The sequence below is a fragment of the Embleya sp. NPDC020630 genome (assembly GCF_044334985.1).
In the GTDB taxonomy this organism is placed as follows: Bacteria; Actinomycetota; Actinomycetes; order Streptomycetales; family Streptomycetaceae; genus Embleya.
Genome location: NZ_JBIRUB010000003.1, coordinates 112,947 through 228,289, shown reverse-complemented (window position 1 = coordinate 228,289; position 115,343 = coordinate 112,947). Strand labels below are relative to the sequence as shown.

Annotated in this window: 100 protein-coding genes, 1 tRNA gene and 1 pseudogene (2 of these 102 cut by a window edge); 84 read left to right on the top strand and 18 right to left on the bottom strand. The window is 70.9% G+C overall.

Annotated elements, in window-relative coordinates:
• Nucleotides 1-919 carry the 3' portion of a DivIVA domain-containing protein gene (locus ACH4XV_RS12485; RefSeq protein WP_078977601.1) on the top strand. The gene continues 371 nt to the left of window position 1, outside the view, so only the last 919 of its 1,290 coding nucleotides appear in the window; its start codon lies off the left edge, out of view; its stop codon occupies nt 917-919.
• A 137-nt stretch (nt 920-1,056) separates the two neighbouring features.
• Here ACH4XV_RS12485 and ileS read toward each other — a convergent pair whose 3' ends face one another.
• Nucleotides 1,057-4,206 (bottom strand): isoleucine--tRNA ligase, encoded by a 3,150-nt coding sequence (ileS, locus tag ACH4XV_RS12480; protein WP_395789009.1) that lies wholly within the window; start codon nt 4,204-4,206, stop codon nt 1,057-1,059.
• A 628-nt stretch (nt 4,207-4,834) separates the two neighbouring features.
• Here ileS and ACH4XV_RS12475 point away from each other — a divergent pair.
• From ACH4XV_RS12475 to ACH4XV_RS12455, 5 genes and pseudogenes are all read left to right on the top strand, one after another.
• Nucleotides 4,835-5,299, top strand: coding sequence for a TraR/DksA family transcriptional regulator (locus ACH4XV_RS12475; protein ID WP_395789007.1), 465 nt, complete (start codon nt 4,835-4,837; stop codon nt 5,297-5,299).
• A gap of 31 nt (nt 5,300-5,330) precedes the next feature.
• A pseudogene (gene lspA / locus ACH4XV_RS12470) lies at nt 5,331-5,948 on the top strand (signal peptidase II); the annotation flags it as partial.
• A gap of 215 nt (nt 5,949-6,163) precedes the next feature.
• On the top strand, nt 6,164-7,108 hold the full coding sequence (locus ACH4XV_RS12465) for an RluA family pseudouridine synthase (RefSeq protein ID WP_380012761.1): 945 nt from the start codon (nt 6,164-6,166) through the stop codon (nt 7,106-7,108).
• An 84-nt stretch (nt 7,109-7,192) separates the two neighbouring features.
• Nucleotides 7,193-8,782 carry a Na+/H+ antiporter gene (locus ACH4XV_RS12460; protein WP_395789005.1) on the top strand — a complete coding sequence of 530 codons (1,590 nt, stop codon included), beginning with the start codon at nt 7,193-7,195 and terminating at the stop codon, nt 8,780-8,782.
• A 788-nt stretch (nt 8,783-9,570) separates the two neighbouring features.
• Entirely contained in the window at nt 9,571-10,170 is a 600-nt protein-coding gene (locus ACH4XV_RS12455) for a dienelactone hydrolase family protein (RefSeq protein WP_126641238.1), read from the top strand.
• On the opposite strand, the gene ACH4XV_RS12450 is transcribed toward ACH4XV_RS12455, so the two are convergent.
• Nucleotides 10,074-11,318, bottom strand: coding sequence for a mechanosensitive ion channel family protein (locus ACH4XV_RS12450; protein ID WP_395789968.1), 1,245 nt, complete (start codon nt 11,316-11,318; stop codon nt 10,074-10,076). The two genes, ACH4XV_RS12455 and ACH4XV_RS12450, sit on opposite strands and share 97 nt — an antisense overlap.
• 161 nt (nt 11,319-11,479) lie before the next feature.
• On the opposite strand from ACH4XV_RS12450, the gene ACH4XV_RS12445 reads away from it, so the two are divergent.
• From ACH4XV_RS12445 to ACH4XV_RS12430, 4 genes are all read left to right on the top strand, one after another.
• Entirely contained in the window at nt 11,480-12,118 is a 639-nt protein-coding gene (locus ACH4XV_RS12445; protein ID WP_395789003.1) for a hypothetical protein, read from the top strand.
• 173 nt (nt 12,119-12,291) lie between these two features.
• Nucleotides 12,292-13,242: an ABC transporter ATP-binding protein gene (locus ACH4XV_RS12440; protein WP_380030777.1), complete on the top strand. Its 951-nt coding sequence runs from the start codon at nt 12,292-12,294 to the stop codon at nt 13,240-13,242.
• A complete protein-coding gene (locus tag ACH4XV_RS12435) occupies nt 13,239-14,060 on the top strand; it encodes an ABC transporter permease (protein ID WP_395789001.1) in 822 nt (273 codons plus the stop codon). Before ACH4XV_RS12440 ends, ACH4XV_RS12435 begins: the two co-directional genes overlap by 4 nt.
• An 80-nt stretch (nt 14,061-14,140) precedes the next feature.
• Nucleotides 14,141-14,851: a hypothetical protein gene (locus ACH4XV_RS12430; protein WP_395788999.1), complete on the top strand. Its 711-nt coding sequence runs from the start codon at nt 14,141-14,143 to the stop codon at nt 14,849-14,851.
• A 72-nt stretch (nt 14,852-14,923) separates the two neighbouring features.
• Here ACH4XV_RS12430 and ybaK read toward each other — a convergent pair whose 3' ends face one another.
• From ybaK to ACH4XV_RS12415, 3 genes are all read right to left on the bottom strand, one after another.
• Nucleotides 14,924-15,421: a Cys-tRNA(Pro) deacylase gene (gene ybaK / locus ACH4XV_RS12425; protein WP_395788997.1), complete on the bottom strand. Its 498-nt coding sequence runs from the start codon at nt 15,419-15,421 to the stop codon at nt 14,924-14,926.
• Between the two features lie 66 nt (nt 15,422-15,487).
• Complete coding sequence (locus tag ACH4XV_RS12420) at nt 15,488-16,174, bottom strand: LON peptidase substrate-binding domain-containing protein (RefSeq protein WP_395788995.1); 687 nt, start codon at nt 16,172-16,174, stop codon at nt 15,488-15,490.
• Between the two features lie 39 nt (nt 16,175-16,213).
• On the bottom strand, nt 16,214-17,704 hold the full coding sequence (locus ACH4XV_RS12415; protein WP_395788993.1) for an oxidoreductase: 1,491 nt from the start codon (nt 17,702-17,704) through the stop codon (nt 16,214-16,216).
• A gap of 108 nt (nt 17,705-17,812) precedes the next feature.
• Here ACH4XV_RS12415 and hisD point away from each other — a divergent pair, with 108 nt between their 5' ends.
• The 12 genes from hisD to ACH4XV_RS12355 all read left to right on the top strand — a co-directional run bounded on the left by hisD (nt 17,813) and on the right by ACH4XV_RS12355 (nt 27,590).
• Nucleotides 17,813-19,168 carry a histidinol dehydrogenase gene (gene hisD, locus ACH4XV_RS12410; RefSeq protein ID WP_395788991.1) on the top strand — a complete coding sequence of 452 codons (1,356 nt, stop codon included), beginning with the start codon at nt 17,813-17,815 and terminating at the stop codon, nt 19,166-19,168.
• Complete coding sequence (locus ACH4XV_RS12405; RefSeq protein WP_395788989.1) at nt 19,165-20,277, top strand: histidinol-phosphate transaminase; 1,113 nt, start codon at nt 19,165-19,167, stop codon at nt 20,275-20,277. Before hisD ends, ACH4XV_RS12405 begins: the two co-directional genes overlap by 4 nt.
• 21 nt (nt 20,278-20,298) lie before the next feature.
• Nucleotides 20,299-20,895, top strand: a complete 597-nt coding sequence (gene hisB, locus ACH4XV_RS12400; protein WP_380012794.1) for an imidazoleglycerol-phosphate dehydratase HisB — start codon at nt 20,299-20,301, stop codon at nt 20,893-20,895.
• Nucleotides 20,892-21,047, top strand: coding sequence for a hypothetical protein (locus tag ACH4XV_RS12395; protein ID WP_380012797.1), 156 nt, complete (start codon nt 20,892-20,894; stop codon nt 21,045-21,047). The genes hisB and ACH4XV_RS12395 overlap by 4 nt, the downstream gene beginning before the upstream one ends.
• A gap of 4 nt (nt 21,048-21,051) precedes the next feature.
• Complete coding sequence (gene hisH, locus ACH4XV_RS12390; RefSeq protein ID WP_395788987.1) at nt 21,052-21,690, top strand: imidazole glycerol phosphate synthase subunit HisH; 639 nt, start codon at nt 21,052-21,054, stop codon at nt 21,688-21,690.
• Nucleotides 21,691-21,799: 109 nt separating this feature from the next.
• Nucleotides 21,800-22,534, top strand: coding sequence for a bifunctional 1-(5-phosphoribosyl)-5-((5-phosphoribosylamino)methylideneamino)imidazole-4-carboxamide isomerase/phosphoribosylanthranilate isomerase PriA (gene priA / locus ACH4XV_RS12385; protein ID WP_395788985.1), 735 nt, complete (start codon nt 21,800-21,802; stop codon nt 22,532-22,534).
• Entirely contained in the window at nt 22,531-22,962 is a 432-nt protein-coding gene (locus ACH4XV_RS12380) for a RidA family protein (protein WP_395788983.1), read from the top strand. The genes priA and ACH4XV_RS12380 overlap by 4 nt, the downstream gene beginning before the upstream one ends.
• Nucleotides 22,959-23,720 carry an imidazole glycerol phosphate synthase subunit HisF gene (gene hisF, locus ACH4XV_RS12375; RefSeq protein ID WP_395788981.1) on the top strand — a complete coding sequence of 254 codons (762 nt, stop codon included), beginning with the start codon at nt 22,959-22,961 and terminating at the stop codon, nt 23,718-23,720. Before ACH4XV_RS12380 ends, hisF begins: the two co-directional genes overlap by 4 nt.
• A gap of 119 nt (nt 23,721-23,839) precedes the next feature.
• Nucleotides 23,840-24,406: a helix-turn-helix domain-containing protein gene (locus ACH4XV_RS12370; RefSeq protein WP_395788979.1), complete on the top strand. Its 567-nt coding sequence runs from the start codon at nt 23,840-23,842 to the stop codon at nt 24,404-24,406.
• 67 nt (nt 24,407-24,473) lie between these two features.
• Nucleotides 24,474-25,712, top strand: coding sequence for an MFS transporter (locus ACH4XV_RS12365; protein ID WP_395788977.1), 1,239 nt, complete (start codon nt 24,474-24,476; stop codon nt 25,710-25,712).
• 106 nt (nt 25,713-25,818) lie between these two features.
• Nucleotides 25,819-26,649 (top strand): septum formation family protein, encoded by an 831-nt coding sequence (locus ACH4XV_RS12360; protein ID WP_395788975.1) that lies wholly within the window; start codon nt 25,819-25,821, stop codon nt 26,647-26,649.
• A 35-nt stretch (nt 26,650-26,684) separates the two neighbouring features.
• Entirely contained in the window at nt 26,685-27,590 is a 906-nt protein-coding gene (locus tag ACH4XV_RS12355) for a septum formation family protein (protein WP_395788973.1), read from the top strand.
• A 152-nt stretch (nt 27,591-27,742) separates the two neighbouring features.
• Here the strand turns inward: ACH4XV_RS12355 and ACH4XV_RS12350 are convergent, their stop codons facing one another.
• Nucleotides 27,743-29,602, bottom strand: coding sequence for an ABC transporter ATP-binding protein (locus tag ACH4XV_RS12350; protein WP_395788971.1), 1,860 nt, complete (start codon nt 29,600-29,602; stop codon nt 27,743-27,745).
• Nucleotides 29,599-31,422 carry an ABC transporter ATP-binding protein gene (locus ACH4XV_RS12345; protein ID WP_395788969.1) on the bottom strand — a complete coding sequence of 608 codons (1,824 nt, stop codon included), beginning with the start codon at nt 31,420-31,422 and terminating at the stop codon, nt 29,599-29,601. The genes ACH4XV_RS12350 and ACH4XV_RS12345 overlap by 4 nt, the downstream gene beginning before the upstream one ends.
• Nucleotides 31,423-31,743: 321 nt before the next feature.
• Here ACH4XV_RS12345 and ACH4XV_RS12340 point away from each other — a divergent pair, with 321 nt between their 5' ends.
• From ACH4XV_RS12340 to pyk, 20 genes are all read left to right on the top strand, one after another.
• The gene (locus ACH4XV_RS12340; RefSeq protein ID WP_395788967.1) at nt 31,744-32,901 is read left to right on the top strand and encodes an alpha/beta hydrolase; all 1,158 of its coding nucleotides are present in this window, start codon (nt 31,744-31,746) and stop codon (nt 32,899-32,901) included.
• A 60-nt stretch (nt 32,902-32,961) separates the two neighbouring features.
• On the top strand, nt 32,962-33,612 hold the full coding sequence (locus ACH4XV_RS12335; RefSeq protein ID WP_395788965.1) for a TIGR03085 family metal-binding protein: 651 nt from the start codon (nt 32,962-32,964) through the stop codon (nt 33,610-33,612).
• 43 nt (nt 33,613-33,655) lie between these two features.
• On the top strand, nt 33,656-34,033 hold the full coding sequence (gene hisI / locus ACH4XV_RS12330; protein ID WP_380011436.1) for a phosphoribosyl-AMP cyclohydrolase: 378 nt from the start codon (nt 33,656-33,658) through the stop codon (nt 34,031-34,033).
• A 103-nt stretch (nt 34,034-34,136) separates the two neighbouring features.
• Nucleotides 34,137-35,690 (top strand): anthranilate synthase component I, encoded by a 1,554-nt coding sequence (locus tag ACH4XV_RS12325; RefSeq protein ID WP_380011433.1) that lies wholly within the window; start codon nt 34,137-34,139, stop codon nt 35,688-35,690.
• Nucleotides 35,691-35,778: 88 nt separating this feature from the next.
• Nucleotides 35,779-36,510 carry a TIGR02234 family membrane protein gene (locus ACH4XV_RS12320; RefSeq protein WP_395788962.1) on the top strand — a complete coding sequence of 244 codons (732 nt, stop codon included), beginning with the start codon at nt 35,779-35,781 and terminating at the stop codon, nt 36,508-36,510.
• Between the two features lie 94 nt (nt 36,511-36,604).
• On the top strand, nt 36,605-36,814 hold the full coding sequence (locus tag ACH4XV_RS12315) for an HGxxPAAW family protein (protein ID WP_078977628.1): 210 nt from the start codon (nt 36,605-36,607) through the stop codon (nt 36,812-36,814).
• A gap of 568 nt (nt 36,815-37,382) precedes the next feature.
• Nucleotides 37,383-37,775, top strand: a complete 393-nt coding sequence (locus ACH4XV_RS12310; RefSeq protein WP_395788960.1) for a CD225/dispanin family protein — start codon at nt 37,383-37,385, stop codon at nt 37,773-37,775.
• 34 nt (nt 37,776-37,809) lie between these two features.
• The gene (locus ACH4XV_RS12305) at nt 37,810-38,235 is read left to right on the top strand and encodes a DUF2752 domain-containing protein (RefSeq protein ID WP_380030778.1); all 426 of its coding nucleotides are present in this window, start codon (nt 37,810-37,812) and stop codon (nt 38,233-38,235) included.
• Between the two features lie 176 nt (nt 38,236-38,411).
• Nucleotides 38,412-39,221, top strand: a complete 810-nt coding sequence (gene trpC / locus ACH4XV_RS12300; RefSeq protein WP_380011426.1) for an indole-3-glycerol phosphate synthase TrpC — start codon at nt 38,412-38,414, stop codon at nt 39,219-39,221.
• A 31-nt stretch (nt 39,222-39,252) separates the two neighbouring features.
• On the top strand, nt 39,253-39,384 hold the full coding sequence (trpM, locus tag ACH4XV_RS12295; RefSeq protein ID WP_380011470.1) for a tryptophan biosynthesis modulator TrpM: 132 nt from the start codon (nt 39,253-39,255) through the stop codon (nt 39,382-39,384).
• 55 nt (nt 39,385-39,439) lie between these two features.
• On the top strand, nt 39,440-40,660 hold the full coding sequence (gene trpB / locus ACH4XV_RS12290) for a tryptophan synthase subunit beta (protein ID WP_395788958.1): 1,221 nt from the start codon (nt 39,440-39,442) through the stop codon (nt 40,658-40,660).
• Nucleotides 40,657-41,472, top strand: coding sequence for a tryptophan synthase subunit alpha (trpA, locus tag ACH4XV_RS12285; RefSeq protein ID WP_395788956.1), 816 nt, complete (start codon nt 40,657-40,659; stop codon nt 41,470-41,472). Before trpB ends, trpA begins: the two co-directional genes overlap by 4 nt.
• Nucleotides 41,473-41,611: 139 nt before the next feature.
• Nucleotides 41,612-42,424 carry a DsbA family protein gene (locus tag ACH4XV_RS12280; RefSeq protein ID WP_395788955.1) on the top strand — a complete coding sequence of 271 codons (813 nt, stop codon included), beginning with the start codon at nt 41,612-41,614 and terminating at the stop codon, nt 42,422-42,424.
• A 207-nt stretch (nt 42,425-42,631) separates the two neighbouring features.
• Nucleotides 42,632-43,222, top strand: a complete 591-nt coding sequence (locus ACH4XV_RS12275) for a MauE/DoxX family redox-associated membrane protein (protein ID WP_395788953.1) — start codon at nt 42,632-42,634, stop codon at nt 43,220-43,222.
• On the top strand, nt 43,219-44,031 hold the full coding sequence (locus ACH4XV_RS12270) for a DsbA family protein (RefSeq protein ID WP_395788951.1): 813 nt from the start codon (nt 43,219-43,221) through the stop codon (nt 44,029-44,031). Before ACH4XV_RS12275 ends, ACH4XV_RS12270 begins: the two co-directional genes overlap by 4 nt.
• Before the next feature lie 114 nt (nt 44,032-44,145).
• Nucleotides 44,146-45,234, top strand: coding sequence for a prolipoprotein diacylglyceryl transferase (gene lgt, locus ACH4XV_RS12265; protein WP_395788949.1), 1,089 nt, complete (start codon nt 44,146-44,148; stop codon nt 45,232-45,234).
• A 129-nt stretch (nt 45,235-45,363) separates the two neighbouring features.
• Complete coding sequence (locus ACH4XV_RS12260) at nt 45,364-46,113, top strand: VIT1/CCC1 transporter family protein (RefSeq protein WP_395788947.1); 750 nt, start codon at nt 45,364-45,366, stop codon at nt 46,111-46,113.
• A gap of 337 nt (nt 46,114-46,450) precedes the next feature.
• Nucleotides 46,451-51,001, top strand: coding sequence for a glutamate synthase large subunit (gltB, locus tag ACH4XV_RS12255; protein ID WP_395788945.1), 4,551 nt, complete (start codon nt 46,451-46,453; stop codon nt 50,999-51,001).
• Nucleotides 50,994-52,454 carry a glutamate synthase subunit beta gene (locus ACH4XV_RS12250; protein ID WP_395788943.1) on the top strand — a complete coding sequence of 487 codons (1,461 nt, stop codon included), beginning with the start codon at nt 50,994-50,996 and terminating at the stop codon, nt 52,452-52,454. The genes gltB and ACH4XV_RS12250 overlap by 8 nt, the downstream gene beginning before the upstream one ends.
• Nucleotides 52,455-52,612: 158 nt before the next feature.
• Nucleotides 52,613-54,037: a pyruvate kinase gene (gene pyk / locus ACH4XV_RS12245; protein ID WP_380011397.1), complete on the top strand. Its 1,425-nt coding sequence runs from the start codon at nt 52,613-52,615 to the stop codon at nt 54,035-54,037.
• Between the two features lie 60 nt (nt 54,038-54,097).
• Here pyk and ACH4XV_RS12240 read toward each other — a convergent pair whose 3' ends face one another.
• The 3 genes from ACH4XV_RS12240 to ACH4XV_RS12230 all read right to left on the bottom strand — a co-directional run bounded on the left by ACH4XV_RS12240 (nt 54,098) and on the right by ACH4XV_RS12230 (nt 55,782).
• Entirely contained in the window at nt 54,098-54,853 is a 756-nt protein-coding gene (locus ACH4XV_RS12240; RefSeq protein ID WP_395788941.1) for a transcriptional regulator, read from the bottom strand.
• A gap of 11 nt (nt 54,854-54,864) precedes the next feature.
• Nucleotides 54,865-55,635, bottom strand: coding sequence for a helix-turn-helix domain-containing protein (locus tag ACH4XV_RS12235; RefSeq protein WP_395788939.1), 771 nt, complete (start codon nt 55,633-55,635; stop codon nt 54,865-54,867).
• A 69-nt stretch (nt 55,636-55,704) separates the two neighbouring features.
• Nucleotides 55,705-55,782 (bottom strand) — tRNA-Leu (locus ACH4XV_RS12230).
• 112 nt (nt 55,783-55,894) lie between these two features.
• Here ACH4XV_RS12230 and ACH4XV_RS12225 point away from each other — a divergent pair.
• The 6 genes from ACH4XV_RS12225 (at nt 55,895) to ACH4XV_RS12200 (ending at nt 62,166) form a co-directional block, all read left to right on the top strand.
• Entirely contained in the window at nt 55,895-56,515 is a 621-nt protein-coding gene (locus ACH4XV_RS12225; protein WP_126641271.1) for an ANTAR domain-containing response regulator, read from the top strand.
• Between the two features lie 213 nt (nt 56,516-56,728).
• A complete protein-coding gene (locus ACH4XV_RS12220; protein ID WP_395788937.1) occupies nt 56,729-58,018 on the top strand; it encodes a branched-chain amino acid ABC transporter substrate-binding protein in 1,290 nt (429 codons plus the stop codon).
• Nucleotides 58,019-58,119: 101 nt separating this feature from the next.
• The gene (locus tag ACH4XV_RS12215) at nt 58,120-59,043 is read left to right on the top strand and encodes a branched-chain amino acid ABC transporter permease (RefSeq protein WP_170222317.1); all 924 of its coding nucleotides are present in this window, start codon (nt 58,120-58,122) and stop codon (nt 59,041-59,043) included.
• Complete coding sequence (locus ACH4XV_RS12210) at nt 59,040-60,461, top strand: branched-chain amino acid ABC transporter permease (RefSeq protein WP_395788934.1); 1,422 nt, start codon at nt 59,040-59,042, stop codon at nt 60,459-60,461. The genes ACH4XV_RS12215 and ACH4XV_RS12210 overlap by 4 nt, the downstream gene beginning before the upstream one ends.
• The gene (locus ACH4XV_RS12205) at nt 60,458-61,381 is read left to right on the top strand and encodes an ABC transporter ATP-binding protein (protein ID WP_395788932.1); all 924 of its coding nucleotides are present in this window, start codon (nt 60,458-60,460) and stop codon (nt 61,379-61,381) included. Before ACH4XV_RS12210 ends, ACH4XV_RS12205 begins: the two co-directional genes overlap by 4 nt.
• Nucleotides 61,378-62,166, top strand: a complete 789-nt coding sequence (locus ACH4XV_RS12200) for an ABC transporter ATP-binding protein (protein WP_395788930.1) — start codon at nt 61,378-61,380, stop codon at nt 62,164-62,166. The genes ACH4XV_RS12205 and ACH4XV_RS12200 overlap by 4 nt, the downstream gene beginning before the upstream one ends.
• Nucleotides 62,167-62,234: 68 nt before the next feature.
• Here the strand turns inward: ACH4XV_RS12200 and ACH4XV_RS12195 are convergent, their stop codons facing one another.
• Nucleotides 62,235-62,663, bottom strand: a complete 429-nt coding sequence (locus ACH4XV_RS12195) for a hotdog fold thioesterase (protein WP_395788928.1) — start codon at nt 62,661-62,663, stop codon at nt 62,235-62,237.
• A 47-nt stretch (nt 62,664-62,710) separates the two neighbouring features.
• On the opposite strand from ACH4XV_RS12195, the gene polA reads away from it, so the two are divergent.
• The 4 genes from polA to ACH4XV_RS12175 all read left to right on the top strand — a co-directional run bounded on the left by polA (nt 62,711) and on the right by ACH4XV_RS12175 (nt 68,131).
• Nucleotides 62,711-65,458 carry a DNA polymerase I gene (polA, locus tag ACH4XV_RS12190; RefSeq protein ID WP_395789966.1) on the top strand — a complete coding sequence of 916 codons (2,748 nt, stop codon included), beginning with the start codon at nt 62,711-62,713 and terminating at the stop codon, nt 65,456-65,458.
• A 120-nt stretch (nt 65,459-65,578) separates the two neighbouring features.
• Nucleotides 65,579-66,817: a lytic transglycosylase domain-containing protein gene (locus tag ACH4XV_RS12185; protein ID WP_395788926.1), complete on the top strand. Its 1,239-nt coding sequence runs from the start codon at nt 65,579-65,581 to the stop codon at nt 66,815-66,817.
• Between the two features lie 125 nt (nt 66,818-66,942).
• Complete coding sequence (locus tag ACH4XV_RS12180; RefSeq protein ID WP_160161682.1) at nt 66,943-67,080, top strand: hypothetical protein; 138 nt, start codon at nt 66,943-66,945, stop codon at nt 67,078-67,080.
• A gap of 52 nt (nt 67,081-67,132) precedes the next feature.
• On the top strand, nt 67,133-68,131 hold the full coding sequence (locus ACH4XV_RS12175; protein WP_395788924.1) for a DUF3068 domain-containing protein: 999 nt from the start codon (nt 67,133-67,135) through the stop codon (nt 68,129-68,131).
• A gap of 124 nt (nt 68,132-68,255) precedes the next feature.
• On the opposite strand, the gene ACH4XV_RS12170 is transcribed toward ACH4XV_RS12175, so the two are convergent.
• Nucleotides 68,256-69,173, bottom strand: a complete 918-nt coding sequence (locus ACH4XV_RS12170) for a class I SAM-dependent methyltransferase (RefSeq protein ID WP_395788922.1) — start codon at nt 69,171-69,173, stop codon at nt 68,256-68,258.
• Nucleotides 69,174-69,426: 253 nt separating this feature from the next.
• On the opposite strand from ACH4XV_RS12170, the gene rpsA reads away from it, so the two are divergent.
• From rpsA to ACH4XV_RS12105, 13 genes are all read left to right on the top strand, one after another.
• Nucleotides 69,427-70,917, top strand: a complete 1,491-nt coding sequence (rpsA, locus tag ACH4XV_RS12165) for a 30S ribosomal protein S1 (RefSeq protein ID WP_395788920.1) — start codon at nt 69,427-69,429, stop codon at nt 70,915-70,917.
• A 179-nt stretch (nt 70,918-71,096) separates the two neighbouring features.
• Entirely contained in the window at nt 71,097-72,362 is a 1,266-nt protein-coding gene (locus ACH4XV_RS12160; RefSeq protein ID WP_395788918.1) for an MFS transporter, read from the top strand.
• Complete coding sequence (locus ACH4XV_RS12155; RefSeq protein WP_395788916.1) at nt 72,352-73,425, top strand: hypothetical protein; 1,074 nt, start codon at nt 72,352-72,354, stop codon at nt 73,423-73,425. Before ACH4XV_RS12160 ends, ACH4XV_RS12155 begins: the two co-directional genes overlap by 11 nt.
• A 354-nt stretch (nt 73,426-73,779) precedes the next feature.
• Nucleotides 73,780-74,343: a phosphatase PAP2 family protein gene (locus tag ACH4XV_RS12150; protein ID WP_395788914.1), complete on the top strand. Its 564-nt coding sequence runs from the start codon at nt 73,780-73,782 to the stop codon at nt 74,341-74,343.
• Between the two features lie 4 nt (nt 74,344-74,347).
• The gene (locus tag ACH4XV_RS12145) at nt 74,348-75,343 is read left to right on the top strand and encodes a decaprenyl-phosphate phosphoribosyltransferase (RefSeq protein WP_395788912.1); all 996 of its coding nucleotides are present in this window, start codon (nt 74,348-74,350) and stop codon (nt 75,341-75,343) included.
• A complete protein-coding gene (locus ACH4XV_RS12140) occupies nt 75,336-76,721 on the top strand; it encodes an FAD-binding protein (RefSeq protein ID WP_395788910.1) in 1,386 nt (461 codons plus the stop codon). The genes ACH4XV_RS12145 and ACH4XV_RS12140 overlap by 8 nt, the downstream gene beginning before the upstream one ends.
• A gap of 63 nt (nt 76,722-76,784) precedes the next feature.
• Nucleotides 76,785-77,540 (top strand): decaprenylphospho-beta-D-erythro-pentofuranosid-2-ulose 2-reductase, encoded by a 756-nt coding sequence (locus ACH4XV_RS12135; RefSeq protein WP_395788908.1) that lies wholly within the window; start codon nt 76,785-76,787, stop codon nt 77,538-77,540.
• 143 nt (nt 77,541-77,683) lie between these two features.
• On the top strand, nt 77,684-78,283 hold the full coding sequence (gene coaE, locus ACH4XV_RS12130) for a dephospho-CoA kinase (protein WP_395788906.1): 600 nt from the start codon (nt 77,684-77,686) through the stop codon (nt 78,281-78,283).
• 185 nt (nt 78,284-78,468) lie between these two features.
• Nucleotides 78,469-80,550 carry an excinuclease ABC subunit UvrB gene (gene uvrB, locus ACH4XV_RS12125; RefSeq protein WP_395788904.1) on the top strand — a complete coding sequence of 694 codons (2,082 nt, stop codon included), beginning with the start codon at nt 78,469-78,471 and terminating at the stop codon, nt 80,548-80,550.
• A 218-nt stretch (nt 80,551-80,768) separates the two neighbouring features.
• Nucleotides 80,769-81,341 (top strand): TerD family protein, encoded by a 573-nt coding sequence (locus ACH4XV_RS12120; RefSeq protein WP_078977660.1) that lies wholly within the window; start codon nt 80,769-80,771, stop codon nt 81,339-81,341.
• Nucleotides 81,342-81,445: 104 nt separating this feature from the next.
• Nucleotides 81,446-83,194: a TerD family protein gene (locus ACH4XV_RS12115; RefSeq protein ID WP_395788902.1), complete on the top strand. Its 1,749-nt coding sequence runs from the start codon at nt 81,446-81,448 to the stop codon at nt 83,192-83,194.
• 786 nt (nt 83,195-83,980) lie between these two features.
• On the top strand, nt 83,981-84,637 hold the full coding sequence (locus ACH4XV_RS12110; RefSeq protein WP_395788900.1) for an exonuclease domain-containing protein: 657 nt from the start codon (nt 83,981-83,983) through the stop codon (nt 84,635-84,637).
• Nucleotides 84,638-84,803: 166 nt separating this feature from the next.
• Nucleotides 84,804-85,793 carry a TerC family protein gene (locus tag ACH4XV_RS12105; RefSeq protein WP_395788898.1) on the top strand — a complete coding sequence of 330 codons (990 nt, stop codon included), beginning with the start codon at nt 84,804-84,806 and terminating at the stop codon, nt 85,791-85,793.
• Here the strand turns inward: ACH4XV_RS12105 and ACH4XV_RS12100 are convergent.
• Nucleotides 85,790-85,954: a hypothetical protein gene (locus ACH4XV_RS12100; protein WP_380011333.1), complete on the bottom strand. Its 165-nt coding sequence runs from the start codon at nt 85,952-85,954 to the stop codon at nt 85,790-85,792. The two genes, ACH4XV_RS12105 and ACH4XV_RS12100, sit on opposite strands and share 4 nt — an antisense overlap.
• 125 nt (nt 85,955-86,079) lie before the next feature.
• Between ACH4XV_RS12100 and ACH4XV_RS12095 the strand changes: the two genes are divergently transcribed.
• Nucleotides 86,080-86,634: a CGNR zinc finger domain-containing protein gene (locus tag ACH4XV_RS12095; protein WP_395788896.1), complete on the top strand. Its 555-nt coding sequence runs from the start codon at nt 86,080-86,082 to the stop codon at nt 86,632-86,634.
• A gap of 25 nt (nt 86,635-86,659) precedes the next feature.
• On the opposite strand, the gene ACH4XV_RS12090 is transcribed toward ACH4XV_RS12095, so the two are convergent.
• The gene (locus ACH4XV_RS12090; RefSeq protein WP_395788894.1) at nt 86,660-87,316 is read right to left on the bottom strand and encodes an MBL fold metallo-hydrolase; all 657 of its coding nucleotides are present in this window, start codon (nt 87,314-87,316) and stop codon (nt 86,660-86,662) included.
• 45 nt (nt 87,317-87,361) lie between these two features.
• On the bottom strand, nt 87,362-88,096 hold the full coding sequence (locus tag ACH4XV_RS12085; protein WP_395788892.1) for a maleylpyruvate isomerase family mycothiol-dependent enzyme: 735 nt from the start codon (nt 88,094-88,096) through the stop codon (nt 87,362-87,364).
• Nucleotides 88,097-88,512: 416 nt separating this feature from the next.
• On the opposite strand from ACH4XV_RS12085, the gene uvrA reads away from it, so the two are divergent.
• The 16 genes from uvrA to ACH4XV_RS12005 all read left to right on the top strand — a co-directional run bounded on the left by uvrA (nt 88,513) and on the right by ACH4XV_RS12005 (nt 108,988).
• Nucleotides 88,513-91,359, top strand: a complete 2,847-nt coding sequence (gene uvrA, locus ACH4XV_RS12080; RefSeq protein ID WP_395788890.1) for an excinuclease ABC subunit UvrA — start codon at nt 88,513-88,515, stop codon at nt 91,357-91,359.
• 104 nt (nt 91,360-91,463) lie between these two features.
• Nucleotides 91,464-91,940 carry a Rieske (2Fe-2S) protein gene (locus ACH4XV_RS12075; protein ID WP_395788888.1) on the top strand — a complete coding sequence of 159 codons (477 nt, stop codon included), beginning with the start codon at nt 91,464-91,466 and terminating at the stop codon, nt 91,938-91,940.
• A gap of 39 nt (nt 91,941-91,979) precedes the next feature.
• A complete protein-coding gene (gene uvrC, locus ACH4XV_RS12070; protein WP_395788886.1) occupies nt 91,980-94,136 on the top strand; it encodes an excinuclease ABC subunit UvrC in 2,157 nt (718 codons plus the stop codon).
• Between the two features lie 24 nt (nt 94,137-94,160).
• On the top strand, nt 94,161-95,054 hold the full coding sequence (gene rapZ / locus ACH4XV_RS12065; RefSeq protein ID WP_380011315.1) for an RNase adapter RapZ: 894 nt from the start codon (nt 94,161-94,163) through the stop codon (nt 95,052-95,054).
• Entirely contained in the window at nt 95,051-96,016 is a 966-nt protein-coding gene (gene yvcK, locus ACH4XV_RS12060) for a uridine diphosphate-N-acetylglucosamine-binding protein YvcK (RefSeq protein ID WP_395788884.1), read from the top strand. Before rapZ ends, yvcK begins: the two co-directional genes overlap by 4 nt.
• Nucleotides 96,007-96,987, top strand: a complete 981-nt coding sequence (gene whiA, locus ACH4XV_RS12055; RefSeq protein WP_020553580.1) for a DNA-binding protein WhiA — start codon at nt 96,007-96,009, stop codon at nt 96,985-96,987. Before yvcK ends, whiA begins: the two co-directional genes overlap by 10 nt.
• 178 nt (nt 96,988-97,165) lie before the next feature.
• Entirely contained in the window at nt 97,166-98,410 is a 1,245-nt protein-coding gene (locus ACH4XV_RS12050) for a GNAT family N-acetyltransferase (protein WP_395788882.1), read from the top strand.
• A gap of 180 nt (nt 98,411-98,590) precedes the next feature.
• Entirely contained in the window at nt 98,591-101,818 is a 3,228-nt protein-coding gene (locus ACH4XV_RS12045) for a M14 family zinc carboxypeptidase (RefSeq protein ID WP_395788880.1), read from the top strand.
• 144 nt (nt 101,819-101,962) lie between these two features.
• Nucleotides 101,963-102,502 (top strand): hypothetical protein, encoded by a 540-nt coding sequence (locus ACH4XV_RS12040; RefSeq protein WP_395788879.1) that lies wholly within the window; start codon nt 101,963-101,965, stop codon nt 102,500-102,502.
• 196 nt (nt 102,503-102,698) lie between these two features.
• Nucleotides 102,699-103,703, top strand: a complete 1,005-nt coding sequence (gene gap, locus ACH4XV_RS12035; RefSeq protein ID WP_126641300.1) for a type I glyceraldehyde-3-phosphate dehydrogenase — start codon at nt 102,699-102,701, stop codon at nt 103,701-103,703.
• Nucleotides 103,704-103,838: 135 nt separating this feature from the next.
• Complete coding sequence (locus ACH4XV_RS12030; protein WP_395788877.1) at nt 103,839-105,026, top strand: phosphoglycerate kinase; 1,188 nt, start codon at nt 103,839-103,841, stop codon at nt 105,024-105,026.
• Between the two features lie 44 nt (nt 105,027-105,070).
• Nucleotides 105,071-105,826, top strand: coding sequence for a triose-phosphate isomerase (gene tpiA, locus ACH4XV_RS12025; RefSeq protein WP_380011463.1), 756 nt, complete (start codon nt 105,071-105,073; stop codon nt 105,824-105,826).
• Nucleotides 105,827-106,076: 250 nt separating this feature from the next.
• Nucleotides 106,077-107,750 (top strand): hypothetical protein, encoded by a 1,674-nt coding sequence (locus ACH4XV_RS12020; RefSeq protein WP_395788875.1) that lies wholly within the window; start codon nt 106,077-106,079, stop codon nt 107,748-107,750.
• Nucleotides 107,747-108,091: a hypothetical protein gene (locus tag ACH4XV_RS12015; RefSeq protein WP_395788873.1), complete on the top strand. Its 345-nt coding sequence runs from the start codon at nt 107,747-107,749 to the stop codon at nt 108,089-108,091. Before ACH4XV_RS12020 ends, ACH4XV_RS12015 begins: the two co-directional genes overlap by 4 nt.
• A gap of 126 nt (nt 108,092-108,217) precedes the next feature.
• Entirely contained in the window at nt 108,218-108,454 is a 237-nt protein-coding gene (gene secG / locus ACH4XV_RS12010; RefSeq protein WP_126641305.1) for a preprotein translocase subunit SecG, read from the top strand.
• A 198-nt stretch (nt 108,455-108,652) separates the two neighbouring features.
• Nucleotides 108,653-108,988 carry an RNA polymerase-binding protein RbpA gene (locus ACH4XV_RS12005; protein WP_040877318.1) on the top strand — a complete coding sequence of 112 codons (336 nt, stop codon included), beginning with the start codon at nt 108,653-108,655 and terminating at the stop codon, nt 108,986-108,988.
• Between the two features lie 178 nt (nt 108,989-109,166).
• Here ACH4XV_RS12005 and ACH4XV_RS12000 read toward each other — a convergent pair whose 3' ends face one another.
• Nucleotides 109,167-110,531, bottom strand: coding sequence for a hypothetical protein (locus ACH4XV_RS12000; protein WP_395788871.1), 1,365 nt, complete (start codon nt 110,529-110,531; stop codon nt 109,167-109,169).
• A gap of 275 nt (nt 110,532-110,806) precedes the next feature.
• On the opposite strand from ACH4XV_RS12000, the gene ACH4XV_RS11995 reads away from it, so the two are divergent.
• Nucleotides 110,807-111,418, top strand: coding sequence for a hypothetical protein (locus ACH4XV_RS11995; protein WP_395788869.1), 612 nt, complete (start codon nt 110,807-110,809; stop codon nt 111,416-111,418).
• A 97-nt stretch (nt 111,419-111,515) separates the two neighbouring features.
• Here the strand turns inward: ACH4XV_RS11995 and ACH4XV_RS11990 are convergent, their stop codons facing one another.
• Together ACH4XV_RS11990 and ACH4XV_RS11985 are read right to left on the bottom strand one after the other, a co-directional pair.
• On the bottom strand, nt 111,516-111,875 hold the full coding sequence (locus ACH4XV_RS11990; RefSeq protein WP_395788867.1) for a hypothetical protein: 360 nt from the start codon (nt 111,873-111,875) through the stop codon (nt 111,516-111,518).
• A 112-nt stretch (nt 111,876-111,987) separates the two neighbouring features.
• Nucleotides 111,988-112,932, bottom strand: a complete 945-nt coding sequence (locus tag ACH4XV_RS11985; protein WP_395788865.1) for a heme o synthase — start codon at nt 112,930-112,932, stop codon at nt 111,988-111,990.
• 450 nt (nt 112,933-113,382) lie between these two features.
• On the opposite strand from ACH4XV_RS11985, the gene tkt reads away from it, so the two are divergent.
• Nucleotides 113,383-115,343: the 5' portion of a transketolase gene (tkt, locus tag ACH4XV_RS11980; RefSeq protein ID WP_395788863.1), read on the top strand. It continues 130 nt past the right edge of the window; only the first 1,961 of its 2,091 coding nucleotides appear in the window; the start codon lies at nt 113,383-113,385; the stop codon falls past the right edge of the window.

Sequence of the window (115,343 nt, the reverse complement as noted above, 5' to 3'; positions counted from 1 at the left end):
GATGGGGGGACCGCAGCAGCTCGGTCCCGGCATGAGCGGTCAGCACCAGCTCCAGGGTCCGCCGCAGCACCAGCTGCAGGGCGGCCCCGGCATGCAGAGCGGCCAGCACCAGCTGCCCGGTCAGCAGCAGCACCAACTGCAGCCCGGTCAGCACCAATTGCAGGGCGGCCCCGGCCTGGGCGGTCCCGGCATGAGCGGCCAGCACCAGCTCCAGGGCCCGCCGCAGCACCAGCAGCAGCTTCAGCAGCACCAGCTGCAGGGCGGCCCGCCGCAGCTCGGTCCGGGTGGACCGCAGCAGCAGATGGGCAACCCCGGTGGCGACAGCGCCGCCCGAGTGCTCGCGCTGGCGCAGCAGACGGCCGACCAGGCGATCGCCGAGGCCCGCTCCGAGGCGAACAAGATAGTGGGCGAGGCGCGCACCCGGGCCGAGGGCATGGAGCGCGACGCGCGGTCCAAGGCCGACGCCCTGGAGCGTGACGCGCAGGAGAAGCACCGCGTCGCGATGGGTTCGCTGGAGAGCGCCCGCGCCACGCTCGAGCGCAAGGTCGACGACCTGCGCGCGTTCGAGCGCGAGTACCGCACGCGGCTGAAGTCGTACCTGGAGAGCCAGCTTCGTCAGCTGGAGTCGCAGGCCGACGACTCGCTCGCGCCGCCGCGGACCCCGGCCACGGCCTCGCTGCCGCCGGCCATGTCGTCCGCGCCGGTACCGATGTCGCAGTCGATGGCTCCGTCCATGGGCCAGTCGATGTCCCAGCCGTCGTCGATGTCGCCGGCCATGACGCCGTCGATCGGGCAGCAGATGAGCCCGGCGATGACGCAGCAGATGTCGCCGGTGCGTCCGCAGGCTCCGCAGCCGCAGCAGATGCAGCAGCCGTCGCCGATGCGCGGGTTCCTGATCGACGAGGACCCCGACAACTGACCGGCCACTGAGCGTCGGTCGGTCATCCGAGAAGCGCCCGCCCCCTCCGGGGGGACGGGCGCTTCTCGGTTTCCGGTTCGGGTTTCCCGGTCCGGTACGGCCCGGGCGGGGTGACCCGAGTCACCCCGCCCGGCCGGTCAGACCTTGCGCAGCCAGAACCGCAGACCGAGCGCGGGGTCGCCGTGCTCGAACAACTCCTCGTCCTCCGGGGAGCCCTGGGTGAACTGCGTCGCCAGCACCTCCTCGGCGACCTGGCCGCCGTGCGCGAGCAGCGCCGACGTGGTCTCCTCCGACTCGTCCGCGGCCCACCACACCAGGATCCGGTCGGACACCTCCAGGCCGCTGTTCTTGCGCGCCTCCTGGATCAGCCGGACCACGTCCCGGGCCAGACCCGCGAGCCGCAGCTCGGGGGTGATGGTCAGGTCGAGCGCCACGGTCGCGCCGTCCTGGCCGGCCACCGTCCAGCCCTCGCGCGGGGTTTCGGTGACGATGACCTCCTCGGCCACCACCTCCACCGGCTCGCCCTCGACCTCGACCACCGCGGTGCCCGACGTACGCAGCGCCGTCGCCAGGGCCGCGGCGTCGGCCGCCGCGATCGCGCCGGCCACCACCGGAGTGCGCTTGGCGAACCGCTTGCCCAGGGCCCGGAAGTTGCCCTTCGCGCTGTACTCGACCAGGTCGCCGCCCGCCTCGGACAACGCCGCCACCGAGACCACGTTCAGCTCCTCGGCGATCTGCGCGCGCAGTTCGTCGGACAACTCGTCCCAGCCGCTCGCGCCGATCAGCGCCCGTCCCAGCGGCTGCCGGGTCTTGACGCCGGAGTCCGCCCGGGTGGCCCGGCCCAACTCGACCAGGCGCCGCACCAGCGCCATCTGCCGCCCCAGTTCGGGCTGTACGAGGGCCGCGTCCGTGCTCGGCCAGGTCGCCATGTGCACCGACTCGGGGGCGTCGGCGGTGACCGGGCGCACCAGGTCCTGCCAGACCCGCTCGGTGATGAACGGCACCAGCGGCGCCATCAGCTTCGTCACCGTGACCAACGCCTCGTGCAGCGTGGCCAGCGCCGCCGGATCCGCGTTCCAGAACCGCCGCCGGGACCGGCGCACGTACCAGTTCGACAGGTCGTCCACGAACGCGGTGAGCGCCTTGCCCGCGCGCTGCGTGTCGTACGCCTCCAGGGCCGCGTCCACGTCGCCCACGAGGGTGTTCAGCTCGGACAGCAGCCACCGGTCGAGCAGCGGGCGGTCGGCCGGGGCCGGGTCGCTCGCGCTCGGCGTCCAGCCGCCGGTGCGCGCGTACAGGGCCTGGAAGCTGACCGTGTTCCAGTAGGTCAGCAGCGTCTTGCGGACCACCTCCTGGATGGTGCCGTGCCCGACCCGCCGGGCCGACCACGGCGAACCGCCCGCGGCCATGAACCAGCGCACCGCGTCGGCGCCGTGCCGGTCCATCAGCGGGATCGGCTCCAGGATGTTGCCCAGGTGCTTGGACATCTTGCGGCCGTCCTCGGCCAGGATGTGCCCCAAGCAGACCACGTTCTCGTAGGACGACCTGTCGAACACCAGCGTGCCGACCGCCATCAGCGTGTAGAACCAGCCGCGGGTCTGGTCGATCGCCTCGGAGATGAACTGCGCCGGGTAGGACTGCTCGAACAACTCGCGGTTGCGGTACGGGTAGCCGAACTGGGCGAACGGCATCGACCCCGAGTCGTACCAGGCGTCGATCACCTCGGGTACCCGGGTCGCCTGCTCGCCGCACGCGGTACCGTCGGCGGCCTTGGCCGGGCAGCCGAAGACGACCTCGTCGATGTACGGCCGGTGCGGGTCCAGGCCCGACAGGTCGCGCCCGGTCAGCTCGGAGAGTTCGGCCAGCGAGCCGGCGCAGGTCAGGTGACCCTCCTCGCACCGCCAGATGGGCAGCGGGGTGCCCCAGAAGCGGTTGCGCGAGAGCGCCCAGTCGATGTTGTTGTTCAGCCAGTCGCCGTAGCGGCCCCACTTGACCGTGTCCGGGTGCCAGTTGGTCCGCTCGTTCTCGCGAAGCAGCGCGTCCTTGACCGCGGTGGTGCGCACGTACCAGGACGGCTGCGCGTAGTAGAGCAGCGCGGTGTGGCAGCGCCAGCAGTGCGGGTAGCTGTGCTCGTACTCCAGGTGCCGGAACAGCAGCCCCCGGGCCCGCAGATCGGCCACCAGGGCCTCGTCGGCCTTCTTGAAGAACTGTCCGCCGACCAGAGGCAGCTCGGCCTCGAAGGTGCCGTCGGGGCGCACCGGGTTGACCACCGGCAGGCCGTACGCGCGGCAGGTCTCCAGGTCGTCCGCGCCGAACGCGGGCGCCTGGTGCACGACGCCGGAGCCGTCCTCGGTGGTGACGTACTCCGCGAGCACCACGAAGTTCGCGTCCTCCAGCGGCAGTAGGTCGAACGGGCGCCGGTAGGCCCACCGTTCCATCTCCCGGCCGGTGAAGCGCTCACCGGTGGCCGCCCAGCCCTCGCCGAGCGCCTTCGCCAGGAGCGGCTCGGCGACCACGAGGCGTTCCTCGCCGTCGGTGGCCACCACGTAGGTCACGTCGGGATGCACCGCGGCGGCGGTGTTGGACACCAGCGTCCACGGCGTGGTCGTCCACACGAGCAGCGCCGCCTGCCCGGCCAGCGGCCCGGAGGTGAGCGGGAAGCGCACGTAGACCGAGGGGTCGACGACCGTCTCGTAGCCCTGCGCCAGTTCGTGGTCGGACAGCCCGGTGCCGCAGCGCGGACACCACGGCGCGACCCGGTAGTCCTGGGTCAGCAGGCCCTTGTCGAAGATCTGCTTGAGCGACCACCAGACCGACTCCACGTACTCCGGGTCCATCGTCCGGTACGCCTTGGACATGTCGACCCAGTAGCCCATCCGGGTGGTCAGTTCCTCGAACGCGCCCACGTGCGTCATCACCGACTCGCGGCACTTCGCGTTGAACTCGGCGATCCCGTAGCGCTCGATGTCCGGTTTGCCGGAGAAGCCCAACTGCTTCTCCACGGCCAGCTCGACGGGCAGGCCATGGCAGTCCCACCCGGCCTTGCGCGGCACGTTGTAACCGCGCATCGTGCGGTAGCGCGGGAACACGTCCTTGAACACGCGCGCCTCGATGTGGTGCGCCCCCGGCATGCCGTTGGCCGTCGGCGGACCCTCGTAGAAGACCCAGCGGGGGCCGTCGGCGTTCTGCGCGAGGGAGCGCTCGAAGATGTCGTTGTCCCGCCAGAACGCGAGGACCTCGTGCTCCATGGCGGGCAGGTCGACCTGCGCCGGTACCGGGCGGTACATGTGGCTTCCTTCCGCGGGCTGTGATGCGTGCCTACCGAAGGGACGAGACGGCCGTCGGCCGATCCCGCGGTACCACCCTTCTTGGCCGCGCGCCGCCCGATCCGCCTACCGTGCCCGGGCGGGCACAACCCTCTCGTCTGCGCGAGGGTCGGTTCTACGGGTCGCTCCGCATCCGGACCGACCTTTCCTCCGACAGCTCCGGGGTGATCTTCACCTCGCGCACACCCCCGGGCTCACACCGTCCCCGGGTCGCTGGCGGCTGCGTGCGACGCTACTCGTCCCCATCGACACCGTCTCGCTCTGCGGATTGTACGACCCGCGCGGACCCTCGCGCCTCCGAGTTCACCCGCCCCCAGGTGCATAACGATCCGCTCGGGAACCGGTAACGAACGGGACACGTAGAAGAGGGATAAGCGTGGTTGCGTCTGGGCACAACCGATTTACGTCGCCGCCCCGGCGCACTCTGTGACGGGACGGCGCGTCCGGTTGTCCGGGGCGACCCATCCCTAAGCGAAACAAGGGGGCCGTGAACATGACGGATACAGAGAAGGCGAGTGGCGGGCGGACGCGTCGTGCGACCACGACGGCCGCGCCGCGAGCCTCGGTACGGGGAGGAACGGGACGCACCGTGAAGGCACCTGCACACGTGACCACCTCGACCGCGACGCTCCCGACACCGCCGAGCGGGTTCCATGAGCCGACGATGTACATCGTCCGGCCGGGGGAGGATCCCTGGGACGACGCGGAGCTGCGCGAGGTGCGCGACGGGCTGATCGAGACGGCGCACGAGCTGCGCGCCGAGATCGCCGTGTCGGAGAACGGCATCGCCGATCTGCTGCGCGACTCGGGGGAGGGTGCGGGCGACGATCAGGCGGACACCGGGACCAAGAACTTCGAGCGCGAGCACGAGATGTCCCTGACCAACAACGCGCGTGGCATGCTGCTCCAGTCGGAGAAGGCGCTGCGGCGCCTCGCCGACGGGACATACGGGGCCTGCGAGTCGTGTGGTTCGGCCATCGGCAAGGCGCGCCTGCAGGCGTTCCCGCGTGCGACCCTGTGTGTGACCTGCAAGCAGCGCGAAGAGCGCCGGTAGCCGCCGCGGCCGCCGGCGGCGCGTCCGAGGACTGGAGCACGCCATCGGCACCGGAGCGGAACGACGGGAAGACGCGGAGTCGCAGGCCCCCGCGGGGGAGCCGGACACCGGGGCGACCGGGGGCGGGGCGGACGGCGACGAGCCGACCGCGCCCGCCGGTTCGCGTACCCGTCGCTACATCCTGGTCCTGCTCGGGGTCGCGGCCGTCGCCTACGCCCTGGACCTGATCAGCAAGCTGATCGTGGTGAAGAAGCTCGAATACCACGCCCCGATCGACATCCTCGGCGACTGGCTCCAGTTCCGGGCCACCCGCAACGCGGGCGCGGCGTTCGGCATGGGCCAGGGGCTGACCATCGTGCTCACGGTGATCGCCAGCGCGGTGATCGTGGTGATCCTGCGGCTGGCCCGCAAGCTGAACAGCCTGCCCTGGGCGATCGCCCTGGGCCTGCTGCTCGGCGGCGCGCTCGGCAACCTCACCGACCGGATCTTCCGCTCGCCCAGCGTGTTCGAGGGCCACGTGGTGGACTTCATCGCGCCCAAGCACTTCGCGATCTTCAACCTGGCGGACTCGGCGATCGTGGTGGGTGGCTGCCTGATCGTGCTGCTTTCGTTCCTGGGCCTGCAGCCGGACGGTACGCGGGAGGGTGACGACGACGGCGCGGACGAGGGCGTGGATGAGGCGACGCCGGGGGACGGCGACGAGCGCGCGGACGCGGAGGCCGGAAACGGGGTCGTCGACCCGCCTGCCGGGGCCACTCGGGCGCCCGCGAAGGCGTCCTCCGGGACCGCCGAGCGCGCCGCCGGGGACCGGGACGGCGACCACGCCGTCGAGTCCGGTCCGGATGCCGGGCATACTCGTATCTCGTGACTGTCAATCCCGGCTCCCCCGAAATCCGCACGCTTCCCGTTCCCGACGGCCTCGAAGGCGAGCGGGTCGATGCCGCGCTCTCGCGGATGTTCGGCTTCTCGCGCACCAAGGCGGCCGAGCTGGCCGCCGCCGGGAAGGTGCAGCTCGACGGCCGGGCGGCGGGCAAGTCCGACCGGGTGGTCGGCGGAGCGTGGATCGAGGTCGAGATGCCGGGCGCGCCCCGGCCGGTGCAGCTCGTCGCCGAACCCGTGCCCGGCATGCGGATCGTGCACGACGACGACCACATCGTGGTGATCGACAAGCCGATCGGCGTCGCCGCGCACCCCAGCCCCGGCTGGACCGGCACCACCGTGGTCGGCGGCCTCGCGGCGGCCGGCTACCGGATCTCCACCTCCGGCGCGGCCGAGCGCCAGGGCGTGGTGCACCGCCTGGACGTGGGCACCTCGGGGCTGATGGTGGTGGCCAAGTCTGAGCGCGCCTACACGCTGCTCAAGCAGCAGTTCCGCGACCGCACGGTGGACAAGCGCTACCACGCGCTGGTCCAGGGCCACCCGGACCCGCACACCGGCACCATCGACGCGCCGATCGACCGGCACCCCACGCACGACTACAAGTGGGCCGTGGTGACGGGCGGCAAGCCCAGCGTCACGCACTACGACACGATCGAGGCGTTCCGCGCCGCGAGTCTGCTGTCGATCAAGCTGGAGACCGGGCGCACCCACCAGATCCGGGTGCACATGGCGGCGCTGCGGCACCCGTGCGTGGGCGACCTGACCTACGGCGCCGACCCGACGCTGTCCAAGCGGCTGGGCCTGGAGCGGCAGTGGCTGCACGCGGTGAGCCTGGCCTTCGAGCACCCCGGCGACGGCACGTGGGTGCAGTACGAGAGCGGCTACCCGGCCGACCTGACCGCGACCCTGGAGCGGGTCACCGACAGGTGAGGCAATTGCCCGCCGGTCGGTGATTCGGCGGAGATTCGGGGAAGCCTCCAAGATCGAATCGCGCTCGATCGGTCTGGGGGTGGAGTGGGTCAGCTCACGCTGCTGTTCCTGTTGATGTTCGGCACGGTCGTGGTGGTGCCGCTCGCGGGCCGATTGCGGCTGCCGTTCCCGGTGTTGCTGACGCTGTACGGCGTGCTGCTCGGGTGGCTGCCGTTCGTGCCCAACCTGCGGATCGACCCCGACCTGCTGCTGCCGCTGCTGTTGCCGCCGCTGTTGTACGCGGCGGCGCAGCGGTCGAGTTGGCGCGAGTTCGCGGCGAACGCCCGGCCGATCACGCTGCTCGCGGTCGCACTCGTCCTGGTGACCACGGCGGCGGTGGCGGCCGTGGCGGACGCGATGATCCCCGAGCTGCCGCTCGCGGGCGCGGTCGCGCTGGGCGCGCTGGTGGCGCCGCCGGATCCGGTGGCGGCGACGGCGGTGGCCGGGAGTCTGCGGCTGCCGCGGCGGCTGGTGGCGATCCTGGAGGGCGAGGGGCTGTTCAACGACGTCACCTCGCTCGTGCTCTACCAGGTCGCGGTCGCGGCGGTGGTCGGCGGTACGTTCTCGCCGGTCGAGGCGGCGGGCATGTTGGCGTTGTCCGCGGTGGTCGGCGTAGGGATCGGCTTCGCGGTCGGGCTGGCCGGGCGATTGTTGCTGGGCCGGTTGGACGAGCCCACGTTGCAGACGTTGCTCACGCTGCTGGTGCCGTTCCTGGCCTACGTGGTCGCCGACGAACTGCACGGCTCCGGCGTGCTCGCGGTGTTGACCACGGCGTTCTACCTGGGCTCGGTCGCCGAGGACGCGGACAACGTGGTCGGCCGGCTCACCGGGCGCTCGTTCTGGGAGGTCGTCGACCTGGTCGTGACCGGTGTCGCGTTCGGGGTGATCGGCCTGGAGATGTGGGAGATCTTCCACGATCTGCGGGGCGATCGGGGCCGGCTGTTCCTGGAGGCCGGCGCGGTGGTGTTGACCCTGATCGTGGTGCGGGGCCTGTGGTTGTTCCCGGTCGCGGCGCTGGCCCGGCGGCTGCACGCACGGCTGCCGACGACCGGTGAGACCCAGACCCCGGATCCGCGCGAGACGGTGGTGGTGTGGTGGGCCGGGATGCGCGGCGTGGTGACGATCGCGCTCGCGCTGGCGCTGCCGCTGAGCACCGACGCGGACGGGGCCTTCCCCGAGCGGCAACGGCTGATCGCGATCGCGTTCTGCGTGATCGTGGTGACGCTGCTGCTCCAGGGGGTCAGCCTGCCGTGGCTGGTGCGCCGGCTCGGGGTCTCGGAGACGGACGACGCGGAGAGCGACGAGGAGCGCCGGATCGCGGCGGCGGCGACGAAGGCCGCGCTGCATCGGCTGCGCGAACTGGACGAGCAGCGCGACCTCCCGGACGAGATGGTGCGGCGGCTGCGGGCCCGGCAGAAGGCGCTGCTGGCCGAGCTGAAGCCGGAGGGCATGAGCGAGGAACTGGCCGACTCGGTGGTCGAGCGCTCACGGCGGATCAAGCTCCTGCACGAGATCGAGGCCGAGATGACGGCGGCGGCACGACGCGAGGTGATCGCGGCCCGGGGGCGCCGAGGCGTCGACCCGGCGGCAGCCGACCGCGTCCTGCGGCGATTGGACCTACGCAGCGTGCGGTGAGGCGGGGCCGCCTCGGAGGGGTCTCATCGCCGAGCTTGGCCGGTTTTGAACCGGGCCGTCCTCAAACGCCGGACGGGCTGGGTTTTCGGTTGCGTCCGGCGACGGGCGCTGCGGTCCGCAGGCGTCTGGGGCGAGTTGTCCTCAAACGCCGGACGGGCTGGGTTTTCGGTTGCGTCCGGCGACCCGTGCTGCGGTTCGGGCGCCTGCGGCGAGTTGTCCTCAAACGCCGGTGGCTGGGGCGGCTGGGCCCGGGAGGTAGATGCCGCCGCTCGGGGCTGCTGTGCTTCGGTTGGGTGCGGGCTGCGCCTTGCTTGCGGGCGGTCGGTGCGGGGCCGGCAGGAGCCGGCAGCGGCCCACCACCGACTCGGACCAGCCCGCACCAGCCACCCGCGACCACAAGCGCAACCTCCGCCGGAAGCACCCAACCCATTCGAGAACGCACGCCCGGCGAACCCAACCCGAGCGCCCACCCCGCCCGCCGCTGTAGGCCGCTTTTTCGCCGACCAACACGCCCGCCTCGTCGGGAGCCCCAAGTTTCGGAGCCCCGCACGCCGGGGGCGGCCCATCGCCGACTCGGACAGGTTCCGGACCGGCCCTCCGCAGCCGAAGCGCGACTCTCGCCGACAGCACTCGGCCCACTCGGGGGTTCCTCGGCAAACTCGACTCGGCTCGACCATCCTCCGGCCCCGCGCGTCGGCGACCGGTCGTGCCTGTCGGGGTATGCCGTGCGGCCCGGTACCGTTGGGGGTTTGTTGTGTGGGGATTGGTCTTCGGAAGGAAATGTTCTCGTGGCCCGCATTGTGTTGTTTCACTCGGCCTATGGGCTGCGGCCCGCTGTTCAGGATGCGGCCGGGTGGTTGCGGGGGCTTGGGCACGAGGTGGTTGTGCCTGATTTGTATGACGGGCGTTGCACCGAGTCGATCGAGGAAGGCATGGAGATCAAGGATGAGATCGGTGCGGACGAGTTGATTCGGCGGGCCGTGAAGGTGGCGGCCGGGCTGGGGGAGGGGCTTGTGTACGCGGGGTTTTCGCTGGGGGCCTCGATTGCGCAGAATGCCGTGTTCGCCGATCGCACCGCAGCCGGGCTTTTGATGTTTCACGGCACCTCCGACCTGCGTGAGGATGCCGTGACGGAGGTGCCGGTGCAATTGCACGTGGCCGAGCCCGATCCGTTCGAGACCGAGGATTGGCTGGGGACCTGGTACCTGGGCATGCGCCGCGCCGGGGCCGATGTGGAGATCCACCGCTACCGGGGCGCCGGTCACCTGTTCACCGACCCCGGGCTGCCGGACTACGACCGCGAGGCCGCCGCGCGGGCCTGGGCGATCGCCTCGGACTTCCTCAACGAGATCGACTCGGCCGCGGCGGCAGCGGCGGCCAGCGACTGAGGCTTCTTGGCCAGGCTCACGTACTTGCGCGGGCCGGTCTGCGCGGGCACCTGCGGGGTCGGGCGCGCCTTCGCGAAGCGCCCGTTGCCGCTGTACGGGCCCACCGCCTCGTTGCCCAGCGGCGCGGGCGCGGTGGCGATGCGGGGCAGTGCGTACGGGTGTTCGCGGCGCAGGTAGTCGAGCAGCTTCTCGCGGACCTCGCAGCGCAGCGTCCACAGGTCGTCGGAGTCGCGGGCGGTGACCACCGCGCGGATCAGGATCGTGGTCGGCGTGGTGTCGGTGACGTACAGGCTCCAGCCCTGGCCGTCCCACAGGCCGGTGTCCTTGAGGATCCGGTGCAGTTCCTCGCGCAGTTCGCTCACCGGCGCCGAGTGGTCCAGGTGCAGGAACACCGTCCCGGTCATCCGGGTGTCGGTGCGCGACCAGTTCTCGAACGGCCGCGAGGTGAAGTAGGACACCGGCATCACGATCCGGCGCTGGTCCCACGTGTTGACCACCAGGTAGGTCAGGGTGATCTCCTCGATCGTGCCCATCTCCTCGTTGACCACCACCGAGTCGCCGATCCGGACCATGTCGCTGAACGCGATCTGCAACCCGGCGAACAGGTTGGCCAGCGCGCTCTGCGCGGCCAGACCGGCCACCACGCCGAGCAGGCCGGCGGAGGCGAGCAGACTGGTTCCGATCGTCTTCATGCCCGGGAAGGTCATGATCATCGCGGCGAAGGTGATGATCCCGACGATCGCCACCGCGGTGCGTCGGATCAGCGCGATCTGGGTCTGAATCCGGCGTACCCGGCCGGTGTCCGTCGCGTTCGCCGCGTAGCGCTCGAACGAGGTGTTCACCAGCAGGGTGACCGCGTGCACGATCAGCCACGAGCAGGCCGCGATCACCGAGAGCACCAGGATGTGCCGGAGCATCCCCCGGCTGCGCTCGGGCAGCGCGGCGGCCGGCTCGGCGAGCAACAACATCGAGGTGCCGAGGGTCGCCACGATCGAGGCGCGGCCGCGCCGCGCCATCGACCACAGTGGTCCGGTCAGTGGTTTGCGGGTCTGTACTTCGCGGGCCAGGCGAGCCATTCCCCAGGTCACCAGGCCCGTGAAGGCGATCACCGAGACGAGCACGATCAGCGGGCGAAGTATGTGCCACACGTCCACGTCGAAGGCCTCCCAGGGGCTTGTGGTCAAACCCGTACGGTACCCGAGCCCGCCGAGGTCACCCATCGCGTCGCGGGGCGCGCGGGAAGCGCCCCGGGGGTTCGCGGGGGCGGTAACGTGCGAGTTCGGGTGGTGTACGGCACGGAGGACGCGCGATGTCCAAATGGACCAGGATCGGCAGGGCCGGCTTCGGCGCGGTGCGGCGCGGACAGCGGTTCCGCAACGCCTCCCGGGCCGCGGAGCAGCGCTCCGCCAAGGCCGGCGCGACCGCCTTCGACCCGGACGTGGACACCCGGCTCACCGCGCGCCAGACCGCCCTGCTGATCCGCTACCTGGTGGGCAAGGTGGTGCTGGGCCGGCTGGAATTCGTCTTTCTGATCAAGTATCTGTTGGTGGTCATCGGCCTTCCGGCGCTGTTCTTGTTTCCGCCCCTGGGGATCGTGCTGCTGGTACTGTTCGGCCTCGCCGCGCTGGTCCAGTGGGTGATTTCGCGGGCGGTCGGGCGGCTCGCCGCCTTTCACCGACTGAATGCCGCCGAGGGGGAGTTGACCGACGCGGCGACCGTGTGGTGGCCCAACCTCAAGCGCGAGACCGCCCGGGTGGGCCTGCCGACCCGGCCGCTCCCGCTGCTGCGCCTGGCCGCCGCGCGGGCGACCCGGCGGTTGGGTCCCGAGCGCGAGGCGGCGTTCGCGGCGATCGACTGGCGCGCGGTGCTGCCGCGCGACCAGTGGCGGCGGGCCCGGGTGCTGCTCGCCGAGGAGGCGGGCGGCGGACCGGCCGGGCGGACCGCGTAGAGTCGTCTGGTCGTGTGTCACCCCGCGCGCGCACCTGACGCGCGTCGCGGGCCGCACGCCGTCACCACCACCTTCAGGACGACGCGCGGGGTCGGATGTACAAGCTGCCCGGAACGGACGAGCGGAGCGTGACCATTCCCGGCGAGCGCGCGAACGCCGACCCGTGCTTCACGGTGCGCGGCCTGACCCGGACCTATCGCACCGGGCGCCGGCGCGATCGGCACGTGGTCACCGCCAACGACACGATCGACCTGGACGTGCGCCGGGGCGAGATCTTCGGCCTGCTCGGGCCCAACGGCGCGGGCAAGTCCACCCTGGTCCGCCAGCTCACCGGCCTGCTCCGGCCCGACTCCGGCAGCATCGACCTGCTCGGCCACGACCTGGTGCGCCGCCCCGACGTGGCCGCCCGACTCGTCGCCTACCTCGGCCAGGAGTCCGGCGCGCTGGACGAGTTGACCGTCGCCCTCGCGATCGAGACCACCGCCCGGCTGCGCGCGCTCGACGCCCACCGGGCCCGGGCCGAGCGCGACGCGGTGCTCGACGAACTCGAACTCGGCCCGATCGCGGACCGCCCGCTGAAGAAGCTCTCCGGCGGCCAGCGCCGACTGGCCTGCGTGGCCACCGCGCTGGTGGGCGATCGGCCCGTGCTGGTCCTGGACGAGCCGACCACCGGCATGGACCCGGTCGCGCGCCGCGCGGTGTGGGCCGCGGTGGATCGCCGCCGGGCCGACAGCGGCGCCACCGTGCTCCTGGTCACCCACAACGTGATCGAGGCGGAGACCGTGCTCGACCGGGTCGCGGTGCTCGACGAGGGCCGGGTGATCGCGTGCGACACCCCCGGGGGTCTGAAGGCCATGGTCGGCGACGAGGTCCGGCTCGACCTGGTGTGGCGGGCCGACCCGCCGATGGACGACCCGGCGGTCGGTATGCTCGCGCGCAGCGCGGTGCGCACCGGCCGACGCTGGAGTACCCGGATGGAACCGGGAATGGCCCGCGAACTGCTCGCCGGCGTCACCTCCGGGCCCGCGTTCGAGGCGCTCGACGACTTCACGCTGTCCACGCCGAGCCTGGAGGACGTCTACCTCGCGCTCGGCGGCCGCCACCAGGGACTGGTCAAGGGATGAGGGTGTCGACCCCAGTGAGTGCAGCGAGCATCGAGACCGCGCCGCCGCGCCCGGTCGAACCGGTCGCCCCGGCGGCGGCCACGCCGCTCGGCGCCGGGCTGCTGACCGTCTACCGCGCGCAGTTGTCCCGGGTGCGGGTCTCGCGGGTGCCGCTGCTGTTCGTCGCGGTGTTCCAGTCGGTGGGCATCATGATCCTGATGCGCGGCGTGGTGGACACCGGTAGCGACAGCGCCCGCGAGGCGGTGGTGGCCGGGTCCGGTGTGCTCGTGGTCGCCTTCGTCGCGCTCAACCTGCTCGCCCAGCACTTCGGCAACCTGCGCGCGGCCAACGCGCTCGACTACTACCTGACGCTGCCGGTGCGCCCGGCCGCCGTGGTGCTCGGCATCGCCGCCGCGTACGCGTCCTTCACGCTGCCCGGCACGGTGGCCACCGCGGTGATCGGCGCGGTGATGTTCCAGCTGCCGCTGGCCAACCTGTGGGTGCTGCTGCTGGTCGTACCGCTGTCCGGCGCGGCCCTCGCGGGCATCGGCGCGGTCTTCGGGCTGCTCGCCCCGCGCCCGGAACTGGCCACGCTCCTCGGCCAATTGGGCATGTCGGCGGCGCTGCTGCTTGGCGTGCTGCCGGAGGACCGGATGCCCGAGGTGATCGTGCTCGCCCGGGATGTGCTGCCGTCCTCCTACGGGGTGGACGCGTTCATCGCCAGCTACGGCGACCCGGACTGGGCGGCGGTGGCCGGCAACCTGGCGGTCTGCGCGGGGGTCGGCGTGGTGATGCTCTCGCTGGCCACCTGGGCCTTCCGGCGCAGTACCCGGGCGTAGCCGACGCTCCTTCGACCACCGGACACATCGCCGCGCGGGGCCGACCCGCGGGCTCGAGCCGTACATGGGACGCTGACCAGATGACGTCTGCCGGGGATATCGACCCCTACCCGTCGCCCGAGGGCGCGCACGTGGGCTTCGCGCCCGGGTATGACGCGCCCCCCTCGCTGTGGCGGCGCTACCGCACCGACGTGCTCGCGTTCGCCGCGGTGGTCGCGACCTGCCTGGTGGTGGGCGCGATCGTGGGCGTGGTCTGGGAGCAGATCACCCCCCGGGTGCCGCTGATGGCCACCAAGGAGGGCGTCTTCCAGGTCTCGCCCGAGACCGAGACCTCGATCGCCCTGGACGGCTGGTTCGCGGTGTGCGGCGTGGTGGCCGGCATCGTGCTCGCGCCGCTCGCGTTCTGGCGCTTTCGCCGACAGGGCGTGGCGACCGCGCTCGCGCTGACCGTCGGCGGGATCGCCGGCGCGTATCTGGCCTTCAAGGTCGGCGTGGCGCTCGGTCCGGACGGGATTGCCGACGAGGTGCGTCGGGTCGGCCTGGGCAAACGCTTCGACCAGGAGCTGGACCTGAAGGCCAAGGGCGTGTTGCTGCTGTGGCCGATCGCGTCGATGGTGATCTTCCTCGGCCTGTCCGCCGGGTTCGCCCCCGCCGAGCGCCGCGAGACGTTCCAGGGACCGTGGCCGTGGGCGCCCCAGGGGCCGGGCCGAGACCACGCGCCCGGCCCGTTCCCGAGTTCGACCGTGTCCGCCCCGGTCGACCTCACCAAGCACGGGTCCGACGAGGGCTGACCCTGTGGGGCGGCACACGGGGCCGACTCGTGCGGGGCAGTCCACGCGGCCGACCCCTGCGGGGCAAAGACCCTAGACCCGCCCCACCGGAGCCGTCACCGCGCCCGTGAGCCGGATCAGGTCGGCCGGGGCCAGCTCGATCTCCAGGCCCCGGCGGCCGGCCGACACGTACACCGTCTCCAGCGCGAGCACCGAGGTGTCCACCACGGTGGGGTGCCGGCGCTTTTGGCCGAGGGGGCTGATCCCGCCGAGCACGTATCCCGTGGCCCGCTCGGCCGCCGCAGGGTCGGCCATCGCCGCGCGTTTGCCGCCGACCGCGGCGGCCAGCGCCTTGAGGTCGAGCCTGCCCGCCACCGGGACCACCGCGACGGTGAGCGCGCCGTCCACGTCGGCGAGCAGCGTCTTGAACACCCGCTCGGCCGGCACGCCGAGCACCGTCGCGGCTTCCTCGCCGTACGAGGCCGCGTCCGGGTCGTGGGTGTACGCGTGCGTCGTGAACGCCACGCCCTCGCGGGTCAGCGCCACCGTCGCCGGGGTGCCCTGTCCACCCTTGGTCCTGCCCTTCGCCATGCCGGCGCGCCCTTCGGTCGGGTCGGTCGGGCCCGAGGCGATCGGGCCCGCCTCGGCCGGTCCGCGTCAGTTGGGTTCGATGTTCTGCCGCAACAACTCGATCGCCGGCAACGACGGCAGGTGGTCGAGCAGCGCAGCCTCGCGGCGCAGCAGTTCCACCTCGGCGGTCAGCCGGGCGGTTGCGTCCTCCGCCTCCAGGAGCCGCTGCTTGTCGTGCGGGTCGAGCACCACCGCTGCGGCCACCAGGTAGGACAACACGACCGGGTCGTCGGGCAGCTCCGGCAGGCTCATCGGGGTGCGCTGCTGGGCGGTGAGCAGCCGGCGCTGGTACTCGGCGAAGGCCCGGGTCGCGGCCAGCCCGAGAACGTCGGCCCGCTCGCCGGGCGGATCGGCCAGATATTCGACCTCGGCGTACAGATATGGCCCCGAGTCGTCCACCGAGACCAGCTCGAACCGGGTCGCACCCGTGGCCACCAGGTCGTAGCGGCCGTCCTCGTGCGACTTGATCGTGGCGATCTCCGCCGTACAGCCCACCGGGTGCAGCACCGCGAGCGGATCGCCCTGGATGTCGCCGACCTCGCGTCCGGTGCGCAGCGCCACCACGCCGAAGCGCTGCTCCGCCTGGGGCAGCGCCTCCAGATCCCGGACCAGCGTGCGGTATCGCTCCTCGAAGATGTGCAGGGGCAGCACCAGACCCGGATAGAGCACCGAGTTGAGCGGGAAGAGCGGAAGCCGGTCGGTCACGGTGACCAAGAGTAGGCCCTGACCGCCGGAGCGCGTCGATCATTGATCTCACCCACGGTTGAGCACCCGCGTCGCGCCCGCCGCCGCGGCCCCGGCGAGGACCCAACCGAGCAGGATCAGCGAGTAGGCGAGCCACTGGCCGAGCCCGGTCGGCTTCCACGCGCCGTCCTGACCGAGCGTCACCACCGGCAGGAGCAGGTCGAGGGTGTACCAGAACGGGTTCCAGTGCGGCGCCTCGTCCGCCTTCAGCGGGGCCGGCGGATCGGCCGCGAACACCGCCGTCCCGATCGCCACCAGCGCGACCAGCCAGCCGACGGCGCGCGCCGGCCGGTAGCCGTACCCGATCGCCACGTCCTGCACATGGCCCCAGAGCCGGCCCGCCGGGCCCAGCCCGGCGCGCCGTCGGCGCTGCTTGGCCAGCAGTACGGTCCGGGCCTGCTCGTCCTCGCCCGCCGCGCGGTAGGCGGCGGCGAGCTGGTCGTAGGGCTGGGGGGTGTATTCGGCGGTGCCCCGCTCCACCCACTCCACCCGCTGTCGCACGCTCAGCGGGGGCTCGGCGCGCAGCGTCGTATACCGCGTGCCGGCCAGCACCAGGTCGCCGGGCGCGGGCCAGGAGCCCGGCGCGTCGGTGAGCGTGCCGAAGGTCGCGTCGGTGAGGACGATCCGTCCGCGCGGCGGCCGGACCGGCCTCATGTGCAGGTCCTGCGCGACCACCCGCGACATGGTCAACTCCTCGCCGGGATTCGCGCAGATCACCGCCCGCCCGAGCACCAGGCCGCCACCCAGGCGCGCGTCGTTGAGCCGGATCGAGCCGGTCGCGGCGAAGCCCGCGCTCAGGTGCAGCGAGTGCTCGACCGTGATCCGCCCGAGATCCATCGCCACCTTCCCGGGGCGCTCGACACTCGCCCCGTACAGCGTGACCCGCCCGCCGAACCGGCCGCCGTACAGGCTCACCTGCCCGCGAAAGACGCTGCGGTCCATCGAGGAGTCCGCGCCCACGTGCAGGCCATTGGCCATCAACGCCACCCCGCGCCGGTCCGCACCGACCACGCAGTCCTCGACGCGCAGGTCGTTGTCCACACGCGTGTCCAGGATCCGCAGGCCGCCCGCCACCTCGCAGCGGCACAGCGAGAGGTCGCCGTCCACCCGCGTGTTGCGGCCCTGGAGTTCGGTCAGCACGCAGTCGAGCAGGTTCAGCGTCCGCGTGCTCGCCAGGTTCAGCACGATCGGGCCCTCGAAGCGGCAGCCGATCACCGAGACGTAGACGTCGAGCCGCGCGCCTCCCAACTCCAGGTCGCCCACCACCCGGGCGCCACTCAGGCGCAGCGCGGTGGTGTGACCGGGCTCCGCCTCCGGCGGCTGGAGCAGCAGCCGGGCGAGCACCTGGGCCCGGATCGTGCGGTCCGGCCCCCAGGTCGCGCCCGTGCGCGGATCGTCGTCCGCCGGCACGCCCGTACCCAGATCCAACCGCTCACCGCGCCGATACGCCTCCCACAGGCGGATCTCGGTCGCACTCAGATGCCCCGGCGGTGTGCTCATCCGTGGTCCCCCGACACTGGAAGGCTGCTGCGTCCCGCCCATGGTCGCGCGTCTCACTGTCCGACACGCGAGAACGTATGGTTCGGCGCCGTCTCTACACTGGGGCAGGTGATCTCCCGTATCGACCTGCGCGGTCCCGCCTCGCGGGCTGTCCTGGACAGCCCCGCCGCACTGCGCGACGTGTTGCCCCGAGCCGAACTCGACGTCGAGGCGGCCCTGGAGAAGGTCCGCCCCCTGTGTGAGGACGTCAGGCATCGCGGCGTCGAGGCGCTGATCGAGATCACCGAGCGCTTCGACGGTGTGCGACTGACCGACATCCGGGTGCCCGCCGAGGCGATCGCCGCGGCCCTGGACACGCTCGTGCCCAAGGTGCGCGCGGCCCTGGAGGAGTCGATCCGCCGGGCCCGCGCGGTGCACCGCGAGCAGCGCCGGCAGGACGTCACGGTGCAGGTCGTGCCGGGCGGCACGGTCACCGAGCGGTGGGTGCCGGTCGAGCGGGTCGGGCTGTACGTACCGGGCGGCAACGCCGTCTACCCGTCGTCCGTGGTGATGAACGTGGTCCCCGCGCAGGAGGCCGGCGTCGCCTCGATGGCGGTCGCCTCGCCGCCGCAGGCCGGGTTCGGCGGGCTGCCGCACCCGACCATCCTGGCCGCGTGCGCGCTGCTCGGCGTGGACGAGGTCTACGCCGTGGGTGGGGCCCAGGCGATCGCGATGTTCGCGTACGGCGCGGGCTCGTGCGCGCCGGTGCACCTGGTCACCGGTCCCGGCAACATCTGGGTCGCCGCCGCCAAGCGGCTGCTCAAGGGCCGGATCGGGATCGACGCCGAGGCCGGGCCGACCGAGATCGCGGTGCTCGCCGACGACACCGCCGACGCCGGGCACGTCGCGGCCGACCTGATCAGCCAGGCCGAGCACGACACGCTGGCCGCGTCGATCCTGGTCACCGACTCCGAGGCGCTGGCCGACGCGGTCGTGGAGGAGCTGAAGGTGCGGGTGGACGCCACCCGGCACCGCGAGCGGGTCACCGAGGCGCTGGCCGGCCGGCAGTCCGGGATCGTGCTGGTGGACTCGGTCGACGACGGCCTCGCCGTGGTGGACGCCTACGCGGCCGAGCACCTGGAGATCCAGACCGCCGACGCGGGCGCGGTCGCCGCCCGGGTGCGCAACGCCGGCGCGATCTTCGTCGGCGCGTTCGCCCCCGTCTCGCTCGGCGACTACTGCGCCGGGTCCAACCACGTGCTGCCCACCGGCGGCTGCGCCTGCCACTCCTCGGGCCTGTCCGTGCAGTCCTTCCTGCGCGGGATCCACGTCGTGGACTACTCGCGCGCGGCGCTCGCCGACGTCGCCGAGCACGTCAGCGTGCTGGCCGACGCGGAGGACCTGCCCGCGCACGGCGCGGCCGTGCGGGCCCGCTTCGCGACGGGCGAGCTGTCCGGCCTCGCGGCGTGGGAGGAGGGCGCGTGAGCGACCTGGACCGGCTGCCGATCCGTGCCGAGCTGCGCGGGCAATCGCCGTACGGCGCGCCGCAGTTGGATGTCCCGGTGCGGCTCAACACGAACGAGAACCCGTACCCGCTGCCGGCCGCGCTGGTGGCCCGGATCGCCGAGCGGGTCGCCGCCGCCGCCCGCGACCTGAACCGCTATCCGGACCGGGACGCGGTCGAACTGCGCACCGCGCTGGCCGACTACCTGTCCCGGACCGGCGGCTACCCGCTGGGCCCGGAGCGGGTGTGGGCGGCCAACGGCTCCAACGAGGTGCTGCAACAACTGCTCCAGGCGTTCGGCGGCCCCGGGCGCACGGCGCTGGGCTTCGACCCGTCCTACTCGATGCACGCGCTGATCGCGCGCGGCACCGGCACCGGGTGGATCTCCGGCGCGCGCGGTGCCGACTACACGATCGACCTCGACGAGGCGCTGGCGCAGATCGCGGAACACCGCCCGAACGTGGTGTTCCTGTGCTCGCCGAACAACCCCACGGGTACCGCGCTCGCCGGCGAGGTGGTCGAGCGGGTGTACGACGCCGCGCAGGCCGCCCGGCCGTCGCTGGTGATCGTCGACGAGGCCTACGTCGAGTTCGCGCACACCGCGTCGCTGCTGCCGCTCCTTGAGGGCCGGCCGCACCTGGTGGTGAGCCGGACCATGTCCAAGGCGTTCGGCGCGGCGGGCCTGCGGCTCGGCTATCTCGCGGCGGACGCCGCGGTGGTGGACGCGGTGCAACTGGTCCGCCTGCCGTACCACCTCTCCGCGGTCAACCAGGCCACCGCGCTGGCCTGCCTGGAGTTCGAGGACACCCTGCTGGGCTATGTGCGCGAACTCAAGGAACAGCGCGACCGGCTGGTCGAGGAACTGCGCGCGCTCGGGTGCGAGGTGACCGACTCCGACGCCAACTTCGTGCAGTTCGGCCGGTTCGAGGACCCGCACACGATCTGGGCGCGGATCCTCGAACACGGGGTGCTGGTCCGCGACAACGGGGTCCCGGGCATGCTGCGGGTGACCGCCGGCACGGACGCCGAGAACACGGCCTTCCTGGACGCGATGCGGCACGTTCTCAAAAGCGCGCGTCCGAAGGACTGAGAGAAAGTCGAAACCACCGTCATGGCAAGAACCGGTCGCGTCGAACGCGCCACGAAGGAAACCTCCGTCGAGGTCGAGATCGACCTGGACGGCTCGGGGAAGGTCGACGTCGCCACCGGCGTCGGCTTCTTCGACCACATGCTCGACCAGCTCGGCAAGCACGGCCTGTTCGACTTGACCGTCAAGACCCGGGGCGACCTGCACATCGACGCGCACCACACGATCGAGGACACCGCCCTCGCGCTCGGCGCCGCGTTCCGCCAGGCCCTCGGCGACAAGAAGGGCATCCGCCGCTTCGCGGACGCCTCCGTGCCGCTGGACGAGGCGCTGGCCCAGGTCACCGTGGACCTGTCCGGCCGGCCGTACCTGGTGCACTCCGAGCCGGAGCACATGGCGCCGATGATCGGCCCCGACTACGACACCACGCTGACCCGGCACATCCTGGAGTCGTTCGTCGCCCAGGCGCAGATCTGCCTGCACGTACACGTGCCGTACGGGCGCAACGCGCACCACATCGTCGAGGCGCAGTTCAAGGCGCTCGCCCGGGCGCTGTCCGACGCGTGCGTGCTCGACCCGCGCCGGGCCGGCGTGATCCCCTCGACGAAGGGCGCGCTGTGAGCACCGGCGCGATGGTCCTGATCGTGTTCGGGCTCTTCCTGGTCGGCGGGTGCATCTCGTTCGTCAAGCAGGGCCTGCCCAAGAGTGTGATCGCCCTGCTCGCCATCGGCGCGTTCTTCTCGATCGCGGCCGGCGTCCTGAAGATCGGATAGGCGCGTGCCCAAGAAGGTCATCGTCCTCGACTACGGATTCGGGAACGTGCGTTCGGCCGAGCGGGCGCTCGCGCACGCCGGCGCCGACGTCGAGATCAGCGCGGACCAGCACGCCGCGCTGAACGCCGACGGGCTGCTCGTGCCCGGCGTCGGCGCGTTCGCGGCGTGCATGGAGGGCCTGCGCGCGGTCCGCGGCGACACCATCGTGGACAAGCGCCTCGCCGGCGGCCGGCCGGTCCTCGGCATCTGCGTCGGCATGCAGATCCTGTTCACGCGCGGCGTCGAGCACGGGGTGGCCACCGAGGGCTGCGCCCAGTGGCCGGGCACGGTCGAGCGGCTGGCCGCCCCCGTGGTGCCGCACATGGGCTGGAACACCGTCGAGCCGCCCGCGGACAGCGTGCTCTTCCGCGACGCCGCGCCCGACACGCGCTACTACTTCGTGCACTCCTACGCGGTGCGCACGTGGGAGATGCCGGTGGTCCAGGACGGCCCGCACATCCCGCCCGGCGTCACCTGGAGCACGCACGGCACGCCGTTCGTGGCCGCCGTGGAGAACGGCGCGCTCAGCGCCACCCAGTTCCACCCGGAGAAGTCCGGCGAGGCCGGCGCGCAACTGCTGCGCAATTGGCTCGAGACGCTGTAGCCCGCGCGGCGCGCGTGCCGCGCCGCACCGCGATCGACCCCGATCGCCCCGACCGCACCCGATCGCCCCGCCCGAACTTCCGACCGAACTGCTGAGGATCCCAAGCGTCATGACCGAGACCCACCACCTCGAACTGCTGCCCGCCGTCGACGTCGCCGACGGCCAGGCCGTCCGCCTGGTCAAGGGCGAGGCCGGGTCGGAGACCTCCTACGGCGACCCGCTGGCCGCCGCCCTGGCCTGGCAGAGCGCCGGTGCCGAGTGGATCCATCTGGTCGACCTGGACGCCGCGTTCGGCAAGGGCAGCAACCGCGAACTGCTCGCCGAGGTGGTCGGCAAGCTCGACGTCAAGGTCGAGCTGTCCGGCGGCATCCGCGACGACGCCTCCCTGGAGGCCGCGCTCGGCACCGGCTGCCGCCGGGTGAACCTGGGCACCGCCGCGCTGGAGACGCCGGACTGGGTGCGCTCCGCGATCGCCCGGCACGGCGACCGGATCGCGGTGGGCCTGGACGTGCGCGGGACCACGCTGGCCGGGCGCGGCTGGACCCGCGAGGGGGGCGAGCTGTTCGAGACGCTGGCCCGGTTGGACGCCGACGGCTGCGCCCGCTACGTGGTCACCGACGTGAACAAGGACGGCACCCTCGCGGGCCCGAACCTGCAGCTGCTGCGCGACGTCTGCGCGGCCACCGACCGCCCGGTGGTGGCCTCGGGCGGGGTGTCCTCGCTGGCGGATCTGCGCGCCATCGCCGAACTGGTGCCGCTGGGTGTGGAAGGCTCGATCGTCGGCAAGGCGCTGTACGCCCAGGCGTTCACCCTCGAAGAGGCGTTGGAGGCGGTGTCCCGGTGACGGGAAGCGACAATTCGGCCGGATCCGGTGGTTCGGCCGGCATCGAGCGGTACTCGTCCGGCGGCCCGTGGGAGGACACGTTCGGCTACTCGCGCGCGGTCGCCGTCGGCGACTACGTGCACGTGTCGGGCTGTACCGCCATCGTCGAGGGCAATCTGGCCCACGAGGGCGACCCGCACCACCAGACGCTCGCCGCCTTCCGGATCGCGCTGGACGCGCTCGCGCACTTCGGGCTCGACGCGGCGGACGTGGTGCGCACCCGGATGTACATCACCCACTCGCGCGACTCGGACGATGTCGGGCGCGCGCACGGCGAACTGTTCGGCGAGGTGCGACCGGCCGCCACGATGGTCGTGGTGGCCGGGCTGATCGACTCGCGGATGCTCGTCGAGGTCGAGGTGGACGCGTACCGGGGGAGGGCGTCGTGACGTTGGCCGTACGGGTGATCCCGTGTCTGGACGTGGACGCCGGCCGGGTGGTCAAGGGCGTCAACTTCGAGAACCTGCGGGACGCGGGCGATCCGGTCGAGATGGCCCGGGTGTACGACGCCGAGGGCGCGGACGAGTTGGTCTTCCTCGACATCACCGCCTCCTCGGGCAATCGTGAGACGACGTACGACGTGGTCCGGCGCACCGCCGAACAGGTGTTCATCCCGCTCACCGTCGGCGGCGGGGTGCGCGCGGTCGAGGACGTGGACCGGCTGCTGCGGGCGGGCGCGGACAAGGTGGGCGTGAACACCGCGGCGATCGCGCGGCCGGAGTTGATCGCCGAGATCGCCGACCGCTTCGGCTCCCAGGTGCTGGTGCTCTCGGTGGACGCGCGGCGGCGCCGCGACGGCGCGCCGGGCTTCGAGGTGACCACGCACGGCGGACGCACCGGCACCGGCATCGACGCGGTCGCCTGGGCGGCACGGGCGGCCGAGCTGGGCGCGGGCGAGATCCTGCTCAACTCGATGGACGCCGACGGCACCAAGGACGGCTACGACCTGGAGTTGATCCGCCTGGTTCGGGCCGAGGTGGGCATCCCGGTGATCGCCTCCGGTGGCGCGGGCGCCCTGGGGGACTTCGTCCCGGCTGTGGAGGCGGGCGCCGACGCGGTGCTCGCGGCCAGCGTGTTCCACTTCGGCATGTTGCGGATTCCGCAGGTCAAGGACGTATTGCGGGCGGCGGGGCAGCCGGTGCGCTGAGCCGCGAACCGGGCGAGGGAGCCGACCGCGGGTGCGGTCGGCTTTTTCGTGGCGGGATGTGCAACCTTTATTGCGAAAGATATATTGCGAAAGAAGTCCTTCACATCTACCGTGGGGTCATGAGCGAGCAGCCCCCACTCCGGCGGATGATCAAGGACGTACAGACCCTCAAGGTGTTCACCCATCCGCTGCGGATCTCGCTGCTGCGGATGTTGCACGCCGGCGGCCCGGCCACCGCGTCGATGCTGGCCAAGCGGGTCGACGCGACCCCGGCCCTGGTCAGCTACCACGTGCGCACGCTGGCCGCGCACGGCTTCGTGATCGAGGACCCCGAGCACGCCGAGGACGGGCGCGAGCGCTGGTGGAAGGTGGTCGAGGACCTGACCTTCTCGCTCGGCGACTTCGCCGAGGACCGGGTCGGCCGGGACCTGTCCACCGGCATCGTGCGGGTGCTCGGCTCGCAGTCCGAGGACCGCTACCGCCGATTCCTGGACGAGGTCGAGTCGTGGGGCCCGGAGTGGGCCGGCGCCGCCTTCAGCGGTGCGCCGACGCTCCGGCTGACCGCCGACGAGTTGCGCGAACTGGGCGAGGAGCTACAGGAGTTGGTGGCCCGATACCGGGACCGGCAGACCCCGGGCGCGGAGCATGTCGAGGTCTACCTCCGAGGTTTCCCGTACCGCATGTGAGCGCCGGGCGCCGCGCCCGCCGCCCGAGCCGCCCGACGCCCCATCGAGAACCGGAACGGTGAGCATCATGGCCGTACGCAACACCACGACCGGCATCGCGACCACGACGCCCCGGCCCGCGCACCGCGACCCGCGTGTGCTGGCGTGGCTCGGCGCCTTCACCGCGTCGCTGATCGGCGACCAGATCTGGTTCCTGGCGCTGTCCTGGACGGCGGTACGCGGCGGCGACGGCACGCAGACCGGCCTGGTGCTGGCCGCCGGATCGTTGCCCCGGGCACTGCTGATGTTGCCCGGCGGGGCGATCGCCGACCGATACGGACCGCGCCGCGTACTGATCGGCAGCGACCTGGTGCGCTGCCTGGTGATGGTGATCGCGGCATTCGCGGTGGCGGCGAGCAGTCCGGCGATCTGGCTGCTGATCACGATCGCGCTGGTGTTCGGCGCGGTGGACGCGCTGTTCATGCCCGCCGTCGGGGCGCTGCCGGTGCGGCTGACCGACCGCTCGCAACTGGTCCGCGTCCAGGGCATGCGCTCGTTGTCGCAGCGGGTGGCCACCGTGGTGTCCGCGCCGATCGGCGGCGCGGTGCTCGCCTGGGGCGACGCCGAACTCGCCTTCACACTCAACGCGGCCCTGTTCGGACTCTCCCTCGCGCTGCTGTGGCGGCTGCGCCCGGGGCCCGCGCCCGAGCCGGAACCGGGCACCGAGGAGCCGGAATTGGGCCTGCGGGCCGGGCTGCGCCACGTGTTCGGGCACGAGTTCCTGCGCCCACTCCTGATCACGGTCGCGCTGATGGAGCTGGGCTTCACCATCCCGATGAACGTCGGCATCGTGCTGCTCGCCGACGACGCGGGCTGGGGGCCGGGCGGGATGGGCGCGGTGCTGGGCGGGTGGGGGATCGGTGCGGCGATCGGCGCGCTGGGTTTGACCGTTGCCGGGCGGGTGCCGCGGCCGGTGTTCGTGCTGCCGGTGGGGATGTTGGTGATGGCCGGCGGTCTGGTCGGCCTCGGTTACGCGCCCGGGGTGGGCGTCGCGGTGGCCTGCGCGGCGGTCCTGGGCGTGGGCACCGGCGTGGTGGGCGGAGCCGGGAGCGCGCTGGTGCAGACCACGTGCGCACCGAGTGCGCTGGGTCGGGTGACCGCGTTGCAGATGATGTTCGCGGTCGGCCTGATCCCGCTGCTGTACCCCGTCGGCGGCCTGATCGCCACGGAGTTCGGGCCCTCGGCCGTGTTCGCCGGCGGCGGTGCGGCGATGCTCGCGGGCATCGTGGTGGCACTGGGCAGCGGACCGTTTCGGCGCCGGACCTGACTTCGGGTCACGGAAGGATTCCGGTCGCACAACGATCATCTGACTCGAAGTCAAGTAGTTGGGCCCGGCCGAGCGCGAGGTTCACCCGATCGGGCAGGCTAGGCACATGACGATGCCGCCATCACCCGGACAGGGTGGCTACCCCGGATACGGGCAGCAGCCAGGCCAGGGTTATCCGAGCAACCAGCCGTACCCCGGGCAGCAGTACCCCCAGGGCGGACAGCAGTACCCACCGCCGCCGCAGAACCCGTACGGCGGTGGCGGACCGCAGTATCCCGGCAACTACGGCGGTGGCGGAGGCTATGGCGGCGGCATGCCGCCGGGCCCCAACCAGGGCGGCTCCGGCAAGGGCCCGCTGATCGCCGTGGTGATCGCCGCGATCGTCGTGGTCGGCGGGATCATCGCCACCCTCGTGGTCGTCCTGGGCGGGGACGACAAGAAGAAGTCGGCGTCGCCCACGCCCGCTCCGACCACCTCGGCCGTGTCCTCGCCGAGCGCCACGCAGAGCGCGCCGCCCACGACCCGCCCGACCACCACCCGCCCGACCGCGCCGCGCACCACCTCGTCCGGCGGCACGGACCCGACCATGCCCTCCGAGGTCCAGTACGTCGACCTGTCCAAGGGCGACTGCGTGACCCTGGACACCACCTCGGGCACGATCGACAAGAAGACCTGCACCAGCACGCACAACGGCGAGGTCATCATGACCTACGAACTGACCGGCAGCACCTACCCGGGCGAGTCGGCGATCACCGACCAGACCGAGACCAAGTGCACCCCGGCGCTGACCGCGGCGGTGAGCGGACGCTCCGACGCCTCGCAGTTCACCTTTACCTACACCTTCCCGAAGCAGCCGGGATGGGACATCGGTCGCCGCAAGGTGACCTGCATCGCGAAGTACAAGTCGGGGCAGACACTCACCAAGCCTCTGCGCTGACCGAGCGCTCGGCCCTTGGGGGAGGGATCGACGTGATGAGCAGTCCCGGCGGATACCCCGGCGGTGACCGGGGCGGTGGCAACCCGGGGGCCGGGGGCTACGGCAACTACGGTGGGGGAGGCTACGGCGGCGCCGGCGGTGGTTATCCGGGCGGCCCGGCGGGGCCCCCGCCCGCGAACCCGCCTCCGTCCCCGCCCTATGACGGCCCGACGATCGGCGGCCCGCCCTATCGCGCGGGCCCGCCCTACGGGGGCGGCGGCCCGCCGTACGGCGGAGGTCCGCCCTACGGCCCGCCCACCGGGCCGCCCGTGGGACCTCCCGGCGGCGGACGCAGCGGTCGGGTGGTGGCGATCGTGGTGGTCGTCGCGCTGGTGATCGCCGGCGGCGTGATCGCCCTGGTGGTGAGCCTGGGGGACGACGGCAAGAGCGACAAGGCGGGCCCGACGCCGAGTGCGACCCGGCCCACGAGCGCGCGGCCGAGCGAGAGCGCGTCGCCCACGGACTCGCCCGAGCCGCCGACGAGCGAGCCGCCCACGAGCGGGCCGGGCACGGAAGCCCCCTCCTCGCCGCCGGCGACCAACCCCAATGGCAGTGTCGCGGTCCGCAAGGTCCCGCTCAGTCCGGGCGACTGCATCTCGTTCGCGGCCGGGAGCACCGACGTGGACAAGGTCGGGTGCACCACGCCGCACGACGGGCAGCACATCGAGAACGTCGCGCTGCCGGACGGCGCGTGGCCCGGTGACGGGGCGATGGACACCAAGGCGTCGGAGGTGTGCAAGCCGATCACCGAACCGGTGATCAACCGTCAGCCCGACGCCGCGCAGTTGACCTGGCTCTACATCTATCCGAAGGAATCGGGCTGGGCCTCCGGCGATCGTGAGGTGCAGTGCCTGGTGTCCTACTCGGACGAGACCAAGAAGCTGACGGCGCCCCTGCAATAGCCTTTCGGCCGTGCAGGATGGGGGTCGCGCACGGTGCCGGCCGCGCACGGTGCCGGCCGCGATGCGCGGTGGCCGGCCTCCGGCCCGGTTGGCCTCGAGCGCCGGCCGGGCTGAAGGTGGGCTCGTGGTGGGGTCGGGGGTGGGGTGTGGGGTCAGTTCGGGGTGGGTTTTTGTTGGGCCGTCCATGAGGCGTGTAGGCGGGTGTAGATTCCTCCGGCGGTGACCAGGCGGGTGTGGGGGCCGCGTTCGATCAGCTTTCCGGCGTCGAAGACCAGGATCTCGTCGGCCGATTCGGCCGTGGACATCCGGTGTGCGATGAAGACCGCGGTGCGGCCCCGGGTCAGGCCGTCCAGGGCTCGGTTGATCCGGACCTCGGTGGCCGGGTCGACCGCTGACGTCGCCTCGTCCAGGACCAGCAGGTCCGGGTCGGCGATGTAGGCCCGGACCAGCGCGACCAACTGCCGCTCGCCCGCCGACAACGACTCGCCGCGCTGGCCCACCCGGGTGTCCAGGCCGGCGGCCAGACCCGCGAGCCAGTCGGCCAGCCCCAGGTCGGCGAACGCGGTGACGATCGCCGCGTCGTCCGCGTCCGGCCGGCCGTACCGCACGTTCTCCCGCAGCGTGGCGTCGAACAGGAAGCCCTCCTGCGGCACCATCACCACCCGCGCGCGCAACGACGAGAAGCGCACCCGGGGCAGGTCGACGCCGTCGAGCGACACCCGGCCCTCGTCCGGGTCGACCAGGCGCGTGAGCAGCTTGGCGAAGGTGGTCTTGCCCGAGCCGGTCTCGCCGACCACCGCCACCCGGGTCCGAGGCGCGAGCGTGACGTCCACATCGTGCAGGACCCGCGGACCACCGGGATAGCCGTACGAGACGTGGTCGAACCGCACCTCGACCGGGCCGCGGGCCAACTCCTCGCCCGCCTCGCCCGGATCGGCGATGTCCGGCTCCGCGTCCAGCACCTCCAGCACCCGACGCCAGCCCGCGAGCGCGTTCTGCGCCTCGTTCAAGATCTCCACGCCCATCTGCACCGGGCCCACGAACAACGTGACCAGGAACAGGAACGCGACCAACTCGCCCACGCTGAGCTGCCCGTCGATGCCCAGCCACACCCCGACGACCACCACCAGGCCGTTGGCCAGGCCGACCACGAACTCGCCCATCGGGAAGGTCAACGCGACGAACAACTGGGCCCGGGTCTGCGCGTCGCGGTGCGCGTCGACCGACTCGTCGATCCGGCGCGCGGTGCGCTCCTCGATGCCGTGCGCGCGCACGATCGCGGCGCCCACGACCGGCTCCGAGATCGCGCCCAGCATCCGGCCCATGGCGACGCGCACGTGCGAGTACGCGGCAGCGATCCGCTTCTGTACCGCGCGCATGAAGAAGTACAGCGGCGCGAAGCACACCCACACCAGCAGGGTCAACTGCCAGGAGTAGACGAACATCAGCACCGTCACCAGGGCGATCTGCCCGACGCTGACGATCAGCAACAGGCCGCCGAACTGGATGAATCGGCTGATCGTGTCCACGTCGCCGGTCACCCGCGAGACCAGCGAGCCGCGCTTCTCCGACTGCTGGTGCAGCGTGGACAGGTCGTGGATGTGTCGGAAGGCGGCCACCCGCATCGTGGACAGGCCGCGTTCGCTGGTGCGGTACAGCCGCACGTTCATCGCGTACGCCGACACCGCGGTGACCACCACCGCGAGCGCGGCGAGCGCGGCCATGGTGCGGACCACGGTCAGGTCGGGACCGGCGTCGGCGCGCAGGCCCCGGTCGATGGTCTGCTGCACGGCCAGCGGCACCACGATCCGCCCGGCCGTGCCGATCACGGCCAGCAGCAGGGTGACGATCAGGCCCTCGGTGAACTCCGGGGTCATGCGCAGGCCGCGGCGCAGCACGCTCAGGCCGGACTCGGTCGGCCGGTCGGCGTCGGGGCCTATTCGAGAGCCCGACCCGGTCTTCGGTTCGGGTTCGGGCGCGGCCGGCTTGGGCACGGCGGTGGCGATACTCATGAAGCCGTGGCCTCCTCGGCCTCGTCGACGTCGATGTCGGTGTCGAGTTCCTGCTCCGCGTCCTCGCGCGCGGCGCGTTCGTACGCGTTGACCAGGCGGCGGTAGCCCACCGAGCGCTCCAGGAGCGTGTGGTGCGGGCCGCGGTCGAGCACCCGGCCGCCCTCGATGTAGACCACCTCGTCGGCGAGCGCGATGGTGGCCTTGCGGTAGGCGACCACGACCACGGTGGCCGGTCCCGCGTCGCGCAGCCCGTGCAGGATGGCCGCCTCCACGCGCGGGTCCACCGCCGAGGTGGCGTCGTCCAGGACGAGCAGGCGCGGCCGGCGCACCAGGGCCCGGGCCAGCGCGATCCGCTGGCGCTGGCCGCCGGAGAGGGTGGTGCCGCGCTCGCCGACCTGGGTGTCCAGGCCGTCGGGCAGCGCGGCGACGAAGTCGGCCTGGGCGATTCGCAGCGCCTCGTGCACCGCGGCGTCGTCCAGGTCCAGGCCCAGGGTGATGTTGTCACGGACGCTGTCGTCGAACAGGAACGCCTGTTGCGGGACCAGTGCGGCGGTGGCCGCGATCCCGCCCCGCCGGTAGTCGCGCAGGTCGGTGCCGTCGAGCAGGATCCCGCCGTCCACCGGGTCGACCAGTCGGACCAGGAGCGAGACCAGGGTGGACTTGCCGGATCCGGTCGGGCCGACGACGGCGATGGTGCGTCCGGGGTCGACATCGAAGGCCACGTCGTGCAGTACGTCGGTGTCGTCGGTGTAGCCGAAGCGCACCGCGCGCGCCTCCAGGCGGGCCGGACCGGCCGCCGCGTCACCGCCCTCGATCTCGCCGTAGGCGTGCTCGCCCTCGGCGTCCAGCACGCCGCGGACCCGGTCGTAGCCGACCACCGAGCGCGGCATGTCGCCGAGCAGCCAGCCGATCGCCCGGACGGGGAAGGCCAACAGGGTGAACAGGTAGGCGACCTGCACCAGGTCGCCCGGAGCCAGATCGCCGTGCGAGACCCGGACCGTGCCGACCACCAGGACCAGCAGCACGCCGAAGCCGGGCAGCGCCTCCAGGATCGGGTCGAACAGCGCCCGGACCCGGCCCACCGCGATGTTCGCGTCGGCCAACTCCCGCGACGCGGCCGCGAACCGGGCGGTCTCCTCGCTCTCCCGGCCCAGCGTCTTGACCACCAGCGCGCCGTCGAAGCTCTCGTGCGCGATCTCCGCGACGTCGGCGCGCAATTCCTGCGCGCGCATCGCCAACGGCCCCTGCCTGCGCTGGTACACGATGTTGAGCGCGGCGATCGCCGGGAAGATCACGAAGCCGACCAGGGCCAGCGCCCAGTCGGTGATCACCATCGAGATCGCCGCGACGAACAACATCACCACCACGCCGGTGGCCATCGGCAGCGGCGCCACCGGGTTCCACGCCGCCTCGACGTCGGCGTTCGCGTTGGACAGCAGCGTGCCGGTCGGGTGGCGGTGGTGCCAGGCGAGCGGCAGCCGCAGGTATTGCCGGGTGACCCGGCGACGGAAGGTGGCCTGGAGGCGGTACTGCATCATGCCCGCCCACAACCGCCGACCGATCACGCCGAACGCCTTGAGCAGCGCGACGCCGAACACCGCCGCGAACGCGCCGATCAGCGCGCCCGCCGTGGTGTGCCCGTCACGGAAGGCCGGGATGATCACGTCGTCGGTGACGCGTCCGAGCACAAGCGCCGAGCCCACCGTCATCACGCCGTACACCGCGCTCGCGCCCACCGCGGCGGCGAAGATCCGAGGCTCCTCGCGGATCGCGACGCCGAGTACGCGCAGTCCTTGTCGCAGAACGACCTTGTCCGCCACGGGGCTCACTTTCACGCGGATTCGCCCGGATTCACCGGAATCCGGGGGAACGCAGCCGCCGCGAACGGGGCTGTCGACGATGTTTGTCCGATGAACGTACAAGGCGCCGCCGACCGCCCCGATTCCCCGCCCGCCCCGCCGACTCCATCCGGATCACCGGCCTCCGGGCGGATTGGAGCAGACCATTCCCGCATGTCACCCTGTTTCGGGCGCTCCCCGAGAACGGGCTCGCGACGCCCCGGTTACCCGCAACCAAACCCCGGGTCGGGCTCGTCTCCACGGTCGTGCCCTGACCATGATCGATAGACCGAGGACGCCGCTGTGGGCCTCACCAGCCTCAAACTGATAATCCTGCTGTGCCTCGTCACCGTCGCGGCGGCGTCGGCGGCCGTGTACTTCTGGCCCAAGCTGTCCCGTCAGCACGTGGTGCCCATCCTCGGCCGGGTCGGCATCCTGCTGAGCACGCAGGTCCTGCTCCTGGCCACGGTCGCGGTGATCGGCAACCGATATTTCGTCTTCTATACGACCTGGGACGACCTGTTCGGGCGCACCGGCAAGCCGGTCCTGAACTTCGGCGAGGCCGGCCCCGGCGACATGCCCAAACTGGTCAAGGAGAAGGGCACCGAGACGATAGACGTCCCGCAGGGGAGCAACCCCCAGGTCGCGGGCCAGATCATGCAGGTAGACCTGGTCGGACGACGCAGCGGGATGGGCACACCCGCGCTCGTCTACCTGCCGCCGCAATACTTCCAGGCCCAGTACAAGGACCGGCGCTTCCCCGTCGTGGTCACGCTCACCGGCTACCCCGGCAACGAGCGCAACCTGGTCACCCGGCTGGAGCTGCCCAAGATCGCCGCCAACGAGATCGCCGCCGGCCGGGTCCAGCCCACCATCTACGTGATGATGAAGCCCAGCGTCGGCCTCGACCGCGACACCGAGTGCACCGACGTGCCCGGCGGCCCGCAGGTCGGCATGTTCTTCAGCCAGGACCTGCCCGAGGCGATCAGCCAGGCCTACCGCGTCGCCCCGGGACCGCGCGGCTGGGCCATGCTCGGCGACTCCACCGGCGGCTACTGCGCGGCCAAGCTGCCGATGCTCAACTCGGACCGGATCGGCGCGGGCGTCGCGCTCTCCGCCGACTACGGCGCCCCCTCCGACGGCGACACGGGCGACCTGTACGGCGGCAGCAAGGCCTACCGCAACCAGAACGACCTGCTGTGGCGGCTGAAGAACCTGCCCATGCCGCCCGTCAGCCTCCTGCTCACCAGCAGCGAGAGCGGCGAACCCAACCTCGCCGACACCCGGGAGTTCCAGAAGCTGGCCAAGGCGCCGCTCAAGGTGGACACCCTGCTCCTGCCCACCGGCGGGCACAACTTCAAGACCTGGCAGACGGTGCTGCCCGACGCGCTGCGCTGGTTGAGCGCGCAGCAAAAGAGCGACCACCCCAAGGAGCCGGGCCCGGTGGCCGCCTCGCCGTGACCGGCCGTGTCGCGGCCCGCGCCCCTTGATTTCATCCGGCGCGGGCCGAAGGATCGGCACATGCCGACTTCCCACGCCCGCGCCGAACGCGCCGCGCTCGCCGAACTGCTGCGCGTCCTCGGACCCGACGCGCCGACCCTGTGCGAGGGCTGGACCACCCGGGACCTCGCGGCCCACCTCGTGGTCCGCGAACACCGCCCGGACTCGGGACCCGGCCTGGTCTTCAAGCCGCTCGCCGGATACACCGAACGGGTACGCCTGCGGCAGGCGGCCAAACCGTACGAGCAGAGCGTGCGCCTGGTCGCCGACGGGCCGCCGACACTGTCCGCGTTCGGCATCCCCGGCGTGGACGCCGCGGCCAACACGATGGAGTACTTCATCCACCTGGAGGACGTCCGGCGCGCCCAACCCGGCGGCGCCGAACCGCGCGAGCTGGACCCCGCGCTCACCGAGATCCTCTGGAAGCGGGCCAAGGGCTCCTCGCGGATCGCGCTGCGCGGGGTACCGGTGGGGGTGGCTCTGCGCCGCACCGACACCGGCGCCGACGAGCCGGCCCAGCCGATCCACAAGGGCACCCCCGTGGTCACGCTGGCCGGACACCCGGCCGAACTGCTGCTGTACCTGTTCGGCCGCAAGGAGCACGCCCGGGTCGAGGTCACCGGCGACCCGGACGCGGTACGGGCGCTGCGCGCGGCCGATACCGGCCTGTGAACGCTTGCGCGGCCGGCCCGCGCGGGTCTGCGACAATGCGCGCATGACCGGTGCCTCCCACCCGCCCGCGCGGCCGTCCGACCTCGATCCGAGCATCGCCGCCCGCCTCAAGCGCGACCCCGACGGCCTGATCGCCGCCGTCGCCCAGGCGAGCGACACGGGCGAGGTGCTGATGGTCGGCTGGATGGACGACGAGGCGCTGCACCGCACGCTGACCACCGGCCGGTGCACCTACTGGAGCCGCAGCCGGCAGGAATACTGGGTCAAGGGCGACACCTCGGGCCACGTGCAGAAGGTGGTCTCGGCCGCCCTCGACTGCGACGGCGACGCGGTGCTCGTGCGGGTCGAGCAGACCGGCGCCGCGTGCCACACCGGCGCGCGCACCTGCTTCGACGCCGACGTCCTGCCGGTTACCTCCTGACCGTCCGCCTCCCGACCGTCCGCCCCGCCCGTCGCCCTCGCGACCGTCCGGTCGCCGGACCGGTCCCCTCCGCCGACTTGCCGCCCGGGAGATTGCGCTCGCCATGACCACCGGAACCGTCACCCCCGACCCGGACACCTTCCGGGAACTCGCCCGCGACCGGCGCGTCATCCCCGTCACCCGGCGCTTTCTGGCCGACGGCGACACGCCCGTGGGGCTGTACCGCAAGCTCGCCGCCGAGCGGCCCGGCACCTTCCTGCTCGAATCCGCGGAGAACGGCCGCTCCTGGTCCCGCTATTCGTTCGTGGGCGTGCGCAGCGCGGCGATGCTCACCGAAGTGGCCGGGCGGGCCCGCTGGTTGGGCACCCCGCCGGTGGGCGTGCCGGTGGACGGCGACCCGCTGGAGGTGCTGCGGGCCACGATGGAGGCGCTGCACACCCCGCACGGCATCCCGGGCCTGGACCTGCCGCCGCTGACCGGCGGGATGGTCGGCTACCTCGGCTACGACATCGTGCGCCGGTTGGAACGGCTGCCCGAGTCGAGCGTGGACGACCTGCGCATCCCCGAGCTGATGATGTTCCTGGCCACCGACCTCGCGGTGCTCGACCACGTGGACGGCAGCGTGCTGCTGATCGCCAACGCGATCAACCACGACAACCGCGAGTCGGGCGTGGACGAGGCGTATCGGGCGGCGGTGGCCCGGCTGGACGCGATGACCGCGGACCTGGCCCGCCCGACCGGACTGGCCGCCGCGGCGTTCGAGCGGGCGGCGCCGGCCGAGGCGGTCGGCCCCTGGGGCTCGGCCGAGTACCGCAAGGCTGTGGCCGCGGCCAAGGAGGAGATCCGGGCCGGCGAGGCGTTCCAGATCGTGCTCTCCCAGCGCTTCGAGATGCCCACCGAGGCCGGCGCGCTGGACGTGTACCGGATCCTGCGGGCGACCAACCCCAGCCCGTACATGTACCTGTTCCGGATGCCCGGCCCCGACGGTGGCGCCGAGGGCGGATTCGACGTGGTCGGCTCCAGCCCCGAGGCGCTGGTCAAGGTCGAGGAGGGGCGGGCGATGGTGCACCCGATCGCGGGCACCCGCCATCGCGGCGCCACACCCGCCGAGGACGCCGCGCTCGCCGAGGAGTTGCTGGCCGACCCGAAGGAACGCGCCGAACACCTGATGCTCGTCGACCTGGGCCGCAACGACCTGGGCCGGGTCTGCGCACCCGGCACGGTCGAGGTGGTCGACTTCATGTCGGTCGAGCGCTACAGCCACGTGATGCACATCGTGTCCACGGTGGTGGGCGAGTTGGCGCCGGGGCGCACCGCGCTCGACGTGTTCGCCGCGTGTTTCCCGGCGGGCACCCTGTCCGGCGCGCCCAAGCCGCGGGCGATGGAGATCATCGAGAACTTCGAGCCGACCCGGCGCGGGCTGTACGGCGGCTGTGTGGGCTATGTGGACTTCGCGGGGGACCTGGACACCGCGATCGCGATCCGCACCGCGCTGATTCGCGACGGCGTCGCCTACGTCCAGGCCGGCGCGGGTGTGGTCGCCGACTCGTCGCCGGAGGCCGAGGACGTGGAGTGCCGCAACAAGGCGGCGGCGGTGCTGCGCGCGGTGGCGATCGCGGCCACGCTGGCCCCGGCGCACGAGAGCCCGGCGTCCTGACGCACGCGGGTGCTCCGGTGGGGCGCTTCGGCGGGGCGTGGACCCGACCCGGGTCAAGGCGCGGCGAGGCGTGGTTCATGCTGGATGCATGACCGACGCGAGGACCGAGGCCGGCGCGGCGCGCCGCGGCACCGAGACGGACGACCGATCGCCGGGCGGGGCGCCGACCGCCGAGGCGGCGGAACCCGAGGCCGGGACGCAGACCGAGGCGGCCGAGACGGTGGATGTCGCCGTGCGGGAACGCAAGGCCGCCCGGCGCGAGTTGACCGCCGCGGTGTTGCTGGTTCTGGTCGGCGCGGGCGTGGTGCTCTCGGTGGCGGGACGTACCTGGGCCGAGGGCACGGCGCTGGTGCACGGCTCGCACATCGCGGTGCACGCGAGCGGCAACACGATCAACAAGGCCACCTCGGCGCTCGCGCTGCTCGGCCTGGCGGGCGGCCTCGCGATCCTCGCGACCCGGACCGTCGGCCGCACGCTGATCGGCGCGCTGATCACGCTGGCGGGGGCCGGGGTCACCGTGCTGGCCGTACAGGGCGCGCGCGACACCTCGGCGGTGGACGGTGAGGCGGCGAAGAAGGCGGCCGTCGAGGGTGTACGGGCCGTGGACGTGAGCCACGCGGTCTGGCCGTGGTTCGCGGCCGTGGGCGGTGTGCTGATCGTGCTGGCCGGGCTGTTCGTGGTGATCCGCGGGCGGCGCTGGCCCGGAATGTCCAACCGCTACGAGGCGCCGGCGGGGCGGGGGGCCGCGGCCCGGCGGCGTACCGCGACCAACGCGGACCTGTGGAACGCGTTGGACCGGGGCGAGGACCCCACGCGCTGAGCACTGCTCCCGGCGGGTGACAATAAGAATCGCGCGGGTGCGACCCGCGCGCTTACGCGTGTGCAGTTTGATGTGAAGCCGAAGGAGTCGATCGATGTCGTCGCAAGCCGGAAACCACGGCAGCACCCCCGCGGCCTGGACCGTGACCATACTCGCGCTGATCGGTTGCACCGTCTCGGGTGTCGCGATGATCGCGGCCAACGTGATGCTTTTCTGGGTCGGGGCCGCGGTGGTGTTGGTCGGGTGTATCGCCGGTGCGGGGATGCGGATGGGTGGGCTTGGGGCTGCGCCCGCGCGGCGCTGACGCCTCGGTCTTGGCCTCGAGCGCACCCGGGCCGTGCGGCGGCGGTCTTTGGCCTCAGGCGCACCCGGGCCGTGCGGCGGCGGTCTTTGGCCTCAAGCGCACCCGGGCCGTGCGGCGGCGGTCTTTGGCCTCAGGCGCCGGCCGGGCTGGGTGGCCTCAGGCGCCGGCCGGGCTGAGTGGCCTCAAACGCCGGCCGGGCTATTTGGGCTCCAGCGCCCGGTGGGTTGCTTGGGCTTGGGTGCCGGTCGGGCTGGGTGGCCTCAAGCGCCGGCCGGGCTGTTTGGGCTCCAGTGTCGGGCGGGTTGCTTGGGCTTAGGCGCTGGCCGGGCTTTTTGGGCTCCAGCGCCCGGTGGGTTGCTTGGGCTTGGGTGTTGGCTGGGCTGGGTGGCCTCGAGTGCCGGCCGGGCTGTTTGGGCTTCAGCGCTGCTTGGGCTCACGCGCCTGCGGGGTTGCTTGGGGTTGGGTGCCGGTCTGGGTGGGTGGGCTTGGGCTTGCGTGTTGGTGGGTGGGTTTTCGGGTGGTGGTGGGTGGCTTGTTCTAGGGTTGGCTTGTCGGCCTAGGGGGGAAAGTGGCGTACGGCTACCCGGGGGCTCCCGGTAATGGGGATCGGACGCGGGAGTGGAACGCGCCGCCCCGGCCGTTCGGGCATTCGGTGCCGCCTTATGGGCCGCCCACCACGCCGCCGCCTGCCGGGCCGCCGCCGGGGGCGCCGGACAACTACCTCGCCTGGGCGGTCGTGGCGACCGTGTTCTGTTGTTTTCTGGCCGGGGTTCCGGCGTTGCTCGCGGCGACCAGCGTCAACGAGCGGTGGCAGCGCGGCGACGTGGCGGGGGCCCGGCTCGCCTCGCTGCGGGCGCGCAACTGGACGATCGGGACCGTCCTGCTCGGGGTGATTTTCTGGACCACCTGGATGGTCGGCGTCTTCCTGCTGGGTTGGAAAGACACGCTGGGTGACCTGTGATGGCGCCCGCCGACGGCACAATGAGTCCGTGAGCATGCCCGCCCGCCCCGCGCCGGCCACCGGATTCCGGCTGCGCAACCTGGGGCTTCCGGCCACGAGTCTGGCGGTGCTCGCGGCCGCCACCACCTATGTCGGCCTGGTGGATCCGCGCGAGAGCGGCCACTACCCGTCCTGCCCCTACCTGGTGATCACCGGCCTGGCCTGTCCCGGCTGCGGCGGGCTGCGCTGTGTACACGCGCTCACCCACCTCGACCTGCCGGCGGCGTTGGGCTACAACGCGCTGGCGGTCGCGCTCTTCCCGCTGATCGGGTGGTTGTGGCTGCGCTGGGCGGTGCGTACCGCGCGCGGCGAGCCGCGGCGCACGTTGGCCGATCCTCGGTGGTTGCGGGCGCTGCTGGCCGTCGTACTGGTCTTCTGGATCGTTCGCGACCTGCCGTTCGGCGCCGGGCTCGCCCCCTGACGCACAGTGATCGGCGGCGGTTTCGCGAGCCGGACCGTGCGCACGGGGCGACCGTGCGACGCCGTATGCTGCCCCCACCTCTTCGGCGGTGCGATGTGTCGGGTCTGTTCGAATCGGCCTATACCATCGAAGGGCCGGGGGAGCAGGTTCTCCGGACGAACGAGGGGATGTAGGGCGTGACTGTGCTCGACGAGATCATCGACGGCGTCAACGCCGACCTCGCCGAACGACAGGCCCGCGTATCCCTTGACGAGATCAAGGAACTCGCGGCCCAGGCGCCGGCGCCCCGCGACGCGGAGAGCATCCTGCGCGGCGACGGCATCGCCGTCATCGCCGAGGTCAAGCGCTCCAGCCCCTCCAAGGGCGCGCTCGCCGCGATCGCCGACCCGGCGGGCCTCGCCGCCGACTACGAGTCCGGCGGCGCGTCCGTGATCAGCGTGCTCACCGAGCAGCGCCGCTTCGGCGGCTCGCTCGACGACCTCGACGCGGTCCGCGCCGCGGTCGACATCCCGGTCCTGCGCAAGGACTTCATGGTGACGAGCTATCAGCTGTGGGAGGCCCGCGCGCACGGCGCCGACGTCGCCCTGCTGATCGTCGCGGCCCTGGAGCAGAACGCGCTGATCTCGTTGATCGAGCGCTCCCGCTCGATCGGTCTCACCACCATCGTGGAGGTCCACGACGAGGAGGAGACCGCCCGCGCGCTCGACGCCGGCGCCACCGTGATCGGGGTCAACGCGCGCAACCTCAAGACCCTCGAGGTGGACCGCAACAACTTCGCCCGGATCGCCCCGCTGATCCCGGACACCTGCGTGCGCATCGCCGAGTCCGGCGTGCGCGGCCCGCACGACCTGATCGCCTACGCCAACAACGGCGCCGACGCCGTCCTGGTCGGCGAGTCTCTGGTCACCGGGCGCGACCCGCGCAGCTCGGTCGCCGACCTGGTCGCCGCAGGCGCCCACCCGGCGATCCGGCACGGGCGCGGCTGAGGGCGCGGGCACGATGAGCATGGACCCGCGACTGGCCCGGGGCTGCAAGCCCCGCGGCTGTCGCGCGCCCGCCCGCCGGGTGCGTGGCCGCCGCGTGCGGTACGTGATCGGCTGCGAGCCCGGCCAGGTGCCGGGCAGCCGATGGCGCCGACACGTTTCCTGACCCACCCGTCAGCAACGTGCCGTCCCACGGCATGCCACACCGACAAGGACCCCGCATGTCCAGCACTGCCCAACTGCCGGATCCCTCCGGCCACTTCGGCGTCTTCGGCGGGCGGTTCCTGCCCGAGGCGCTGATCGCCGCCCTCGACGAGCTGACCGCCGCCTACGACAAGGCCAAGGACGACCCGCAGTTCCAGGCCGAGTTCACCGGCCTGCTGCGCGACTACGCCGGTCGCCCGAGCATCATCACCGAGGCGCCCCGCTTCGCCGAGCACGCCGGCGGCGCGCGGATCATCCTCAAGCGCGAGGACCTCAACCACACCGGCTCGCACAAGATCAACAACGTGCTCGGCCAGGCCATCCTGACCAAGCGCATGGGCAAGACCAGGGTGATCGCCGAGACCGGAGCCGGCCAGCACGGCGTGGCCACCGCCACCGCGTGCGCGCTGCTCGGCCTCGAGTGCGTCGTCTACATGGGTGAACTCGACACCCAGCGCCAGGCGCTCAACGTGGCCCGGATGCGGGTGCTCGGCGCCGAGGTGATCCCGGTCGCGATCGGCTCGCGCACCCTCAAGGACGCGATCAACGAGGCGCTGCGCGACTGGGTCGCCAACGTCGACACCACCCACTACCTGCTCGGCACCGCGGCCGGCGCGCACCCCTTCCCGGCCATGGTCCGCGACTTCGTCCGGGTGATCTCGGTCGAGGCCCGGCAGCAGGTGCTCGACCTGACCGGGAAGCTGCCCGACGCGGTTTGCGCGTGTGTGGGCGGCGGCTCCAACGCGATCGGCGCCTTCCACGCCTTCATCCCCGACGAGGGCGTGCGGCTGTACGGCTTCGAGGCGGGCGGCGACGGCGTGGAGACCGGACGGCACGCCGCCTCGATCACCGGCGGCTCGATCGGCGTACTGCACGGCGCGCGCACCTACCTGCTCCAGGACGAGTACGGGCAGACGCAGGAGTCGCACTCGATCTCGGCCGGCCTGGACTACCCGGCCGTCGGGCCCGAGCACGCCTGGCTGCACCAGAGCGGCCGGGCGATCTACCGGCCGATCGACGACGCCCCCGCGATGGAGGCGTTCCGGCTGCTGTGCCGCACCGAGGGCATCATCCCGGCGATCGAATCGGCGCACGCCCTCGCCGGCGCGATCGAGGTCGGGCGCGAACTCGGCCCCGACGCGACCATCCTGGTCAACCTCTCCGGGCGCGGTGACAAGGACATGCACACCGCCGCCAAGTACTTCGATCTCCTCGACGCGGAAGCGGAGCAGTCGTGACCGGCACCGGCACCACCACCAGGCTCACCGAGGTGCTGGCCGCGGCCCGCGCGGAAAACCGCGCCGCGCTGGTCGGATACCTCCCGGCGGGCTACCCCTCCGTCGAGGGCTCCGCCGCCGCGATGCGCGCGATGGTCGAGGGCGGCTGCGACATCATCGAGGTCGGCCTGCCGTACAGCGACCCGCAGATGGACGGGCCCGTCATCCAGCGCGCCGTCGAACACGCGCTGGCGCACGGCACCAACACCCACCACGTGATCGACAACGTGCGCGCGGTCGCCGAGACCGGCGCCGCCACGCTGGTGATGTCCTACTGGAACCCGATCGAGCGCTACGGCGTCGAGCGGTTCGCGAGCGAGTTGGCCGCGGCCGGCGGCAGCGGGGTGATCACCCCCGACCTGATCCCGGACGAGGCCCACGAGTGGATCGCCGCCACCGACCGCCACCGGCTGGACCGGATCTTCCTGGTCGCGCTGTCCTCATCGGACGAGCGCATCGCCTACACCACCCGACACTGCGGCGGCTTCGTCTACGCCGCCTCCGTGATGGGCGTCACCGGCGCCCGCGCCTCGGTGAGCACGCTCGCGGGCGACCTGGTCACGCGCACCCGCGCCACCACCGATCTGCCGGTGTGCGTGGGCCTGGGCGTCTCCACCGCCGCCCAGGCGGCCGAGGTGGCCGGCTACGCCGACGGCGTCATCGTCGGCTCCGCGTTCGTCCGCGCCCTCCTGGACGCGCCGAACGAACAGGCCGGCCTGGACGCCGTCCGCGCCCTGGCCGGCGAACTCGCCGAGGGCGTCCGCAAGCGCTGACCCGCCCCCGAAGCTCTCATCCCGTGTAAAAACCCAACAAAATGAGCACCGGCTGACCGACGGCCGCCGCAGCACTCCAGCGGCGGCCGTCGGCATGCCGCGTGCCATCCCACCCCAACCCCCATCGGAGGAACCCGCGTTGAGCGCCAAGACCAGGACCAACCGAACGCCCGTCATCCTCGCCGTCGTCGGCGTGTTCGTGGTCGCGGTGCTGGCCGCCGTCCTGGGCGTCGTGCTCACCACGGGCAACGAGAGCAAGAGCGACGACTCCGGCCCCGCGGCACAGCCGACCGGCGCCAAGGCGGCCATCCGCGACGTCGACCTCGCGAGCCTGCCCGCCGCCGTGCGGGCCGACGGCACCATCCGCGTCGGCGGCGACGCGGCCCCGGTCACCGTCACCGTGTACGAGGACTTCCGCTGCCCGTTCTGCAAGCGCTTCGAGGCCAACTTCGGCCCGCTGCTCGCCGACTACGTCCAGGCCGGGAAGATCAAGGTCCACTACCACATCGCGTCCTTCCTGGACGGCAAGCTCGGCGGCACCGGATCGGTCAAGGCCGCCAACGCCGCGCGCTGCTCGGTCGACACCGGCAAGTTCGCCGCGTACCACGCCGTGCTGTTCAAGAACCAGCCCGACGAATCCGAGGACGGCTACACCGCCGGCCGCCTCCTGGACCTGGCCGGCCAGGTCCAGGGCCTGCGCGGCGAGACCTTCGACGCATGCGTGAACACCGACGCCAACGGCGCCTGGGTGAGCGCCTCCGAGAGCACGTTCGAAAGCTCCGGCGTCTCCGCCACGCCCGCGATCGCCGTCGACGGAAAAATTCTGGACTCCGGGAACTCGGCCATGCGTTCGCCCGACAACCTTCGTGAACTGCTCGACCAACGCCTGGGGAACCCCGGGAGTGGTAAGGCGGCGCTCGGACAGGAACCTCAGGCGCCTTCGGCCGGTTAGACAGGACATGTGCCGGTCCGGGTGCGGGGGACCAGTGGACCGGCCGTCCCTGAACCTCACCCGTCGTGACGGAGGTCAGACCGTGGGAAGCAAGACGATCGAGCCGGCGGCCGAGCGATGAGCGCGACGGCCGGCCCGACCGGGGCGAGAGCGGCAGGCCCGGCCGGAGCGAGAGGGGCGGGCCCGCTCGCGGGTCTGCGGCCATACGTGCCGTGGATCGGCCTCGCCGCCCGGCTCGGCCTGGCCTTCGTCTGGGCATACGCCGGCTGGGAGAAGGCACTCGACCCCGACCAGGCCGCCTATGCGGTGCGCGGCTACGACGTGCTGCCCGACGGCCTGGTCGACCCCGTCGGCTACGCCCTGCCCTACCTGGAACTGGGCCTGGCCCTGCTCCTGGTGTTCGGCCTGGGCACCCGGCTCGTCGCGTCACTGTCCGCGCTGCTCCTGCTCGTGTTCATCGCGGGCATCGCCCAGGCGTGGGCGCGCGGCCTGGCGATCGACTGCGGCTGCTTCGGCGGCGGTGGTCCGGTCGAGCCGGACAAGACCGCGTATCTCGAGGAGATCCTGCGGGACTGCGGCTTCCTGCTGCTCGCGATCTGGCTGATCGTCTTCCCCCGCACTCGGCTGTCCGCCGACGCCTGGCTGTTCCCGGAGGAACCGCCCTACGACGAGGACTTCGAGGACGAGGACGACGAGGACGCCGACGAGGACGAGGCGCACACGGTGGCGGACGAGCACCGCGGGGACGCGAACCGGAACCCCGGAACCCGGGAACTGAAAGGCCCTGAGATCACGTGAGCTCGAAGAATTCGGCAGGCAAGCGCACCGCGCGCGAGCGGATGGCCCAGGAGCGCGCCCGCCAGGAGGCGGCCGACAAGCGCAAGCGGATGCTGATCATCGCCGGCGCCGTCGTGGCCGTCCTCGCGGTCGTCGCCATCATCGGCGTGGTCGTCGGCACGTCCAAGACCAACAAGAAGAAGGGGCCCTGGAAGGACGCGCTCGCCAAGCCCGCGAGCGCCCCGCCCAACCTGTCCGCGGACGGCCTGGGCATCCCGGTAGGCAGCAACCCCAACGCCCCCTCGCTGATCATGTACGAGGACTTCCGCTGTCCGATCTGCCACGAGGTGGAGAAGGCGCTCGGCCCCACCCTGCGGCAGATGGCCGACGCCGGCACGATCAAGATCGACTACCACATCGCCTCGTTCCTGGACGGCAAGCTCGGCGGCAACGGCTCCAAGTACGCGGCCAACGCGGCCGGGTGCGCGCAGACCGCGGGCAAGTTCGCGCCGTACCACGACACCCTCTACGCGAACCAGCCGGACGAGTTGAACGACAAGTTCGGCAACCGCTCCTATCTGCTCGACCTCGCGAGCAAGGTCGACGGCCTGCGCTCGCCGGCCTTCGACCAGTGCGTGAACGACCTGAGCCACGCCGGGTGGGTGAACCAGGTCGAGGACGCGTTCCAGCACGCCAAGATCGGTGACACCCCCGTCACCGGCACCCCGACCGCGGGCATCAACGGCAAGACCATCGACCTGATCGTCAAGGGCCGCGGCCTGGCCACGCCCGACGAGGTGCGCGCGCAGATCCTGGCGGCGATCAAGTAGTCACCGTCCGTCGCCGCAACAGCGGGCGCGACCCCGAAATCCCCGGGATCGCGCCCGTTCGCGCGTGCCCGCCGGCACACGTTCGCCCCCGCACCCGGTAGCGTCGTACCCGCCATGGACCTCGCATTCATTCCCAGCCCCTCGCGCGGACAGATCGACCTCGGTCCGATCCCGCTGCGCGGCTACGCGCTGTGCATCATCCTCGGTGTCGTCCTCGCGATCTGGCTCGGCGAGCGCCGCTGGGTCGCCCGCGGCGGTCGCGCCGGCACGGTCGGCGACATCGCCGTGTGGATGGTGCCCTTCGGCCTCGTCGGAGGCCGCCTCTACCACGTCGTCACCACGCCGGAGCCGTACTTCGGCGACGGCGGCGACCCCATGCAGGCGTTCGCCGTCTGGAAGGGCGGCCTCGGCATCTGGGGGGCGATCGCGCTCGGCGCGGTGGGCGCCTGGATCGGCTGCCGGCGTCGGGGCATCCCGCTGCCCGCGCTGGCCGACGCGCTCGCCCCGGGCATCGTGCTCGCCCAGGCGGTGGGCCGCTGGGGCAACTGGTTCAACCAGGAGCTCTACGGCCGCGAGAGCGACGTGCCGTGGGCGGTGAAGATCGACGGCGACCACAACGTGATCGACCCCGGCCAGAACGGCACCTTCCACCCGACGTTCCTGTACGAGTCGTTGTGGTGCATCGGCGTCGCCGCGCTGGTGATCTGGGCCGACCGCCGCTTCAAGCTGGGCCACGGCCGGGCGTTCGCGCTCTACGTCGCGGGCTACACGGTGGGCCGGTTCTGGATCGAATACATGCGCGTCGACGACGCCGAACACGTGCTCGGCATGCGGCTGAACAACTGGACGGCGATCCTCGTCTTCGCCGGCGCCCTCGTCTACATCTGGGTCTCCGCCCGCAAGCACCCCGGCCGCGAGGCCCCGGAGACGCTGCGCGGACACGACCCCGAGGACGGGGACGACGCGGACGCGGTCGGGACGGACACGGACACGGACACGAAGACGGTCGACGCGGACGCGGAGCAGAGCGACCCGGACGCGACGAAGGCCGCCGTCGACCTCGGGAAGTCCGACCGACCCGCCCCCGTCGACGCCGACGCCGACGCGGAGCCGGACGCGGCAGCGAGCGACGCCGAGCCCGGCCCGGACGACGCCGGGGAGCACGCCGGCTCCGGCCCGCGCAAGGCCGCCGACAAGGGCTGACCGACCCACGCCGAAGGCCGTCCGAACCCGCGCCCACCTGCGGGTTCGGACAGCCTTTCCTGGCCGGCGGCACCCGGCGGCGAAACGGTAGCGTCGTGGCCCCAGCGTGACGAGAGGGCCGAACGAACCGTGAAGACCAGCGACATAGCCGCCGAGGTGCCCGACCCCGCCCCGGAGCTCGGACACCAGGACGGCATCGACCACACCCACCGCGACATCGGCGGCGGCTGGCTGCGCCCGGCCGTGTTCGGCGCGATGGACGGCTTGGTCTCCAACTTCGCGCTCATTTCCGGCATCGTCGGCAGCGACGCGACCCCCAGGACCGTCGTGGTCACCGGCCTTGCCGGCCTGGCCGGCGGCGCCTTCTCGATGGCGGCGGGGGAGTACACCTCGGTCGCCTCGCAGGCCGAACTGGCCCGCGCCGAGGTCGAGGTCGAACGCCGCGAACTGTGCCGCAGCCCCGAGGCCGAACAGCGCGAGCTGGCCGAGCTGTACATCGCCCGCGGCCTGGACGAGGACCTGGCCGTCGAGGTGGCCCGGCAGCTGTCCCGCGACCCCGAACTGGCCCTGGAGATCCACGCCCGCGAGGAACTGGGCGTCGACCCGCACGACCTGCCGTCGCCGTGGCTGGCGGCCGGCTCCTCGTTCGCCTTCTTCGCCATCGGCGCGCTGCTTCCGCTGCTGCCGTACCTGCTCGGGGCGACCACCCTCGCGCCCGCGCTGATCCTGACCGCCCTCGGCCTGTTCGGCGCCGGCGCCGTGGTCTCCCGGGTCACCGCCCGGCCGTGGTGGTTCGGCGGAACCCGCCAGTTGGTGCTGGGCGCGGCGGCGGGCGGACTGACCTATCTGCTCGGCCTGCTGATCGGCCGACAGGTATGAGAGGTGCCCACGACGTGAACGCGGCGTGAGGCGTCCGTAACCTGCGCGTAGCCCGGCGACCCCACCCGGAAACCAGCCGCCATACCGGTCCGAGACATGCGGTTTCGTCGCCCGGATCGTCGGGAATGACCCACCCGATATGCCAAGGCGACCGGCGCGGCGCAGCGCTCGAGGGCCGGGCCGAATCACCCTGGTGACCGCATGGTGAGACGGGTTTGTCCCGGGTTCCGGATAGACGTACTGATCGTGTAACCTGCACGAAATCGCAGAGGGCCAACGTCGTCCCTGTTGCGCACCACACGCCACGACGACGACGGGAGCGCCCATGCCTCCTGCCATGCCCACATCCTCGGGCCCCCTCTTCTCCGCGATTCCCGCGGCCCAGGGGTTGTACGACCCCCGTAACGAGCACGACGCCTGCGGTGTCGGATTCGTGGCCACGCTCACCGGCGAGCCCAGCCACGACATCGTCGACCAGGCGCTGACCGTCCTGCGCAACATGGAACACCGCGGCGCCACCGGCGCCGAGCCCGACACCGGCGACGGCGCGGGCATCCTGATCCAGGTCCCCGACGCCTTCCTGCGCGAGACGGCCGGCTTCGCGCTGCCCGCCGCCGGCGGCTACGCGGTCGGCATCGCCTTCCTGCCCGACGACGACGTGCACGCGGGCCGCGCCAAGTCCTCCATCGAGCGCATCGCCGCCGAGGAGAACCTGCGCGTACTCGGCTGGCGCGAGGTGCCCACCACGCCCGGCCTCGTCGGCAACGGCGCCCGCGCCACGATGCCGCGCTTCGCCCAACTGTTCGTCGCCGGCGTCGACGACACCGCCACCGGGATCGCCCTCGACCGGCTCGCCTTCGCGCTGCGCAAGCGCGCCGAGCGGGAGGTCGAGGTCTACTTCGCCTCGCTGTCCGCGCGCACCCTGGTCTACAAGGGCATGCTCACCACGGGACAGCTGGAGCCGTTCTTCCCCGACCTGTCGGACCGGCGCCTGGCGTCCGCGATCGGCCTCGTGCACTCGCGGTTCTCCACCAACACCTTCCCGGCCTGGCCGCTCGCCCACCCGTACCGCTTCATCGCGCACAACGGCGAGATCAACACGGTCAAGGGCAACCGCAACTGGATGGCCGCGCGCGAGTCCATGCTCGCCACCGACCTCATCCCCGGCGACCTCAGCCGGCTGTACCCGATCTGCACGCCCGAGGCATCCGACTCGGCGTCCTTCGACGAGGTCCTGGAACTGCTCCACCTCGGCGGCCGGCCGCTGCCGCACGCCGTGCTGATGATGATCCCCGAGGCGTGGGAGAACCACGCCACGATGGACGACGCCCGGCGCGCCTTCTACAAGTTCCACGCCACCGTGATGGAGCCGTGGGACGGCCCGGCCTGCGTCACCTTCACCGACGGCAGCCTCATCGGCGCCGTCCTGGACCGCAACGGCCTGCGGCCCTCGCGCTACTGGGTCACCGACGACGGCCTGGTCGTGCTCTCCTCCGAGGTCGGCGTCCTGGACATCGACCCCGCCCGGATCGTGCGCAAGGGCCGCCTCCAGCCCGGCCGGATGTTCCTGGTCGACACCGAGGCCCGGCGGATCGTCGAGGACGACGAGATCAAGACCGCGCTCGCCGCCGAACACCCCTACCAGGAATGGCTGCACGGCGGCCTGATCAACCTGGAGGACCTGCCCGAGCGCGAACACGTCGTGCACACGCACGCCTCCGTCTCGCGCCGCCAGCAGACCTTCGGCTACACCGAGGAAGAACTCCGCGTCATCCTCGCGCCGATGGCCCGCGCCGGCGGCGAACCGCTCGGCTCCATGGGCACCGACAGCCCCATCGCCGCGCTCTCCGCCAAGCCCCGGCTGCTGTTCGACTACTTCGTGCAGCTCTTCGCCCAGGTCACCAACCCGCCGCTGGACGCGATCCGGGAAGAACTGGTCACCGCGCTCGGCAGCTTCGTCGGCCCCGAGGGCAACCTCCTCGACGCCCAGCCCGCCGACTGCCGCAACGTCGTCCTGCCCTTCCCGGTGCTGGACAACGACGAACTCGCCAAGCTCATCCACATCAACCTCGACGGCGACCAGCCCGGCCTCAAGGCCGTCACCATCTCCGGGCTCTACCCCGTCGACGGCGGCGGCGCCGCGCTCGCCAAGCGGCTCGAGGAGATCCGCGCCGAAGCCACCCGCGCGATCGCCGACGGCGCCCGCATCGTGGTGCTGTCCGATCGCCACTCCGACGCCGAACACGCGCCGATCCCCTCACTGCTGCTCACCTCCGCCGTCCACCACCACCTGATCCGGACCAAGACCCGGACCCGGGTCGGACTGATCGTCGAAGCCGGCGACGTCCGCGAGGTGCACCACGTCGCGCTGCTCATCGGCTACGGCGCGGCCGCCGTCAACCCCTACCTGGCCATGGAATCCGTCGAGGACCTGGTCCGCGAGGGCGTCTTCCTCAGCGACATCGCCCCCGAACAGGCGATCCGCAACCTGATCAAGGCGCTCGGCAAGGGCGTGCTCAAGGTGATGTCCAAGATGGGCATCTCCACCGTCGCCTCCTACCGCGGCGCCCAGGTGTTCGAAGCCATCGGCCTCGCCGAGGACTTCGTCGCCGAATACTTCACCGGCACCACCAGCAAGCTCGGCGGCATCGGCCTCGACATCGTCGCCGAGGAAGTCGCCCGCCGGCACGCCAAGGCCTACCCGCCCACCGGCATCGCGCCCTCGCACCGCCGGCTGGAGATAGGCGGCGAGTACCAGTGGCGCCGCGAGGGTGAACCGCACCTGTTCGACCCGGAGACCGTCTTCCGGCTCCAACACTCCACCCGCACCCGCCGCTACGACATCTTCAAGAAGTACACCGCGCGCGTGGACGAGCAGTCCAAGCGCCTGATGACGCTGCGCGGCCTGTTCGGCTTCCGCGACGGCGTGCGCGAGCCCGTCCCGATCGACGAGGTCGAACCCGTCTCCGAGATCGTCAAGCGGTTCTCCACCGGCGCGATGTCCTACGGCTCCATCTCGATGGAGGCGCACCAGACGCTCGCCATCGCGATGAACCGACTCGGCGGCAAGTCCAACACCGGCGAAGGCGGCGAGGACCCCGAGCGGCTCCACGACCCCGAGCGGCGCTCGGCGATCAAGCAGGTCGCCTCCGGACGCTTCGGCGTCACCAGCGAATACCTGGTCAACGCCGACGACATCCAGATCAAGATGGCCCAGGGCGCCAAGCCCGGCGAAGGCGGCCAACTCCCCGGGCACAAGGTGTACCCGTGGGTCGCCCGCACCCGGCACTCCACCCCCGGCGTCGGCCTCATCTCCCCGCCGCCGCACCACGACATCTACTCCATCGAAGACCTCGCCCAACTCATCCACGACCTCAAGAACGCCAACCCCGCGGCCCGAGTGCACGTCAAGCTCGTCGCCGAGGTCGGCGTCGGCACGGTCGCGGCGGGCGTGTCCAAGGCGCACGCCGACGTGGTGCTCATCTCCGGGCACGACGGCGGCACCGGAGCCTCGCCGCTCACCTCGCTCAAGCACGCGGGCGGCCCGTGGGAACTCGGCCTCGCCGAGACCCAGCAGACGCTGCTGCTCAACGGCCTGCGCGACCGCATCGTCGTGCAGACCGACGGCCAGCTCAAGACCGGGCGCGACGTGCTCGTCGCGGCACTGCTCGGCGCCGAGGAATACGGCTTCGCCACCGCGCCGCTCGTGGTCTCCGGCTGCGTGATGATGCGCGTGTGCCACCTCGACACCTGCCCCGTCGGCGTCGCCACGCAAAACCCCGTGCTGCGCGAGCGGTACAACGGCCAGGCCGACCACGTGGTCAACTTCTTCGAGTTCATCGCCGAGGAAGTCCGCGAACTGCTCGCCCAACTCGGCTTCCGCACCCTGGAAGAGGCCGTCGGCCACGCCGAACTCCTCGACACCGCCGCGGCGATCGAACACTGGAAGGCCGAAGGGCTCGACCTCACGCCCCTGTTCCACGTGCCCGCCCTCCCCGAAGGCGCCGCACTGCACCGCACCGGCCCCCAGGACCACGGGCTGGCCAAGGCGCTGGACAACCAGCTCATCCAGCTCAGCGCCGACGCGCTGGAACGCGGCGAGAAGGTCGTCATCAACCTGCCGGTGCAAAACACCAACCGCACCGTCGGCACGATGCTCGGCCACCAGGTCACCAAGCGCTACCGCGGCGCCGGACTGCCCGACGACACCATCGACATCACCCTCACCGGCTCCGCCGGCCAATCGTTCGGCGCGTTCGTGCCCAAGGGCATCACCCTGCGGCTCGAAGGCGACGGCAACGACTACGTCGGCAAGGGCCTGTCCGGCGGCCGGATCATCGTCCGCCCCCACCGCGCCGCGACCTTCGCCGCCGAGGACAACATCATCGCCGGCAACGTGATCGGCTACGGCGCCACCGGCGGCGAGATCTACCTGCGCGGCGTCGTCGGCGAACGCTTCTGCGTACGCAACTCCGGCGCCACCGCCGTCGTCGAGGGCGTCGGCGACCACGGCTGCGAATACATGACCGGCGGCCGCGCCGTCGTCCTCGGCCGCACCGGCCGCAACTTCGCGGCCGGCATGTCGGGCGGCATCGCCTATCTCCTCGACGCCGACCCGAACAACATCAACACCGAACTCGTGGGCGTCGAAGACCTCGACGCCGCCGACCGCGCCGAACTGCACGACGTTGTGCGCCGGCACCACGAGGAGACCGGCTCGGCCGTCGCCGAAGCCCTGCTCTCCGACTGGGACGCCGCCTCCCGGCGCTTCACCAAGATCCTGCCCAGGGACTACAAGGCAGTGCTCGCCGCCAAGGACGCCGCCGAGCGAGCCGGTCTCCCCGAGACCGAGATCGTCCAGAAGATGATGGAGGCGGTTCATGGCTGACCCGAAGGGCTTTTTGACCACGCCCCAACAGCTCGGCACGCGGCGCCCCGTCGACGTGCGCATCCGGGACTGGAAGGAGGTGTACGAGGAGCGCACACTGCTCCCGATCATCACCGAACAGGCCGGCCGCTGCATGGACTGCGGCATCCCGTTCTGCCACAACGGCTGCCCGCTGGGGAACATCATCCCCGAGTGGAACGACCTGGTCTGGCGCGACGACTGGCAAACCGCGAGCGAACGCCTGCACGCCACCAACAACTTCCCGGAGTTCACCGGGCGGTTGTGCCCCGCGCCCTGCGAGGCCGCGTGCGTACTCGGCATCAACCAGCCGCCGGTCACCATCAAGAACGTCGAGGTCTCGATCATCGACCGGGCATGGGACGACAACAACGTCGCCCCGCAGCCGCCCGACCGGCTCTCCGGCAAGACCGTCGCGGTGATCGGCTCCGGCCCCGCCGGCCTCGCCGTCGCCCAGCAGCTCACCCGGGCCGGGCACACCGTGGCCGTCTACGAGCGGGCCGACCGGATCGGCGGACTGCTGCGCTACGGCATCCCCGAATTCAAGATGGAGAAGCGGCACATCAACCGGCGCATCGAACAGATGCGCGCGGAAGGCACCAAGTTCTACACCGGCATGCAGATCGGCACCGACCTGGACGCGGCCAAGCTGCGCCGGCGCTACGACGCGGTGGTGATCGCGGCCGGCGCCACCGCCGCGCGCGACCTGCCGATCCCCGGACGCGAGTTCGGCGGCGTGCACCAGGCGATGGAATACCTGCCGTTCGCCAACAAGGTGCAGGAGGGCGACCTCGTCGCCTCGCCGATCGACGTCGCCGGGAAGCACGTGGTGATCATCGGCGGCGGGGACACCGGCGCCGACTGCCTGGGCACCGCGCACCGTCAGGGCGCGGCCTCGGTCACCCAGCTGGAGATCATGCCCCGGCCCTCGGAGGAGCGGCCCGCCGCGCAGCCGTGGCCGACCTACCCGATGACCTATCGGGTGGCCAGCGCGCACGAGGAGGGCGGCGAGCGCGTCTACGCCGTCAACACGCAGGAGTTCGTCGGCGGCGAGGACGGGCGGGTCAGGGCGCTCAAGCTGGTCGAGGTGGTGTTCGAGGACGGCCGCTTCGTACCGGTGCCCGGCAGCGAGCGGGAGATCCCGGCCGACTTCGTCTTCCTGGCGATGGGCTTCACCGGGACCGACCGTTCCAACGGGCTGGTCGAGCAGCTGGGCCTGGCCCTGGACGAGCGCGGCAACGTGGCGCGCGACGAGGCGTTCGCGACCAACGTCGACGGCGTGTTCGTGGCCGGCGACGCCGGGCGCGGGCAGTCGCTGATCGTCTGGGCGATCGCCGAGGGCCGCTCGTGCGCGGCGGCGGTGGACGGCTGGCTGACCGGCGGGACCAACCTGCCGGCGCCGATCCGACCGACCGATCGACCACTCACGGTGTGACGGAGAGCGACCGCACGAGTCGGGATTGAATATGTGACGAAAGTCGCGTGAACGAGAAAGGGCGCCGCCGTTGCGGCGCCCTTTCCGCATGCCGGAAAAGCGCCATATACCGGACGCGGGTACGGCTTACCCGGCGGTAGGAACTAGGCTTTGGGACCATGCGTCGAGCCAAAATTGTCTGCACCCTGGGTCCTGCCACAAATTCGTATGAACAGATCCGCACGCTGGTCGACGCAGGCATGGATGTAGCCCGCTTCAACCTCAGCCACGGCGCGTACGCCGAGCACGAGGAGCGTTATCACCGCGTCCGTCGGGCATCCGACGAAACCGGTCGCAGCGTCGGCATCCTCGTCGACCTCCAGGGCCCGAAGATCCGCCTGGAGACCTTCGCCGAAGGCCCCGTGCTCCTGGAGCGCGGCGACGAGTTCACGATCACGACCGAGGACGTTCCCGGCGACAAGCACGAGGTCGGCACCACCTACAAGGGGCTGACCGCCGACGTCACCAAGGGCGAGCGGATCCTGATCGACGACGGCCGGGTCACCCTGGAGGTCGTCGACGTCGAGGGCCCGCGCGTGCACACGATCGTCATCGAGGGCGGGATGGTCTCCGACCACAAGGGGCTCAACCTGCCCGGCGTGGCGGTGAGCGTCCCCGCGCTGTCCGAGAAGGACATCGAGGACCTCAAGTGGGGCCTCGCGCTCGGTGCGGACATGATCGCGCTGTCGTTCGTGCGTGCCGCGAGGGACATCGAGGACGTCCACAAGATCATGGACGAGGTCGGTGTCCGGCTGCCGGTGATCGCCAAGATCGAGAAGCCGCAGGCGGTGGACAACCTCGAGGAGATCGTCCACGCCTTCGACGCCATCATGGTCGCCCGCGGCGACCTGGGCGTCGAGATGCCGCTGGAGGCCGTGCCGATCGTGCAAAAGCGCGCGATCACGCTGGCCCGGGCCAACGCCAAGCCCGTCATCGTCGCCACCCAGATGCTCGACTCGATGATCAGCGCCTCGCGTCCCACCCGGGCCGAGGCATCCGACGTCGCCAACGCCGTCCTGGACGGCACCGACGCGGTGATGCTCTCGGGCGAGACCTCGGTGGGCAAATATCCGATCGAGACCGTCAAGACCATGGCGCGGATCGTGGTCGCGGCGGAGGACTCCACCGCGATGCAGGAGGAGATCCGCACCATCGCCGGTCCGCGCACACAGGGCGGGGTGATCGCGAAGGCCGCGATCGAGATCGCCGAGCGGCTCGACGCCAAATACCTGGTCGCGTTCACCCAGAGCGGCGACACGGGTCGGCGGCTGTCGCGCTACCGCTCGATGATCCCGATGCTGGCCTTCACCCCGGAGCCGGCGGTACGCAGCCGGCTGGCCCTCACCTGGGGCCTGGAGACCTTCCTCGGCCCGCTGTGCAGCCACACCGACGAGATGGTCCGCCAGGTGGACGCGGCCCTGCTGGCCATCGGCCGCTGCAAGAAGGGCGACCTGGTCGTCATCACGGCCGGCTCCCCGCCCGGCGTCCCCGGCTCCACCAACCTGATCCGCCTGCACCACATAGGGGATCTCCCGGCCGAGTAGCACTCGTCCGCGATCGGCAGCACCGATGGCTCGTCACCCGCCCCGGCGGATGACGAGCCATCAGTATTTCGGCCCCACGTGCTCATCCATGAGCGCGACGGACGCCCGACGGGCGACGGAGAGATTGTTCCGCCGAGCGAACTTCCACTCGACACCGAGTTCATCCAACGTCCTCGTGAGGATCCGCATGATGTCCGCGGACTCGTTGGTGAAGAGGTAGCGGGGATACTCATAGCGCTTGCGCTCACCCGCGACCACGCGGGTGGTCCAGTTCGTGACCCGACACCCATCGGAGTGAATCAACCCACGCACCAGCGCCCACGGCTCGCCCCGAACGATGTCCCGCTGCCAGGACTCCAACACGATCTCCCGCTCATGCTTGCGCCCGGACCCGTGCTGGGGAAACAGACACGGCCAGTGCTTCCAGAGCGACGTGACCATGTGACAGCCCTGACGAGGCGCACGAAAGACGTTGCTGCCGGGGCGAACCGCACGCATCGCCGCCTCGCACTCGTCCATCAGACCGGGCCAGGCGTCTCCACAGGCGATCCGCAACCCGTACACACCTTTCGCGTAGCCGCTGAGGCAGCCGTCGCCGAGATAGAGGCCGAGCAGATAGGCGTAGTCCCGGCCGGGTTCCGGCGCGGTGGGGATTGCGATGCAGCGAACACAGCCCGTGGGCCGCGCCGGGTCGACGCGGACTCGCCATGACCGCATGGCGGCACGAGAGATCCCGGTTTCCCTGCTCACCGAGTTCAGACTGCGTCCACCATCGAGGAGTCGGAGCGCCGCCAGGCGCGTCGTCGTGTCGTACATGCGCGCGGGCCTCAGTATTTGGGGCCGACATGTCGGTCCATGAGCGCGACGGAGGCCCGACGGGCGACGGAGAGAAGGTTTCGCCTGGGGAACTTCCACTCGACACCGAGTTGGTCCAGTGTCGTGCCGAGGATCCGCATGATGTCGGTGGACTCGTTGGCGAAGAGGTAGCGCGGGTATTCGTAGCGTTTGCTCTCGCCGGCCACGACCTTCGTCGTCCAATTCACGATCCGGCAACCGTCGGAGTGAATCAGGCCACGCACGAGCGACCAGGGTTCGGCGCCGACGATGTCCTGCTGCCAGGGTTCGAGGACGATCGGCCGCTCGTGCTTGCGGCCGGGGCCATGCTGGGGGAACAGACAGGGCAAGTGCTGCGAGTAGCGCTTGACGTCCGTACAGCCCGGCCGAGGCACGAAGTTCGGCGCAGGGCCTGGAAGAACCCTGGACATGGCGTTCGCGCACTCTCGGATCAGGCCCGGCCAACTATCGGCGCAGTAGATGGAGATGCTGTAGGTGCGCGGGTGGGCCGCGATATGGCCGTCGCCGAGGTAGAGGCCGAGGAGGTACGCGTACGAGCCGCGATCGATCTCGAGGTCGTCACCGTGACAGCGAAAGCAGGGAGCGAGGCGTCGGCCGGGAAGCTCACCGTGCCGAAAGCGTTCCATGTGCAGCCAGTAGCCCACGGTCCCATAGGGGACGCATAGCCTACGAGCCACCTCGGCGTTGGTGACACCGGCGTGCAGCAGATTGAGTGCCTGACGGCGAAGATCCGGGTTGCTCATGGGCCCACCGTGGACCGCAGACAGCTACTGGATCAGACGTTCGAGTCCGATTCACTCGATCGGACCAGCTGGTGCCCCGGGTCGGACTCGAACCGACACTGTATGGGTTTTGAATCCATTGCCTCATGCCAATTGGGCTACCGGGGCGGCTGAGCTGGGCTTTTCACCGTTCGGTGGGAAACCCAACACCTGCACGAGGAACACCATACCGCCTCTCGGTACCCTCGTGTCCGCACCATTTCTCTGATCGAGGAGCCACGTGACCGCCGCCACGCAGCCGCCCGCCGCAGAGCAGGACAGTCGGCGCGCCCGTGTCGTCATTGCCGAGGACGAGGCGCTGATCCGGCTCGATCTGAAAGAGATGCTGGAGGAAGAGGGGTATCACGTCGTCGGGGAGGCGGGGGACGGGCAGCGGGCCGTGGAGTTGGTGGAGGAGTGTCGGCCCGATCTGGTCATCCTCGATGTGAAGATGCCGATATTGGACGGCATTTCGGCGGCCGAGCGGATCGCCCAGGCGCGGCTCGCGCCGGTGCTCATGCTGACGGCCTTCTCGCAGCGCGAGCTGGTCGAGCGGGCCCGGGACGCGGGGGCGATGGCCTACCTGGTCAAGCCGTTCACCAAGGGCGACCTCGTTCCGGCGATCGAGATGGCCGTCTCGCGTTACACCGAACTGGCCGCCCTGGAGCGTGAGGTGGGCGACCTCACCGCGCGGCTGGAGACCCGCAAGCTCGTGGACCGGGCGAAGAGCGTGCTGCAGGAGAAGTACGGGATGTCGGAGCCGGAGGCGTTCCGGTGGATCCAGAAGGCCTCGATGGACCGTCGGATGTCGATGCGCACCGTGGCCGAGGTGGTCGTGTCCGGGGGCGACGTCGCCGACTGATCCGAGATTGTCGATTCAGCTACGAACCCGTCCGGTTCCCGACAAACCGGACGGGTTCGTCGTTTTTCCGGCAGCTGATGATCATATTTGATCACTTTGGATCGTAAGAATTCGTTTCCAGTTTCTTTTGGATTACATCTGGTTACGGGCGCATCACATCTCCGTCGGCGGACTGCCGCTGCCGTTCCGGCCGGACTACATTCCGGGCACCGCATGTTCATCGCGGTTTGTGAAGGCGCCCCGATGCGGGCTCCGAACTTTTTCTACAAGGGGTTGGGGTTTGCTGTGCTCAAGCGACGCGTGATCAAAATCGCGCTGCCCATCGCGGCAGCGGCACTCGTGCTTTCCGCGTGCGGCAGTGACGATGACGGCGACAAGAAGAAGGACGGGGGCAGCTCCGCTTCCGGCAACTCCGGCGGCGGTAACAAGCCGACCTGGACCATCGGTTTCCAAGCGGGCCTCTCGGGGGAGAATGCTCAGCTTGGCATCAACGAAGAGAACGGCGCTCGGCTCGCCGTCGAGCAGGCCAACGCGAAGGGCGATCTTCCCTTCACGCTCAAGTTCAAGACCTCGGACGACGAGGCATCGGAGACCAAGTCGGTCTCCGCCGCGCAGAAGCTGATCGACGACAGCAATGTTGTTGCCGTTATCGGCCCCGCCTTCTCCGGCCCGACCAAGGCCGCGTCGCCGAACTACGCCAAGGCGAAGCTCGCCACGGTTTCCCCGTCCGCCACGAACCCGTCCCTGACGAACCCGGAGAACAATTTCACCGCGTTCCTGCGGGGTGCGCCGAACGACAACGCCCAGGGCGGCGGGATGGCGAAGTACCTCTCGAAGAAGCTCCAGGCCAAGAAGGTCTTCGTCGTCGACGACAAGACCGAGTACGGCGTGGGCCTGTCGAAGGTCGCCAAGGACGAGCTGACCAAGGCCGGCGTCCAGGTCGTCTCGGACAGCGTGCCGAAGGCCACCCCGGACTACGGTCCGATCTCCACGAAGATCAAGAACTCCGGCGCGGACGCCATGATCTACGCGGGCTACTACCAGGACGGCGCGCCGTTCGCCAAGAAGCTGAAGGAAGCGGGCTTCAACGGCCCGAAGTTCTCCGGTGACGGCACCAACGACGCGCAGTTCGTCTCGCTGGCCGGCGACGCCGCCAACGACTGGTTCCTCACCTGCCCGTGCGCCGACGCCAACGTCGAGGCGGCCACGAAGCAGTTCACCGAGGACTACAAGAAGCGCTTCAACACCAACCCGAGCACCTACTCGGCGGAGTCGTTCGACATCGCCAACCTGGTGATCGACCAGATGAAGTCCTTCGGTGCGGAGAAGATCACCCGCGAGGCGATGCTCACCAAGCTCAAGGGCGCCTCGTACAAGGGTCTGACCAAGACCTTCAAGTTCAAGCAGAACGGTGAATTCGACGGCGCCACGACCTTCATCTACCAGGTCAAGGGCGGCAAGATCGGCTACATGGGCGACATCGACCAGCTCGTGGGCGGCTGACCTCCTCGTCGAGGACGTCGCCACCTGACGATCGGGCCCGGGCCTTCCCGGAGTTTCGGGAGGGCCCGGGCCCGTCCGGTTTTCTTGAGGAAGCTTTCCTTATGCAACCTGATGAAATCCTGGATTACCTTATTCCAGGGATCATGCTCGGTGCGCTGTACGCGGTCATCGCCATCGGCTATACCCTCGTCTATGGTGTGCTACAGCTCATCAACTTCGCACACAGCGAAGTCTTCATGGTGGGCGCCTATTCGGCCCTGCTCGCCTTGACCTGGATCGACCCGAGCACCAACCCGACGGCACTGGTGTCGGTCTTGTTGGTCGCGGCGGGGTTGGCCGTTTCCGGTACCGCCGGAGCGGCCACGGCCTTCGCTCTGGAAAAAGTCGCGTACAGACCGCTCAGACGCAGGAACGCGCCACGTTTGGCGTTCCTGATCAGCGCGATCGGGGCCTCCTACTTCCTGCAGAACCTGGCGGGGAAGTTGTTCGGTCGCGACTCGCGCGCACTGCCGACGCTGTTCGAGAACAAGAAGGTCTTCTCGGTCTTCGGCACCCAGGTGACCATCCTGCAGCTGCTCATCGTGTGCGCGGCCGTGCTGATGATGGTCGGCCTGGACTACCTGGTGAACCGCACCAAGCTGGGCTCGGGTATCCGGGCGGTGGCGCAGGACGCCGAGACGGCGGGCCTGATGGGCGTGGACATCGACAAGGTGATCTCGCGTACGTTCATCATCGGCGGCTTCATGGGTGGCATCGCCGGTTTCCTGTTCGGCCTGCACCTGCAGCTGTCGTTCACGATGGGCTTCCTGCCGGGCATCACGGCGTTCGCCGCGGCGGTCGTCGGCGGGGTCGGCAACATCCGCGGCGCGATGATGGGCGGCATGCTGCTCGGCATCGTGGAGAGCTTCTCCTCGCCGATCTTCGGTGAGTCGTGGCGGTACGTCAGCGCCTTCGCGGTGCTGGTCCTGGTGCTGATGTTCCGGCCGACCGGCATCCTGGGCGAGCGCTTGGGGAGGTCGGCGTGACCACGACCACGACACAGACGGATTTCGCGCCGACGGCGGCGACGCTGGCCAAGTTGCGGCGCAAGCGCTGGTACCAGCACCCGATGTACGGCCGACTGGTCGGCACCGTCGCGGCGGCCGTGCTGCTGGACGTGATGAGCGGTCCGCAGGGCAGCCGCGAGGACGTGTTCTTCTCGCTGGACAAGACCCTCGGCTCGATGCGCGTGGTCTGGTGGATCATCGGCGCGGTCGCGCTGTGGGCGGTGATGGAGTTCGGCAAGCCGCTCTATCAGCGTTTCCTGGGGCCGAAGGTGGGTCCTCTGGACCGCCTCACCTCCCCCGTGACCGGGCCGGTCAAGGCGGTGGCGGCGCAGGCCAGGGCGAAGACGGCCGATTGGCGCCGGATCATCTGGGTCCGGCTCGGCTTCTCGGCGGTGGTGATCGGCCTGCTGATCCTGCTGCCGAACCTGCTGTCCACCTTCTGGAACCAGGTCCTGGTCAACGAGGTGGCGATCTACGTCCTGCTCGCGATCGGGCTGAACGTGGTGATCGGCTGGGCGGGTCTGCTGGACCTGGGCTTCATCGCGTTCTTCGCGATCGGCGCGTACAGCACGGCGTATTGGACCGGTGCGATGCCGGTGGATCCGCCGTTCAAGCTGAACGCGTTCCTGGTGATCCCGGTGGCGGTGGCCACGTGTCTGCTGGCCGGGCTGCTGCTCGGCGCGCCGACGCTGCGGTTGCGCGGTGACTATCTGGCGATCGTCACGCTCGGCTTCCACGAGATCATCTACCTGATCGCCAAGAACGCGGACGGGTTCACCAACGGCCCGCGCGGGGTCCAGGGCATCTCGAACTTCGGGATCCACATCGGTCCGATCGACTACGACTGGGAACTGGATCCGGTGCCCTACTGGTACCTGCTGATCGGGATCGCCACGATCTTGATCATCGCGTTCCTGCGGCTGGAGCACTCTCGGGTGGGTCGGGCCTGGACGGCGATTCGCGAGGACGAGGTGGCCGCGTCGGCGACGGGCGTGCCGACGGTGAAGTTCAAGCTGATGGCGTTCGCGATCGGCGCGTCGACGTCCGGTATCGCCGGGGTGGCGTACGCGAGCAAGGCGCGCTTCATCAGCCCGGAGAGCTTCCTGCTGTTGTTCTCGGTCCTGGTGGTCGCGTACGTGATCTTCGGCGGCATGGGTTCGCTGTGGGGCGTGATCATCGGTACCGCGTTCCTGGCCTGGCTGCCGCAGTACATGAAGGACTGGGTCGATCCGAACGACCGCTTCATGTATCTGGGCGCGCTGCTGATCATCATGATGATCTACCGGCCGCAGGGTCTGATCCCCTCGGTGCGGCGCAAGCGTGAGTTGAGCATGGCCAAGGCGGGTCTCGGCGACGCGGACGCGATGTCGGAGCCGGCCGGCGGGAGGATGACGTGAGCATCACCACGACGAAGGCGGACGAGCGGCCTCGGGTGGATCCGGGCGACCAGGTGATGCGGGTGCGCGGTGTGACGCTGCGTTTCGGCGGCCTGGTGGGCCTGTCCGATGTGGCGTTGGATCTGCACCGGGGCGAGATCCTGGCGGTGATCGGGCCGAACGGCGCGGGCAAGACGTCGCTGTTCAACTCGCTCACCGGGATGTACGTCCCGCAGGAGGGCACGATCGTGCTGCGCGACCGGTCGGGCGGCGAGCATTCGCTGCTCGGTCGCAAGCCGCATCTGGTCAACCGGCTGGGGGTCGCCCGCACCTTCCAGAACATTCGCCTGTTCGGCGCGTTGACCGCGCTGGAGAACGTCAAGATCGCGGCGGAGACCCGGCAGAAGTCGGGCCCGGTGTCGATCATGCTGGGGTTGCCGAACGCGCGCCGCGAGGATCGGGAGAGCGACCGGCGGGCGCTGGAGTTGTTGCACTTCGTCGGTCTGGACGGGCTGCTCAACGAGTTGGCGGCGTCGTTGTCCTACGGTCAGCAGCGCAGCCTGGAGATCGCTCGGGCGCTGGCCACCGACCCGCAGGTGTTGCTCCTGGACGAGCCGGCGGCGGGCACCAACCCGACGGAGAAGCTCGACCTGGAGGTGTTGATCCGGCGGATCAACCGCGAACTGGGCATCAGTGTGCTGCTGATCGAGCACGACATGCGTTTGGTGATGTCGGTGGCGGACCGGGTGACGGTGCTCAACTTCGGCAAGGTGATCGCCTCCGGCTCGCCCGCCGAGGTGCAGCGCGACCCGGAGGTCGTGGCCGCGTATCTGGGCGCGGAGATGGCCGCCGAGATGACCGGTGCGACGCAAACCGAGGTCGGCGGGGTGCCCGAGGACGGTTCGGTCCCCGCGCAGCGGGACGGGGAGGAGCAGCGATGAGCGCCGCCGACGCCGCGGGCGCGGACGCGATCGGGTTGGCCAAGCCGGCCGCCGGCACGGCCGTACCGCCCCGGAAGAAGATGCTGGAGCTGGACGATCTGCACGTGTTCTACGGCGCCATCCAGGCGCTGAAGGGTGTGCACATCGAGGTGAACGAGGGCGAGATCGTGGCCCTGCTTGGTGCCAACGGGGCGGGCAAGACCACCACGTTGCGCACCATCTCGGGGTTGTTGTCGCCGCGTGAGGGCGAGGTGCGCTGGCGCGGCGAGCGCATCGACGGGGTGCCGGCGCATCACGTGGTGGGGCTCGGCATCGGGCATTCTCCGGAGGGTCGTCGGGTGTTCCCGGCGATGACCGTCACGGAGAACCTGAACATGGGCGCCTACCGGTTCAAGTCGGTGCCCAAGGCCGAGTTGGACCGGGTGTTCGAGCTGTTCCCGCGCCTGGCGGAGCGCCGCGAGCAGTTGGCGGGCACGTTGTCGGGTGGCGAGCAGCAGATGCTGGCGATCGGGCGCGCGTTGATGGGGCAGCCCAAGCTGCTGCTCCTGGACGAGCCGTCGATGGGTCTGGCGCCGCTGATCGTGGCGCAGATCTTCGAGATCATCCGGGAGATCAACGAGCAGGGCACCACGGTGTTGCTGGTCGAGCAGAACGCGGCGCAGGCCTTGCGGCTGGCGCACCGGGGTTATGCCCTGGAGACCGGGTCGGTGGTGTTGTCCGGGCCGGCCGATCAGCTGTTGTCGGATCCGAAGGTGCGCGAGGCGTATCTGGGCGAGGGCGCGTAGCGCGAAGGTGTCCGCGCGGCGGAGGGGGTCGGCCCCTTCGCCGCGCGGTCGCGGCGCCGGTCGGCGGGTCAGGGGCGCTTGATCATGCAGCTGAGCCGTGCGGTGCAGATGCGCCGGTCGTTCTCGTCGGTGATCACGATCTCGTAGGTGGCCAGGGTGCGGCCCAGGTGTACGGGGGTGGCCACGCCGGTGACGACGCCGGCGTCGGCGGAGCGGTGGTGGGTGGCGTTGATCTCGATGCCCAGGGCCATGGCGTCGCGGCCGGCGTGTAGTGCGGAGCCCACCGAGCCGAGGGTTTCGGCGAGGACGCACGACGCGCCGCCGTGCAGCAGCCCGTAGGGCTGGGTGTTGCCCTTGACCGGCATGGTGGCGACCACACGCTGGGCGGATGCCTCGACGAATTCGATCCCCATGCGCTCGGAGAGGGTGTCCCGGCTGCCGAGGTTCATCAGGGCCAGGATCTCTTCGAGGCTGGGCGGGGTGGTCTCGTCGGGCATGGTGCGCTCCTGTCGGATACGTGGTTGTGTCGGCCTGACAGCCTAGGATCGCGGTCGTGGCAGCTACTCGGACCCCCCAGACCTCCGTTCCCGCCGGTTCCCGGCCGCGACTCCTGCTCCTCGACGGGCACTCGTTGGCGTACCGGGCCTTCTACGCGCTCAAGGAAGCGTCGATGAGTACCGCGACGGGCCAGCCGACCCAGGCGGTCTACGGGTTCACGTCGATGTTGGTGAACGTGTTGCGCGACGAGGCGCCGACCCACCTGGGTGTGGCGTTCGACGTGTCCCGGCAGTCGTTTCGCACCGAGGAGTTCCCCGACTACAAGGCGAATCGTTCGGAGACTCCGGAGGAGTTCAAGGGCCAGGTCGAGCTGATCGTCGAGGAGCTGACGGCGATGGGCGTGCCGACGATGCGCGTCGCCGGTTTCGAGGCCGACGACGTGATCGCCACGCTGGCGACCCGGGCCGCGGCCGAGGGTTTCGAGGTGCTGATCCTCACCGGCGACCGTGACGCGTTGCAGCTGGTCACGCCGGATGTGACGGTGCTGTATCCGATGATGGGCGTGAGCAAGCTGCACCGGTTCACGCCGGAGGCGGTGGAGGAGAAGTACGGGCTGACGCCGGCGCAGTATCCGGACTTCGCGGCGCTGCGCGGCGACCCGAGCGACAATCTGCCGGGCATTCCGAAGGTGGGCGAGAAGACCGCGGCGAAGTGGATCCGCGAGTTCGGCTCGTTCGCCGAGCTGGTGGCGCGTGCCGACGAGGTCAAGGGTCAGGCCGGGCAGAATCTGCGCGACAACCTGGACAACGTGAAGTTGAACCGGCGGCTGACCGAGCTGGTGCGCGATGTCGAGCTGGATGTGACGCCGACGGATCTGGAGCGCAAGCCGTTCGACCGGGAGGCGGTCGAGGTGGTGCTCGACGCGCTGGAGTTTCGCAACGCGAGCTTCCGGGAGCGGCTGTGGGCGGTGGACCCGGGGGCGGTGGTCGCGGTGGTGGAGCCCGAGCCGGGCTTCGAGATGGACACCACGGTGGTCGCGCCGGGCGCGCTGGCCGAGTGGTTGGCCGAGCACGCGGCGGGCGCGGAGCGCACCGGGTTGGCGGTGGACGGCTCTTGGGGGCGCGGCACCGGTGAGGTGAAGGGGTTGGCGTTCGCCGCGGCCGACGGGTCGGCGGCGTTCGTGGATCCGCTGACGATGGACGCGGGCGACGACGCGGCGCTGGCGGCGTGGTTGGCGGATCCGCGGCGGACCAAGGCGGTGCACGACGCGAAGGGGCCGATTCTGGCGCTGGCCGCGCGCGGCTGGGCGTTGTGGGGGATCACCAGCGATACCGCGCTGGGCGCCTACCTGGTGCTGCCCGGGCAGCGCTCGTTCGCGCTCGAGGGCCTGGTGGAGCGGTTCCTGGGGCGCGAGTTGCGGGTGGACGCGGGTGGCTCGGGCGACGGGCAGTTGGCGCTGGACATGTCCGACGAGGCCGACGCGGAGCCGGGCGCGGCGTTGATGCTGGCGGCGCGGGCGGTGGTGGATCTGGCGGCGGCGTTGGATACAGAGCTGGCCGCCAAGGGCGGGTTGGAGCTGCTGCGCGACATGGAGTTGCCGCTGTTGCCGGTGCTCGCGCACATGGAGCAGACGGGTATCGCGGCCGACCTGCCCTATCTGGAGCGGCTGCAGGAGCAGTTCGCGGCGGCGGTCAAGCAGGCCACCGAGGAGGCGCACGCCGCGGTGGGGCACGAGTTCAACCTGGGCTCGCCCAAGCAGTTGCAGGAGATCCTGTTCACCGAACTGGGCCTGCCCAAGACGAAGAAGATCAAGACCGGGTTCACCACCGACGCCGACGCGCTGACCTGGTTGGCCACGCAGACCGACAACGAGTTGCCGGTGATCCTGCTGCGCCACCGCGACCAGACCCGGCTGCGCACCACGGTGGAGGGTCTGATCAAGACGGTCGCCGACGACGCGCGCATCCACACCACGTTCAACCAGACGGTGGCGGCCACGGGCCGGTTGTCCTCGCAGGACCCGAACCTGCAGAACATCCCGATCCGGACCGAGGAGGGCCGGCTGATCCGGCGCGCGTTCGTGGTCGGCGAGGGCTTCGAGGGGCTGCTCACCGCCGACTACAGCCAGATCGAACTGCGGATCATGGCCCACCTGTCGCAGGACACCGCGCTGATCGAGGCGTTCACCTCGGGTGAGGATCTGCACTCGACGATGGCCGCGCAGGTCTTCTCGGTGGCGCCGGAGGCGGTGGACCACGGGCTGCGCAGCAAGATCAAGGCGATGTCCTACGGGTTGGCGTACGGGCTCTCCGCGTTCGGCCTGTCCCAGCAGTTGGACATCGAGCCGGCCGAGGCGCGCGGGCTGATGGAGACCTATTTCGAGCGGTTCGGCGGGGTGCGCGACTACCTGCACAAGGTGGTCGAGGAGGCCCGGCAGACCGGCTACACCGAGACCGTGTTCGGCCGCCGGCGCTATCTGCCGGATCTGACCAGCGACAACCGGCAGCGGCGCGAGATGGCCGAGCGCATGGCGCTGAACGCGCCGATCCAGGGTTCGGCGGCGGACATCGTCAAGGTCGCGATGCTCGCGGTGGATCGAGCCATGCGGGAGGAGAAGCTGGCCTCGCGGATACTGCTCCAGGTCCACGACGAACTGGTCCTGGAGGTGGCGCCCGGCGAGCGGGAGCAACTGGAGGCGCTGGTGCGTCGGGAGATGGCCGGCGCGTATCCGCTGCGCGCGCCGCTGGACGTCTCGGTCGGTTTCGGGGCGAACTGGGAGGACGCCGGTCACTGATCCGGAACGAGTGCGCCATGGGGGTGGAGAGCCGGCCGAAGCCGGCATAGGTTCGCACGGGCACCGGTGGTCGCCGACGACCGGTGCACCGTCGAACTCGCGCACAGAGGGGGGAGCTTCGTGGAAGAGGCCGAATCGGGGCCCGATCCGCGGAAGCCGGGCGAATCGAAGGCGGACGCCGGCGAGGTGTCGGCGGAGCGGATACCCGCCGCCGCGCCCGCGGCCGAATCCGAGGGCACGCCAGGACCCGAGAAGCCGCCGACGTCCGGCGCGCCCGAGGAGCCGGCCAAGCGCAGACGGATCCTGAATCCGTGGCTGGGCAGCGCGGCGGCGATCCTGGTCGTGTTGGCGTGCGGCGCGGCGGTGCAGTCCCCGTTCACCATGGTCACCGCGCACCGGGTGCCCACCTCCGATCTGCCCCGCCTGTCGGACGCGGCGCCGGTCGGCGGCGTCTCGGTCAACGGCGGCGGCCCGGCGCACTTCGAGTTGCCGCCGCCGGTGGTGCCGGCCGCGCTGCCGGGGGCCGCCACCACCGCTGCCACCACGCCGCCGGCGACCACGGCCGCCCCGGGCGCGACGTCCTCGGCCGGGCCGCGGGGCACCACCGCGACCGGGACCGGCGGGATACCCCAGACGGTGCTGCTCGCGTATCAGCAGGCGGCGTCGAACCTGGCCCGGATGGATCCCGGCTGCAAACTGCCGTGGACGCTGCTCGCGGGCATCGGCCGGGTGGAGTCGGAGCACGCGTACGGCGGGAACGTGACCGTGGACGGCACGTCGGTGACCCCGATCCTGGGTCCGCGCCTGGACGGCGGGCAGTTCGCCCGGATCCCCGACACCGACGGCGGACGCTACGACTTCGACACCGAGTTCGACCGCGCCGTGGGGCCGATGCAGTTCATCCCGTCCACCTGGAAGGGCTGGGCGATGGACGGCAACCGGGACGGCGTGGCCAACCCGCAGAACATCTTCGACGCGACGCTCACCGCGGGGCGCTACCTGTGCGCGGGCAGCCGGGACCTGTCCACCGGGGCCGGGCTGAACGCGGCCATCCTCAGCTACAACCACTCCAACGAATACCTGCGCACGGTCACTTCGTGGATGACCTACTACGCGACGGGCGCGCGTTCGGTGCCCGACGCGCGGCAGCCGGTCAAGCCGACCACCAAGGCGCCGACCACGAAGCCCGCCGACACCAGATCGGCGAACCCGCCGGCGACGGGCGATCCGTCGAAGGGCGCGACGGCGAGCGCGTCGGGGTCGGTGACGCCGCCGATCGCGTCCAGCGCGTCGGGAGTGCCGGAGCGGTCCGCCTCGACGGCGGCGTCGGCCGACACCCCGACGACGGGCAATCGGTAGTCGGCCCGAACCCGAACAGAATCCGATCCGCAAAAAACGGGAACCTGTTCTCGTTTCTTGCTACCGTGCCCCATCGCCGACCGTCGCGGCGCCGGCCGGGGCAGCAGGAAAGGTGGGACCGCCGAATGCGTTCCTTCGCAGCGGTCGTGGCCGGGGCGCTCCTCGCGGTCGGGGCCGCGTTCGTGCTGAACGCGTGCGCCGCCGCGGATCCCGGGCCCGTGCACAAACCGCTCCAGGTCACGAGCCCGCCCGCGCGTCCCTGACCACGCCGGGCGCGAATCCGTACCCGGTTCCATCGTCAAGGGGTCCACCTCGATGCGTCGTAAGTCCGGTCTGATCCTCCTGGTCGCGGCCGTGTTCTGCGTGGCCCTGGCGCCGCTGTTGCGCGAGTTCGTCCTCCCCAGGGTGGTGGCCAAGGCGCTCGCGGGCGAGGACGCCTACCGGGTCCTGGTCCTGGACGCGACGAACGCCACGCTCCTGGGCGCGCCCGAGGGCCCGGGCAAGGCCAAGGTCACCGCGATCCAGGCGATCCGACCCAACGCCAAGGACAGCCACGGCTCGACCGTGGTGTGGGACCTGAACCTGGCCGTGGTGGACGGCGCCGGCAAGGTGGTCACCCAACTGCCCGAGCGCTACGCGTTCGACGCGGCCGGCCAGATCCCGAAGAACTGCTGCGGCGAATCCGTCGACGGCGCCCCGGCCGCGCACACCGGCCTCGCCTACAAGTGGCCGTTCTTCACCGGCAAACGCGACTACAACTACTACGACTCGCAGGCGCACAGCGCGAACGTGATCTCGTACAAGGGCACCGCCGAGCGCGACGGGCTGCGGACGTACCGCTTCGAGCAGGTCGTGCCGTGGATGAAGATCCCGATGCCCAGGCAACTCCCGGGCGGCTTGGACCCGGTCGCGGTGGAGAAGGAGGGCATGCAGCTCTGGTACACCGCGACCCGGAAGATGTGGGTCGAGCCGGTCACGGGCATCCCGGTGTACATCGAGGAGACCCGCACCGAGGAGCTGCGCACGTCGCCGCCGGCGGACGACCCCAACGCCAAGCCGGTGGTCACCAAGGTCTTCGACGGCACCTTCAAGCTGCGCCCGGAGTGGTCGGCCGCGCTTGTCGCGGACGCGAAGGACTGGAGCGGGACGCTGCGGCTGCTGCACGATACGGCGCCGTTGGGGTTGATCGTGGTGGGTGTGTTGTTCTTTGTGACGGCCGTCGTGTTGCAGTTCGTGGCGGATCGTAAGGCGGCTCGGTCTCGACCTTCGGTCGAGGGGGAGCGGGCGGCGCGCACGTTGGCCGAGGTGCGATAGCGCGCTTTGCACGAGGTTGGTGTTCCCGCCCGCGCCACCCGGTGCGTTTGGTGTGGATGCTGCGGATTCACGGCTTCCGGGGCGCCTGGCTCGGCCCCTTGGGTGCCCGTCGGTCCCGGGTTGCTCAGTCCCTGGTGCAGACGAAGATTGCCGTGCCCGGGAGCAGGCGGCCGCGTAGGGGGCTCCAGCCGCCCCAGGTGGATTCCAGGTCTTCGGGCCATTCCGGTTCGACGATGTCCAGGAGGTGGAAGCCGGCGCCGACCACCTCGCGTACCCGCTCGCCGAGCGTGCGGTGTTGTTCGACGTAGGTGGCCCGGCCGGTGTGGTCCTGCTCGACGTAGGGGGTCGTGTCGAAGTACGAGGCGACCGCGGTCAGCCCCTCCGGCCCCGGCTCGTCCGGGAACGCCCAGCGAATCGGGTGGGTGATCGAGAAGACCCACCGCCCGCCCGGTCGCAGCACCCGGAACACCTCGCGCATGATCCCCGCCCCGTCCGGGCTGAACGGCAGCGCGCCGTACGCGGAGAACGCCAGGTCGAAGCTCGCGTCGGCGAACGGCAGCCGGCCCGCGTCCGCCTGAACCACCGGCACCCGGGTGCCGTGCTCGGCGTCCAGCCGGCGCGAGTGCTGGAGCTGGCGCAGCGACAGGTCGAGCGCGATCGGGAACGCGCCGCGCGCCAGCAGCCGCCGCGAACACTGCGCCGCGCCCGCGCCCACTTCGAGCACGGTGCGCCCCTCGACCGGGCCGAGCAGCTTCACCCGGTCCTCGTCCAGCCCCTCCGGGCACCACGTGAAGCGAGCGTCGCCGAGGAAGTCGCCGTGCTCGACCTGGTACTCGTCGGCGTTCGCGTCCCACCACCGGCGGCCCGCGCGCACACTCTCGACGAGGCCGACCCGGCGGCGTACCGCGTCGTCGTCGACGCCGTCCGCGTCCTCGGGGTCGACGTAGCGCGCGACCAGTGACGCGTGGGGGTCGTGGGACGTGGGCCGGTTCACTTGGCTCCCAGGTTGCGGTGAAGCCGCGGTATCGCTGCGGGCGGGCATGGACGCGCGTAGGGTACTCCCTTCGGGACGTCCGGGTTGATCGCATGCATCCGGTGCGCGTTGACCGCACCCGGTCGGCCCCGTATGCTGCAAGTTGCGCCGCGGGCCTGCGTGAACTCAGACGGAGCAGGTCGCGCTCACCTTTGTCGATCCCACGCCATCCTCTTGCATGGACTGCGGTCGTCGGGGGCGAAACCGGGTCCACAAGCGTGTTTGAAAACGACTTCTGTCCGTACCCGGAGCCCTTACCCACATGACGAGCAGCACCGAGGCCACGCCCAGCACCACCCCGCAGGTGGCGGTCAACGACATCGGCTCCGAGGAAGACTTCCTCGCAGCGATCGATGAGACGATCAAGTACTTCAACGACGGCGACATCGTGGATGGCGTGATCGTCAAGGTCGACCGGGACGAGGTCCTGCTCGACATCGGTTACAAGACCGAAGGCGTCATCCCGTCCCGCGAGCTTTCCATCAAGCACGACGTGGACCCCCACGAGGTCGTCACTGTCGGTGACCACATCGAGGCCTTGGTTCTCCAGAAGGAGGACAAGGAAGGCCGCCTGATCCTCTCGAAGAAGCGGGCGCAGTACGAGCGCGCCTGGGGCACGATCGAGAAGATCAAGGAAGAGGACGGCATCGTCACCGGTACCGTCATCGAGGTCGTCAAGGGTGGTCTCATCCTGGACATCGGCCTCCGCGGCTTCCTCCCGGCCTCGCTGGTCGAGATGCGTCGTGTGCGGGACCTCCAGCCGTACGTGGGCAAGGAGCTCGAAGCCAAGATCATCGAGCTGGACAAGAACCGCAACAACGTGGTCCTGTCCCGCCGTGCCTGGCTCGAGCAGACCCAGTCCGAGGTGCGCCAGACGTTCCTCACGACCCTGCAGAAGGGTCAGGTCCGCACGGGCGTCGTCTCCTCGATCGTCAACTTCGGTGCGTTCGTGGACCTCGGCGGCGTCGACGGCCTGGTGCACGTCTCCGAGCTGTCCTGGAAGCACATCGACCACCCGTCCGAGGTTGTCGAGGTCGGCCAGGAAGTCACCGTCGAGGTCCTCGACGTCGACATGGACCGCGAGCGTGTCTCCCTGTCGCTGAAGGCGACCCAGGAAGACCCGTGGCAGCAGTTCGCCCGGACCCACCAGATCGGCCAGGTCGTTCCCGGCAAGGTCACCAAGCTCGTTCCGTTCGGTGCGTTCGTCCGCGTGGACGAGGGCATCGAGGGCCTGGTGCACATCTCCGAGCTGGCCGAGCGCCACGTGGAGATCCCGGAGCAGGTCGTCCAGGTCGGCGACGAGATCTTCGTCAAGGTCATCGACATCGACCTCGAGCGTCGCCGCATCAGCCTCTCGCTGAAGCAGGCCAACGAGGCGTTCGGCGCGGACCCGGCCACGGCCGAGTTCGACCCGACCCTGTACGGCATGGCCGCGACCTACGACGACGCGGGCAACTACATCTACCCGGACGGCTTCGACCCCGAGACCAACGACTGGCTCGAGGGCTTCGACAAGCAGCGCGAGGAGTGGGAGAAGCAGTACGCCGACGCCCAGGCGCGCTTCGAGTCGCACCAGCAGCAGGTCGTCAAGGCCCGCGAGGCCGAGGCGGAGGCCGTGGCCGGCGAGGCCGCGGGCGCGTACTCCTCGGGCGGTGACGACGAGGTCGAGGCCGACAACACCACCGGTGGCGCCCTCGCGTCCGACGAGGCGCTGGCCGCGCTGCGCGAGAAGCTGGCCGGCGGCCAGAGCTGAGCTCGGGCACACGACGCCTGAGGTGAACCTCGGGTAGCCGGATGTATCGCGGGGCCCCATCTCCCTTCGGGGAGGTGGGGCCTTTCGATGTCCCGGGGGCGACGGCGTTTTCCGCGTGCGGGGGCGCGAACGGCACTAGGGTCGGGATCGGTCACACGGCAGCCGGGGGAGGGTGCGGCGTGTACGTCTCGTCCACACGTGCGGATGCGCCGCTCGCGCGGCCCGGGTCGGGGCGCGGTGTGGTGGTCACCGGCAATGTGATCGCCCTGGGCATGGTCAGTCTGGTCACCGACATCTCCTCCGAGATGGTCACCGCGGTGATGCCGGTCTACCTGGTCACGGGCCTGGGCCTGACGATGCTTCAGTTCGGCTTCCTGGACGGCCTGTACTCCGGTGTCACGGTTTTCCTGCGGTTGATCGGCGGCCACCTCGCGGATCGGTTCGCCGCCCGCAAGCCGGTCGCGGTGGTCGGCTACGGGATGTCCGCCGTGGCCAAGCTCGGCCTGCCGCTGGTGGGCGCCTCGGTGCCGGGGATCGGCGCGGTGCTCGCCGCCGACCGGGCGGGCAAGGGGCTGCGGACGGCCCCGCGCGACGCGCTGATCTCGCTGTCCAGCACGCCCGAGGCGCAGGGGCGCGCGTTCGGCGTGCATCGTGCGCTCGACACGGTCGGGGCGTTCACCGGGCCGCTGGTGGCGTTCACCATCCTGGCGGCGGTGGGCACCGCCTACGACGCGGTGTTCGTGGTGAGCTTCTGCGTCGGCCTGGTGGCGGTGGCGATGCTCGTGCTGTTCGTGCGCGACCACCGCGATCCCCCGGAGCGCCGGCCCGGATGGCGTGACGGGGCGCGGCTGTTGCGGGATCGGCCCTATCGCCGATTGTGCGTGGTGGCGGCGGTGCTGGGCCTGGTCACGGTCAGCGACGCGTTCGTGTATCTGCTGCTCCAGCACCGGTTGGAGATCCGCCCGCACTGGTTCCCGCTGTTGCCGCTGGGCACCGCCGGGGTCTACCTGGTGCTGGCGCTGCCGCTGGGGCGGCTGGCCGACCGGGTCGGGCGGCGTCGGGTGTTCCTGGCCGGGCACGGCGCGCTGCTCGCGGCGTATCTGTTCCTGGGCGGTCCGCTCGGCGGGGTGCCGCTGCTGCTGACCGTGCTCGCCCTGCACGGGGTGTTCTACGCGGCCACCGACGGCGTGCTGTCGGCCGCGGTGGGCGCGCGGTTGCCGGCGGCCGGTCGGGCGGGCGGGATGGCGGTGGTGCAGACCGGGCAGGCGGTGGGCCGGTTCGCCTCCTCGATGATCTTCGGCGCGTTGTGGACCGCGTGGGGGCCGGCGACGGCGATCCGGGTGCTCGCGGTCGCCCTCGCGGTGGCCCTGTTCGGCTCCGCCCTCGCCCTGGCGGGTCGCCGGGTGCGGGCGACGCGACCCACGGAGGTCCACGATGTCCGTTGACATCGACGGCGGCGCCGACGCTGACGCGCCGGTGAAGCCGGTGGTCACCCGGCGGCGCGTACTGGTGTTCGCGCTGGTGCTGGTGCTGCTCGCGGGCATCGCGGTCGGCTACACGGTGTACGCGGTGCGGCGCGAGGACGACCGGCTCTACGGCGGCGACGGCACCGCGCCGGGCGGGCCGCCGCTGAGCCTGGTCGGGGCGCCGCGGCTGCTGTTCCGCAGCACCGAGTCGGGCCCGGGGTACGGCCGGCTGGCCACCGTGGCGGCGGCCGATCCGGGCGGGCCGCGCACGGTGGGCGAGCGCTCCTGCGACCGGGTCTACGCGGCCGGCGGCACCGCGGTGTGCCTGGCCACCGAGGGCGGCCTGACCCGAACCCCCGTCGCGCTGGTCCTGGACGCGGACCTGCGTCAGGTGCGCCGGGTCGAGTTGGCCGGCACGCCCAACCGGGCCCGGGTCTCGGCGTCGGGGCGGATGGCCTCGTGGACCGTGTTCGTCTACGGCGACTCGTACGCGTCCATGACCTTCTCCACCCGGACCTCGATCCTGGACACCCGCACGGGGGAGCTGACCGCGAACCTGGAGGACTTCACCACCACCCGCGACGGCAAGGAACTCAAGTCGCCGGACCGCAACTTCTGGGGCGTCACCTTCACCGGCGACGACAACACGTTCTACGCCACCTTGTCGACCAACAGCACCGGCCGCACCTACCTGGTCCGCGGGGACCTCGCGGCGCGCACCATGACGGTGCTGCGGGAGAACGTCGAGTGCCCGTCGTTGTCCCCCGACGGGACCCGGCTGGTGTTCAAGAAGAAGATTTCGCAGAGCACCCGCAACCCGTGGCGGCTGCATGTGCTCGACCTCGCCACGATGCGCGAGACGCCGCTCGCGGAGACCCACAGCGTGGACGACCAGGCGATCTGGATCGACGACCACACGGTGGGGTACGCACTGCCCACCGGCTCCGGCGCGGCCGGCGACGTGTGGTCGGTGCCGGCCGACGGCGGCGGCGCGCCGACCCGGCTCGTGATCGGCGGATTCTCCCCGGCGCCGCTGCGCTGACCGCGCGCAAGGACGCGCTTGTGCATCGGCCCGGCCTCGCGCAGGCTGCGGGTCTGCCACAGTTCCGTCACGAAATGCCGGTCGCGGCGCGGCGGTGTCGCCCGTTCGGCAGCGTGTGACCTGGAACGAAGCCGCAGGACGGGTGCCCGATCGGTGGCGGTCCCTTCGGGGTGATACCGGGCCGACTCGGCGAAGAGCGCCCGCGAGGTTCGCGTACCCTGACTCATTGGTGCCATGCGCCGGGCTCATCTGGAAGTGGCCCGTGTGGCGGTCGGGACGACCGCCGGAGCACGTAGGCCCCCGGACTTCGGGGCAGGGCGCTCACTCGACGTGCAGTAGGAATTGGGGATTTCGATGGCCTTTGGTGGAGCGTTCGCCACCGGGCAGGTAGTCAAGACCGTCGGCGCGTCCGACGTCGCCCTGTACCGCGGGGTGCGTGGCCGCACCGGGCACCCGGTCGTCCAGCGCACGAGCAAGGCGCTGTCCTTCGCCGGGGAGCACGCGGGTGTCTGGCTCGCCGCGGGCCTGGTCGGCGCCGCGGTGGACCGCGACCGCCGGCCCGAGTGGCTGCGCGCCACCGCGACCGTCGCCGGGGCGCACGTGGCCAGCATGGTGATCAAGCGGGTCGTGCGCCGGCCCCGACCGGCGATAGCGGGTCTGGAGCCGACCGTGCGTACCGCCGGCCGACACAGCTTCCCCTCCTCGCACTCCGTCTCCTCCGCTGCCGCGGCCGTGGCGTTCCACGGCCTGCTGCCCACGGCCGTCACCGGCACGGCAGCCGCCGCGACGTGTTTCTCGCGGCTCGTCGTGGGCGTCCACTATCCGTCCGACGTGGCCGCCGGCGCGACCATGGGTCTCGCCGCGGGTGGCTTGGGTCGTGCCTGGGCTCGCCGCGCAGAGCGTCCGAAGGGGTTCTGAAGTCTTGAGTACATCCGAAGTCGAACCGTCGCTCGAGGCGGAAGAGGACCTGGTCGCCACCGCCGCGGCGGCCACCGCCACCGTCACCGCCCCGACCCCGGTCGAGGCGCCCGCGCCGCCGCGCGGCGGACTGGCCGGCGGCCTGCTGAAGCTGGCCCGACCCAAGCAGTGGGTCAAGAACGTGCTCGTGTTCGCCGCGCCGCTGGCGGCCGGGCGACTGGACGAGGGCTACGTCCTGGGCCACAGCGCGATCATGTTCGCGCTGTTCTGCCTCGCCGCCTCGGCGATCTACTACATCAACGACGCGTTCGACGTCGAGGCCGACCGCGAGCACCCCACCAAGCGCAACCGCCCGATCGCCTCCGGCGTGGTGCCGGTCAAGCTCGCCTGGACGCTCGGCCCGATCCTGGGCATCGCCGCGGTCGTGCTCGGGGTGCTGCTGTGCAACCCGGGGACCGCGCTGGTCCTGGGCCTTTACGTGGTGCTCAACGTCGCGTACTGCTTCTCCTTCAAGCACGTGGTCGTGCTCGACCTGGCCATGGTCGCCTCCGGCTTCCTGTTCCGGGCGATGGCCGGCGGCACCGCGTCCGAACTGCCGCTGTCGCGCTGGTTCCTGCTCACCGCGGGCTTCGGGTCGTTGTTCATGGTCGCCGGCAAGCGCTACTCGGAGATGGTGTTGATGGGCGAGGAGGCGGCCAAGACGCGCGCCTCGCTGGCCAACTACTCGATCACCTACCTGCGCTTCGTGTGGCAGATGGCGGTCTCGGTGACGCTGCTCACCTACTCGCTGTGGGCGTTCCAGATCCCCGAGGGCGATTCCACCCTGGCCTGGCACCAGTTGTCGCTGATCCCGTTCGGCTTCGCCTTCCTGCGCTACGCCGTGTACGTGGATGCCGGAACCGCGGGGTCCCCGGAGGACGTTCTCCTCAAGGACAAGGTCCTCGTCGGCCTTGGCTTCGCCTGGCTTCTCACCTTTGTTCTGGGAGTGTTCCATGTCTGACGGCCCGTCGGCCGACGTACGACCAACCGCTCGACGGGTTCGGCTGAACGGATGGGGACGCACCGCCCCCACCTTCGCCGACGTCGTGCGGCCCACCACCCGCGAGCAGGTCGCGACCGCCCTGGGGCAGCGCACCTCGCGCGGGGTGATCGCCCGTGGCCTGGGCCGTTCGTACGGCGACCCCGCGCAGAACGGCGGCGGCACCGTCCTGGACATGACCGGCCTGGACCGGATCCTCGCGGTGGACCTGGAACGCGGTCTGGTCACCTGCGAGGCCGGGGTCAGCCTGGACCGGTTGATCGAACTGTTCGTCCCGTTCGGCTTCTTCGTCCCCGTCACCCCCGGCACCCGGCAGGTGACCGTGGGCGGCGCGATCGGCGCCGACGTGCACGGCAAGAACCACCACGCCGACGGCAGCTTCTGCAATCACGTGTTGTCCATGGACCTGCTCCTGGCCGACGGCACCGAGCGCACCGTCACCCCGGACAACGACCCGGAGCTGTTCTGGGCCACCGCCGGCGGCATGGGCCTGACCGGCCTGGTGTTGTCCGCGACCATCCGCATGACGCCCATCGAGACCTCGCTCGCGTCGGTGGACACCGACCGCACGCGCAACCTCGACGAGGCCATGGCGCTGATGGCCGAGACGGACGAGAAGTACACGTACACCGTCGCCTGGCTCGACTGCCTGGCCAAGGGCGCGAACCTGGGTCGCTGCGTGCTCACCTGCGGCGAGTTCGCGGCGCTGGACGACCTGCCCGCCAAGCAGCGCCGGGACCCGCTGCGCTTTCGTACCGGCTCGCTGCTGACCGTGCCGGACCTGGTGCCGGGTCGGCTGCCGAACAAGCTCACCATGGGGCTGTTCAACGAGCTGTGGTACCGCAAGGCGCCCAAGCACAAGGTCGGTCAACTCCAGTCGATCACCGCGTTCTTCCACCCGCTCGACCTGGTCCAGGAGTGGAACCGGGTCTACGGGCGGACCGGCTTCCTCCAGTACCAGTTCGTGGTGCCGTTCGGCCGCGAGGACGGGCTGGTCAAGGCGGTCGAGACGATCAGCCGGCACGGCGCGCCCTCCTCGCTCACCGTGCTCAAGCGCTTCGGTCCGGGCAACGCGGGCTTCCTGTCCTTCCCCAAGCCGGGCTGGACGCTGACCCTCGACTTCCCGACCAACACCCCCGGCCTGGCCCGGCTGCTGCGCGAGCTCGACGAGATCGTGCTGACCAACGAGGGCCGCTTCTACCTCGCCAAGGACTCGCGGATGGACCCGGCCCACCTGGCCCGGATGTACCCGCGGCTGGAGCAGTTCCGCGAGGTGCGCGCCAAGGTCGACCCGGACGGGGTGTTCGTCTCCGACCAGGCGCGCCGGCTCGGGATCTGACCGGCCGGCCCCGCAGCACTCCCTCCTCCGTCTCGTGAACCACGCTTTTGTGAAGGACGCACCGTGAAAGACGCCTTGGGCGCACCGCAGTCCCTGCTCGTTCTCGGCGGTACCTCCGAGATCGCGCTGACCACGGCCCGCGCGATGGTCGCCGAGCGCGTGCGGCGGGTCGTGCTCGCCGGACGCCCCTCCGCCGGGCTTGACGCGGCCGCCGACGACCTGCGCGGTCGCGGTGCCACGGTCGAGGTGGTCGCGTTCGACGCGGCCGAGCCCGACGACCACGAGAAGACCATCGACGAGGTCTTCGCGGCGGGCGACATCGACGTCGTCCTGCTCGCCTTCGGGGTGCTCGGCGACCAGGACGCGGACGCGAAGGACCCGGCCGCCGCCGCGCGCGTCGCGCAGGTGAACTACGTGGGGGGCGTGTCGGCCGGGCTCGCGGCGGCGAACGCGCTGTCGCGGCAGGGGCACGGGGCGCTCGCGGTGATCTCGTCGGTGGCCGGCGAGCGGGCCCGCAAGTCGAACTTCATCTACGGCTCGACCAAGGCCGGCCTGGACGCGTTCGCGCAGGGCCTGGGCGACAAGCTGCACGGTACGGGCGTGCACGTGATGGTGGTCCGGCCCGGGTTCGTCCGGACCAAGATGACCGAGGGCCTGCCGGACGTGCCGCTGGCCACCACGCCCGAGGTGGTCGCCGAGGCGATCGTCAAGGGCCTGCGGCGCAAGTCGTCGGTGGTGTGGGTGCCCGGCCAGTTCCGCTTCGTGATGTCGGCGCTGCGGCATGTGCCGCGCCCGATCTTCCGCAAGCTCAACATCTGACGCCCCATGCCGTGCGCAGGCCCGTCCCGGTGGTCCGGGGCGGGCTTTCGGATGTCCGGGGCCAGGGCCTTCGGGGCGGGCGCCGCCCGGCCGCTACGGTGGCCCGGTCGTGGTTGACCCGGGTACGGACGAGGGGCGCGGGCATGGGCAGCAGGGGAAACGTCGGCCTGACCGGTGGCATCGGGGCGGGCAAGAGCGAGGTGGCGCGGCTGCTCGCGGAGCTGGGCGCGGTGGTGATCGACTCGGACCGGATCGCGCGCGAGGTGGTGGCGCCCGGGACGCCCGGCCTGGCGGCGGTGGTCGCCGAATTCGGCGAGTCGGTGCTGCTGCCCGACGGCTCGCTCGATCGACCGGGGCTGGGCCGGATCGTCTTCGGCGCGCCGGAGCGGCTGGCCGCGCTGAACGCGATCGTGCATCCGCTGGTCGGGGCGCGCGCGGCGGAGCTGACGGCGGCGGCCGGGGAGGATGCGGTGCTGGTCAACGACGTGCCGCTGCTCGTGGAGAACGACCTGGCCGGGCTGTACGACCTGGTGGTGGTCGTGGACGCGGCCCCCGAGACGCAGCTGGACCGGCTGGTGCGGCTGCGGGGCATGCCGGAGGCCGACGCGCGGGCCCGGATGGCCGCGCAGGCGTCCCGGGAGCAGCGGCTGGCGGTCGCGGACGTGGTGATCGACAACGACGGACCGTTGGCGGCGCTGGAGCCGCAGGTGCACTCGTTGTGGGCGCGGTTGACGGGCGCCTGAGGCCTCGGTCGTGGGTGCGGCCCGGGTCGGGGTTTTTTTACCCGCCCGCTCCGCCCGTTGCGTTGGGCGCGCAGGCTGCGGTTGCTTTGATGGGTGGGTGACCCGATCAGGCCCGTGGGCCGCCCGTCGGGGCCGTGGGGATGGGCTCGCGGCGTTTGTCGGTGTGGGGTCGTAACGTGTATGGGGTGCGACCCATCACCGATCTCGAACGCAAAGTGGCGCCTTTCGAGGTCGTCAGTCCCTTCCAACCGTCCGGCGACCAGCCGCAGGCGATCGATCTGCTCGAGGAGCGGATCAACGCCGGCGACCGCAACGTGGTGCTGCTCGGTGCCACCGGCACGGGGAAGTCGGCGACGACCGCGTGGATGATCGAGCGACTGCAGCGACCGACGCTCGTCATGGCGCCCAACAAGACCCTGGCCGCGCAGCTCGCCAACGAATTCCGCGAGCTGCTGCCCAACAACGCCGTCGAATACTTCGTCTCGTACTACGACTACTACCAGCCCGAGGCGTACGTCCCGACCACCGACACCTACATCGAGAAGGACTCCTCGATCAACGAGGAGGTCGAGCGGCTGCGGCACTCGACCACCAACTCGCTGCTGACCCGTCGTGACGTGGTCGTGGTCGCCTCGGTGTCCTGCATCTACGGCCTGGGCACCCCGCAGGAATACGTGGACCGCATGGTCCGGCTGCGGGTCGGCGAGGAGATCGAGCGGGACGACCTGCTGCGCCGCTTCGTGGGCAACCAGTACACCCGCAACGACGTCGCGTTCACGCGCGGCACCTTCCGGGTGCGCGGTGACACGATCGAGATCTTCCCGGTCTACGAAGAGCTGGCCGTGCGGATCGAGATGTTCGGCGACGAGATCGAGTCGCTGATGACGCTGCACCCGCTCACCGGCGAGGTGGTCAGCGAGGACGACGAGCTCTACGTCTTCCCCGCCACCCACTACGTGGCCGGTCCCGAGCGCATGGAGCGCGCGGTCGTCGGGATCGAGCGCGAGCTGGAGGAGTCGCTGGCGCTGCTGGAGAAGCAGGGCAAGGTGCTGGAGGCGCAACGACTGCGCATGCGCACCACCTACGACATCGAGATGCTCCGCCAGATCGGCACCTGCTCCGGCGTGGAGAACTACTCGCGGCACATGGACGGCCGCGAGGCCGGCAGCGCGCCGAACACGCTCCTCGACTACTTCCCCGAGGACTTCGTCCTGGTGCTGGACGAGTCGCACGTGACCGTGCCGCAGATCGGCGCGATGTACGAGGGCGACGCGTCGCGCAAGCGCACCCTGGTCGAGCACGGCTTCCGGCTGCCGTCCGCGATGGACAACCGCCCGCTGAAGTGGGAGGAGTTCCTGGAGCGGGTCGGCCAGACGGTGTACCTGTCGGCGACGCCCGGCAAGTACGAGCTGGCCAAGGCCGACAAGGTGGTCGAGCAGATCATCCGGCCGACGGGTCTGGTCGACCCCGAGGTCGTGGTCAAGCCGACCGAGGGCCAGATCGACGACCTGCTGCACGAGATCAGGATCCGGGCCGAGAAGGACGAGCGGGTGCTGGTCACCACGCTCACCAAGAAGATGTCCGAGGACCTGACCGACTACTTCCTGGAGCAGGGTGTGCGGGTGCGCTACCTGCACAGCGACATCGACACGCTGCGCCGGGTGGAGCTGCTGCGCGAGCTGCGGCTGGGCGAGTTCGACGTGCTGGTCGGCATCAACCTGCTCCGCGAGGGCCTGGACCTGCCCGAGGTCTCGCTCGTGTCCATCCTGGACGCGGACAAGGAGGGCTTCCTGCGCTCGGGCACCTCGCTGATCCAGACCATCGGCCGCGCCGCGCGCAACGTGTCCGGCCAGGTGCACATGTACGCGGACCGGATCACCCCGTCGATGGAGAAGGCGATCGACGAGACGAATCGCCGGCGCGAGAAGCAGGTCGCGTACAACGCCGAGCGCGGCATCGACCCGCAACCGCTGCGCAAGAAGATCGTGGACATCCTCGACTCGATCTCGCGCGAGGACGCGGACACCGCCGACCTGCTGTCCGGCGGGGGCCGGGGCCGGCAGAAGGCACCGGTGCCGGCGCTCGGCCGCAAGGGCGGGGCGAGCGACATGCCCGCGACCGACCTGGCCGACATGATCCGGGTGATGACGGACCAGATGCACGCCGCCGCCTCCGAACTGCAATTCGAGCTGGCCGCGCGGTTGCGCGACGAGGTCGGGGAGCTGAAGAAGGAGCTGCGCGGGATGAAGGCCGCGGGCATCGCGTAGCAGGATGACGGGACGGCGCGCCGGATCCGAGGGAACGGCCTGCCGAGTCCGTACGTCATGACCGGTAGGTTCGTGACCCTGAATGTGTCCGAGGGGGCTCGCCGGGACACCGGCGACCCCCGAGGACTACTCTGCGGCCAGTACGGGCCCGCCTGCCCCGTTCCGGGGCGGGGCCCACGAGCCGCGTGACCGAAAATCTGTGAGGGGAGACGTCGCCAGTGGCCGTCAACATGTCCAAGGGCCAGAGGATTTCACTCGACAAGCCGGGTGGTGGCGAGCTGACCATGGTCCGGATGGGCCTGGGCTGGGACGCCATCAAGCGCCGCGGCCTGTTCGGCAGCCGGGAGAAGGAGGTCGACCTCGACGCGTCGTGCGTGCTCTTCGCGGAGAACCAGCCGGTCGACGTCTGCTACTTCGGCCAGCTCACCAGCAAGGACGGGTCCGTGCGCCACACCGGCGACAACCTGACCGGGCACGGTGACGGCGACGACGAGTCGATCCTGGTGGACCTGGGTCGCGTGCCGGTGCACGTGGACCAGATCATCTTCACGGTCAGCTCCTTCCAGGGGCAGACCTTCCAGGAGATCGAGAACGCGTTCTGCCGGATCGTGGACGAGACCACGAACACCGAGCTGGCCCGCTACACGCTCTCCGGCGGTGGCAACTACACCGGCCAGATCATGGCCAAGCTGTACCGGCACGGCACCGGCTGGAAGATGGCCGCGATCGGCGAGCCCGCCCACGGGCAGACCCTGCGCGACCTCCTGCCGGCTCTGATGGCGCACCTGTAGGACGCACAACCACACATGGCGAGCGGGCCGGGACGGGCGGACGACGCCTCCCGGCCCGCTCGCGCGGGGTCCGTCCCGGCGGGGCGGGGAGGGGACGAACGCACGTGAGCACCGAACTGGTACGGGGTCAGAATCTGGCACTGCCCGACACCCGGGTGGAGGTCGAGGTCGCGGCGCAGTGTCCGGTCGAGCTGGTGGTGGCCCTGGTGGGGGCCGACGATCGGGTCCGCGGCGACGACGACGTGGTCCAGCGCGGCGGTGGCGACACCGCCGGGGTGACGATCCGTCAGGCCGGTGCGACCTTCGAGTTGGACAAACTGCCCGCCGAGATCGAGCGGGTGCTGGTCGGCGCCTCCCTCGAGGGCGGCGGCGTGGACCGCTTCGGCGTGGTCGCGGCGCCCGTGGTCACCGTGCGCGCGGGGGGCGAGGACCTGGCCTCCTTCCGGGTTACCGACCTCGGCAACGAGCGGGCACTGCACACCGTCGAGCTGTACCGGCGCCAGGGGGCGTGGAAGGTGCGCGCCGTCGGGCAGGGCTACGACGCGGGCCTGGAGGCGCTGCTCAAGGACGTCGGGGTACAGAACCGGGCCCGGGTGGTGGACCGCGCGCGGACCGCGCTCGGCGGGCCGGCCGCCGCGCCGTTCAGCGCGGCGAACGCGCCCACGGAGCCGCGCGAGCCGGGCACCGTGCCGCGCGTGGACGCCAACGGTGGGATGGCCTGGGCCGCGCCGCCGCCGGACGTCGAGCAGGAGGCGAGCCGGCGGGCCGCGCGGCGCGAGGTGGAGAAGCTGTACGAAGTGGTCTGGGGCGTGTTCGAGGACGCGGCGCGGTCGGCTGCGGCCTATCGCTCGGCGATCGAGTACGCGGACGGCCGGTTGGACAAGGAGCTGGAGGGGGTCCTGAACGACCCCGCCGCGCGTTTTTCGCCCGCGGGGCTGGCCGCGCAGGACACGGCGCGGGATCGGCATCGGGCGCTGGCCGAGCAGGCCAAGGCGGTGCTGGATCGCGACACCGCGCAACTGGTCGGCGAGGTCGAGCAGTTGGAGCCGAACCTGCCGCCGGTGATGGCGCGTTGGGACAGCACCTCGTGGGCCGGGTGGCAGGCGCCGGAGGACGGGGCGCCGGCGATTCGGCTCGGCGACCTGTATCTGCCGGAGCGGCCCGAGTTGCGGGTGCCGATGGTGTTGCGGCTGCCGATGGATCGCGGGTTGTGGGTGGACACCGGCGCCACCGGTCTCGAGGGTGAGCGGGGCGACGGCGCGGAGCGGGCGAACGAGCTGGCGGTGTCGTTGACCGCGCGGATGTTCGCGGCCTTCCCGGTGGGCGAGTTCAAGGTGCACGTGATCGACCCGGCGGGCAAGGGCACGGCGGCGGCGCCGTTGCAGCCGCTGGCGGCCTCACGGCTGCTGGTGGGGCCGGTGGCCACCGACGCGGCCGACATCTCGGCGCTGCTGGGTCGGATCATCGACCGCATCGAGCTGGTGCGGATGGCGGTGGCCAACGACGCGGTGGACTCGCTGCCGGACGGGCTGGATCTGGCGCGGCAGTTGTTGCTGGTGCACGATTTCCCGTTCGGGTTCGACGATCGCAGTGCGGCGCAGTTGCGGCACATCGTCGAGGAGGGGCCGCGGGTCGGGGTGCACGTGATCGTGGTCGGATCGCGGGTGGACGCCGAGTCGTTCGGGCCGCTGCTGGAGCCGTTGTGGCGGTCGTTGTTGCGGCTGACGGCGATTCCGGAGGACCACATCATGGATCCGTGGATCGGCCTGCCGTGGGTGTACACCCCGGACCTGCCCTCCGGCGGCGCCGAGGCCACACGCCAACTCCTGTCCTGGGTGGCGGGCGCGCGCTAGGCCGGGGGCGGCCGGGTCGGGGTCTTCCGGGCCCGGCCGGGCCGCCGGGTCGCGTGCCGCGCGGCGTCCTCAAGCGCCGGACGGGCTGGGCGGTTCGGGTGCCCCGAGCGCCGGCGGTTGCGGTTGGTGGTGGCCTCCGGCCGGGTGTCCTCAAACGCCGGACGGGCTGATTGTTCGGTGCCCCGGGTGCCGGGGCTGCGGTTTGCTGTTCGCCTCCTTCCGGGTTGTCCTCAGGCGCCGGACGGGCTGAGTGGTTCGGGTGCCCCGAGCGCCGGCGGTTGCGGTTGGTGGTGGCCTCCGGCCGGGTGTCCTCAGCCCTCGTTGGTCGGGGTACCCGAAATTGCCCAGCCTGTCCGGCGGTTGAGGACCGACCCCGCGTGGATCGCCGTCCGGCCGCGGCTTTCGGTGGGCGGGGTGTCCGGGGCGCAGCCGGCCTGTCCGGCGTTTGAGGGCCATCCTGGCGGAGGCGGCTACCAGGCCGCGGGGGCGCGGGGCTTGGGTGGCTGAAAAGGCTTAGCCGGTTCGGCGGTTGGGGTGATTCGGGTGGGTGGCCGCCAAGCTGCGGCTTCTGGCGGTTGGGATATCCGGGATCGGTGGAGGGTGTTGCCCGAGTGGTCGGGGCGTTGGGGGACTTGGGCATCTGGTGGGCTGGTTGCTTGGGGTGGGGGTGGAAGGGTCGTCGGTTTGGGGGAGTTGGGGGGAAAGGGGCGGGAAGCGGGGGCTCGGGGTCGTAGACTCTCGGGCCGTCGGTCGTGATCGAGGCGGCCTGGGGAAAGGGATGTCGCCTTGTTCGCCTATGCCGATCCGGTGCGGATGCTCGGGGTGGCCGCCGAGGTCGCGCGGACCGAGTTCGCGGTTGTCGATCTGGAGACGACGGGGTTCTCGCCCGCGCGTGGGGACCGGATCGTGGAGATCGGCGTCGTGCGGATGCGCGGTACCGGTGAGGTGTTGCGGGAGTGGACCACGCTGCTCGATCCGGGGCGGTCGGTGGGTGCGAGCCACGTGCACCGGATCACCGCCGCCGACGTGGTGGGCGCGCCCCGTTTCGCTCAGATCGCCACCGAGTTGGCCGGCCTGCTCGCGGGCGCGGTCGTCGTCGCCCACAACGCCTCCTTCGAGCAGCGTTTCCTGGAGGCCGAGTTCGTCGCCGCCGGCCTGGCCCCGCCCACCCTGCCCGCACTGTGCACGATGCGGCTGGCCAAGGCGTCCGGCCTGCCGCTGGCCGACCACAAGCTCGGCACCTGCTGCGCCCACTTCGGGCTGACCTTCCCCGACGCGCACGCGGCCCTGGCCGACGCCCGGGTCACCGCCCGCCTGCTGCCGCTGCTCCTCGCGGGCCTCGGCACCCGCAGCCTGGGTCTGCCGGTGCCGCCGGCCCGCGCCCCCGAGACCCTGCCCGCGCCCGCGCTCAAGCCGCGCCGGGGGTTCGCGCCCGCCCGGTGACGGGTATTCGAGCTGTCCGACACAGGGATCACCGGGCGCCCTGTCACCAGGATTTGGCAAAGGATCGCTTGGTGTTTCCTTTACCTTCTGGCATCCTGGAGGCAATCGGAGGGGTACAGACCCCCCTCCGGCGATGACGCGACCCCCCACGTCTGCCGGAGGCGCAGTGGACGTTTCACCCGTTGCCTGGATCCTGACCATCGTCGTGCTGCTGGCACTGGTGGCCGTCGATCTGTTCATCAACCGCAAACCCCACGAGGTGACCCTCAAGGAGGCGTCCCTGTGGGGCGTCTTCTGGGTCGGCCTCGCCGTCCTGTTCGGCATCGGCCTGACGGTCTTCGCCGGCGCCGAGCCCGGTGGCGAGTTCTTCGCGGGCTTCATCACCGAGAAGTCGCTGAGCGTCGACAACCTGTTCGTGTTCGTGCTGATCATGGGCAAGTTCGCGGTGCCGCCGCAGTACCAGCAGCGGGTGCTGCTCGTGGGTGTGCTGCTCGCGCTCGTGTTGCGCGGCGCCTTCATCGCCGCCGGCGCCGCCGTGGTCGCCGCGTTCTCGTGGGTCTTCTTCATCTTCGGCGCGTTCCTGATCTGGACCGCGTGGAAGCTGATCAAGGAGGCGCAGTCGGACGAGGACGAGGAGTTCGAGGAGAACGCCCTCCTGCGCAAGGTCGAGAAGGTGTTGCCGACCACCGACGGCTACCGCGACATGAAGCTGGTGGTCCGCGAGAACGGCAAGCGGCTGGTCACGCCGATGCTGATCGTGATGATCGCCGTCGGCACCACCGACGTGCTGTTCGCGCTCGACTCGATCCCGGCGATCTTCGGCCTCACCAAGGAGCCGTACATCGTCTTCACGGCGAACGCGTTCGCCCTGATGGGGCTGCGCCAGCTCTACTTCCTGATCGGCGGACTGCTGAAGAAGCTGGTCTACCTGTCGTACGGCCTGTCGGTGATCCTGGGCTTCATCGGGGTCAAGCTGATCTTCGAGGCGCTGCACGGCGAGGGCGTGCACGTGCCGGAGATCGGTATCCCGCTCTCGCTCGGCGTGATCGTGGCGACCCTGACGGTGACCACGGTGCTGAGTCTGCGCAAGACGAAGAAGGACGAGCGGGCGGCGGCCGAGGCGGCCGCGAAGGCGGACCGGGACGCGAGCGTCTAACCCGGAAGCGGTACGGCCGGCGGCCCCTGTGCGAGGACGATCTCGTGCGGGGGCCGTCGCGCGTCCGGGCCCGGCCGCAGTCGGACCCCGACGCTGCCGCACAGGCAGCGGGTGTAGACGACTTCGCCCTGGGATGTGAGGTGCCGGGACAGTACGGTCATACGCGGATCCTCGATCCGTCCGCAGGCGTCGCACCGGGAAGACATCGCGTTGCCCCCATGTTGGCTAGGGTAATGGGTGTTCTGGTGTAGCTCCTTACATAGTTCGCAGCCTAGGTAAGGGTTCAATGGAAGTCAACGGTTACCGCAGTGACGGGGTCGGCGCTGCCGTCGCGATGGTCAACGCGTGGACCGGCGAGGAGGGCTCGGCGCCGGACGTGCAGTCTGCGCGCGATGTGCTGAGGCCGTTCTCGTACCTGGTCGCCGACCTGGACGAGAGCGCGCTCGAACCGTTGCTCGCCTGGGCGCGGGAGCTGCGCGCGTTCTTCGTGCTCGGTGATCTGGAGGCCGCCGTGGCGCACGTGAACGGCCTGCTGGAGCGGGTCGAGTCACGGCCTCGGCTGGTGGATCACGGGTATGGGCTGCACCTGCACCACGCGCCGTCGGGGGTGCCGTTCGTCCAGCGCATCCGGATCAGCACCGCACTGGGGCTGGCCAACCTGGTGGCCGACTACGGGCTCGGCCGCTCCGGGGTGTGCGCGGCGGCGGTCTGCGACCGCGTGTTCGCGGACACCTCGCGCAACGGCCGCAAGCGCTACTGCTCGGACACTTGCGCCAACCGGGCGAACGTGGCGGCGCACCGGGCCAGGCGCCGGGCCGCCGAAGGCGCCGGACGGGCCTGAGCCGGCCCGGCGCCCCGCGGATCCGCTACCAGCGGCGGGCGCGCCATTCGGCGAGGTTGGGGCGCTCCGCGCCCAGCGTGGTGTCGTTGCCGTGGCCCGGGTAGACCCAGGTCTCGTCGGGGAGCACGTCGAACAACTTGTGCTCGACGTCGTCGATCAGGCGGTCGAAGGCGGCGGGATCGCCGAAGGTGTTGCCCACCCCGCCCGGGAACAGGCAGTCGCCGGTGAACAGGTGCGGGTGCCCCTTGGGGTCGTCGTACAGCAGTGCCACGCTGCCCTCGGTGTGCCCCACCAGGTGGATGGCCCGCAGTTCGATCGCCCCGAACGCGACCGTGTCGCCGTCGTCCAGGAGCACGTCGCTGGGCACCGGGATGGCCTCGGCGTCGGCGCGCCCCGCGAGCGTGGTGGCCCCGGTGTGCGCGACCACCTCGGACAGCGCCTGCCAGTGGTCCTGGTGCCGATGGGTGGTGACCACCTTGGCCAGGCCGCCGTCGCCCACCAGGGTGATCAGCGTGCCCGCGTCGTTGGCCGCGTCGATCAGCAACTGCTCATCGGTGGCGCGACAGCGCAGCAGGTAGGCGTCGTTGTCGTAGGGCCCGACGGCCACCTTGGTGATCATCAGCTCGGCCAGCTCGCGCACGGCCGGGGCGCCGCCGACCTTCACGGATCCGTGATACGTCATGCGGGCCATCCTCCCCGGCCGCGCGCCCTCTCGGCTACCGGCCGGCTACATCCAGGCGGGCGGTGTCGGCAGGGGGCCGGCCGGCTCGACGCTCAATCCGTCGCCGTTGGCGCGGCCGATCAGCCAGGCGAGCAGCGACTGGCGGCGGCCCGAGACGACCGCGGCGGGGGCCACGCCCTCCGGGCCGATCAGCAGCTCGCGGTGGGTGATGTCGTCGCGCAGCAGCAGCGGCGGGCAGTCCGGCCGGCCGCGGAAGGACGCCGCCACCTCGTTCAGCTCACGGTCGGCGTACTCGGTCGGCCAGTGCGCCGGCGTCCAGCCCGCGTCCAGGTCGACATGGTGGATGTACAACTCGCGCAGCCGCTTGGCGGGCAGCGTCGTCGCGGCGATCTCGCCGGCGTTGCGCGCGGTCACCTTTGCGCCCCACGCGGTCGGCGTCATCGCCGTGAACGCCCGGGCGAACCGGCCCGAGGCGTCGTACAGGTCGGTGAGCTGCTCCTGCGGCGGCCGGCCGGCGCCCTCCTCGATGGCCCGGTCGCGGGCGTCGCCCGGCGGATACATCGGGGTGGGTATCCCGGTCCGGGCCCAGTTCAGCAGGTTGGTCAGGGCGTCCGCGTTGCGGGCCAGATGGGTCAGCACATGGCCCCGGCTCCATCCGGGCAGCAGCGACGGGCCGGCCAGGTGATCGGCCGACAGTCGTTCCGCGCTCGCCAGGACCTGAGCGGTCGCCTCGTTGATCTCCGCGAGCATCGCGGCCGGCTCGAACCCGTCCGTGGTCACGTCTACCTCCCCCGGATCGCCCTCCGCCGCGGCTTCGCGGAACGAGACGGGTCCCGATGCGACGGAGGTCTGTGATGTTGCAGCTTAGTGCGGCGGGCAGGCCCGAGTGCCCGGGCCGGGGCTTCACACGATCGGGTGAAGAACGACCCGATGAAGTTTTGTTCGAATGAATGTGCGATAGCCTGGCGCCTCAAAGGGGAACAAACACCTGCCCCCGGCTGCTTACGATGGCGCGAGGACATAACGACCCGGGGCCGCAGAACGTCACCACCGGCGTGACCTCGGCTGCGACCACTCCCGGGTCCGCATCCTCGATCCGCACTGTCGACGCGTACCGATCAGCCTCTGATCGGCTTCCGTTCAGCTCGACACCATTCAGCCGCAGCGGCATGTCGTCGAAGGGTTTCGATTCTCAAGTGGCCGACCGTCTCATCGTCCGTGGCGCGCGCGAGCACAACCTCAAGGACGTCTCCCTCGACCTTCCGCGCGACTCACTCATCGTCTTCACCGGCCTGTCCGGTTCCGGCAAGTCCTCCCTCGCCTTCGACACGATCTTCGCGGAGGGACAGCGCCGCTACGTCGAGTCGCTCTCGTCCTACGCGCGCCAGTTCCTCGGGCAGATGGACAAGCCCGACGTCGACTTCATCGAGGGCCTGTCGCCCGCGGTCTCGATCGACCAGAAGTCGACGAACCGCAACCCCCGCTCCACGGTCGGCACCATCACCGAGGTCTACGACTACCTGCGCCTGCTCTACGCCCGGATCGGCCACCCGCACTGTCCCCAGTGCTCCCGGCCGATCGCCCGGCAGAGCCCGCAGCAGGTGGTCGACCGGGTCCTGGAGCTGGAGGAGGGCACCCGCTTCCAGGTGCTCTCGCCGATCGTGCGCGAGCGCAAGGGCGAGTTCGTCGACCTGTTCGCCGAACTCCAGTCCAAGGGCTACAGCCGGGCGCGGGTGGACGGCACGGTGATCCAGCTCACCGACCCGCCCAAGCTGAAGAAGCAGGAGAAGCACACGATCGAGGTGGTCATCGACCGCCTCACCGTGAAGTCCTCCGCCAAGCGCCGGTTGACCGACTCGGTGGAGACCGCGCTCGCGCTCGGCTCCGGCATGGTCATCCTGGACTTCGTCGACCTGCCCGAGGACGACGCGCACCGCGAGCGCATGTTCTCCGAGCACCTCTACTGCCCCTACGACGACCTGTCGTTCGAGGAGCTGGAACCGCGCTCGTTCTCGTTCAACTCGCCGTTCGGCGCCTGTCCCGACTGCACCGGCATCGGCACCCGCATGGAGGTCGACCCCGAGCTGGTCGTGCCCGACGGGCAGAAGTCGCTCGACGAGGGCGCGCTCGCGCCGTGGAACGTCGGACACGCGTCGGAATACTTCGGCCGGCTGGTCTCCTCGCTCGCCGAGGAGATGGGCTTTCGGACCGACATCCCCTGGGACGGGCTGCCGCAGCGGGCCAAGAAGGCGCTGCTCAACGGCCACAAGACGCAGATCCACGTCAAGTACCGCAACCGCTACGGGCGCGAGCGCTCCTACTACACCTCGTTCGAGGGGGCGCTGCCCTACATCGTGCGCCGGCACTCCGAGGCGGAGACCGACGTCAGTCGCGAGCGCTTCGAGGGCTTCATGCGCGAGGTGCCCTGTGCCACCTGCCACGGCGCCCGGCTCAAGCCGATCGTGCTCGCGGTGACCATCGCCGACAAGTCCATCGCCGACGTGGCGGGCATGTCGATCAGCGACTGCGCCGAGTTCCTGAGCCGGATCAAGCTCGTGGCGCGGGAGAAGAAGATCGCCGAGCGGGTGCTCAAGGAGGTCAACGAGCGGCTGCGCTTCCTGATCGACGTGGGCCTGGAATACCTCTCGCTGAGCCGCCCCGCGGCCACCCTGTCCGGCGGCGAGGCGCAGCGCATCCGGCTCGCCACCCAGATCGGCTCCGGTCTGGTCGGCGTGCTCTACGTGCTCGACGAGCCCTCCATCGGCCTGCACCAGCGCGACAACCACCGGCTGATCGAGACCCTGGTCCGGCTGCGCGACATGGGCAACACGCTGATCGTGGTCGAGCACGACGAGGACACCATCCGGGTCGCCGACTGGGTCGTCGACATCGGCCCCGGCGCCGGCGAGCACGGCGGCGAAGTGGTGCACTCGGGCACCTACAAGGACCTGCTCAAGAACAAGCGCTCGGCCACCGGCGACTACCTCTCCGGCCGCAGGTCGATCCCCACCCCGACCGAGCGCCGGGTGCCGGACAAGAAGCGCCGGCTGGTGGTGCACGGCGCCCGGGAGAACAACCTGCGCGACGTCGCCGTGGGCTTCCCCCTCGGCGTGCTCACCGCGGTCACCGGCGTCTCCGGCTCGGGCAAGTCGACCCTGGTCAACGACATCCTGTACACCCACCTGGCGCGCGAGCTCAACGGCGCGCGCAGCGTGCCGGGCCGGCACACCCGGATCACCGGGACCGACCTGGTGGACAAGGTCGTGCACGTCGACCAGGGACCGATCGGGCGCACCCCGCGCTCCAACCCGGCCACCTACACCGGCGTGTTCGACCACATGCGCAAGCTGTTCGCGGAGACCACCGAGGCCAAGGTGCGCGGCTACCTCCCGGGCCGGTTCTCGTTCAACGTCAAGGGCGGTCGCTGCGAGAACTGCGCGGGCGACGGCACGATCAAGATCGAGATGAACTTCCTCCCCGACGTATACGTGCCGTGCGAGGTCTGCCACGGCGCGCGCTACAACCGGGAGACCCTGGAGGTGCACTTCAAGGGCAAGAACATCTCCGAGGTGCTGGACATGCCGATCGAGGAGGCCCTGGCCTTCTTCGAGGCGGTCCCCGCGATCGCCCGGCACCTGCGCACGCTCAACGACGTCGGCCTGGGCTACGTGCGCCTGGGCCAGCCCGCCACCACGCTCTCCGGCGGCGAGGCGCAGCGCGTCAAGCTGGCCTCCGAGCTGCAGCGCCGCTCCAGTGGCAAGACGGTCTACGTCCTCGACGAGCCGACCACGGGTCTGCACTTCGAGGACATCAGCCGGCTGCTCGGCGTGCTGACCAGCCTGGTCGACAAGGGCAACACGGTGATCGTGATCGAGCACAACCTCGACGTGATCAAGACCGCCGACTGGGTCGTCGACCTCGGCCCCGAGGGCGGCAGCGGCGGCGGGCTCGTCATCGCCGAGGGCACCCCCGAGGAGGTCGCAGAGGTGGCGGGCAGCCACACCGGCAAGTTCCTCCAGGACGTGCTCCAGGACCGACGCTGACGCGAGTGGCGCGGGGGCCGGGTGCGAGGATTGACCGGCCTCACGGTGGCGCGGCCGACGTCCGGCCGCGCCACCGGCGTCACCCGTTCACAAGGAGATCCCGCATGACCGCGCAGCACCAGCCCCGGCCCGAGCACCCGTCCGACACCGCGGGCGAGCCCGGACCGGATCGGCGCACGCTGCTGCGCGGCGCCGCAGTGGTGGGCGCGGTCGGCGTCGCCGGCGTGGCCGTGACCGCCTGTGCGACGGACAACCAGCCCGCGACGCCGCACGAGAAGAAGTTGCTCGACGGTCCGGTCACGGTGGGCCGGGCCGACGACGTGGTGGTCGGCAAGGGCAAGGTCTTCACCGACACCTCGATCGTGGTCACCCAGCCGGCCAAGGACGATTACAAAGCGTTCGACGCCCGTTGTCCGCACCAGGGCTGTCTGGTCACCAAGGTCGACCAGGGTGTCATCCAGTGCCAGTGCCACGGCAGCCAGTTCTCGATGAACGACGGTTCGGTCGTGCGCCGACCCGCCAAGCGCGGCCTGACGCCGCTGCCGGTCACCGTCGCGAACGGCGAGATCGTGGTGGGTTGACCGCGAAAATCTGTTGGAGCCAGCACATAGGGTGGAGAAATGGACCCGTCGTCGTACCGGCCCGCGCCCGGCCAGATTCCGACGTCGCCCGGTGTGTACCGGTTCAGCGACGAGCACCGGCGCGTGGTCTACGTCGGCAAGGCGAAGAACCTGCGCGCCCGGCTCTCGTCCTACTTCCAGGACCTGGCCAACCTGCACCCGCGCACCCAGACCATGGTCACCACCGCCGCCTCGGTGGACTGGACCGTGGTCGGCACCGAGGTCGAGGCGCTCCAGCTCGAATACTCCTGGATCAAGGAGTTCGACCCGCGCTTCAACGTCAAGTACCGCGACGACAAGAGCTACCCCTCGCTCGCGGTGACGCTGAACGAGGAGTTCCCGCGCGCCCAGGTGATGCGCGGTCCGCACCGCAAGGGGGTGCGCTACTTCGGGCCGTACGGGCACGCGTGGGCCATCCGCGAGACGCTCGACCTGCTGCTTCGGGTCTTCCCGGTACGCACCTGCTCGGCCGGGGTGTTCAAGAACGCCCGCCAGGTGGGCCGACCCTGTCTGCTCGGCTACATCGGCAAGTGCGCGGCGCCGTGCACCGGCAAGATCTCCGCCGAGGACCACCACGCGCTGGCCGAGGACTTCTGCGAGTTCATGGCCGGCCGCACCGGGCCCTACGTCAAGCGCGTCGAGCGCGAGATGAAGCAGGCCGCGCAGGCGATGGAATACGAGAAGGCGGCCCGCCTGCGCGACGACCTGGCCGCGCTGACCCGCGCCCTGGAGAAGAACGCGATCGTCTTCGGCGACGGCACCGACGCCGACGTGATCGCCCTCGCCGAGGACGAACTCGAGGTCGCCGTCCAGATCTTCCACGTGCGCGGCGGCCGGGTGCGCGGCCAACGCGGCTGGGTCACCGAGCGGGTCGAGGACGTGGACACCGCCGACCTCGTCGAGCACTTCCTCCAACAGCTCTACGGCGAACAGCGCGGCGAGGCGGTACCGCGCGAGGTGCTGGTGCCCGCGCTGCCCGCCGACACCGCCGCACTGAGCGAATGGTTGTGCGAACTGCGCGGCGCCAAGGTCGAGTTGCGGGTCCCGCAGCGCGGCGACAAGAAGTCGCTCCAGGAGACCGTGCAACGCAACGCCGCCCAGGCGCTGAACCTGCACAAGCTGCGCCGGGCGGGCGATCTGACCGCCCGCTCGCTGGCGCTGCAACAGCTGGCCGAGGCACTGGAGATGGACACCGCGCCGCTGCGCATCGAGTGCTACGACATCTCGCACCTGCAGGGCACCGAGGTGGTCGCCTCGATGGTGGTCTTCGAGGACGGGCTGCCGCGCAAGAGCGAGTACCGGCGCTTCGCGATCAAGACCTTCGAGGGCCAGGACGACCCGCGCGCGATGCACGAGGTGCTGACCCGGCGCTTTCGGCGGTACAAGTCCGACCTGGCGCGTGACGCGGCCGGCGACGCCGCTGCGGAGGCGACGGACGCGCAGGGCGCCGACGGCGCGGAGCACACCGGGCCGATCGACCCCGAGACCGGCAAGCCGAAGCGGTTCGCGTATCCGCCGCAGCTGGTCGTGGTCGACGGCGGACAACCCCAGGTCGCCGCCGCGATGCGGGCTTTGGAGGAGGCCGGCGTGGTGGACGTCACCGTGTGCGGTCTGGCCAAGCGGCTCGAAGAGGTCTGGGTCCCGGGGGAGGACGACCCGATCGTGCTCCCGCGCAGCAGCGGCGAGGCGCTGCTGATGCTCCAGCGCATCCGCGACGAGGCACACCGCTTCGCGATCACCTACCACCGCGCCAAACGCTCCAAGGCGATGACGGCGAGCGTGCTGGACGACATCCCGGGCCTGGGCGAGACCCGGCGCAAGGCGGTCCTCGCGCACTTCGGCTCGCTCAAGCGCCTGCGCGCGGCCCGCATCGAACAGATCACCGAGGTGCCCGGCATCGGTCGGGCCACCGCGGCGGCGATCGTGGCGGCGCTCGCCACGCGGGCGCCCGCGGCTCCCGCCGTGAACACCGCCACGGGCGAGATCATGGAAGACGACGACGTCGCCGGCGGCGTCGACGCCGGTGGCGGTGCCGAGGTCGACGACGGCGGCGAAGGCGGCGCCGACGACGGGGTCGGCGCGGCGGACGAGGCGGTCCCGGTCGTACCCCCGAGGCAGGAACCAGCAGGAGGAAGCGTTGAACTCGCCCAGCCGTAGGTGCGGCACGCACCGGGGGGACGCATGAGTACCGAGAACACGAACGACGAGGTCGAGGGCACCCCGGAGCTGGTGATCATCTCCGGCATGTCCGGCGCCGGTCGCAGCACCGCAGCCAAGGGTATGGAGGACCTCGGCTGGTTCGTGGTGGACAACCTGCCGCCGTCGCTGATCCCCGCCATGGTCGACCTCGGGGCCCGCACGCAAGGGGCGGTCGCGCGGATAGCGGTCGTCGTCGACGTGCGCGGACGCACCTTCTTCGACGACCTGCGCTCCGCGCTCGGCGAGTTGGACGCGTCCGGCGTGGTGCGTCGGATTGTTTTCCTGGAGGCGTCCGACGATGTACTGGTGCGCCGTTTCGAGGGGGTCCGCCGGCCGCACCCGCTCCAGGACGACGGCCGCATCCCCGACGGCATCGCCCGCGAGCGCGAACTGCTGCGCGAACTGCGCGGCGAGGCCGACCTGGTGATCGACACCTCCGACCTGAACGTGCACCAGCTGCGGGCCCGGATGGACGACCGGTTCGCCGGCTCCGGCGAGCCGCAGCTGCGCGCCACGGTGATGTCCTTCGGCTTCAAGTACGGCCTGCCCGTGGACGCCGACCTGGTGGTCGACTGCCGCTTCCTGCCCAACCCGCACTGGATCCCGGAACTGCGCCCGCACACCGGCATGGACGAGGCGGTCAGCCGCTACGTGTTCGACCAGCCCGGTGCGAAGGAGTTCCTGGACCGCTACGCCGAGCTGCTGCACATCGTCACCGAGGGCTACCGGCGCGAGGGCAAGCGCTACGTCACGCTCGCGGTGGGCTGCACCGGCGGCAAGCACCGCAGCGTCGCGATGGCCGAGCGCCTCGCCCGCCGGCTCACCGAGGACGGCCTGGACACCGTGCTCGTGCACCGCGACATGGGCAGGGAATGAGCGGCCCCAAGGTGGTCGCCCTGGGCGGCGGACACGGGCTCTCCGCTTCGCTGGCGGCGCTGCGCCGACTCACCGACGACCTGACGGCGATCGTCACGGTCGCCGACGACGGCGGCTCCAGCGGGCGGCTGCGCAAGGACCTGGGCGTATTGCCGCCGGGCGATCTGCGGATGGCGCTGGCCGCGCTGTGCGGCGACGACGAGTGGGGGGTGACCTGGAGTCGGGTCATCCAGCACCGGTTCCGTCGCGAGGGCGAACTGAACGGGCACGCGGTCGGCAACCTGCTCCTGGTCGGCCTGTGGGAACTGATGGACGACCCGATCGCGGCGCTGGACTGGATGGGCCGCCTCCTCGGCGCGCACGGGCGGGTGTTGCCGATGTCGGCGGTCCCGCTCGACATCGAGGCGGACGTCGCCGGGCACGATCCGGCCCACCCGGAGTGGGTGTCCACGGTGCGCGGGCAGGCGCAGGTCGCGATCACCCCGGGTGAGGTGCGCGGGATCCGGCTGCTCCCGGCCGATCCGCCGGCGGTGCCCGAGGCGGTCGCGGCGGTGCGTGACGCCGATTGGGTGGTTGTCGGGCCCGGTTCGTGGTTCACCTCGGTACTGCCCCACCTGCTCGTTCCCGAGTTGGCGGCGGCGCTGGTGGAGACCAAGGCCAGGCGGCTGCTGGCGCTGAATCTGGCCCCACAACCGGGCGAGACGGCGGGTTTCTCGCCGCAGCAGCACCTGGAGGTGCTGGCCGCGCACGCCCCGGGGCTGACCTTTGACATCGTCCTCGGCGACCGCGACCGTGTGGAGGACGTACCGGGCCTGGAACGGGCCACGGCGGCGCTCGGTGGACACATCCATCTGGCCCCCGTGTCGGCGGTCGACGGCTCGCCGCGACACGACCCCGAACGGTTGGCCTCGGCCTACGGCCGGATCTTCGTCGATCGTGAAAGGATCGCTCCATGGCGATGACGGCAGCAGTGAAGGACGAGCTCAGCCGCCTCCCGGTCACCCGGTCGTGCTGTCGCAAGGCGGAGGTCTCCGCCCTTTTGCGCTTCGCGGGCGGACTGCACATCGTGGGCGGGCGAATCGTCATCGAGGCGGAGCTGGACACGGCGATGGCCGCGCGCCGGCTGCGCAAGGACATCCTCGAGGTCTACGGGCACAGCTCGGACCTGGTCGTGGTGGCCCCCGGCGGGCTGCGTCGCGGCAGCCGCTACGTGGTCCGGGTCGCGGTCGGCGGCGATCAACTGGCCCGCCAGACCGGGCTGCTGGACGCGCGCGGACGACCGGTACGCGGACTGCCGCCCCAGGTCGTCTCGGGTGCCACGTGCGACGCGGAGGCCGCCTGGCGCGGTGCGTTCCTGGCCCACGGCTCGCTCACCGAACCCGGCCGCTCCTCGGCCCTGGAGGTGACCTGCCCCGGCTCCGAGGCGGCGCTCGCCCTGGTCGGCGCGGCCCGTCGGCTGGGCCTGGCGGCCAAGTCGCGCGAGGTGCGCGGGGTGGACCGGGTGGTGGTGCGCGACGGCGACGCGATCGGTGCGCTGCTCACCCGGCTCGGCGCGCACGAGAGTGTGCTGGCCTGGGAGGAGCGGCGGATGCGCCGCGAGGTGCGGGCCACCGCGAACCGGCTGGCCAACTTCGACGACGCGAACCTGCGCCGCTCGGCCCGGGCGGCGGTGGCCGCGGGGGCACGGGTGCAGCGGGCGTTGGAGATCCTGGGCGAGGAGGTCCCGGAGCACCTGGCGGCGGCCGGCAAGCTGCGGCTCGACCACAAGCAGGCGTCCCTGGAGGAGCTGGGCGGGCTGGCCGAGCCGCCGCTGACCAAGGACGCGGTCGCGGGTCGGATCCGGCGCCTGCTGGCGATGGCCGACAAGCGCGCGGGCGAGTTGGGCATGCCCGGCACCGACGCCGGACTGTCCGTGGACATACTCGTGTCCTGAGCGCTTCCGGGGCCCGGCGGCGCGGGCGGTGCGAACGGCGGGCCCGGCACGCGCGTCCGCCGCGTGAGCGAAAACCCATTCGAAGGCGTCGATCCGCGAGGCATAGGGTCTCGGGATCGGCGCCTTCGTCCGTTGCCGCGGAGGGAAGGCCGCGCACGCGAGGGAAGGAACCATCACCGTGGACGTCCGCACGATCGACGAAGACGAGATCATCCCGTGGACCGCCGCCGTCGGCGTCGGCTTTCTCCGAGTTCCCGACGACTCCAAGGAGAACCGCGAGAAGCGGTTGGCCCACTGGCGCGAGCGTGCCGACCTGGCCAGGACGCGCGGGGCCTACGACGGAGATCGTTGTGTGGGCACCTTCCGCAGCTTCGCCACCGGGCTGACCGTGCCCGGCGGCGCGATCGTGCCGGTGTCGGCGATCACCAACGTGACCGTCTCGCCCACCCACCGCCGGCGCGGGCTACTGACCGAGATGATGCGGCTCGACCTGGCGGACGCCGCCGCGCGCGGCGAGATGCTGGCCATCCTGATCGCCGCCGAGTACCGCATATACGGGCGGTTCGGCTTCGGCGTGGCCACCGAATACCAAAAGTTCACGCTCGACATGCTGCGCACCGACTTCGTCCCCGACGCGCCGGTCGAGGAGGGCGGGCGGGTCGAGCTGGTCACCCCCGAGGAGGTGGCCGAGCTGGGCCCGCCGCTGCACGAGGAGTTCCGCGGGCTGCGCGCGGGCGCGATCGGCCGCACGGCGCTGTGGTGGGGCAACTACACCGGTCTGAACCCCTCTCCCGCGAATCCGGCGCCACCGCGCTTCCACGCGATCTACCGCGACCCGTCCGGAAAGGTCGCCGGCCTGGTCTCCTACCGCACCGACGACCACTGGGACGAGTTCGTACCCAAGGTGACGCTGACCGTGGACTCGCTGCTGGCGCTGACCCCGGCGGCCGAGTTCGCGCTGTGGCGGTTCTGCGCGAGCGTGGACTACGTGGAGAAGATCGAGGCCGCGGACCGCAGCCCCGACGAACTGCTGCCGATGCTGCTCACCGACCCCCGGGCGATCACCACGCAGACCCGCCGGGACTTCGTCTGGACCCGGATCCTGGACGCTCCGGCCGCGTTCTCCGCGCGCACCTACGGCGCCCGGGACCGGCTCGTGGTCGAGGTGTCCGACGATCTCGGGTACGCGGCCGGCCGGTTCGCGATCGACGGCGGACTCGACGGCGGCACGTGTGTGCCGACCGGGGAGCCGGCCGAGCTGGCCCTGGACGTGGCCACGCTCGGCGCGTTGTACCTGGGTTCGGGGTCGCCGGTGCGGCTGGCCGTGGCCGGGCGAATATCCGAATTGTCACCCGGCGCCGCCGAGCGGGCCGAGGCATTGTTGCGGACGCCGCGCGAGCCGTGGTGTCCCGACTGGTTTTGATCACATCGTGGAATCTTTGCGCGTAGCTTCGACCGAATATGACCGTCAGTCAGGTCTCGTGTACCACGCGGTAGGTGCCGTAGCATGCGCAACACCCGGGCGCAGGAGTCACGTTCCATCCCTCGGGTGGTGATTCCGCGCCTTACCCGTATGCACGCCTAACCCACGACTGGGGGGTCGATGAGGCGTCATCGTTCCACGGGCACCACCAGACGAGTTCGGCTGGCCACGACGGGGATCGCGGCGCTTTCGCTGGCGCTGGGTCTGTTGACCGCAGCGCCGGCGAGCACCGCGGCACCCGCCGCCGGCCCCGGCTCCTATCCCGAAGTGACCAGCGCACCACCGGAAGCGAAGCTTCCTCCGGCGGGCGACAACGGTCCGCAGTCCTACACGATCAAGGCCGACGCCGCACAGGTGAAGCAGATCTTCGACCTGGGCGTGGACCGACACGAGACGAAGGCCACCAAGGGCGCCGACGGCAAGGCCGAGCTGGAGGTGGTCCTGAGCGATGCCCAGGCCGCCAAGCTGCGTGCCGCCGGTCTCTCGGTGGAGGCGAAGTCCCAGGCGCAGAACCGCACGGCGGCTCCGGCCGCGGCGGGCGTCTTCCGCAAGTACAGCGGTGCGGGCGGCCTCGGCGCCGAACTGGTGCAACTCGCCAAGGACCACCCGGACATCGCCAAGACCGTCAGCATCGGCAAGACCGTGCTCGGGCAGGACATCCTCGCGGTCAAGGTGACCAAGAACGTCCGCACCAGCCCCGACGGGTCCAAGCCCGCCGTGTTGTACATGTCCAACCAGCACGCGCGCGAGTGGATCACGCCGGAGATGACCCGCCGGCTCCTGCACCACTTCGTGGACGGCTACGGCACCGACGCCGAGGCGACCCGACTGGTCGAGGACAACGAGCTGTGGTTCGTGATCTCGGCCAACCCCGACGGCTACGACTGGACCTTCCAAACCGGTCAGCGGTTGTGGCGCAAGAACCTGCGCGACAACAACGGCGACGGGGTGATCACCGCCGGCGACGGTGTCGACCTCAACCGCAACTTCGACTACAAGTGGGGCTACGACAACGAGGGCTCCTCGCCCGACCCGCTGAACGAGACCTACCGCGGCCCCGCCCCGTCCTCCGAGCCGGAGACCCGGGCGCTGGAGGCCTTCGCCGGGCACATCAAGGCCAAGTTCGTGGTCAACTACCACTCCGCCGCGCAGCTGATCCTGTACGGGGTCGGCTCGCAGGTGGCCACGCCCAGCCCCGACGACGAGATCATGATCGCGCTCGCGGGCGACGACGCGCACCCGGCCGTCGCGGACTACGACCCGGACCTGTCGGCCGAGTTGTACGTGACCAACGGCGACACCGACGGGCAGATGAACGAGGCGTACAAGACGTTGTCGTTCACCCCGGAGATGTCCACGTGTGCCACGGCCGCCGGCTATCTGCCGGACGACCCGTACACGGTGGACAACTGCGGCGGCATCTTCAGCTTCCCGAACGACGAGACGCTGATCCAGATGGAGTACGCGAAGAACCAGGCGTTCGCGCTGTCGGTGGCCAAGTCGGCCAAGGACCCGGACGACCCGGTCTCCTCGGTCGGGCGCAAGGCCCCCGACCTGATCGCCGACCGGTTCGAGCACTCCTACGCCGAGGACCACGACGACCAGACCGTCGCGGTGATCGCCAAGCGCGCGCTGACCAACCGCAAGCTCAACTACCGCGTCAACGGCGGCCCGGCCAAGACCGCGGGCGTCAAGGAGTGGAAGGGCGGCAAGCGGTACGGCGAGCAGGGTTCGGCCTACTACGCCGAATACCGGGGCGACATCAAGAACGTGCGTACCGGTGACCGGGTCGAGGTGTGGTTCACCGGCGATAAGGCCGGCACCGGCAAGGTGGAGAGCGATCGCTTCACCTTCACGGTGGAGAGCGGCATCGCCGAGAAGACCGAGACGCTGGTCCTGGCCAACGAGGACTACAAGGGCGTCAACCCGACCTACCCGCCGAACACCGTCGGTCCCAAGTACGCGCAGCAGTACGTGGACGCGCTGGCGGCCAACGGCATCAAGGCGGCCGTCTACGACGTCGACAAGCTCGGCGCACCGCACCACCTCGGTGTGCTCTCGCACTTCAAGGGGGTGTTCTGGTACCTCGGCGACAACCGACTGACCACGGACGCGGCCCACGAGAACACCGACGTCCAGGGCGAGATCTACAAGGATGCCCAGGTCACCCCGCTGGTGCAGGATCTGACCGTCAACGTGCGCGACTACCTCAACGAGGGCGGCAAGCTCGCCTACCTCGGCGAGACCGCGGGCTACTACGGTCCCCTGCGCAGCGCCGCGGGCGGTGGCATCTACTACGGCTTGAACGGGCACCCCGACCAGCCGTGCAAGGTCACCTCCGACCCGACCAGTGACTGTCTGATCGTCTCCGACGACTTCAGCCAGTACTGGTTGGGCGCCTTCGACCGGTCGGCGACCAACGGCGCCACCGGCGTGGTGGGTTCGGCCGCGCCGTTCGAGGGGATCGACAAGGCGCTCCCGGGCACCGCGTCCAACCCGCTGAACGAGGCGGGCGGGTTCCTGCCCACCAGCGCGATCCTGACGCCGGACAAGTTCCCGATGTTCGACAGCCGTTCGGTGGCGACCTACTCGGGCAACACGTCCGGGCCGTACTCGCCGGCCGAGGGCAAGTGGTACATCAACGGTCTGCACACGGACAACGCGTACAAGCGCCTCGTCCGCACGATCGACCTCACCTCCGTCACCGCGGCGGACGCGGCGAAGCTGACCGCGCAGTTCTCGTACAGCACCGAGGCCAACTGGGACCACGCGATCGTGGAGGCGCACACGGTCGGCGCCGACGACTGGACGACGCTGCCCGACCTGAACGGGAACAGCACTACCAAACCACCCGCCTCGTGTGAGGATGGCAGCTTCGCGGGCACCCACCCGCAGCTGCGGCACTACCTGACGGTGACCACTCCCAAGTGCCTGAGCAACGGCACCACCGGATCGTGGAACTCCTTCACCGGCAACTCGCAGGGCTGGAAGCCGGTCGCGTTCGACCTGTCCGCGTACGCGGGCAAGAAGATCGAGGTCTCGATCTCGTACGTCAGCGACGCGAACACCGGCGGGACCGGCCTGTTCGTGGACGACACCAAGGTCGTCAAGACGTCGGGCGTGGTCGACGCCGAGGGCTTCGAGACCGGACTGGGCCCGTGGGCCCTGGCCGGCCCGCCGCCCGGCGACCCGGCGCTGGTCGGATTCACCCGCAGCCAGGCCGTGTTCGGCTCGTCGGTGATCGCCACCGACGACACCGTGCTCGTCGGCTTCGGCCTGGAGCAGCTGGCCACGGCGGAGGACCGCAAGGTCTTCGTCGACCGCATCCTGCGGGAGCTGTACAAGTAGGCGCGAGCACGGGTGATCGACCCACCGGTGAAAACCGGTGGCCGTGACACCGGCCCCCGGCGGAGACTTCTCCGCCGGGGGCCATTAACGTCTCTGCGCACATGCGGGTTCCCGCATGTGCACTTCTTTCGGGGGGATTTCTTCGTGAGCAACAATGCGCCGGGGTCGTGGGGGCCGCAGCAGCAGGGTCCCGGCCAGTGGGGACCGCAGCCGGGCCCGCCCGGACCGTTCGGCTCGGGCCCGTACGGCGGCCCGCCGCCGCAGCAGCCGCCGCCGCGTACCGGCAACGCGGGTCTGGCCGTGCTGGCCGGGGTGGGAGCGATGCTGGTCGCCGCCGGGGTGTACGGCGTAATCGTCAAGTCGATGGAGATCCAGAGCACCTGGTTCGGCGTGGGCGTCGCGGCGCTCATCGCGTTCGCGGTGGGCCGGGTCGGCGGGGCCAACCCGGTGCTGCCGGTGGTCGCCACGGTGCTGGCGCTGCTCGGGGTCGTCCTGGGGCAGCTCACCGCGCTCACCCTGTCCGGTGCCGACGAACTGAACATCTCGGTGTTCGACGTGCTCACCGATTACGGCAGCGAGCTGATGCGGGGCTGGAAGGACGGACTGGAGTTCTTCGACTTCCTCGTCTTCGTGTTCGCCGGGGTCGCGGCCTTCGGCATCACGAAGTCGGTCGGGGAGAAGTAACCCGCCCGAGATCGCACACTGATCTGCTTTGCGACGATCCGTCCCGCTCTGGGCCCCTTGCGCAGCAAGCCTGCGTGGAGGTGCCCGGGGCGTCACGGTAGGGTCGGACATGGCCGGGGATATCGCAGATTCCACTGACCATCTCCTCGGCCATTCACCATCAGGGCATTCGGCGTTCGACAGAGGAGATCGGTTCGTGACGATCCGGGTAGGCATCAACGGATTCGGCCGTATCGGCCGCAACTTCTTCCGCGCGGCGCTGGCCTCGGGCGCGGACTTCGAGATCGTCGGGGTCAACGACCTCACGAACATCGCGACCCTGGCCCACCTGCTGAAGTACGACAGCATCCTCGGCCGCATCGGCCAGGAGGTCACCCACACCGACGACGCGATCACCGTCGGCGACAAGACCTTCAAGGTCATCGCCGAGCGTGACCCGGCCGCACTGCCCTGGGGCGAGCTGGGCGCCGACATCGTGATCGAGTCCACCGGCATCTTCACGGACGCCGAGAAGGCCAAGAAGCACATCGAGGCCGGCGCGAAGAAGGTCATCATCTCGGCTCCGGCCAAGAATGAGGACGTCACGATCGTGATGGGCGTCAACCACGAGAAGTACGACGCCGCCGCGCACACGATCATCTCCAACGCCTCCTGCACGACCAACTGCGTCGCGCCGATGGCCAAGGTGCTCCTGGAGAACTTCGGCCTGGTCAAGGGCATGATGACCACGGTCCACGCGTACACGAACGACCAGGTCATCCTGGACTTCCCGCACTCGGACCTGCGTCGCGCCCGCGCCGCCGCCACCAACATCATCCCGACCTCCACCGGTGCCGCCAAGGCCACCGCGCTGGTCATCCCCGAGCTCAAGGGCAAGCTGGACGGCATCGCCATGCGCGTCCCGGTCCCCACCGGCTCGGTCACCGACCTGGTCGTCGAGCTCGAGCGCGAGGTCACCCGCGACGAGGTCAACGCCGCCTTCCAGAAGGCCGCCGAGGGCTCGCTCAAGGGCTACCTCACCTACACCGAGGACCCGATCGTCTCCTCCGACATCGTGACCGACCCGTCCTCGTGCACCTTCGACTCGGGCCTGACCATGGCCCAGGGCAAGCAGGTCAAGGTCGTCGGCTGGTACGACAACGAGTGGGGCTACAGCAACCGCCTGGTCGACCTGGTCGGCTACATCGGTGGTCAGCTCTGACGGACCGGCACACGTGCCGATAGTCGACGCTTGACGATGCGGGCCCGGGTGACACGTCGTCACCCGGGCCCGTTTCTTCGACAGCCGGGCACGACCATCCCCACCGTTTCTTCGACATCCGAGGACGAGTCGAACTTGAAGACCATCGACGACATCGACGTATCCGGTAAGCGCGTCCTGGTGCGCGCCGACCTCAACGTCCCGCTCGACGGCGGACGCATCACCGACGACGGCCGGATCCGGGCGAGCGTGCCGACCATCGAGGCGCTGCGTGCTCGCGGCGCCAAGGTGATCGTGTGCTCGCACCTGGGCCGGCCCAAGGGCGCCCCCGAGCCCGAGTACTCGCTCGCCCCCGTGGCCGCGCGGCTCGGCGAACTCCTGGGCGCCGACGTGGCGTTCGCGACCGACACGGTCGGCGACAGCGCCCGGGCGAGCGTCGGCAAGCTCGCCGACGGCGAGGTCGCGCTCCTGGAGAACCTGCGCTTCAACCCGGGCGAGACGGCCAAGGACGACGCCGAGCGCGGGGCGTTCGCGGACCGGCTCGCCGACCTCGCCGAGGTGTACGTGGGCGACGGTTTCGGCGCGGTGCACCGCAAGCACGCTTCGGTGTACGACGTGCCGGCTCGGCTGCCGCACGCGGTCGGCGGCCTGATCGCCACCGAACTGGACGTGCTCAAGCGGCTCACCGACGACGTGCAGCGCCCGTACGCGGTGATCCTGGGCGGCTCGAAGGTCTCCGACAAGCTCGGCGTGATCGACAGCCTGCTGGAGCGGGCCGACCGCATCCTGGTCGGCGGCGGCATGGTGTTCACCTTCCTGGCCGCGCAGGGCCACGAGGTGGGCAAGTCGCTCCTGGAGCGGGACCAGATCGACCGGGTCCGCGAGTATCTGGCCCGGGCCGAGGCCAAGGGCGTGGAGTTCGTGTTGCCCGTAGACGTGATCGCGGCCACCGCGTTCGCCGCCGACGCGGACCACGCGGTGGTCTCCGTCGAGGCGATCCCGGCGGACCGGCTCGGCCTGGACATCGGCCCGGCGTCCGGCGAGCTGTTCGCCGACAAGCTGGCCGACGCGCAGACGGTCTTCTGGAACGGCCCGATGGGCGTGTTCGAGATGGAGCCGTACAGCCACGGCACCCGCGCGGTGGCCCAGGGGCTGATCGACTCCGACGCGTTCACCGTGGTCGGCGGCGGCGACTCGGCCGCGGCCGTGCGCACCCTCGGCTTCGACGAGAACGCCTTCGGCCACATCTCCACCGGTGGCGGCGCGAGTCTGGAATACCTCGAAGGCAAGTCCCTGCCCGGCCTCGAAGCCCTGGAGGGCTGAATCCGATGTCCGCCGTGAAGAACACCTCCGGTCGTATCCCGCTGATGGCGGGCAACTGGAAGATGAACCTCAACCACATCGAGGCCATCTCCCTGGTGCAAAAGCTCGCGTTCACCCTGAACGACAAGGACTTCGACCGGGTCGAGGTCGCGGTCCTGCCGCCGTTCACCGACCTGCGCTCGGTGCAGACCATGGTCGAGGCGGACAAGCTCCGCTTCACCTTCGGCGCCCAGGACATCTCGCAGCACGCGGGCGGCGCGTACACCGGCGAGATCGCCGGGTCGATGCTGGCCAAGCTCAACTGCACCTACGCGCTGGTCGGCCACTCCGAGCGGCGCCAGTACCACCACGAGGACGACGCGCTGGTCAACGCCAAGGCGCACGCCGCCTACGCGAGCGGCCTGGTGCCGATCGTGTGCGTCGGCGAGGGCCTGGACGTGCGCAAGGCCGGCGAGCACGTCGCGTACACGCTCGCCCAGGTCGAGGGCGCGCTCAAGGGCATCACCCCCGAGCAGGCCGAGTCCGTGGTGATCGCCTACGAGCCGGTCTGGGCGATCGGCACGGGCGAGGTGGCCACCCCGGAGAACGCGCAGGAGGTGTGCGCGGCGATTCGGGGCAAGCTCGCCGAGCTGTACTCCGCCGACCTGGCGGACCGGGTGCGGGTGCTGTACGGCGGTTCGATGAAGCCGAACAACGTGGCCGGCCTGATGGCGCAGGCCGACGTGGACGGCGGCCTGGTCGGCGGCGCCTGCCTCCTCGCGGAGGACTTCGCGCGGATCGTGCGCTACCAGGAGCAGTAGGACCAAGGGTGGTCGGTCGGGCCCGGGGCGCACGTCGTCCCGGGCCCGACGCGTGTCCGAGATTGTGCGCCGATCGGTCATCGGGGCCGGAACCACTCGTTCCTCATAAACCCGACGCGAGTATTTCCAACCCGCTTGCTCCACCCATAACCGGTACCTGACCATAAGTCATCGCCAAGTGGCCGGTAGTCGCCCCTCTGCGGCGACTGTGGCCGGCTGCCCCCAGGGGGTGCGGGTGTCCTTTCCAGACATGTCCAGAACCGGGGATACCGGAGCCACACGGTATCTGTGTACGGGTGCGGAGATCGACGAGCGGTTCGCCGCGCGGGTGATCGAGGAACTGTGGGAGAACGCGCACCGGGACCGCGCGCCGTCCTACGGATACAACGAACAGGCGGTCCTGGAGCACGCGTTGGCCGCCCGCAGGCGGCGGATCCTGCGTGATGTGATCGCGTTTTTGGTGCCGGTGATGATGGCCCTGATCGGGTTCGGCGTCGCGGCCGGGCTGACCTGGCTGGCGCTGGTGGTCTTCTTCGGTCTGGTGACGGTGCGCAGCGGCGTCGTCGGCGGGGGCGGTGTGCGCGACCTCCGGAGCCGGGCGGCGGCGCAGGTGTCGTGGATGGCGGCGCTGCTGTTCGGGCTGATGCTGTACCTGGTGGCGGGCGGGACCGGGGAGCCGCCGGACTTCACGATGATCGCGCTGACCGTGCTGCCCGCCTACGCCGTGGTGGTGTTCGTGGTGTGGATCGAGCGTATGCAGCAGCGCGCCACGGTGGTCTCGGACCTGGGCCCCGGGCGCACCTGGGTGCCGACGCCGCCGCCGGCCGGCCCGGCGCCGATCGGCGGGGTCGGGACGTTGCAGGGGGCGCTGACCGAGGTGTTGCCGCCGCGCCCGACACACGCCCCGGTCGACGTCGCCGGGCCGCCGGGTTCGGTGGTGCCGCCGCCGATTCCCTCCGCCGTGCGCTACAGCGGCTACGTGCCGTTCGTCGGCGCGGGCGAGTTGGTGGAGAGCTGGACCTTCCCGGTCGAACTGCGCGGGGCCGAGCCCTCCGTACTGGACGCACCGCGACCGCGTACCGCCGACAAGAACGGATACACCCCGTTCACCGTCGACGAGCTGACCGGTGCGATCTGCACCGCGTTCGAGGAGTTGTCCCGGTCCGAGGAGGGCCGGCACCGGTTGACCGGGCTGAGTGTGCAGATGCACGAGTTCAGCAGCGGTATCACCGGCGGCGCGGTGCCGCCGCCGGCCGAGGCGACCCGACGCTACCTGTGTGTGCGGGTGGGCACGTGGTCGCAGGAGGTGGTCGTCTCGGTACTGATCCGCTTCACCCTTGACGGCCGCCTGTTGTACACCGAGCTGCACGAGTTGGTGCTGCCGCCGATCCGGCCCGACTTCCACGTCGCCGACGAGTGGCTGCACGCCGCCGACGCGGCCACCCTGTGGGGGGCGTTCGGCCACGCGCTCGTGGAGGCGCCGGGGCTGATGGCCTCGGCGGCGGGGCGGCTGATGCGGGTGTGGACCTCGTGGTGGCGCCGGGCCGGCAACCTGCGCGCGGCGCACGAGCGCACCGCCCGCAACCTGCCGGTGGACCGGGGCGCGCGGGCCTCGGTGCGCGAGTTGGGCGCGTCGGCGAATTACGCCACGTTCTTCCAGAACTCGGACGCGGAGAAATACCTCAAGCTGATCGAGCGCAAGTTCACCGTATTCGTGCTGGACTTCCTCCAGCGCAGGAACGTGGATGTCACCGAGTATCGGCAGCGCAACGAGCTGGTCCTCAACAACGGGATCATCCAGCACGTCTCGGGTGATCTCAACAACAGCGGCGCGATCGTCGCGGGCCGCGGCAACCAGGCGTCCGTGCGCGGTTCCGGCGGGGTCGGCACCGGCGCACGATCGACAGCGGGAGGTACCTCGTGAACGCCGCCGAACCGAACGTGACCGGACCGGAGCCCGACGACGGGGACGCGGACGAGCCGCGCAACGACGGGATCAGCCTGTCGGGCGGCCCGGTGACCAACACCGGCGCGATCGTGGCGGGCGGTGACAACCGGGTCACGGTGCGCCGCACGGGCGCGGTGCGCGGCACCCGGGACGCCGGGCGGGGGCACCCGCTGACCAGCACGGGTGCGCTGGTCAGCGGCACTGGCCACGAGGTGGAGCTGGAGGACACCGGCGACGTCGGGCCGGCCGACGCCGCGGCGGCAGACGTCGGGGAGGGGCGGTCGCCGGTGGAGCGGAGCGGGCTCGACCAGCCGTAATACTATGATCCGCCGGATTAGCCGAAGGGCCGCACGGCTCCCACTTGCGGGGCGCGGCAGCGTACTCTGTCCGGTGGCCGGGAATCTCCGGCCTCCGCGTTCCGCCAGAAGGAGTTGGGCCCGGCCGTGATCACCGGTTTCTCGATCGCCCTGATCGTCTTCAGCCTGCTCATGGTGCTGTTGGTGCTGCTGCACAAGGGCAAGGGCGGCGGCCTGTCGGACCTGTTCGGCGGCGGCATGTCCTCCTCGCTCGGCGGTTCCTCCGTCGTGGAGAAGAACCTCGACCGCATGACCATCATCGTCGGCGTGTGCTGGATCACGACGATCGTCGTACTCGGTCTGCTCCTGAAGAACTCGTACTGACGACTCGTATCGACAAACGCGTACCGACAGGGCCGGTTCGGCCGCTGTTTCCACCCGCGCGGTGGCCTTTCTGACGGACTGTCGGAAACGGTCGGAAAAGGGCCACCGCTCGGTTCAACCTTGCGCGAGGCGCACGTACACTGGACGCCAAGCCGCGCAACGGGGGCGCGACCTCAAGGACCAAGGGGAGTTTTTACCGTGGCAAGTGGCAACGCCATCCGTGGGAGTCGGGTCGGCGCCGGCCCGATGGGGGAGGCTGAGCGCGGCGAAGCAGCCCCACGTCTCCGTATTTCTTTCTGGTGCGCGAACAAGCACGAGACCCAGCCGAGCTTCGCGACCGACGCTCAGGTCCCCGAGACGTGGGACTGCCCCCGCTGCGGTCTGCCCGCCGGGCAGGACCAGCACAACCCGCCGGACGCCCCGCGTACCGAGCCCTACAAGACGCACCTCGCCTACGTGCGCGAGCGGCGCAGCGACGCGGACGGCGAGGCGATCCTCGCCGAGGCGCTGGCCAAGCTGCGCGGCGAACTCTGAGTCCGGTTCCGGGCTCGACGAGCGTGTACCCGTACGGTCGGCCCTGGCGCGTGTCTTCAGACCCGCGCTAGGCCCCCGTCGGGGGAGCCGCCGGGAGTGACGACCCACCTTCGGGTGCCGTCGTGACTTCCGGCGGCTTTTTTGCGCGTCGTTCCCCGGGCGCCGCCCGGGCCTGGGGTCAGTCGCGGGCGGGCAGTGCCTCCTGGGGGACCGGGCGGTGTACGCGGCGGCGGTCGGCCTGGTGCGGGAGCGGGCGGCGCCCGCCGTGTTCGATCCAGGCCGGCAACTCCTCGCCGGTGGCCGCGAGCCAGCGGTTGCGCACCGCGTCGGGGTCGGCGTGGTGGGCCCGCACGAGGGTGTCGCCGGCCAGGTCGGAGACGCGGTCCAGGTTCAGCGCGGTGCCCACACCCAGGGCCGCGGCGAGCGGCGGCACCGCGTCGGCGGCCCGGCCGGCGGCGACCAGGACGATGCCGTACAGCGCGTAGGTGACCGGGACTTCGGGGCGGCGGGCCAGCACGGGGTCGGCCCGCACCCGTCTCGCCCGCAGCCGGACCGCCTCCTCCAGCGCGTCCACCGCCTCGTCGTGCGCGCCGGCGGCGCTGTGCAGCAGGCCCAGACTCTGTAGCGAGGCGGCGAGTTCGTCCTCGCGGCGCCCGGCGGGGGCGTGCTCCGCGCTTGCGTAGCCGCGGCGCACCTCGACCGCCTCGGTGGCCAGTGCGATCGCCTCGGGGCCGCGGCCGAGGCGGGCGAGCAGGGTGGCGTGTCGGAGCAGTACGGCGGCCTGCCGGGCCTCGGGCGGGCCGACCCCGAGCAGTCGTTCGGCCTCGGTGAACGCGGCCAGCGCGGGTTCGCTCGCGCCGCCGGCGGCGAGTCGGCCGGCGAGTTCGTCCAGGGACAGGGCGAGTTCGACCCGGTGCCGCTCGGGCGTGCGGGCGGCGAGGGTGCGGAAGAGCTGTACCGACTCGTGCAGCGCGCCGAGCGCGGCCGACTCGTCGCCGTGGTCGCCGAGTCGGGCCCCCAACTCGCGCAGGGTCAACGCGAGCAGCGGGCGGTGCGCTCGGTGGTCGAACGCGGCCAGTCTGCGGGCGTGTTCGGCGGCGCTCGAGGCCACCTTCACCGCGTCCTCGGTGCGCGCGTCGGCGGCCAGTACGGCGGCGAAGGCGCGCAGTCCGCCGACCAGGGCGGGCCCGTGCCGGCGGTGGTCCCTCGCGGCGAGCGCGCCCAGCATCCGCACCGCGGCGCGGGCGGGCGCGGCGGCGTCGGCGTGCCGACCGGCGCGGGTCAACTGCCGTGCCTTCTCGGTCAACATCTCGGCCCGGGTCGCCTCGGCGTCGTCGGCCTCGGCCGGAGTGCCCGCGCCGTCCGGCGGATTCGATTCCGGTTCGGCCGGATCATGCCCCTCGGTCCGCCCGGGTTCGGCGAAGGACGGCGCTGCGGGCGGGGTTTCGGGCGTGGCGAGGCCCGGACACGGCGATTGCAGCTCGCGCCGGTGCCGGTATTCCTCCAGGTGACGCTCATGGCGTCGCAGCCATCCGAACCGCACGGGTCCCACCTCGCCTCTGGTCCCGAAGACCTCCGCGTGACGCTATCGCGAGCGGACCGCCGACGGGGCCGAACGGGTACGGATCCGGCCACGAACACCTGACCGAGACGACGGCGGGATGTCCGCAGCGTGCCGTTTTGCCCGGCCCGGTTCACTCCTTGGGCTCGGCTTTGCCAACTCGGGGGCGGATCCCGGGTGCTCGCGTCCCAAGATCGCTAATGTGTTCGAGTTCCATCGAAGTACGGGCGCGCCGCGCCCGACGCACAGGGGGTTCGATGCATCCGATCACACGCAGGACCTTGGGCGGGATCACGGCCGTGACGATCGGCGCGCTCGCGCTGGTCGCCTGCGACGCGGACGACAAGAAGAAGGGCACAACCGAGGCGGCCGACAGCACGCCCTCGACGGCACCGGTGGTCGCGCCGCCGCCCACCGGCAACCCCGGCGGCTCCGGCGCGCCGGGCACCCAGGCGCCGAAGTCGACCAAGCCGTCGGCGAGTCGGTCCTCGGCGGGCGACCCGGGCGACGACTGCGGCCCGGCGCCGACCACCAAGCCCGGACACCGGATCGTCTACCCGATCAAGGCACCCAGCAAGGACTCGTTGTACTACCGCAACACCAAGTTCGTGTGCGACCCCAACGACGGCCACTACGAGCCGGTCGGCGCCGAGCAGACACCGCTGCGCTTCGCGCCGCAGGCCACGGGCACGCTGTCCGGTCCGGCCCCGTGGAAGGCGGAGTACCTCGGCCAGGTGTGGGACCACATCGACAAGTGCCTCACCCACCAGACCGACCCCGGACACGCGTGCTCGTCGTTCGGGGCCTACGAGGTCACCCTGAACGCCGCAGGCGAGATCAGCGACATCAGGGAGATCTTCCACTCCTGACCCGTCGGCAGTGCCGGACTCTCCCGCCGAGGGAGAGTCCGGCACCACCCCCGGTGCGGGAGGGGGTTCAGCGCCCAGGGCGGGCTCGGCTCGCCCGTCAGCCCTGCGCGCCGCCCAGTTGCAGGCCCGCCATCCGGGACCACTCGAACTCGGTCGTGCGCACCTTCGCCGCGAGTTCGTTCGGGAACTCCTCGTGCAGCGTCACGCCCGCCTTCACGATCGCCGCGCGGGCGATGTCGCGGTTGCGCACGACCTGGTCGCCCCAGGCCCCGTCGGTGCCGACGAGCACGATCCGGGTCGCGTCGCGGCCGACGTACTCGACGACCGCGTCGCCCCCGCCGCCGTGCGCGGCGGTGAAGCGCTCGATGTGTTTGGCGATCCTGCGCACCTGTCGCTCGACCCGCGCATCCGGGGAACCCGGTTCCGGCGTGGCCGTCGTGGTCTCGGTGTCCGTCATGGCGCCCACATTACCGACGGGGCGTCACCGGATCCGGCGCAATCGCGCGTGGTGCGGATCACGTCGCGCCGCACCGGCGGCGGCACGGCACGGGAGCCGCGCCGGAACCGGCTCAGAACAGCAGCGGGTCGACCGCGACCGCGACGAACAGCAGCGTCAGGTAGGTGATCGACCAGTGGAACAGCCGCATCTCCTTGAGCCCCGCGCCGGTCACCTCGGCCTTGGCCCGACGCTGCAGCCCGTGCGCCTCCCACAACCAGGCCGCCCCCAGCACCGCCGCGGCGATCGGGTACAGCGGCCCGGTGTCCGCGGCCGGCCACAGCAGCATCGACACCCCGACCATGACCCAGCTGTAGAGCACGATCTGGTTCGCGACGACCTTGTTGCCCGCGACCACCGGCAACATCGGCACACCGGCATTGGTGTAGTCGTCGGTGAACTTCATCGACAGCGGCCAATAATGCGGCGGGGTCCAGAAGAAGACCACCGCGAACAACACCACCGGCGCCCAGTCCAGCGAATTCGTGACCGCGGTCCAGCCGATCAACACCTGCATACAACCCGCGATACCACCCCAGACGATGTTCTGCGGCGTGCGCCGCTTCAGCAACATCGTGTAGACGACGACGTAATAGAAGATCGCGAAGACGGAAAGCGCCGCCGACAGCGGATTGACCAGGAACCAGAACCACGCGGTGGAAATCACCCCGAGGGCGCTCGCGAACACGATCGACTCGCGCGGCGACACCATTCCGGTGACCAGCGGCCGCCGTTCGGTGCGGTGCATCAGCCGGTCGATGTCCCGGTCGATGTACATGTTGAAGGCGTTGGCGCTGCCCGCCGAGAGGTAACCGCCGAAGACGACCAGCAACACCAGACCCAGATCCGGCAGCCCGTGAGCCGCGAGGAACATCACCGGAATCGTGCTGATCAGCAGCAGTTCGATGATGCGCGGCTTGGTGAGGGCCACGAATGCGAGAACCCGGGCCATCGGCGGGCGGGCGCCTGCGGGCGCATTTCCCACCAGCCCGGCCGGTCGGGATTCGACGGCTGTCACGAACACCCCATCAGCAGCGTTTTCGGCCGGGCCCGGGTGCCGCCCGGAAGCCGGTTTGCTCGTCAATACGTGAGCGGAAGGCAAGCGGTGTCGAGACGTCGAGGCCCGGACCCACTAGCAGGAAACTGTAGTCCCTCACCAGGGGCACGAAGCCTCCGGGGCATGCCCGCCGCACTGCCGGGTAGCCGACCGGAAGGTCGCCGCGTGCGCCGTCCCGTGCCCACCACGCGTCGTGCCTCGTCCCGCGTGTCCCCGCGGTCGGTTCGATCACGTGGACATCGGGGTGAACCACACGGTCGACGTCACCACCCGGGTGGCCGTCCTCCGAGCGAGGGAACATGCCGCCCCCGGTAGGCTCGGCCACGTGCCTGAGGCGCCGGGGCGAAGGTCCCGAGCCGGCCGCAATCATTCGGCCTATCCCGGAAGACCCCGGAAGGAGCCCTGACAAGGGTGAGCACCAAGCCGACCCCCGACAACAGCTCTCTCGACTGGAGCGACCTCGACAAGCGAGCCGTCGACACCGCTCGTGTGCTCGCGATGGACGCCGTTCAGAAGGTCGGTAACGGCCACCCCGGAACGGCCATGAGCCTGGCCCCGGCGGCCTACCTCATCTGGCAGAAGTTCCTGCGCCACGACCCGACCGACCCGGACTGGACCGGTCGCGACCGCTTCGTGTTGTCCCCGGGCCACACCAGCCTGACCCTGTACACCCAGCTCTACCTGTCGGGCTACGGCCTGACCCTGGACGACCTGAAGTCGTTCCGCACCTGGGGCAGCCGTACCCCCGGCCACCCCGAGCACGGCCACACCGCCGGCGTCGAGACCACCACCGGGCCGCTCGGCCAAGGCGTGGGCAACGCGGTCGGCATGGCGATGGCGGCCCGCTACGAGCGCGGCCTGTTCGACCCGGACGCGGCTCCCGGCACCTCCCCGTTCGACCACACCATCTGGGTGATCGCCTCCGACGGCGACCTGGAAGAGGGCATCTCCGCCGAGGCCAGCTCGCTCGCCGGGCACCAGAAGCTGGGCAACCTCGTCGTGCTCTACGACGACAACCACATCTCGATCGAGGGCGACACCGAGACCGCGTTCAGCGAGGACGTCCTCGCCCGCTACGCGGCCTACGGCTGGCACACCATCCGGGTCGAGCCGCAGGCCGACGGCGACATCGACGTCGCGGCGCTGCACGCGGCCCTGGAGGCGGGCAAGGCGGAGACCGGCCGGCCGACCATGATCGCCATGCGGACGATCATCGCCTGGCCCGCGCCGAACGCGCAGAACACCGGCAAGGCGCACGGCTCGGCGCTCGGCGCCGACGAGGTCGCGGCCACCAAGCGGGTGCTCGGCTTCGACCCGGAGCAGACCTTCGAGGTCGCCGACGAGGTGCTCGCGCACGCGCACCAGGTGGTCGACCGCGGCCGTGCGGCGCACGACGCGTGGAAGAGCGCGTTCTCCAAGTGGGCCGAGACCAACCCCGAGCGCGCCGCCGAGCACGCCCGCATCTCCGCCCGTCGGCTGCCCGACGGCTGGGAGAAGGCGCTGCCGGAGTTCGAGGCCGGCAAGCCCGTCGCCACCCGCAAGGCGTCCGGCAAGGTGCTCGCCGCGCTCGGCCCGGTCATCCCCGAGCTGTGGGGCGGCTCGGCCGACCTGGCCGAGTCCAACAACACCACCATCGACGAGGGCAGTTCGTTCCTGCCCGAGGGCAACTCCCTCAAGGGCGCGAACCCCTACGGGCGCACCGTGCACTGGGGCATCCGCGAGCACGCCATGGGCTCGACCATGAACGGCATCGCGCTGCACGGCGGGACCCGCATCTACGGCGGCACCTTCCTGGTGTTCAGCGACTACATGCGCCCGGCCGTCCGGCTCGCCGCGCTGATGAAGCTGCCCACCACCTACGTCTGGACGCACGACTCGATCGGTCTCGGCGAGGACGGCCCCACCCACCAGCCGATCGAGCACATCGCCGCGCTGCGCGCGATCCCGGGCCTGGACGTGGTCCGCCCCGGTGACGCCAACGAGGTCTCGGTGGCCTGGCGCAAGATCCTGGAGACCACCGACCGCCCGGCCGGCATCCTGCTCACCCGCCAGGACGTACCCACCTGGGACCGCACCGAGTTCGGCTCGGCCGAGGGCACCGCGCGCGGTGGCTACGTGCTCGCCGAGGCGTCCAGCGGCACCCCGCAGGTGATCTTGATCGGTACCGGTTCCGAGGTGCAGATCGCGGTCGCCGCGCGCGAGGTGCTGGAGGCCGAGGGCGTGCCCACCCGGGTCGTCTCGCTGCCCTGCCTGGAATGGTTCAACGAGCAGGACCAGGCGTACCGGGAGCAGGTGCTGCCGCCGTCGGTCAAGGCGCGCGTGTCGGTCGAGGCCGGCATCGCCCAGGGCTGGCGCGAGCTGGTCGGCGACGC

Bases quoted from the DNA above. Each gene is read 5' to 3' on its own strand.
- ileS (WP_395789009.1), bottom strand. From the start codon at position 4,206: ATGTACCGCCCGGTACCGGCGCAGGTCGACCTGCCCGCCATGGAGCAC.
- ACH4XV_RS12445 (WP_395789003.1), top strand. From the start codon at position 11,480: ATGTCCAAATGGACCAGGATCGGCAGGGCCGGCTTCGGCGCGGTGCGG.
- ACH4XV_RS12435 (WP_395789001.1), top strand. From the start codon at position 13,239: ATGAGGGTGTCGACCCCAGTGAGTGCAGCGAGCATCGAGACCGCGCCG.
- ACH4XV_RS12430 (WP_395788999.1), top strand. From the start codon at position 14,141: ATGACGTCTGCCGGGGATATCGACCCCTACCCGTCGCCCGAGGGCGCG.
- ybaK (WP_395788997.1), bottom strand. From the start codon at position 15,421: ATGGCGAAGGGCAGGACCAAGGGTGGACAGGGCACCCCGGCGACGGTG.
- ACH4XV_RS12415 (WP_395788993.1), bottom strand. From the start codon at position 17,704: ATGAGCACACCGCCGGGGCATCTGAGTGCGACCGAGATCCGCCTGTGG.
- hisB (WP_380012794.1), top strand. From the start codon at position 20,299: ATGGCAAGAACCGGTCGCGTCGAACGCGCCACGAAGGAAACCTCCGTC.
- priA (WP_395788985.1), top strand. From the start codon at position 21,800: ATGACCGAGACCCACCACCTCGAACTGCTGCCCGCCGTCGACGTCGCC.
- ACH4XV_RS12370 (WP_395788979.1), top strand. From the start codon at position 23,840: ATGAGCGAGCAGCCCCCACTCCGGCGGATGATCAAGGACGTACAGACC.
- ACH4XV_RS12365 (WP_395788977.1), top strand. From the start codon at position 24,474: ATGGCCGTACGCAACACCACGACCGGCATCGCGACCACGACGCCCCGG.
- ACH4XV_RS12360 (WP_395788975.1), top strand. From the start codon at position 25,819: ATGACGATGCCGCCATCACCCGGACAGGGTGGCTACCCCGGATACGGG.
- ACH4XV_RS12355 (WP_395788973.1), top strand. From the start codon at position 26,685: ATGAGCAGTCCCGGCGGATACCCCGGCGGTGACCGGGGCGGTGGCAAC.
- ACH4XV_RS12350 (WP_395788971.1), bottom strand. From the start codon at position 29,602: ATGAGTATCGCCACCGCCGTGCCCAAGCCGGCCGCGCCCGAACCCGAA.
- ACH4XV_RS12335 (WP_395788965.1), top strand. From the start codon at position 32,962: ATGCCGACTTCCCACGCCCGCGCCGAACGCGCCGCGCTCGCCGAACTG.
- hisI (WP_380011436.1), top strand. From the start codon at position 33,656: ATGACCGGTGCCTCCCACCCGCCCGCGCGGCCGTCCGACCTCGATCCG.
- ACH4XV_RS12325 (WP_380011433.1), top strand. From the start codon at position 34,137: ATGACCACCGGAACCGTCACCCCCGACCCGGACACCTTCCGGGAACTC.
- ACH4XV_RS12320 (WP_395788962.1), top strand. From the start codon at position 35,779: ATGACCGACGCGAGGACCGAGGCCGGCGCGGCGCGCCGCGGCACCGAG.
- ACH4XV_RS12315 (WP_078977628.1), top strand. From the start codon at position 36,605: ATGTCGTCGCAAGCCGGAAACCACGGCAGCACCCCCGCGGCCTGGACC.
- ACH4XV_RS12305 (WP_380030778.1), top strand. From the start codon at position 37,810: ATGCCCGCCCGCCCCGCGCCGGCCACCGGATTCCGGCTGCGCAACCTG.
- trpB (WP_395788958.1), top strand. From the start codon at position 39,440: ATGTCCAGCACTGCCCAACTGCCGGATCCCTCCGGCCACTTCGGCGTC.
- lgt (WP_395788949.1), top strand. From the start codon at position 44,146: ATGGACCTCGCATTCATTCCCAGCCCCTCGCGCGGACAGATCGACCTC.
- gltB (WP_395788945.1), top strand. From the start codon at position 46,451: ATGCCCACATCCTCGGGCCCCCTCTTCTCCGCGATTCCCGCGGCCCAG.
- ACH4XV_RS12250 (WP_395788943.1), top strand. From the start codon at position 50,994: ATGGCTGACCCGAAGGGCTTTTTGACCACGCCCCAACAGCTCGGCACG.
- pyk (WP_380011397.1), top strand. From the start codon at position 52,613: ATGCGTCGAGCCAAAATTGTCTGCACCCTGGGTCCTGCCACAAATTCG.
- ACH4XV_RS12240 (WP_395788941.1), bottom strand. From the start codon at position 54,853: ATGTACGACACGACGACGCGCCTGGCGGCGCTCCGACTCCTCGATGGT.
- ACH4XV_RS12235 (WP_395788939.1), bottom strand. From the start codon at position 55,635: ATGAGCAACCCGGATCTTCGCCGTCAGGCACTCAATCTGCTGCACGCC.
- ACH4XV_RS12220 (WP_395788937.1), top strand. From the start codon at position 56,729: ATGTTCATCGCGGTTTGTGAAGGCGCCCCGATGCGGGCTCCGAACTTT.
- ACH4XV_RS12215 (WP_170222317.1), top strand. From the start codon at position 58,120: ATGCAACCTGATGAAATCCTGGATTACCTTATTCCAGGGATCATGCTC.
- ACH4XV_RS12200 (WP_395788930.1), top strand. From the start codon at position 61,378: ATGAGCGCCGCCGACGCCGCGGGCGCGGACGCGATCGGGTTGGCCAAG.
- ACH4XV_RS12195 (WP_395788928.1), bottom strand. From the start codon at position 62,663: ATGCCCGACGAGACCACCCCGCCCAGCCTCGAAGAGATCCTGGCCCTG.
- ACH4XV_RS12180 (WP_160161682.1), top strand. From the start codon at position 66,943: ATGCGTTCCTTCGCAGCGGTCGTGGCCGGGGCGCTCCTCGCGGTCGGG.
- ACH4XV_RS12175 (WP_395788924.1), top strand. From the start codon at position 67,133: ATGCGTCGTAAGTCCGGTCTGATCCTCCTGGTCGCGGCCGTGTTCTGC.
- ACH4XV_RS12170 (WP_395788922.1), bottom strand. From the start codon at position 69,173: ATGCCCGCCCGCAGCGATACCGCGGCTTCACCGCAACCTGGGAGCCAA.
- rpsA (WP_395788920.1), top strand. From the start codon at position 69,427: ATGACGAGCAGCACCGAGGCCACGCCCAGCACCACCCCGCAGGTGGCG.
- ACH4XV_RS12155 (WP_395788916.1), top strand. From the start codon at position 72,352: ATGTCCGTTGACATCGACGGCGGCGCCGACGCTGACGCGCCGGTGAAG.
- ACH4XV_RS12150 (WP_395788914.1), top strand. From the start codon at position 73,780: ATGGCCTTTGGTGGAGCGTTCGCCACCGGGCAGGTAGTCAAGACCGTC.
- ACH4XV_RS12140 (WP_395788910.1), top strand. From the start codon at position 75,336: ATGTCTGACGGCCCGTCGGCCGACGTACGACCAACCGCTCGACGGGTT.
- coaE (WP_395788906.1), top strand. From the start codon at position 77,684: ATGGGCAGCAGGGGAAACGTCGGCCTGACCGGTGGCATCGGGGCGGGC.
- ACH4XV_RS12100 (WP_380011333.1), bottom strand. From the start codon at position 85,954: ATGACCGTACTGTCCCGGCACCTCACATCCCAGGGCGAAGTCGTCTAC.
- ACH4XV_RS12095 (WP_395788896.1), top strand. From the start codon at position 86,080: ATGGAAGTCAACGGTTACCGCAGTGACGGGGTCGGCGCTGCCGTCGCG.
- ACH4XV_RS12090 (WP_395788894.1), bottom strand. From the start codon at position 87,316: ATGACGTATCACGGATCCGTGAAGGTCGGCGGCGCCCCGGCCGTGCGC.
- ACH4XV_RS12075 (WP_395788888.1), top strand. From the start codon at position 91,464: ATGACCGCGCAGCACCAGCCCCGGCCCGAGCACCCGTCCGACACCGCG.
- uvrC (WP_395788886.1), top strand. From the start codon at position 91,980: ATGGACCCGTCGTCGTACCGGCCCGCGCCCGGCCAGATTCCGACGTCG.
- rapZ (WP_380011315.1), top strand. From the start codon at position 94,161: ATGAGTACCGAGAACACGAACGACGAGGTCGAGGGCACCCCGGAGCTG.
- yvcK (WP_395788884.1), top strand. From the start codon at position 95,051: ATGAGCGGCCCCAAGGTGGTCGCCCTGGGCGGCGGACACGGGCTCTCC.
- whiA (WP_020553580.1), top strand. From the start codon at position 96,007: ATGGCGATGACGGCAGCAGTGAAGGACGAGCTCAGCCGCCTCCCGGTC.
- ACH4XV_RS12045 (WP_395788880.1), top strand. From the start codon at position 98,591: ATGAGGCGTCATCGTTCCACGGGCACCACCAGACGAGTTCGGCTGGCC.
- tpiA (WP_380011463.1), top strand. From the start codon at position 105,071: ATGGCGGGCAACTGGAAGATGAACCTCAACCACATCGAGGCCATCTCC.
- ACH4XV_RS12020 (WP_395788875.1), top strand. From the start codon at position 106,077: ATGTCCAGAACCGGGGATACCGGAGCCACACGGTATCTGTGTACGGGT.
- ACH4XV_RS11995 (WP_395788869.1), top strand. From the start codon at position 110,807: ATGCATCCGATCACACGCAGGACCTTGGGCGGGATCACGGCCGTGACG.
- ACH4XV_RS11990 (WP_395788867.1), bottom strand. From the start codon at position 111,875: ATGACGGACACCGAGACCACGACGGCCACGCCGGAACCGGGTTCCCCG.